Annotated in this window: 117 protein-coding genes and 1 pseudogene (1 of these 118 cut by a window edge); 59 read left to right on the plus strand and 59 right to left on the minus strand. The window is 63.5% G+C overall.

Going from position 1 to position 111727, the window contains the following annotated elements; genetic code table 11:
* Both QZZ02_RS08025 and QZZ02_RS08030 read right to left on the minus strand, forming a co-directional pair.
* Positions 1-1305, minus strand: a 1305-nt coding sequence (locus QZZ02_RS08025; RefSeq protein WP_291843548.1) for a carotenoid oxygenase family protein, incomplete at its 3' end; no start/stop codon positions are given.
* A gap of 10 nt (positions 1306-1315) precedes the next feature.
* On the minus strand, positions 1316-1729 hold the full coding sequence (locus tag QZZ02_RS08030; RefSeq protein WP_291843549.1) for a DUF2141 domain-containing protein: 414 nt from the start codon (positions 1727-1729) through the stop codon (positions 1316-1318).
* A gap of 157 nt (positions 1730-1886) precedes the next feature.
* Here QZZ02_RS08030 and QZZ02_RS08035 point away from each other — a divergent pair, with 157 nt between their 5' ends.
* On the plus strand, positions 1887-2624 hold the full coding sequence (locus QZZ02_RS08035) for a LytTR family DNA-binding domain-containing protein (RefSeq protein WP_291843550.1): 738 nt from the start codon (positions 1887-1889) through the stop codon (positions 2622-2624).
* Here QZZ02_RS08035 and QZZ02_RS08040 read toward each other — a convergent pair.
* Complete coding sequence (locus QZZ02_RS08040; protein ID WP_291843551.1) at positions 2621-3208, minus strand: GNAT family N-acetyltransferase; 588 nt, start codon at positions 3206-3208, stop codon at positions 2621-2623. The two genes, QZZ02_RS08035 and QZZ02_RS08040, sit on opposite strands and share 4 nt — an antisense overlap.
* A 149-nt stretch (positions 3209-3357) precedes the next feature.
* Between QZZ02_RS08040 and QZZ02_RS08045 the strand changes: the two genes are divergently transcribed.
* Positions 3358-3873, plus strand: coding sequence for a tryptophan-rich sensory protein (locus QZZ02_RS08045; protein WP_291843552.1), 516 nt, complete (start codon positions 3358-3360; stop codon positions 3871-3873).
* A 57-nt stretch (positions 3874-3930) separates the two neighbouring features.
* On the opposite strand, the gene mdh is transcribed toward QZZ02_RS08045, so the two are convergent.
* The 4 genes from mdh to QZZ02_RS08065 all read right to left on the minus strand — a co-directional run bounded on the left by mdh (position 3931) and on the right by QZZ02_RS08065 (position 6564).
* Complete coding sequence (mdh, locus tag QZZ02_RS08050; RefSeq protein ID WP_291843554.1) at positions 3931-4893, minus strand: malate dehydrogenase; 963 nt, start codon at positions 4891-4893, stop codon at positions 3931-3933.
* A 142-nt stretch (positions 4894-5035) separates the two neighbouring features.
* Entirely contained in the window at positions 5036-5248 is a 213-nt protein-coding gene (locus QZZ02_RS08055) for a helix-turn-helix transcriptional regulator (RefSeq protein WP_291843555.1), read from the minus strand.
* On the minus strand, positions 5245-5694 hold the full coding sequence (locus tag QZZ02_RS08060) for a hypothetical protein (RefSeq protein ID WP_291843557.1): 450 nt from the start codon (positions 5692-5694) through the stop codon (positions 5245-5247). The genes QZZ02_RS08055 and QZZ02_RS08060 overlap by 4 nt, the downstream gene beginning before the upstream one ends.
* Positions 5695-5736: 42 nt before the next feature.
* Positions 5737-6564 carry a helix-turn-helix domain-containing protein gene (locus tag QZZ02_RS08065; protein WP_291843558.1) on the minus strand — a complete coding sequence of 276 codons (828 nt, stop codon included), beginning with the start codon at positions 6562-6564 and terminating at the stop codon, positions 5737-5739.
* Positions 6565-6645: 81 nt separating this feature from the next.
* Between QZZ02_RS08065 and QZZ02_RS08070 the strand changes: the two genes are divergently transcribed.
* Complete coding sequence (locus QZZ02_RS08070; RefSeq protein ID WP_291843559.1) at positions 6646-7131, plus strand: DUF6265 family protein; 486 nt, start codon at positions 6646-6648, stop codon at positions 7129-7131.
* On the opposite strand, the gene QZZ02_RS08075 is transcribed toward QZZ02_RS08070, so the two are convergent.
* Together QZZ02_RS08075 and QZZ02_RS08080 are read right to left on the minus strand one after the other, a co-directional pair.
* On the minus strand, positions 7132-7809 hold the full coding sequence (locus QZZ02_RS08075) for an O-methyltransferase (protein ID WP_291843560.1): 678 nt from the start codon (positions 7807-7809) through the stop codon (positions 7132-7134).
* Between the two features lie 34 nt (positions 7810-7843).
* A complete protein-coding gene (locus QZZ02_RS08080) occupies positions 7844-9340 on the minus strand; it encodes a S41 family peptidase (protein WP_291843563.1) in 1497 nt (498 codons plus the stop codon).
* Between the two features lie 112 nt (positions 9341-9452).
* On the opposite strand from QZZ02_RS08080, the gene QZZ02_RS08085 reads away from it, so the two are divergent.
* On the plus strand, positions 9453-10295 hold the full coding sequence (locus QZZ02_RS08085) for a GNAT family N-acetyltransferase (protein WP_291843564.1): 843 nt from the start codon (positions 9453-9455) through the stop codon (positions 10293-10295).
* A gap of 3 nt (positions 10296-10298) precedes the next feature.
* Here the strand turns inward: QZZ02_RS08085 and zapE are convergent, their stop codons facing one another.
* From zapE to QZZ02_RS08100, 3 genes are all read right to left on the minus strand, one after another.
* Positions 10299-11435: a cell division protein ZapE gene (zapE, locus tag QZZ02_RS08090; RefSeq protein ID WP_291843565.1), complete on the minus strand. Its 1137-nt coding sequence runs from the start codon at positions 11433-11435 to the stop codon at positions 10299-10301.
* An 87-nt stretch (positions 11436-11522) separates the two neighbouring features.
* Positions 11523-11951, minus strand: a complete 429-nt coding sequence (locus QZZ02_RS08095) for a thioesterase family protein (RefSeq protein WP_291843566.1) — start codon at positions 11949-11951, stop codon at positions 11523-11525.
* Positions 11948-13090, minus strand: a complete 1143-nt coding sequence (locus tag QZZ02_RS08100) for an iron-containing alcohol dehydrogenase (RefSeq protein ID WP_291843567.1) — start codon at positions 13088-13090, stop codon at positions 11948-11950. Before QZZ02_RS08100 ends, QZZ02_RS08095 begins: the two co-directional genes overlap by 4 nt.
* A gap of 264 nt (positions 13091-13354) precedes the next feature.
* Here QZZ02_RS08100 and QZZ02_RS08105 point away from each other — a divergent pair, with 264 nt between their 5' ends.
* Positions 13355-13732: a hypothetical protein gene (locus QZZ02_RS08105; RefSeq protein WP_291843568.1), complete on the plus strand. Its 378-nt coding sequence runs from the start codon at positions 13355-13357 to the stop codon at positions 13730-13732.
* 96 nt (positions 13733-13828) lie between these two features.
* On the opposite strand, the gene QZZ02_RS08110 is transcribed toward QZZ02_RS08105, so the two are convergent.
* The gene (locus QZZ02_RS08110; protein WP_291843569.1) at positions 13829-15328 is read right to left on the minus strand and encodes a CoA-acylating methylmalonate-semialdehyde dehydrogenase; all 1500 of its coding nucleotides are present in this window, start codon (positions 15326-15328) and stop codon (positions 13829-13831) included.
* 274 nt (positions 15329-15602) lie between these two features.
* Here QZZ02_RS08110 and QZZ02_RS08115 point away from each other — a divergent pair, with 274 nt between their 5' ends.
* On the plus strand, positions 15603-18905 hold the full coding sequence (locus QZZ02_RS08115; RefSeq protein ID WP_291843571.1) for an autotransporter domain-containing protein: 3303 nt from the start codon (positions 15603-15605) through the stop codon (positions 18903-18905).
* A 129-nt stretch (positions 18906-19034) separates the two neighbouring features.
* Positions 19035-19766 carry a hypothetical protein gene (locus QZZ02_RS08120; protein WP_291843572.1) on the plus strand — a complete coding sequence of 244 codons (732 nt, stop codon included), beginning with the start codon at positions 19035-19037 and terminating at the stop codon, positions 19764-19766.
* Here QZZ02_RS08120 and QZZ02_RS08125 read toward each other — a convergent pair.
* The gene (locus tag QZZ02_RS08125; RefSeq protein WP_291843573.1) at positions 19754-20086 is read right to left on the minus strand and encodes a helix-turn-helix transcriptional regulator; all 333 of its coding nucleotides are present in this window, start codon (positions 20084-20086) and stop codon (positions 19754-19756) included. The genes QZZ02_RS08120 and QZZ02_RS08125 overlap by 13 nt on opposite strands.
* Before the next feature lie 93 nt (positions 20087-20179).
* The gene (locus QZZ02_RS08130; RefSeq protein WP_291843574.1) at positions 20180-20830 is read right to left on the minus strand and encodes a hypothetical protein; all 651 of its coding nucleotides are present in this window, start codon (positions 20828-20830) and stop codon (positions 20180-20182) included.
* A 145-nt stretch (positions 20831-20975) separates the two neighbouring features.
* Here QZZ02_RS08130 and QZZ02_RS08135 point away from each other — a divergent pair, with 145 nt between their 5' ends.
* Complete coding sequence (locus QZZ02_RS08135) at positions 20976-21821, plus strand: 1-acyl-sn-glycerol-3-phosphate acyltransferase (protein WP_291843575.1); 846 nt, start codon at positions 20976-20978, stop codon at positions 21819-21821.
* On the opposite strand, the gene QZZ02_RS08140 is transcribed toward QZZ02_RS08135, so the two are convergent.
* Together QZZ02_RS08140 and QZZ02_RS15060 are read right to left on the minus strand one after the other, a co-directional pair.
* Positions 21818-22078: a VCBS repeat-containing protein gene (locus QZZ02_RS08140; protein WP_291843576.1), complete on the minus strand. Its 261-nt coding sequence runs from the start codon at positions 22076-22078 to the stop codon at positions 21818-21820. The two genes, QZZ02_RS08135 and QZZ02_RS08140, sit on opposite strands and share 4 nt — an antisense overlap.
* 149 nt (positions 22079-22227) lie before the next feature.
* Positions 22228-22947 (minus strand): annotated as a pseudogene (locus QZZ02_RS15060) (VCBS repeat-containing protein); the annotation flags it as partial.
* A gap of 238 nt (positions 22948-23185) precedes the next feature.
* Here QZZ02_RS15060 and QZZ02_RS08150 point away from each other — a divergent pair.
* On the plus strand, positions 23186-24289 hold the full coding sequence (locus tag QZZ02_RS08150) for a serine hydrolase domain-containing protein (RefSeq protein ID WP_291843578.1): 1104 nt from the start codon (positions 23186-23188) through the stop codon (positions 24287-24289).
* Positions 24290-24346: 57 nt separating this feature from the next.
* On the opposite strand, the gene QZZ02_RS08155 is transcribed toward QZZ02_RS08150, so the two are convergent.
* Genes QZZ02_RS08155 through sdhC form a run of 4 tightly spaced genes read right to left on the minus strand, consistent with a single transcriptional unit; the run spans position 24347 to position 27703 of the window.
* Positions 24347-25126, minus strand: a complete 780-nt coding sequence (locus QZZ02_RS08155) for a succinate dehydrogenase iron-sulfur subunit (RefSeq protein WP_291843579.1) — start codon at positions 25124-25126, stop codon at positions 24347-24349.
* A gap of 10 nt (positions 25127-25136) precedes the next feature.
* Positions 25137-26924, minus strand: a complete 1788-nt coding sequence (gene sdhA / locus QZZ02_RS08160) for a succinate dehydrogenase flavoprotein subunit (protein WP_291843580.1) — start codon at positions 26922-26924, stop codon at positions 25137-25139.
* Positions 26925-26936: 12 nt separating this feature from the next.
* The gene (gene sdhD / locus QZZ02_RS08165; RefSeq protein ID WP_291843581.1) at positions 26937-27308 is read right to left on the minus strand and encodes a succinate dehydrogenase, hydrophobic membrane anchor protein; all 372 of its coding nucleotides are present in this window, start codon (positions 27306-27308) and stop codon (positions 26937-26939) included.
* 2 nt (positions 27309-27310) lie between these two features.
* The gene (sdhC, locus tag QZZ02_RS08170) at positions 27311-27703 is read right to left on the minus strand and encodes a succinate dehydrogenase, cytochrome b556 subunit (RefSeq protein ID WP_291843582.1); all 393 of its coding nucleotides are present in this window, start codon (positions 27701-27703) and stop codon (positions 27311-27313) included.
* Between the two features lie 234 nt (positions 27704-27937).
* Here sdhC and QZZ02_RS08175 point away from each other — a divergent pair, with 234 nt between their 5' ends.
* From QZZ02_RS08175 to QZZ02_RS08215, 9 genes are all read left to right on the plus strand, one after another.
* Complete coding sequence (locus tag QZZ02_RS08175; protein WP_366511521.1) at positions 27938-28795, plus strand: SDR family NAD(P)-dependent oxidoreductase; 858 nt, start codon at positions 27938-27940, stop codon at positions 28793-28795.
* Between the two features lie 75 nt (positions 28796-28870).
* Positions 28871-30574, plus strand: a complete 1704-nt coding sequence (locus tag QZZ02_RS08180; protein ID WP_291843584.1) for a hypothetical protein — start codon at positions 28871-28873, stop codon at positions 30572-30574.
* 76 nt (positions 30575-30650) lie between these two features.
* Positions 30651-32495 carry a DUF885 family protein gene (locus tag QZZ02_RS08185; protein ID WP_291843585.1) on the plus strand — a complete coding sequence of 615 codons (1845 nt, stop codon included), beginning with the start codon at positions 30651-30653 and terminating at the stop codon, positions 32493-32495.
* Positions 32492-33103 carry a hypothetical protein gene (locus tag QZZ02_RS08190; RefSeq protein WP_291843586.1) on the plus strand — a complete coding sequence of 204 codons (612 nt, stop codon included), beginning with the start codon at positions 32492-32494 and terminating at the stop codon, positions 33101-33103. Before QZZ02_RS08185 ends, QZZ02_RS08190 begins: the two co-directional genes overlap by 4 nt.
* 52 nt (positions 33104-33155) lie before the next feature.
* Positions 33156-34490 carry a tRNA (N(6)-L-threonylcarbamoyladenosine(37)-C(2))-methylthiotransferase MtaB gene (mtaB, locus tag QZZ02_RS08195; RefSeq protein WP_291843587.1) on the plus strand — a complete coding sequence of 445 codons (1335 nt, stop codon included), beginning with the start codon at positions 33156-33158 and terminating at the stop codon, positions 34488-34490.
* Positions 34487-35416, plus strand: coding sequence for a signal recognition particle-docking protein FtsY (gene ftsY, locus QZZ02_RS08200; protein ID WP_291843588.1), 930 nt, complete (start codon positions 34487-34489; stop codon positions 35414-35416). The genes mtaB and ftsY overlap by 4 nt, the downstream gene beginning before the upstream one ends.
* A gap of 3 nt (positions 35417-35419) precedes the next feature.
* Positions 35420-36268 carry a DMT family transporter gene (locus QZZ02_RS08205; protein ID WP_291843589.1) on the plus strand — a complete coding sequence of 283 codons (849 nt, stop codon included), beginning with the start codon at positions 35420-35422 and terminating at the stop codon, positions 36266-36268.
* Positions 36269-36289: 21 nt separating this feature from the next.
* Complete coding sequence (locus QZZ02_RS08210) at positions 36290-36937, plus strand: septation protein IspZ (RefSeq protein ID WP_291843590.1); 648 nt, start codon at positions 36290-36292, stop codon at positions 36935-36937.
* An 84-nt stretch (positions 36938-37021) separates the two neighbouring features.
* Positions 37022-37636: a MarR family winged helix-turn-helix transcriptional regulator gene (locus QZZ02_RS08215; protein ID WP_291843591.1), complete on the plus strand. Its 615-nt coding sequence runs from the start codon at positions 37022-37024 to the stop codon at positions 37634-37636.
* On the opposite strand, the gene QZZ02_RS08220 is transcribed toward QZZ02_RS08215, so the two are convergent.
* From QZZ02_RS08220 to ccmA, 6 genes are all read right to left on the minus strand, one after another.
* Complete coding sequence (locus QZZ02_RS08220) at positions 37633-38142, minus strand: redoxin family protein (RefSeq protein ID WP_291843593.1); 510 nt, start codon at positions 38140-38142, stop codon at positions 37633-37635. The two genes, QZZ02_RS08215 and QZZ02_RS08220, sit on opposite strands and share 4 nt — an antisense overlap.
* Positions 38139-38294 carry a heme exporter protein CcmD gene (ccmD, locus tag QZZ02_RS08225; protein ID WP_291843594.1) on the minus strand — a complete coding sequence of 52 codons (156 nt, stop codon included), beginning with the start codon at positions 38292-38294 and terminating at the stop codon, positions 38139-38141. Before ccmD ends, QZZ02_RS08220 begins: the two co-directional genes overlap by 4 nt.
* Entirely contained in the window at positions 38291-39040 is a 750-nt protein-coding gene (ccmC, locus tag QZZ02_RS08230; protein ID WP_291843595.1) for a heme ABC transporter permease CcmC, read from the minus strand. The genes ccmD and ccmC overlap by 4 nt, the downstream gene beginning before the upstream one ends.
* Positions 39041-39147: 107 nt before the next feature.
* Complete coding sequence (locus tag QZZ02_RS08235; RefSeq protein WP_291843596.1) at positions 39148-39999, minus strand: methyltransferase domain-containing protein; 852 nt, start codon at positions 39997-39999, stop codon at positions 39148-39150.
* Between the two features lie 48 nt (positions 40000-40047).
* Complete coding sequence (locus QZZ02_RS08240) at positions 40048-40716, minus strand: heme exporter protein CcmB (RefSeq protein ID WP_291843598.1); 669 nt, start codon at positions 40714-40716, stop codon at positions 40048-40050.
* A complete protein-coding gene (gene ccmA, locus QZZ02_RS08245; protein WP_291843600.1) occupies positions 40713-41366 on the minus strand; it encodes a heme ABC exporter ATP-binding protein CcmA in 654 nt (217 codons plus the stop codon). The genes QZZ02_RS08240 and ccmA overlap by 4 nt, the downstream gene beginning before the upstream one ends.
* Before the next feature lie 161 nt (positions 41367-41527).
* Here ccmA and acnA point away from each other — a divergent pair, with 161 nt between their 5' ends.
* Together acnA and QZZ02_RS08255 are read left to right on the plus strand one after the other, a co-directional pair.
* A complete protein-coding gene (gene acnA, locus QZZ02_RS08250; RefSeq protein ID WP_291843601.1) occupies positions 41528-44203 on the plus strand; it encodes an aconitate hydratase AcnA in 2676 nt (891 codons plus the stop codon).
* 82 nt (positions 44204-44285) lie between these two features.
* The gene (locus tag QZZ02_RS08255; RefSeq protein ID WP_291843604.1) at positions 44286-45032 is read left to right on the plus strand and encodes a DUF1223 domain-containing protein; all 747 of its coding nucleotides are present in this window, start codon (positions 44286-44288) and stop codon (positions 45030-45032) included.
* Here the strand turns inward: QZZ02_RS08255 and QZZ02_RS08260 are convergent.
* Together QZZ02_RS08260 and QZZ02_RS08265 are read right to left on the minus strand one after the other, a co-directional pair.
* A complete protein-coding gene (locus QZZ02_RS08260) occupies positions 45029-45580 on the minus strand; it encodes an ActR/PrrA/RegA family redox response regulator transcription factor (protein ID WP_291843606.1) in 552 nt (183 codons plus the stop codon). The genes QZZ02_RS08255 and QZZ02_RS08260 overlap by 4 nt on opposite strands.
* A 38-nt stretch (positions 45581-45618) precedes the next feature.
* The gene (locus QZZ02_RS08265; RefSeq protein ID WP_291843608.1) at positions 45619-46941 is read right to left on the minus strand and encodes an ActS/PrrB/RegB family redox-sensitive histidine kinase; all 1323 of its coding nucleotides are present in this window, start codon (positions 46939-46941) and stop codon (positions 45619-45621) included.
* 151 nt (positions 46942-47092) lie between these two features.
* Here QZZ02_RS08265 and QZZ02_RS08270 point away from each other — a divergent pair, with 151 nt between their 5' ends.
* Together QZZ02_RS08270 and phaZ are read left to right on the plus strand one after the other, a co-directional pair.
* Complete coding sequence (locus tag QZZ02_RS08270; protein WP_291843610.1) at positions 47093-47725, plus strand: SCO family protein; 633 nt, start codon at positions 47093-47095, stop codon at positions 47723-47725.
* Positions 47726-47771: 46 nt separating this feature from the next.
* On the plus strand, positions 47772-49034 hold the full coding sequence (gene phaZ / locus QZZ02_RS08275) for a polyhydroxyalkanoate depolymerase (RefSeq protein WP_291843611.1): 1263 nt from the start codon (positions 47772-47774) through the stop codon (positions 49032-49034).
* Between the two features lie 83 nt (positions 49035-49117).
* Here the strand turns inward: phaZ and QZZ02_RS08280 are convergent, their stop codons facing one another.
* On the minus strand, positions 49118-50695 hold the full coding sequence (locus QZZ02_RS08280) for a hypothetical protein (protein WP_291843612.1): 1578 nt from the start codon (positions 50693-50695) through the stop codon (positions 49118-49120).
* A gap of 105 nt (positions 50696-50800) precedes the next feature.
* Entirely contained in the window at positions 50801-52810 is a 2010-nt protein-coding gene (locus QZZ02_RS08285) for a PBP1A family penicillin-binding protein (protein WP_291843613.1), read from the minus strand.
* A gap of 132 nt (positions 52811-52942) precedes the next feature.
* On the opposite strand from QZZ02_RS08285, the gene QZZ02_RS08290 reads away from it, so the two are divergent.
* Entirely contained in the window at positions 52943-53122 is a 180-nt protein-coding gene (locus tag QZZ02_RS08290; protein ID WP_291843614.1) for a hypothetical protein, read from the plus strand.
* Here the strand turns inward: QZZ02_RS08290 and QZZ02_RS08295 are convergent.
* Positions 53110-55017 (minus strand): sodium:proton antiporter, encoded by a 1908-nt coding sequence (locus QZZ02_RS08295; protein WP_291843615.1) that lies wholly within the window; start codon positions 55015-55017, stop codon positions 53110-53112. The genes QZZ02_RS08290 and QZZ02_RS08295 overlap by 13 nt on opposite strands.
* Positions 55018-55083: 66 nt before the next feature.
* Between QZZ02_RS08295 and QZZ02_RS08300 the strand changes: the two genes are divergently transcribed.
* Positions 55084-55341 (plus strand): hypothetical protein, encoded by a 258-nt coding sequence (locus tag QZZ02_RS08300; RefSeq protein ID WP_291843616.1) that lies wholly within the window; start codon positions 55084-55086, stop codon positions 55339-55341.
* Here the strand turns inward: QZZ02_RS08300 and QZZ02_RS08305 are convergent.
* A complete protein-coding gene (locus QZZ02_RS08305) occupies positions 55338-55868 on the minus strand; it encodes a hypothetical protein (protein ID WP_291843618.1) in 531 nt (176 codons plus the stop codon). The two genes, QZZ02_RS08300 and QZZ02_RS08305, sit on opposite strands and share 4 nt — an antisense overlap.
* Positions 55869-55930: 62 nt before the next feature.
* Here QZZ02_RS08305 and QZZ02_RS08310 point away from each other — a divergent pair, with 62 nt between their 5' ends.
* A complete protein-coding gene (locus tag QZZ02_RS08310) occupies positions 55931-56926 on the plus strand; it encodes a glycerophosphodiester phosphodiesterase family protein (RefSeq protein ID WP_291843619.1) in 996 nt (331 codons plus the stop codon).
* A gap of 78 nt (positions 56927-57004) precedes the next feature.
* Here the strand turns inward: QZZ02_RS08310 and QZZ02_RS08315 are convergent, their stop codons facing one another.
* The gene (locus QZZ02_RS08315; protein WP_291843620.1) at positions 57005-57217 is read right to left on the minus strand and encodes a cold-shock protein; all 213 of its coding nucleotides are present in this window, start codon (positions 57215-57217) and stop codon (positions 57005-57007) included.
* 298 nt (positions 57218-57515) lie between these two features.
* Here QZZ02_RS08315 and QZZ02_RS08320 point away from each other — a divergent pair, with 298 nt between their 5' ends.
* The 6 genes from QZZ02_RS08320 (at position 57516) to QZZ02_RS08345 (ending at position 62336) form a co-directional block, all read left to right on the plus strand.
* Positions 57516-58103, plus strand: a complete 588-nt coding sequence (locus tag QZZ02_RS08320; RefSeq protein ID WP_291843621.1) for a hypothetical protein — start codon at positions 57516-57518, stop codon at positions 58101-58103.
* Positions 58100-58411 (plus strand): hypothetical protein, encoded by a 312-nt coding sequence (locus tag QZZ02_RS08325; protein ID WP_291843622.1) that lies wholly within the window; start codon positions 58100-58102, stop codon positions 58409-58411. Before QZZ02_RS08320 ends, QZZ02_RS08325 begins: the two co-directional genes overlap by 4 nt.
* A gap of 345 nt (positions 58412-58756) precedes the next feature.
* Positions 58757-59776: an aspartate-semialdehyde dehydrogenase gene (locus QZZ02_RS08330; protein ID WP_291843623.1), complete on the plus strand. Its 1020-nt coding sequence runs from the start codon at positions 58757-58759 to the stop codon at positions 59774-59776.
* A gap of 104 nt (positions 59777-59880) precedes the next feature.
* Positions 59881-60789, plus strand: coding sequence for an EamA family transporter RarD (gene rarD, locus QZZ02_RS08335; RefSeq protein WP_291843624.1), 909 nt, complete (start codon positions 59881-59883; stop codon positions 60787-60789).
* 106 nt (positions 60790-60895) lie between these two features.
* The gene (locus QZZ02_RS08340; RefSeq protein WP_291843625.1) at positions 60896-61855 is read left to right on the plus strand and encodes an alpha/beta hydrolase; all 960 of its coding nucleotides are present in this window, start codon (positions 60896-60898) and stop codon (positions 61853-61855) included.
* Between the two features lie 79 nt (positions 61856-61934).
* Positions 61935-62336, plus strand: a complete 402-nt coding sequence (locus QZZ02_RS08345) for a hypothetical protein (protein WP_291843627.1) — start codon at positions 61935-61937, stop codon at positions 62334-62336.
* Positions 62337-62360: 24 nt separating this feature from the next.
* On the opposite strand, the gene QZZ02_RS08350 is transcribed toward QZZ02_RS08345, so the two are convergent.
* Entirely contained in the window at positions 62361-63500 is a 1140-nt protein-coding gene (locus QZZ02_RS08350) for a serine hydrolase domain-containing protein (protein WP_291843628.1), read from the minus strand.
* Between the two features lie 32 nt (positions 63501-63532).
* Positions 63533-64408 carry a PfkB family carbohydrate kinase gene (locus QZZ02_RS08355; protein WP_291843630.1) on the minus strand — a complete coding sequence of 292 codons (876 nt, stop codon included), beginning with the start codon at positions 64406-64408 and terminating at the stop codon, positions 63533-63535.
* 45 nt (positions 64409-64453) lie between these two features.
* On the opposite strand from QZZ02_RS08355, the gene QZZ02_RS08360 reads away from it, so the two are divergent.
* Together QZZ02_RS08360 and arsC are read left to right on the plus strand one after the other, a co-directional pair.
* Positions 64454-65302 (plus strand): CoA ester lyase, encoded by an 849-nt coding sequence (locus QZZ02_RS08360; RefSeq protein WP_291843631.1) that lies wholly within the window; start codon positions 64454-64456, stop codon positions 65300-65302.
* Between the two features lie 85 nt (positions 65303-65387).
* Positions 65388-65741, plus strand: a complete 354-nt coding sequence (gene arsC, locus QZZ02_RS08365; protein ID WP_291843632.1) for an arsenate reductase (glutaredoxin) — start codon at positions 65388-65390, stop codon at positions 65739-65741.
* A gap of 10 nt (positions 65742-65751) precedes the next feature.
* On the opposite strand, the gene QZZ02_RS08370 is transcribed toward arsC, so the two are convergent.
* From QZZ02_RS08370 to QZZ02_RS08380, 3 genes are all read right to left on the minus strand, one after another.
* Positions 65752-66282 carry a DUF4166 domain-containing protein gene (locus QZZ02_RS08370; RefSeq protein ID WP_291843633.1) on the minus strand — a complete coding sequence of 177 codons (531 nt, stop codon included), beginning with the start codon at positions 66280-66282 and terminating at the stop codon, positions 65752-65754.
* A 10-nt stretch (positions 66283-66292) separates the two neighbouring features.
* A complete protein-coding gene (locus tag QZZ02_RS08375) occupies positions 66293-66817 on the minus strand; it encodes a MarR family transcriptional regulator (protein WP_291843634.1) in 525 nt (174 codons plus the stop codon).
* Between the two features lie 115 nt (positions 66818-66932).
* On the minus strand, positions 66933-67841 hold the full coding sequence (locus QZZ02_RS08380) for a hydrogen peroxide-inducible genes activator (protein ID WP_291843636.1): 909 nt from the start codon (positions 67839-67841) through the stop codon (positions 66933-66935).
* A gap of 122 nt (positions 67842-67963) precedes the next feature.
* Here QZZ02_RS08380 and QZZ02_RS08385 point away from each other — a divergent pair, with 122 nt between their 5' ends.
* The 12 genes from QZZ02_RS08385 (at position 67964) to rplS (ending at position 76668) form a co-directional block, all read left to right on the plus strand.
* The gene (locus QZZ02_RS08385) at positions 67964-68509 is read left to right on the plus strand and encodes a peroxiredoxin (RefSeq protein ID WP_291843637.1); all 546 of its coding nucleotides are present in this window, start codon (positions 67964-67966) and stop codon (positions 68507-68509) included.
* A 121-nt stretch (positions 68510-68630) separates the two neighbouring features.
* Positions 68631-69152 carry a carboxymuconolactone decarboxylase family protein gene (locus QZZ02_RS08390; protein WP_291843638.1) on the plus strand — a complete coding sequence of 174 codons (522 nt, stop codon included), beginning with the start codon at positions 68631-68633 and terminating at the stop codon, positions 69150-69152.
* A 127-nt stretch (positions 69153-69279) separates the two neighbouring features.
* Positions 69280-69582 (plus strand): hypothetical protein, encoded by a 303-nt coding sequence (locus QZZ02_RS08395; RefSeq protein ID WP_291843639.1) that lies wholly within the window; start codon positions 69280-69282, stop codon positions 69580-69582.
* A gap of 98 nt (positions 69583-69680) precedes the next feature.
* Positions 69681-70958 carry a dicarboxylate/amino acid:cation symporter gene (locus QZZ02_RS08400; RefSeq protein WP_291843640.1) on the plus strand — a complete coding sequence of 426 codons (1278 nt, stop codon included), beginning with the start codon at positions 69681-69683 and terminating at the stop codon, positions 70956-70958.
* Between the two features lie 157 nt (positions 70959-71115).
* Positions 71116-71484, plus strand: a complete 369-nt coding sequence (locus QZZ02_RS08405) for a hypothetical protein (RefSeq protein ID WP_291843641.1) — start codon at positions 71116-71118, stop codon at positions 71482-71484.
* 123 nt (positions 71485-71607) lie between these two features.
* Positions 71608-71919, plus strand: coding sequence for a hypothetical protein (locus tag QZZ02_RS08410; protein ID WP_291843642.1), 312 nt, complete (start codon positions 71608-71610; stop codon positions 71917-71919).
* Positions 71920-72315: 396 nt separating this feature from the next.
* Positions 72316-72507: a hypothetical protein gene (locus tag QZZ02_RS08415; RefSeq protein ID WP_291843643.1), complete on the plus strand. Its 192-nt coding sequence runs from the start codon at positions 72316-72318 to the stop codon at positions 72505-72507.
* Positions 72508-72722: 215 nt separating this feature from the next.
* Positions 72723-74285, plus strand: a complete 1563-nt coding sequence (ffh, locus tag QZZ02_RS08420) for a signal recognition particle protein (RefSeq protein ID WP_291843644.1) — start codon at positions 72723-72725, stop codon at positions 74283-74285.
* 36 nt (positions 74286-74321) lie between these two features.
* A complete protein-coding gene (gene rpsP, locus QZZ02_RS08425; protein ID WP_291843645.1) occupies positions 74322-74780 on the plus strand; it encodes a 30S ribosomal protein S16 in 459 nt (152 codons plus the stop codon).
* Between the two features lie 202 nt (positions 74781-74982).
* Positions 74983-75540 (plus strand): ribosome maturation factor RimM, encoded by a 558-nt coding sequence (rimM, locus tag QZZ02_RS08430; protein WP_291843646.1) that lies wholly within the window; start codon positions 74983-74985, stop codon positions 75538-75540.
* The gene (gene trmD / locus QZZ02_RS08435) at positions 75533-76273 is read left to right on the plus strand and encodes a tRNA (guanosine(37)-N1)-methyltransferase TrmD (protein ID WP_291843649.1); all 741 of its coding nucleotides are present in this window, start codon (positions 75533-75535) and stop codon (positions 76271-76273) included. The genes rimM and trmD overlap by 8 nt, the downstream gene beginning before the upstream one ends.
* Entirely contained in the window at positions 76270-76668 is a 399-nt protein-coding gene (rplS, locus tag QZZ02_RS08440; RefSeq protein WP_291843650.1) for a 50S ribosomal protein L19, read from the plus strand. The genes trmD and rplS overlap by 4 nt, the downstream gene beginning before the upstream one ends.
* A gap of 84 nt (positions 76669-76752) precedes the next feature.
* On the opposite strand, the gene QZZ02_RS08445 is transcribed toward rplS, so the two are convergent.
* The 3 genes from QZZ02_RS08445 to QZZ02_RS08455 form a co-directional block, all read right to left on the minus strand.
* On the minus strand, positions 76753-77295 hold the full coding sequence (locus QZZ02_RS08445) for a hypothetical protein (protein ID WP_291843651.1): 543 nt from the start codon (positions 77293-77295) through the stop codon (positions 76753-76755).
* Positions 77296-77389: 94 nt separating this feature from the next.
* Positions 77390-79078: a sulfotransferase gene (locus tag QZZ02_RS08450; RefSeq protein ID WP_291843652.1), complete on the minus strand. Its 1689-nt coding sequence runs from the start codon at positions 79076-79078 to the stop codon at positions 77390-77392.
* A 139-nt stretch (positions 79079-79217) separates the two neighbouring features.
* A complete protein-coding gene (locus tag QZZ02_RS08455; RefSeq protein ID WP_291843653.1) occupies positions 79218-79616 on the minus strand; it encodes a metallopeptidase family protein in 399 nt (132 codons plus the stop codon).
* A gap of 110 nt (positions 79617-79726) precedes the next feature.
* Between QZZ02_RS08455 and QZZ02_RS08460 the strand changes: the two genes are divergently transcribed.
* Together QZZ02_RS08460 and QZZ02_RS08465 are read left to right on the plus strand one after the other, a co-directional pair.
* A complete protein-coding gene (locus QZZ02_RS08460; RefSeq protein ID WP_291843654.1) occupies positions 79727-81721 on the plus strand; it encodes a DUF3857 domain-containing protein in 1995 nt (664 codons plus the stop codon).
* 42 nt (positions 81722-81763) lie between these two features.
* On the plus strand, positions 81764-82243 hold the full coding sequence (locus QZZ02_RS08465) for an MmcB family DNA repair protein (RefSeq protein WP_291843655.1): 480 nt from the start codon (positions 81764-81766) through the stop codon (positions 82241-82243).
* On the opposite strand, the gene QZZ02_RS08470 is transcribed toward QZZ02_RS08465, so the two are convergent.
* From QZZ02_RS08470 to QZZ02_RS08495, 6 genes are all read right to left on the minus strand, one after another.
* Positions 82240-82929, minus strand: coding sequence for a DJ-1/PfpI family protein (locus tag QZZ02_RS08470; protein WP_291843656.1), 690 nt, complete (start codon positions 82927-82929; stop codon positions 82240-82242). The two genes, QZZ02_RS08465 and QZZ02_RS08470, sit on opposite strands and share 4 nt — an antisense overlap.
* A gap of 77 nt (positions 82930-83006) precedes the next feature.
* On the minus strand, positions 83007-83396 hold the full coding sequence (locus tag QZZ02_RS08475; RefSeq protein ID WP_291843657.1) for a VOC family protein: 390 nt from the start codon (positions 83394-83396) through the stop codon (positions 83007-83009).
* On the minus strand, positions 83386-84450 hold the full coding sequence (locus QZZ02_RS08480; protein WP_291843658.1) for a DUF4340 domain-containing protein: 1065 nt from the start codon (positions 84448-84450) through the stop codon (positions 83386-83388). Before QZZ02_RS08480 ends, QZZ02_RS08475 begins: the two co-directional genes overlap by 11 nt.
* Positions 84447-86291 (minus strand): Gldg family protein, encoded by a 1845-nt coding sequence (locus QZZ02_RS08485; protein WP_291843659.1) that lies wholly within the window; start codon positions 86289-86291, stop codon positions 84447-84449. Before QZZ02_RS08485 ends, QZZ02_RS08480 begins: the two co-directional genes overlap by 4 nt.
* Positions 86288-87031 (minus strand): ABC transporter permease, encoded by a 744-nt coding sequence (locus tag QZZ02_RS08490; RefSeq protein WP_291843660.1) that lies wholly within the window; start codon positions 87029-87031, stop codon positions 86288-86290. The genes QZZ02_RS08485 and QZZ02_RS08490 overlap by 4 nt, the downstream gene beginning before the upstream one ends.
* Positions 87028-87771, minus strand: a complete 744-nt coding sequence (locus QZZ02_RS08495) for an ABC transporter ATP-binding protein (RefSeq protein WP_291843661.1) — start codon at positions 87769-87771, stop codon at positions 87028-87030. The genes QZZ02_RS08490 and QZZ02_RS08495 overlap by 4 nt, the downstream gene beginning before the upstream one ends.
* Before the next feature lie 305 nt (positions 87772-88076).
* Between QZZ02_RS08495 and QZZ02_RS08500 the strand changes: the two genes are divergently transcribed.
* Positions 88077-88412 carry a DUF2794 domain-containing protein gene (locus QZZ02_RS08500; protein WP_291843663.1) on the plus strand — a complete coding sequence of 112 codons (336 nt, stop codon included), beginning with the start codon at positions 88077-88079 and terminating at the stop codon, positions 88410-88412.
* 78 nt (positions 88413-88490) lie between these two features.
* On the opposite strand, the gene QZZ02_RS08505 is transcribed toward QZZ02_RS08500, so the two are convergent.
* On the minus strand, positions 88491-89255 hold the full coding sequence (locus QZZ02_RS08505; RefSeq protein WP_291843664.1) for a Bax inhibitor-1/YccA family protein: 765 nt from the start codon (positions 89253-89255) through the stop codon (positions 88491-88493).
* Between the two features lie 194 nt (positions 89256-89449).
* On the opposite strand from QZZ02_RS08505, the gene thpR reads away from it, so the two are divergent.
* On the plus strand, positions 89450-89989 hold the full coding sequence (gene thpR, locus QZZ02_RS08510) for an RNA 2',3'-cyclic phosphodiesterase (protein ID WP_291843666.1): 540 nt from the start codon (positions 89450-89452) through the stop codon (positions 89987-89989).
* On the opposite strand, the gene QZZ02_RS08515 is transcribed toward thpR, so the two are convergent.
* From QZZ02_RS08515 to QZZ02_RS08530, 4 genes are all read right to left on the minus strand, one after another.
* Positions 89974-90459, minus strand: a complete 486-nt coding sequence (locus QZZ02_RS08515) for a low molecular weight protein-tyrosine-phosphatase (RefSeq protein ID WP_291843667.1) — start codon at positions 90457-90459, stop codon at positions 89974-89976. The two genes, thpR and QZZ02_RS08515, sit on opposite strands and share 16 nt — an antisense overlap.
* A gap of 4 nt (positions 90460-90463) precedes the next feature.
* The gene (locus tag QZZ02_RS08520) at positions 90464-91102 is read right to left on the minus strand and encodes a histidine phosphatase family protein (protein WP_291843668.1); all 639 of its coding nucleotides are present in this window, start codon (positions 91100-91102) and stop codon (positions 90464-90466) included.
* A gap of 68 nt (positions 91103-91170) precedes the next feature.
* Positions 91171-92304 (minus strand): ATP-binding protein, encoded by a 1134-nt coding sequence (locus QZZ02_RS08525; RefSeq protein ID WP_291843669.1) that lies wholly within the window; start codon positions 92302-92304, stop codon positions 91171-91173.
* A gap of 180 nt (positions 92305-92484) precedes the next feature.
* The gene (locus QZZ02_RS08530) at positions 92485-93717 is read right to left on the minus strand and encodes an argininosuccinate synthase (protein ID WP_291843672.1); all 1233 of its coding nucleotides are present in this window, start codon (positions 93715-93717) and stop codon (positions 92485-92487) included.
* 134 nt (positions 93718-93851) lie between these two features.
* Between QZZ02_RS08530 and glsA the strand changes: the two genes are divergently transcribed.
* Positions 93852-95117: a glutaminase A gene (gene glsA, locus QZZ02_RS08535; protein WP_291843673.1), complete on the plus strand. Its 1266-nt coding sequence runs from the start codon at positions 93852-93854 to the stop codon at positions 95115-95117.
* Here the strand turns inward: glsA and QZZ02_RS08540 are convergent.
* Both QZZ02_RS08540 and QZZ02_RS08545 read right to left on the minus strand, forming a co-directional pair.
* Complete coding sequence (locus QZZ02_RS08540; protein WP_291843674.1) at positions 95114-95806, minus strand: SdpI family protein; 693 nt, start codon at positions 95804-95806, stop codon at positions 95114-95116. The two genes, glsA and QZZ02_RS08540, sit on opposite strands and share 4 nt — an antisense overlap.
* A gap of 2 nt (positions 95807-95808) precedes the next feature.
* Positions 95809-96090, minus strand: a complete 282-nt coding sequence (locus QZZ02_RS08545; RefSeq protein ID WP_291843675.1) for an autorepressor SdpR family transcription factor — start codon at positions 96088-96090, stop codon at positions 95809-95811.
* Positions 96091-96235: 145 nt separating this feature from the next.
* Here QZZ02_RS08545 and QZZ02_RS08550 point away from each other — a divergent pair, with 145 nt between their 5' ends.
* Together QZZ02_RS08550 and pyrF are read left to right on the plus strand one after the other, a co-directional pair.
* A complete protein-coding gene (locus tag QZZ02_RS08550; protein WP_291843676.1) occupies positions 96236-96862 on the plus strand; it encodes a LysE family translocator in 627 nt (208 codons plus the stop codon).
* A 9-nt stretch (positions 96863-96871) separates the two neighbouring features.
* Complete coding sequence (gene pyrF, locus QZZ02_RS08555; protein WP_291843677.1) at positions 96872-97564, plus strand: orotidine-5'-phosphate decarboxylase; 693 nt, start codon at positions 96872-96874, stop codon at positions 97562-97564.
* A gap of 23 nt (positions 97565-97587) precedes the next feature.
* Here pyrF and QZZ02_RS08560 read toward each other — a convergent pair whose 3' ends face one another.
* The 3 genes from QZZ02_RS08560 to QZZ02_RS08570 all read right to left on the minus strand — a co-directional run bounded on the left by QZZ02_RS08560 (position 97588) and on the right by QZZ02_RS08570 (position 98881).
* Positions 97588-98139 carry a hypothetical protein gene (locus tag QZZ02_RS08560; protein ID WP_291843678.1) on the minus strand — a complete coding sequence of 184 codons (552 nt, stop codon included), beginning with the start codon at positions 98137-98139 and terminating at the stop codon, positions 97588-97590.
* Between the two features lie 72 nt (positions 98140-98211).
* A complete protein-coding gene (locus QZZ02_RS08565; RefSeq protein ID WP_291843679.1) occupies positions 98212-98649 on the minus strand; it encodes a hypothetical protein in 438 nt (145 codons plus the stop codon).
* Positions 98639-98881, minus strand: coding sequence for a DUF1674 domain-containing protein (locus tag QZZ02_RS08570; RefSeq protein ID WP_291843681.1), 243 nt, complete (start codon positions 98879-98881; stop codon positions 98639-98641). The genes QZZ02_RS08565 and QZZ02_RS08570 overlap by 11 nt, the downstream gene beginning before the upstream one ends.
* A 53-nt stretch (positions 98882-98934) precedes the next feature.
* On the opposite strand from QZZ02_RS08570, the gene htpX reads away from it, so the two are divergent.
* From htpX to QZZ02_RS08605, 7 genes are all read left to right on the plus strand, one after another.
* Positions 98935-99831 carry a zinc metalloprotease HtpX gene (gene htpX, locus QZZ02_RS08575; RefSeq protein ID WP_291843682.1) on the plus strand — a complete coding sequence of 299 codons (897 nt, stop codon included), beginning with the start codon at positions 98935-98937 and terminating at the stop codon, positions 99829-99831.
* 53 nt (positions 99832-99884) lie between these two features.
* Positions 99885-101186 carry a transcription antitermination factor NusB gene (locus tag QZZ02_RS08580; protein WP_291843683.1) on the plus strand — a complete coding sequence of 434 codons (1302 nt, stop codon included), beginning with the start codon at positions 99885-99887 and terminating at the stop codon, positions 101184-101186.
* Positions 101187-101253: 67 nt separating this feature from the next.
* Positions 101254-101913, plus strand: a complete 660-nt coding sequence (gene rpe, locus QZZ02_RS08585; RefSeq protein ID WP_291843685.1) for a ribulose-phosphate 3-epimerase — start codon at positions 101254-101256, stop codon at positions 101911-101913.
* A 4-nt stretch (positions 101914-101917) separates the two neighbouring features.
* A complete protein-coding gene (locus tag QZZ02_RS08590) occupies positions 101918-103732 on the plus strand; it encodes a heparinase II/III family protein (protein ID WP_291843686.1) in 1815 nt (604 codons plus the stop codon).
* Entirely contained in the window at positions 103729-105630 is a 1902-nt protein-coding gene (locus QZZ02_RS08595; protein WP_291843687.1) for an SDR family NAD(P)-dependent oxidoreductase, read from the plus strand. The genes QZZ02_RS08590 and QZZ02_RS08595 overlap by 4 nt, the downstream gene beginning before the upstream one ends.
* Positions 105631-105692: 62 nt before the next feature.
* Positions 105693-107288: a bifunctional phosphoribosylaminoimidazolecarboxamide formyltransferase/IMP cyclohydrolase gene (purH, locus tag QZZ02_RS08600; RefSeq protein WP_291843688.1), complete on the plus strand. Its 1596-nt coding sequence runs from the start codon at positions 105693-105695 to the stop codon at positions 107286-107288.
* Positions 107289-107362: 74 nt separating this feature from the next.
* Entirely contained in the window at positions 107363-108235 is an 873-nt protein-coding gene (locus QZZ02_RS08605; protein ID WP_291843690.1) for a dienelactone hydrolase family protein, read from the plus strand.
* Here QZZ02_RS08605 and QZZ02_RS08610 read toward each other — a convergent pair.
* Positions 108226-111727, minus strand: the 3' portion of a protein-coding gene (locus QZZ02_RS08610) for an NAD-glutamate dehydrogenase (protein ID WP_291843691.1). It continues 1424 nt past the right edge of the window; only the last 3502 of its 4926 coding nucleotides appear in the window; the start codon falls outside the window, past its right edge — the gene reads right to left on this strand; it ends in the stop codon at positions 108226-108228. The two genes, QZZ02_RS08605 and QZZ02_RS08610, sit on opposite strands and share 10 nt — an antisense overlap.

Raw genomic sequence — 111727 nt, forward strand, 5'->3', positions numbered from 1 at the left:
GCCGAAGTCGAACCGGCGCGTTGCGCCAGCCAGGAGATCGCGTTCAACCAGCTGACTGGCTCCACGCACCTGGTCATCCGGCCAGCCAACATGCCAGGTCAAGCGGCGCGCCAGGCCGGTATATCGCGGATCCACCTGCGGGAATTCGGCGCAGCCATCGGCAAACACCGACTGTTCGAACCGGCCACCGGGATAAAGCGTGATCAGGTGCATGCGGCTCAGCCCCTCGGCCTCGGAGCTTGACACGCCGCGCATGACCTGGCGCGCACCATGGGTCGCCATGCGCGCATCGGCGGACAGGGCGGCATCAACATGCAGGGTACCGTCAGCATCTTCCCAGGCGCCTCCGATATGGAACAGAAAGCCTGGCGGCAAATCCCAGGTCCGGCGTTGCGACCAGTCGGCCTTGTCGATCGCAATCACGCGCATGGCGCGACTGTCATCCCAGCGGAAACTGTCGAGATAGGGCAGTTGCGCCCGGTCCCAGCGCAGGTTTCCGACGAGAAAAAGGAGGGATCGGTCAGTGACCGCAAAATCATGGATCATTCCGCCCGGAACATCACCGATCAGTTCCGCCCGTTGCAGGGTGCCGTCGGCACCAACCTGCCAGACGACGAGGGCTTCTTGCGCCGGTGCCTGGCCGAAATTCCAGACGGTACCGTCCGGGTCGACCTTTGGGTGGGCCGAGAAGGGCAGGCCCGCCAGATCCTCACCCCAGTTTTTGGGTCCCTGACTGGCAAGCGTTTCCGGATCGAGTTGCCAGGCGGACCCACCTTCCCACAAGGCCATCAACTGTCCGTCCAGCATCATCACCGAGGTATTGGCAGCGTTCATATCGTCCGGACCGCGCATACCCTGACCAGCGGGCGGCATGGACCCGAATGTGGGCATAAGGAAGCGCCCCGCTTCCTCCTCGGCCAGCCATTTGCGGGTTTCGACAAAGCGCGACCTGTGACTGACAGGCTCGCCCGGTGCCAAACGCCAGGCATTGACCATGCCGTCGCCATCAAACCAGTGCCGGTAACGCCACCCATCGCGGCTGAAACGAGCGGGTCCGTTGCGGTAAAGCATGCCAGCCAGCCCGTCCGGAAGGCGCCCGTGAATCCGTTCGGCCACCCCATCAAGACCGCTCGCCGGCGCGTCGGTGAATCCCAACGTCCACGGGTCCTGTAGCGTCGCCGCCTCGAACGCCTCATGGACGGGGTCGGTATCCCGGCTTGCAAAGGCGAGACCCGGCATGCCAGCAGCCCCTCCGGCCGCTGCAAGCATGGCCAGCATGTGGCGGCGATTGGGTTCCATCGACATCCCGGCCTCCCTACTGGACGTTCAGCGTGTGCGTGTTCTCACCCGGGACAAGCTGGAAAACGGCGTCCGCCCAGCTGGCCGGCCCGAAACGGCCACGCGCATTGTTTGAGAAGGCAAAAGGCTCGCTGGGAATACCCATCAGGTTGACGTCGAGTTCGCCGTCACCATCAACGTCGTGATACATCCGGATGGCATACGCGCCTGCCGGCAACGCGTCGAAAGAGACTGTCACGGCATCGCTACGCACCGCGACTCGGCTGCCTGCCACCGGGTCGCCATCATCCCAGCTCTCGGACGAGGCGAAGACTGCCATCATCACCGCCCCGCGGGCTTCCGGCAGGCCTTCAACATGCACAATCAGGCTGGCCGCTTCGGCCGGAGCGGTTCCAAGGCTGGCGGCCAGGATCAATGCTGTCATCATCATCGGTTTTCTCTCTGTTTCAGGCCGGCTTCATCGCCGGCGTCTTTTCAGGCATGACGCTGACGGGCGGGACGCAAAACATCGATTGCGCCAACAGGCTGCCTGGCTTCGCGAATTGCGCTAGGTGTTCATTCACGTTTCGCGAACGACCAGGCTGCCGATGATCGAGAGACTGAAATCCTGGGGACCGAATACCGCAGTAATCCTCGCTGCAGGCACCTTCCTGTCCATTCTGGCCCCCTATGAGACAGGCCAGCTGGGCCTGCCCTGGATCTGGCTTTACTGGACCGGGTTGATGGCGCTCGGATGGACATGCGGCAATGGCTGCACCTGGTTGTTCGAGCGCTATGCGCCGGACTGGCCGAAGCCGGCGACCGGGCTGGCAACGTCCATACTGGTGTCATTTCCGGTCACCATCGCCGTGGCCTTGCTGCAGCTTTCCCTCAACGGGCGCTTTCCGCTCTACGTCCTGCCCATGATCTACTTTCTTGTCTGGGTGATCTCGGTGGCTGTCGTGACCGTGTCGATTCTGATCGAGAACAGCCGTCCCAACACTGTGACCGACCCCGACACCGCCCGCCCGCTGCCCGCGCTCGCCGACAAGCTGCCGCCGCGCCTGCGTCGAGCCGACATCCTGGCGCTAGAGGCGGAGGACCATTATCTGCGGGTTCATACCGATCGGGGCGATTGCCTGATTCTGATGCGGCTGGGCGATGCGGCTGCGGCCGTGGCGCCCCTGGACGGAGCCCGGACACACCGGTCCTGGTGGGTCGCCCGAAAGGCCGTCGATCAAGTTTCTCGTGGCGACGGTCGGGCCACGCTGACACTGACGACAGGGACGGAGGTGCCGGTCAGCCGGACCTATGCCCCGAAACTGCGGGAAGCGGGCTGGTATTAGCGGAGCGTCTTGCGGAATGACCGCCACTCGTCCGCCGTCTGGCCCCAGACATCCACGATCATGTTGAAACCGGCCACTTCGGCGTCATGGCCCAGATCGCGCGATCCGATCTTCGCGGCCACACCCTGGCTCGGGTGATTGTCTTCGTGGATGAGGTGTATGACATCCGGCCATTCCAGGGTGTCGATCGCATAATCCATGCAAGCGGCCGCCGCTTCGGTCGCAAAACCGCGACGCCAGCTGGCCCGGTTCAATGACCAGCCGATCTCTGGCTGCGGCCAACCATGTGGATACCAGGGGCCGACCCGGCCCAACCACTGCCCGCTGCCCTTCTCGATCACCGAAAAGAAGCCATAGCCGCGCAGCGCCCAGTGACCGACAATGCCACACAGGCCGCGCCAGACATGGGCCGGCTCCTGAATCCCGCCGATAAACCGGGCGGTTTCTTCATCGCCCATCAGCTCGCATAGCGGCTCGAAGTCCGACAGGTCGGGTTGGCGCAAAATGAGACGGTCAGTTTCGAGTTGGATCTGGGTCATGTCGCCAATCGAGAAGTCGCAGCTCGTCGCGTCAAGTGATTTCACGGCCAGCCTTTTCACGCATTCTATATGATCGGGTGCAGTCTCGCACCACTGGAGAGAACCGCTATTCTCCGATCAGCCGGTCGCCGGAACAGCTGGTTCAAAACTTGCAGCGTGCAGGTTTGGGCAAGACAGAGTGAGTTGTACTTTCCATGACCGAGAAACGGCACGGTCCGGGCGTCATTACCCTGCTGGTCTACCTGGTAGGCGCGGCGTCGCTGGCTGGCGGCCTGTCGGGATGGATTCATGCCACCGGCGCGATGGACTGGGCCAAAGGGCTGGAAGCCCCGAACTGGGCACCCAGCTTCGACCTGATGAATATCCTTGGCCTGCTGGTCCCGAAATTCGTCGTCATCGCGCTCTGGATTGTCCAGCGCAGCGGCAAGGATGGCATGCGGCTGCTCAGCGCCTTGCTGATTGCCCTTCTGCTCGCCGGCATGTCGACGCAGATCTGCATCTTTTTCGGCATGCGTGACCCGGCCCTTGGCTTTCTCGCTGCCATGGCCATGTGGGTCTACGCCCTGTTTGCAACCGGCATTGTCGGGCGCGCCTCGACCGCCGCCGGTGTTCTTCTTTGGGTCCCGTTTGCCTGGCTGACCACCCTGCTGGTCTTCGGCTTCGAACTGATGCGGCTCAATGCAGTCGGGACGTTCGCCGGCGGGCTTTAGGCACGAAAAAGCCGCCGACCCAAGGGCCGGCGGCTTTGGCAAACATGACCGTATCGCCTACGCCAGCGACGGCTCGAGACCCTTGCAGGCCGCAACCAGGCCCTTCACGGACTCGACCGAGTTATCGAACATGGCCTGCTCGTCGGCATTGAGTTCGATCTCGACGATTTTCTCGACACCACCCGCACCGATCACGACCGGCACGCCGACATAAAGATTATCCTGGCCGAACTGGCCGGAGAGATAGGCGGCGCAGGGCAGGATGCGCTTCTTGTCTCGCAGGTAGGAGACCGCCATGTCGATGGCGCTCTCGGCCGGGGCATAGAAGGCCGAACCGGTACCGAGCAGGGCGACGATCTCGCCGCCGCCGCCACGCGTGCGCTGGACGATCTCGTCCATTTTGGCGTCGGTCGACCAGCCCATCTTGATCATGTCCGGCACCGGGATGCCGGCGACGGTCGAATAGCGCAGCAGCGGCACCATCGTGTCGCCATGGCCACCCATGACAAAGGCGGTGACGTCCTCGACCGAGACTTCGAACTCGTCAGCGAGAAAATGACGGAAGCGCGCACTGTCGAGCACGCCAGCCATGCCGACGACCTTGTTGTGCGGCAGGCCGGAGAATTCGCGCAGCGCCCAGACCATCGCGTCGAGCGGGTTGGTGATGCAGATCACGAATGCGTCCGGGGCGTGTTTGGCGATGCCTTCGCCAACGGCTTTCATGACTTTGAGATTGATGCCCAGCAGGTCATCGCGGCTCATGCCCGGCTTGCGCGGCACACCTGCGGTGACGATGCAGACATCGGCACCGGCAATGGCGGCGTAGTCGTCCGAACCGGCGAGCTTGGAATCCTTGCCGAAAACCGGGCTGGCTTCGGCAATGTCCAGCGCCTTGCCCTTGGCCACGCCTTCGGCAATGTCGAACAGGACGACATCGCCCAGTTCTTCACGCGCTGCGATGTGGGCCAGGGTGCCACCGATCATGCCGGATCCGATGAGCGCAATCTTGTTACGGGCCATGGAGGAGCTCCTCTTGTGGGGATGTTCAAGCGATTGGCCAGCGGTCTAGCGCTGCGCGGCGGGTTCGGCAAGGCGGTGATATCGCCGCATCCGGTCACAAGATCTCGCCGCACCGGCCCGAAACGGCCTGTCCGGACCCGTCTCACCCCGCCAGCTGGAAGATCTCCTCGACCGTGACCCCCAGCGCTGCAGCGAGCTTGAGCGCCAGGATGGTCGAGGGCACGAAGACCCGGTTTTCAACCGTGTTGATGGTTTTGCGGGTCACGCCGACCCGCTCGGCCAGCTCGGCCTGGGTGATGCCATCACGGGCGCGCAGTTCGCGGAGCCGATTGGCGAGTGCGTCGGCCGAACTCATGCCTCATCTGCTTCGTCGGCGCCGCCATCCAGGATCAGGAAGGCGAAGATGGGAACAGCGACCCCCACCATCATCAGGCCCCGCATCATCAACTCGATTGGCAACTCGACGAAATCAGTGAGTGCAAAACCCAGCGTGATCACGACCATCAGGGCGATATAGCCGATCCGCAAGGCACGAGCCTGATGATGCGCAAACAATTCATCCTGGATGACAGCCTGACTACGGCTCCGCGTGACGCGGCTCGCATAAACAAGAAACATCACCATGGCGGCCGCGAAACCAAGGCTGCCGACAAGACCGGCCAGTGTGATGATCCCGAAAGCGGTAGCCGATGGAGACAGCCAGACCTCCGCAATCTGCATGGCCTGCCAGACCAGGAATGACGTGGCAGCGAGTGCCAGAAAGTGATTGCGCATGCAAATGAGAGAAGAAATGTGGGTCATGTCGACCTCTCTGTAACCTTGACGTTATCAGTCACCTACAGGTTACATTTCGCGACTTTTCACAACGTCGCCTCTCTCTCCAGGATAGAATACATCAAACGCCGCCGGATTGCGGGCCGGGACCGGGGTGATCCCGGCGAAGCGGCGGAAATCCCGGGTCATGTGGGCCTGGTCGGCATAACCTGCATCCGCAGCAACCTCGGTCAGTGGCAAGCCGGCCTTGATCGCTTCGCGGGCCCGGTGAAAGCGGAAAATCCGGACCATGTCATTGGCGGTCAAGCCACAGGCCCGCTCAAACCGACGGCCAACCGTCCGTTCGCTGGTGCCAGCCAGCCTGGCAAGGTCCGCGAGACCCGAAGCTTCGACACGCTGCAGCGCCTCGACAAGCCGGCGAACGCCTGTCTGGACCAGCGGAGCCTGCAGCGCATGATCGAGATCCGTCGCAGCGACATCGAGAAAATCTGCCGGCGATGAAGCCGCACGTGCGACGCCCAACAATCGTTCTGTGGCCGGATCGCCCAGGATGTCGCCAAGCGGAACCGCGCGGTTGCGCCAGGCGGAGGGATTTGCGCCCAGCGCGCCTGCCGCCCAGGGGTGCAACCGGATCCCGACCACATCCATCGGCCCGCTCTGACGCAGCACAAGGGCACGGTTCAGTGGGCCATAGAAAAATGCTTCGGGCTGACGCGCCCACCCGTTTCCGCGCTGTTCGAGCGGCGGCTCCGACCGGTGCAGGATGATTTCGCAAGCGCCATCCGGCGCGATCATCTGCGGTGCATCATCGCCCGCATGAGACAGAAACCAGACACCTTCGATGCGGTCGGCCAGACCGTCACCCGCCGGCCGAAACTGATACGCTGCCTCGCTCATTGCGCCCCCTTGTCCGGATCATTCAAGACGGCGGCAGATTACGCTGTCAATAAAAGCGATAGCACATTGGAGACCACGACGATGACCATCCGAAAGCACACAGAACCACGCCGCGCGCGCCGTTTCGCCTTGGCGGCATTTGCGGTCGCAGCCTGCACCCCGGCCCCGACCGCACTCGGCCAGAGCATTTCGCTGGACTGGATGGCCGGACATTGGCGCAGCACGAACGCTGATCCTGTGATCGAAGAGGTCTGGACCGATGGTGCCGGCGGCCTGCTGCTCGGCATCAACCGGACACAGGTCGAGGGCCGGGCCGTCGGCTTTGAATTCCTGCGCATCGAACTGGCCGGAGAGACCGGTCGCTATTGCGCCCAGCCGGGTGGCCGCCCGGCGACTTGCTTCAACCTCACGGAACAAAGCACAATGTCGGTCCGCTTCGAAAACCCAGGCAACGACTTCCCGCAAGTCATTGCCTACAGTCGGGATGGGGACGTTCTCACAGCCCTGATCTCGGACCTGTCCGGCGAGCAAGCCATGAGCTTTACCTGGTCACGTGTCTCCTACTGATCAGCGCCGGACCGCCATCAGGATGCCATCGCCGATAGTGGTGAACGCCATGTCGACCCGATCATCATCGCGCACCTTGGCCGCCAGGGCGGCGAGGGCTGCGGTATCCGCATCAGTGGCGATCCTGTCCGGCCGGGCGACATCACCGCCCCACAACACGTTGTCGAACAATATGAGGCCGCCGGGCCGCACAAGTTTCAGCGCCGCCTCGTAATAGGCGTCATATCCGGTTTTGTCGGCGTCGATAAAGATCATGTCGACCTTGCCGGCATAGGCTTTGACAAGGCGACCGAGCGTCTCGCGGGCATCGCCGAGGCAAAGGTCGATCTGGTCGGAAACACCGGCTTCGGCCCAGTAGGTCCGCGCCCGGCCGGTATAATCCTCGGACACGTCACAGCCGATCAAACGGGCGTCGTCGCCATGGATAGCCCGCATGGCCAAAAGGGTGGCGAGAGCGGAATAGCCGGTGAAGACACCGATCTCGACCGCAAGCCGGGCGGAGACGAGGCGGGCGCAGAGCTGCAGGAAAGCGCCCTGCTCCGGCGAAATCTGCATCCGAGCGACATCACCCATCGCGTCCGTCTCGACTCGGCATCGCGCCAATGCCTGATGCTCGGACCTGTTGGCGCTGCGGACGTATGAAACCAGGTCCGGGGACAGGCCGATGGATCGGGACATGAATCCTCCCTGAGAAAACAGGTTGCGCAGTGACCTAGTCGCCCAGAATTTCGCGCTCGATCCATTCCTGCAAGGTCTCGGTGGAAAAGTCATCTCCGGTGTAGAGTATCTCCGGCTGGTAGGCCTCCATCGAACCTCTGCTCCGCCCCCGATAGACCTTTGTTGGCAGGCCCAAACGAGCGTGTTGCGACGGCAGGACAATTTCCCGCAACTCCATGTACAGGGAGTCAGCGCCCGTCATCCACCCGACGAGGGAGGCCGTGTCTGTCGCGAGCACATTGTCGGCAAAATCAAGACAGGCGCTTGCGCAGGACGACCCGGCCGAAAGAAAGAGCACCTGCGCCTGGACGGGGTTTTCAATCCGAACCTCCTCAGCAACCGCCTCAATCATGTCAGGCACAACGACACGCCCGTCCGCCGGAACAGGACGCACCAGGGTCCCGGACTGAAAACGGACCAGGGCTTCACCATGGGTCAGCCCCACGCGCATCTCGTCAGCCACGTCCTGAAAATGGTCCGCTACTGACGCATATCCGTCCGCCTGTATTCTCGGAACCAAGGCCTCGAGATGGTCGGCATTCGCAGACGACGCTCGCCAGTCCACCGCCGACAATTGACCATTTTGCTGGTTGAGATAGGCCCTTCCCCAAAGCAAGAGGGCAATCTCGCGCCCCCAGGCGCTACTGCCCCCGCCATTCTGGCGCAGGTCAAAAACTATGACATCTGCGGAACGCAACTCATCGGCCTGCTCGGCGATTGAATCAATAAGGGCCCTCAAAGCCAGACGCGCATCTTGATCGGGATTAAAGTTCGGCAAATTGATCCAGTAGCGGCCCTCGCCGAAGGATCGCATTCCGCTGGAAAGAGTTTCCCCGCCACCTTGACTGGCGGCCAATTCCGCCTGCCAGGCATCATGCTCGATCGCGCGCCAGGACAGCTCAATGTCCGCCTCACGACCATCCGCCAGCCGGAACAGGCAGGTCTCGATCGGCGGCGCGAACGGGTTTCCCTCGTGGAGGAACAGGAGCGCCGCGCGACGCATCCAGTCGACTTCACGCGCCTCGACACCGCGAAATGCGAACACGCGCTCGCGCATTAAGGCGTCGAGATCTCGGCCCTCACATTCGAGTATTTCGGCGCCGAAAAGGCCGCCCTGAGCTTCGCTCGTCCTAACAATTCGCGTCCGGCCATCAATCGCGCGGGCCACGACGAAACCAGGCCAGCGGTGTCTCTCCGGTTCGATGCCGACCAAAATTCCGAGATGATTGTCACTATATCCTGCCCCGTAGGAGAGGAGGGCTGCCCGATAACCCATCGCTGTCTCGGCACGATCAGCAAACGCCAGAGCGCGATCACGGATCGCGTCCATCCGTTCGCCGAAGTCGGGGGCTAGTGGATCAACAGGCCCTGGGTGACTTTCGCTGATCTCACGGTGCGCGGCCTCGATATCCGCCCGCGCCAACGCAGACCAGTCAACAGCGGCGCTCTCTTGCGTGATCGCCAGAGCTCCGACCAAAAGTACACCGTACATGCATCACCTCCTAGGCGACACCAAACTAGTCAAAGGAATGCGTGACTAGCTACTTGCCGGAGACATAAGCATTTTTAATGTTTGCGCACACGGCCATCAGGACCCCCCGGACATGATCCATATTCGCAATCTCGGCTTTAACGAATTCGATCTGCTTTTGAGGTGGGCCGCAGCGGAAGGCTGGAATCCAGGCCTGGACGATGCAATGCCCTTCCATTCTGCTGACCCGAAAGGCTTCCTTGTGGGGGAGATCAATGGCGAGCCCGCAAGTTTGATCTCGGCGGTTCGCTACTCAGACGCGTACGGCTTTCTGGGCTTCTACATCTGCGCACCTGCGTTTCGCGGACACGGGCATGGCTGGGCAATCTGGCATGCTGCCATGGCCCAACTGGACAATCATGTCGTCGGCCTCGACGGCGTGATCGATCAGCAGGACAACTACCGAAAATCCGGCTTCGCCCTGGCGCACAGAAATATTCGACACGGCGGGACGGTCGCCTGCGAGACGCCGGATGATTCCCGCCTCGTTGTGGTCAACAACAACCTCATTCCCGCCCTGCTCGAGTTTGATCGCGGCTTCGTTCCTGCTCCGCGCGATGCCTTCTGCCAGGCCTGGCTCGACCCGTCGATCACCAGCCGTCACAGCCTTGCCCTCATCGAGGACGGTGAGATCATCGGTCAAGGCACGATCCGCAAATGCCATGACGGCTGGAAGATCGGTCCGCTGTTCGCGCGCAGCGAGATCGAGGCCGATCTGTTGTTTCGCGGCCTGTGCTCCAAGGCTGGTGGCGAGACAGTGTTTCTCGATACGCCGGAACCCAATCAAGCGGCGCTGGCGTTGGCCGCGCGCTTCGGCCTTGCGCCCGTCTTTGAAACCGCCCGGATGTACCGCGGCGAGGCCCCGCCCCTGCGGCTCGACCAGATCTTCGGGAACACCACATTCGAGCTGGGCTGACGCTCAGTCGCCGTCCTGCTCGCGGCGCTTGGCGGCGAGATAGTCATGCGTCCGCATTTCCATGAGACGCGACGCGGTCCGCTCGAATTCGAAGGCACCATCGCCCTCCGGGTAGAGGTCGACGGGGTCGGCATCGGCACTCATGACGAGCTTGGTCCGGGCTTCGTACAACGCATCGATCAGGGTCACGAAGCGCTTGGCCTCATTGCGCTTGTCAGAGGACAGCTTCGGCACGAACTCCAGCAGCACCGTATGAAAGCGCTCGGCAATCGTCAGATAATCGGCCGCCCCGAGCGGTCGGGCGCAGAGCTCGGAGAAGGTGAAACGCGCCACACCGGCCGCCTCGCGATCAATGGTCAGGGCCCGCCCTTTCACGTCGAGCACACAATGCTGGGGCACGGCGCCCGATGTCAGGCGTTCCCACGCCTTGTTCATGGCCAGCTCGGCATCGGCGCTCAGCGGCGTGTAATAGACCGGTGCCGCCTCGAGCTGGCGCAAGCGGAAATCCGTGCCGCCATCCAGCTCCATCACATTCAGCCGGTCCTTCAGCATCTCGATGACCGGCAGGAAGCGCTGCCGGTTGAGGCCGTTCTTGTAGAGATCGTCGGGGTGACGGTTCGAGGTCGCGACCACGACAACGCCGCGCTCGAAAAACTGTTCAAACAGGCGGCCCAGAATCGAGGCATCGGCAATGTCGGTGACCTGGAATTCGTCGAAGGCCAGCAGCCGGGCGCCGGCCGCGATCGCCTTGGCAACCGGCGGGATCGGATCATCGCCGGCACCGCGGACATGTTCAGGGCGCTTGCGGCGCTCCTCCGGTGTCAGCTTGCGCCATTCGGTTATGCGTGCGTGCACATCCTGCATGAATTCATGAAAATGCGCCCGCCGGCGCGGCTTGACCGGCGCGCTCTCGACAAAGAGATCCATCAACATTGACTTGCCGCGTCCGACCCCGCCCCACAGATACAGTCCGCGCGGTGCAGGATCGGGCTTGCCGAACAACCTCCTGCGGTGCGGACGCCAGCCTGCCAGCCGCGCCGCCAGATCGGTCAGCGCGATGGCCGCCTGCTCCTGCTCCGGATCGGGGCTGAGAAGACCGGCTTCAACACGGTTACGCAGGACAGTCAGGGGCGTCGTCATGGGTGACAGGCTTGGGTGCTGCGGGTTGTCAGGTCAATGGGCGCGGTGCAGGGCCGGGCCCCCGACGCCGTCCACCATGGCCCAGCATCAGGCGCGGATCGCTTCCAGCGCCGCACGCATCGCGTCAGGGAGCTGGACCGGCCGACGCGCGTCGCGATCGACATAGACATGAACAAACCGCCCTTGGGCGGCCGGCTGATCCTCGCCCTGTCTGAACAGACCGATTTCATAGGTGACGGAGGAATTGCCCAGCCGGACGACCCGAACGCCGCCCTCCACGGTTTCCGGATAGGCCAAGGGCGCGAAGTAATTGCACCCGGTCTCGACCACGAGACCGATAACCGCACCGGCATGGATATCCAGCCCGGCCTCCTCGATCAGGAAACAGTTCACCGCCGTGTCGAAGAAACCGTAATAGGCCGCATTGTTGATGTGGCCATAGATGTCGTTGTCGGCCCAGCGGGTCGGCAGGACGCGAAAGCGGGGATAGGCACTGCGGGCGCGCTTCTCGATCACAACACGGCCTCGTAACAGGCTTGGGCCGCCTCGAGGGTCATGGCGCGGGGATTGTTTTTCAACAGCCGCTCGACCTTCATCGCATCCTCTGCGAGGCGCGGCAGGTCGTTGTGCGAGACACCCACCTGGGTCAGCCGCGTTTCGATGCCGACCCCATCCGCGATCCGCTCCATCTCGGTGACCAGCGCCTCCGTCGACGGCGAGGTCAGATCAAGATGAGCTGCGAGCTGCGTGTAGAGTGGTTCCGCACTGGCGGCATTGTAGCGCAGCACCGGCGGCAACATCAGCGAATTGGAAAGACCGTGCGGGACGTGAAAGACCCCGCCGAGCGGATAGGCCAGCGCATGCACGGCCCCGACCGGCGCATTGGCGAAGGCTTGCCCGGTCAGGAGCGCGCCAAGCAGCATGTCCTCGCGCGCCTCGATATCCGATCCGTCCCGACAGGCTCGCTCGATCGCGCCATGCAGCTTCTTCAACCCCGCCAGGGCCAGTGCGTCCGAGACCGGGTTTTTCTCGATGGCCGAGGTATAGGCCTCAATCCCGTGCACCATCGCATCGATTCCGGTCGCCGCCGTCACATGACGCGGCAACCCCAGGGTAAGCTCGGCATCGAGTACCGCCATGTCGCCATAAAGCGCCGGGTCATTGACTCCCATTTTGGAGGTTTCACCGACCGTGACAACAGAGATGGGGGTGACTTCGGAGCCGGTCCCGGCCGTGGTCGGCACCAATACCAATGGCAGGCGCAAGCCCTTGACCTGATTGACGCCGTACATGGCGGAAAGCGGCTGATCACAGCCCAGAAGCAGGGCAACCAGCTTGGCTGTATCCATCGATGATCCGCCGCCGAAACCGACCACCAGCTGACCGCCAAATGCGCGGGCCCGCTCGGTTGCGGCCAGAATCATGTCCTCGGGCGGATCGGCCACGACATCATCGATCACCAGAACCGATCGACCAGCCGCCTCCAGCCCTGCGAGAGCGCTGTCGATGAGGCCGAACTGACGCACGCCCTTGTCGGTCACCAGTACGACACGTTCGACACCCGCCATCAGGGGCGCCGCGATGTCGGCCAGTCTGCCGGCGGCGCCTCGTCCCGCGTGAATATGGGGTACGGTTCGGAACTGGAATGTGGCCATTTTGGGCTCTCAACACCGGATTACAGTTAACGGTATGTTTTCCATGTCCTATCCGTCCGAACTTGGCAAGGGGAGGACGGATAGCAGTTCGCCGCTCATTTCCTACGCATCTGTTTTGATTGAAGAGCGTTGGTTAATTCCACAAGAAACCTAGCTATTACAGGTGCTCTCGGCCTTTCTGCTCATTTTCGAATACTGGCGAACGGCGTTCGAAAAACTTATCTTCCGGCCCGTAACAAGAACAAGAATGTGTAGGTATTGAGTATGACGGTGAGGGTCGACCTTATCGACGGTGGAACGGTCGTCGAAATTCGAGCCCGTGGCCAGGCCACGCGTCGCGAAGCCGGCTGGGCCACGGAACGGGCGCGCGAGTTGTGCCAACGTCGCGCGGTGACGGCAATTCTGGCTGACTGCAGCGAAGCGGAACGGCAGACAACACCGCAATTGTCCGCCGAGATTATCGAGAACTTCCTGTTCGCAATCGAACGCCCCGTTGCGGCCGCCTATGTAGTTCCGCGCGTCTGGGACGACGCATACCACGCCGCTGTCCGCAGCGAGATCGGCGACCTCCCGGAACATGCGCGCTTCTTCACCAGCCGCGATACTGCGCTGGACTGGCTGGTCTCCCTGCAGCCGGCATAAGCCGGTCGGCCTCACCCCGCAGACCACCAAGAAAAAGGCCTCCCCAACACAAAATCGGGAGGCCTTTTGCGTTCAGGAACCAGCTCCCGGCGGGACCTAGTTCATCGTGGGAATGACAAAGGCCTGATCGCCGATATCACCGGTCGGCCAGCGCTGGGTCACGGTCTTGATCTTGGTGAAGAAGCGAATGCCATCCGTGCCGTACTGGTTGGTGTCGGTGAAGGCCGACCGTTTCCAGCCCCCGAAGGAGTGATAGGCGACGGGCACCGGAATCGGCACATTGATACCCACCATGCCGACCTGGACTTTTGAAGCAAACTCACGCGCCGCCAGACCACTTCGGGTAAAGATCGCAACACCATTGCCGTACTGGTGTTCGGACGGCAGGTGAGCCGCCTCGTCCAGGTTATCGGCCCGCACGACCTGCAGTACCGGACCGAAAATCTCTTCCTGGTAGGAGGACATGGAGGGCTTCACATTGTCGAACAGGCTCGGCCCGATGAAGAAGCCTTTCTCATGGCCCTGAAGCTTGAAGCCACGACCATCCAGCAACAGGTCCGCGCCCTCATCGACGCCTGTCTGTATCCATTTCTCGATCGATGCCCGGTGGGTCGAGGAGACGACCGGTCCGTAGTGCGCGTCACTGTCGGTCGAAACGCCGACGCGAAGCTTGGCCGCCTCTTCCCTGATACGACCGACGAACTCGTCGGCCGTATCCTTGCCGACCGGCACCGCAACCGGCAGCGCCATGCAACGCTCGCCGGCAGAACCGAATGCGGCGCCGAGAAAGTCGGTGACCACCTGGTCCATGTCCGCGTCGGGCATGATGATGCCATGGTTCTTGGCACCGCCCATGGCCTGGAAGCGCTTGCCTTCGCGGGCGCAGGTCTGGGCAATGTAGTGGGCAATACTGGAGGAACCGACAAAGGAGACGGCCTTGATGTCCTCATTGTGCAGCAGCGCATCAACAGCCGTCTTGTCGCCGTGTACGACCTGCAGCACACCTTCAGGCAGTCCGGCCTCGATCATCAGCTCTGCCAGACGAACCGGAACTGAAGGATCTTTTTCCGACGGCTTGAGGACCATCGCATTGCCGGTCGCGAGCGCCATACCCATGAACCACATCGGGATCATGGCCGGAAAGTTGAATGGCGAGATGCCGGCGACAACGCCGAGCGGCTGGCGCATCGAATAGACATCAATGCCGGGGCCGGCGCTCTCCGTGTACTCACCCTTCATCAGGTGCGGCACGCCGCAGGCGAATTCGACGACTTCCAGACCGCGGATCAGATCGCCCTTCGCGTCGGCGATCACCTTGCCATGTTCCGAAGAGAGAAGCTCCGCGAGACTGTCCATCTCGGCTTCGACCAGCGACTTGTACGTCATCAGGACACGGGCGCGACGTTGTGGATTCATGGCAGCCCATTTGATCTGGGCCGCCTTGGCATCCTCGACCGCCTTGGCCACCTCGTCCGTCGTCGCGAATTGGACGCGGGCCTGCACGTCACCCGTGTTCGGGTTGTAGACGTCGCCGAACTGCCCGGACACGCCGACTGCGGCCTTGCCGTTGATAAAATGATGGATTTCGCGCGTCATCGCTACGCTCCCGCAACTCGAGTGGATCCGGTCCTCTCCGGGACCGATTGCTGGCGCTGACTTAGTATGCCTGCCCCGGCCTGTCGAGCGGTGGCTCAGTTTTGGGCGGCCGCGCGACCCCGGGACACGCATGGATTGAGGATGGACCGATTGCGACCGGTTTATCCTTGCAAAGCCATGGGACCCGCACAACAATATGGACCTGATACGCAATCGGTTTGGGTGTTGGCGAGACCGCCGACGACAACCGCTATCATCCTCAGGGGAAAATACCGTGGCTACTGTTCGCAAACTCACAAATTTCAGGTCATTGCTTGTCGCGACAACCTCGATCATCGGATTGTCAGCGGCACCCGCCCTTGCGCAGCAGGAAGTCGGTCAGATCGTACCGGTCGATGGCGTTACATCCGACGACACCTTCGACTCGGCGACCGATGTAACCGGCATCGGCATGTTCTTTCGCGATGACGGCTTTGTCTGCTCCGGCACCCTGGTCAATCCGCGGATGGTCCTCTTCGCCGCGCATTGCGTGAATGATCGCCCGGCCAGCGACTACGGCGCCGGCATCAACGCCGCCTGGTCTTTCGGCGCTGACGCCCTGCCAGGCTTCATCGACTGGATCAACAACGGCTATTCGAGCAATCCGGATATGGCCGTCTTCAATGTCGCGCAGATTCTCTACAATATGGAATCGGTCGCGCGCCCCGAAGGGCTGGGATTCCTGGAAGGCGATATTGCACTATCAGTGCTCGACACACCCGCCGGCAATGTCCCGACTTGGGCGCTCCTGTTCTCGGCGCTGCCGGCGCCGACCGCCTACACGCAGGAAACCGGCTCTGGATATCACGTCAACCTGGTCGGCTACGGCCGAAGCGGCGACGGGAGCTCGGGCGCCTCCATCGCGATCGACTGGCGTCGCCGTGCGGCCGAGAACTTCATCGGCGCCCTTGCCTCACTCGATGATCGCAATTTCTTCCTGTTCGGATCTACGTTTGGCGACGCGAATCCGCAAAACCTCTACCAGCTCGACTTCGACGATCCGACGCGGACCAACCCGTTCGATTTTGACCTCTTCCGCGGCGATGCGGCCCCCAATGAGGGAACAACTGCGGGCGGCGACTCCGGCGGCCCCCTGATTCTCGATGCGGCCGGTAACGCAGGCATCGGGGAAGACCTGGTGATCGGCGTCCTGTCCGGGGGCTCTCGCTTCTTTGGACCGCAAGCGTTTTCATCCTACGGCACCAGCAGTTTCTATCAGCCGCTCTACCTGTTCTGGGACTGGGTCGTCGAGAACAACCCCTATCGCTACGTCTCGACCGATGGCAGCGACGGCAATTGGGAGGACCCCAATCACTGGGTCACACAGCTCGATCCGGCCTTCCGGGTGATCGACGAGAATGGCAATATCGTCAACGGCCTGCCCACCGACCCGGGCGAAGGAATCGGCGACACATCCGATCCTTGGGGTGAAATCTGTTTTGCACCCATCGAGTGCGAAACACTCGAGACCGGCGTTGTGGCGCCTTACAATGAAGGCGGCGCCCAGCCGGTTGCCGGACTGAACGACAACAGTATCGGCTCAGCCGGCGACAATTCCGGCGGCCTCGCACCGGCGCGCCTGCCGGTGTCGGAAGCAAATCCTGCTTATGCCGTGCAGAGTGACAGCGCGGCAGGCCCGGGCACGCTTGGTGCCCTGCCGGCCGCCACGATCACCAACGGCCTGCCGGGCGCGACCGGCTTTACAGTCAACAATGTCAACGCCACCGCGACATCGATCGGGCGCTATTTCGACGTCATCCTGTCGGATGGATTGACCACGCTCTCCAGCACGGTCGAGGTCGACCGGCTGACGCTCGCCGGCGCATCGGCCGGGCTTGACGTGGCCAGCAATGGCGACCTGACCAGCCTGATCGAGATCATGCATCAGTCGGGGTCGATGAATGTCGACGGCACGTTGAGCAGCTGGGGCGATTATCTTCTGATGTCCGGCGTGCTGACCGGTTCCGGCACGATCAACACGCCCTACCTCACCAACATCATGGGGCTGATCGGACCGGGTGGCATGGGGCAGATCGGGAATCTGACCGTGAACGGCAATGTCATCCTGGCTTCGGCCAGCGGCCTGGTGATCGACATCGCGCCCGGCGGCTCCGATCGTCTCACCGTCAATGGCACTATCTCACTCGGCGGTACGCTCATTCTCAATCCGGTGAACGGCTATCTGCCGCGCTATGGCGACGGCAACAGCTTCATCCTGGCAACATCCACAGCTGAAAGCTTCACCGACATCATGGATCTGCCTGGGGCCCTGCGGCCGACAGTCAGCTTCGCCAACGGAACCGTTTCCTATTCGATCGAAGCCGACAGCCTGACCAGCCAGGCCAGCTTCAGCAATTTCTTCCAATACAATCTGGCCACCGCGCTCGATGATGGGCGCGCGGCAAATTACGACGATCTCGCAACGATCTACGGCCTGCTCGACCTGCTGGAAGACAGCGATCTCACGGCCGCCCTCGACAGTCATGCGCCCTACGAGACGGTCATGTTCGACCGGGCAGCGCGTGCACAAGGCAATGCTCTGAGCGCAGCCCTGCGCAGTGAAATCGGCGGGCGGGCCTCACAGGCCGACGCAGTGGTCGATGTGCTTGCGAGCGCCGAGCTTCATGCCAACGGCATGGCCCGCGCGGCCCATCTGAGCGGTGCCAAGTCGCTCTTCCGTCAGCCCGCCACCGGCATGGGTCCGACGGGTGAAACCGGCTGGCGCGCCTTTGGCCAGATCGGCCTGATCCAGGGCGATGCCGGCCTGATCGGCGGAGCCGGTCAGTTCGACTTCGATGGCGGCTTCACACTGTTGGGACTCGAAGGCCGGGCAGGCAATGGCTGGTCCTTCGGTGGTGCGATCGGCCTTGCCCAGACCGATGGCGATGCGCCAGCCAGCATCGGCTATGTCACGAGCGATGTTTCGACGCTGCAGTTCAGCGCCTTCGCGGGATACCGGAAAGATAACTGGAACCTGTCCGGCTATCTCAGCCACTCGACGCTTGAGAGTGACGGGGTGCGGAGCCTGGCAACCGGTGGCGCTTCACGACTTCGGCAGGACGGCGATGCGCTCGGTGCAGGCGCCGAAATCACCTATCAAGGCTGGTCCGGTGAGGGCTTCTCGATCGCACCGACGGCGAGTTTGGAATACAGCGATTTCAGTTTCGACGCGGCGACGAGCTCTGCCGGTCCGGCGAGCCTGGCTGTCGCAGGGCGCTCGGCAACCAGCTTGCTGGCGCGCGCCGGTGCAACCGTGGAATGGCAGGCTTTCGGTGTTGAGCCGAGCGTCTATCTCGGTGCGGCCCGGGATTTGGGCGACAGCGACGAGCTCTACTCGGCCGCATTCGCCAGCGCGCCGCTGGTCAGCTTCTCGGCCCCGGGGAGTTTGACGCTCGACGCCACATGGTTCGAAGCCGCGGTCAGTTTCGAGAAGACGCTGTCAAATGGTACAGTCTTCTCCTTCAGCCACCAGCGCGATATCAATCGCAACTATATCAATCAGGCGGTTACCAGCATCGCGATTTCGATGCCGTTCTGATCTGCTTTTTGTCGCATTACCCAGGAGCACCCGGTCTATATCGGCCGGGTGCTTTTGATTCACGGATTCCGCGACGGATTTGCAGCGAGATACCGTTGAATGCGACATCCATCCAGGGAAGGATATTCCATGCGCAGGACGATGACCGGGCTCAGCGCCCTGATTTTTCTGGCCGGGTGCGCCGGCAGCGCAAGGGACCTGGATCGTCGCCCGCCAACGGGTTTCGAGACGGCGGCGCGGCTTGCCGATCAGGGACGGCATGCAGACGCCCTGCCGATCCTGCGGTGCATCGCCGGGCAGGGTGACGGCTTCGAGATCGCGCAATTCCTTGCCGGCCGCAGCGCGCTCGCCCTGTCACAAGCCGACACGACCCCGGCTCTCATGCGCGACGCGCTGCGGGTTGAAGGGCTGGACCGGCTGGTCTCGGCCGGCAATGCCGGCTGGCCGGCCGCCCAGGCCGCGCTGGCAGAAGCCTTTGCCAGCGTGCCGACCGAGGAAGCGCTGATGGAGGCCGCCTTTTGGGCCCGGCTCTACCGCCGCAATGCCCGCGAGCGCAGCTATGGTCTCGACCGTCTCGACAACGCCGTCGAGGCCGACATCGAGGCCCGCCTTGATCCGGCCGCCATGATGCAGGCCCGCGATCGTACGGCCGCCTTCCAGGCGACGCCGCTGACCCGCGAGACGATGACTCCGGATTGCGCGCGGCATGTCAGAAGCGGGCGCGGTGGCGGTTCCGGTGTCAGCGAAGGCCCGGGGCCGCGCGGCGGCGGGAACGGACCTCCCCGCGGGAGAAGCGAACGAACTGGCGGACCAATTGGACCAGTTGGGCAGGAAGATCGAGGATTGCGTCAGGACGCCTGAGCGAGCGCGTCTGCATCCTTGCCGACCAGGTCGGGACGATTATGGCAGCAGTCATCCACCAGGAAATTCACTAGGTCACGCGTTCCGTTCGGATTGAGCGAATAGAGCATGAAACGAGACCGGCGTTCCGCCTTGATCAAGCCAGCCCGCTCAAGCGCCTGCAGATGGCCGGTCATGGTCGAGGGGGGAATGTCAAAACCCTGGGCCAACGCCCCGGCCGAAGCACGCTCTGGTGCCTGGTCGCACAGCTTGCGAAACAGGGCGAGGCGCACGGGGTGCGCAAGGGCCGCGAAACCGGCAAGTGCATTGCGAGCAGTCATGCAGTCCGGGTTACGGGCGAAGCATGACCGCTCAATACAATTTCAATGAAAGTTTTGCGACAGTTCCAAAGGCCTGCATGGCTCGCGCGCGCCTCATGCCGCGTTGTTGCGGGCCGGAAAAACTCGATCCAACAGTCGGCTGACCAGCCCGTGCCGGATGCCGCGCGGACGGCGGGCGGGATCGCCGACCCGCGCCAGCCCGGCCAGCGCCGTTGCATCGCTGACCAGACCCACTTTGCGAAACATTGCTGCCTCGCCGCCGATCTTGCCCTGCAGGACCCAGCTGGGATCATGCTCAAGCGCATCGGCCAGGCGAGCACAAGCGCCATGGTCGGCCCCCAGCAGCACCAGGATGCCGCCATCACGCAGCCGCCCTGAGACGTGACGCCAATTGGCCGCCATGGCCGGGAATCCGGTCTCGGCACCGAAAATCGCGAGATCAAACGGCGCGTCAGACCCGCCCGCGCGTACCGCCGGCCCGCCGCTCAAGGCGTCCGTCGGAATGGCGCGCCGGTCGCAGGCCGCCTGCAGGGCTTCGATCGCGCCCATCGTCGCCACCACCTGGTGATGCGCGCCGCGCTTGAGGCACACCGCGCCAAGATCGCCGCCACCGATCTGGATCGTCCGCTGGCCGGGCTGGACCATGGTGGTTAGGTAATCAGCCACGAGATCATCCTGGATGCGCGCGCGCTTGTTCGGAAGGCGGCGGATTTCCCCGGCGGGCAGCGTTTCGGTCATCGTCATGGCGTGTTCCATTCGTGAACAAGGCGTTAACGTCTGACCGGGCTGTCGCAAGCTGCGGGCCAGGTTGTAAATCTTACGGTAACCCTATTGGCCGTCAGGATGGAAACCCATTGCCTCGGCACCACTCCGGGAGTTTCCTGCGTTCATGACCCAAATTGATTTTCTGCCTGTCACGGCGGAGCCCCATATCGTTGATGTGCTGATCGAAGACCGCGCGCCCCGCCTCATCAACACACCCCTTTGGCCGCTGGTGAAGATGATCGGCTACCCGCTGCTCGGCTATCGCCGGGCTGTCGCCATGGCAGATGCCATCGCTGACCTGTCCGGCACGGATTGTTTTGAATGGGCGTCAGATTATCTTCGCCTGCAGACCAACTGCGCGGGGCTCGACCATGTGCCAGCGGAGGGCGCCTGCGTGATTGTCGCCAATCACCCCGGAGGAATTGCCGACGGTATCGCGCTCTGGGATACGCTGAAGGCCAAGCGCCCCGACCTGCTCTATTTTGCCAATCGCGATGCGTTGAAAGTGTGCCCAGGACTGGAGGAGCGGGTCATTCCGGTCGAGTGGCGCGATCACGCCCGCAACCGCAATCAGAGCCGGGAAGTCCTGAGGCGGGCCATCGATGCCTTCAAGGCCGGCCAGTGCATCGTGCTGTTCCCGTCCGGGCGGATGTCAGAATGGAGCTGGAAGCATTGGGGCCTGCGCGAGCGACCGTGGCAGCCGACGGCAATCAGCCTCGCCCGCAAGTTTGACGCGCCGATCATCCCGCTTGCCGTGCGCCAGCGCATGCCCTTCCTCTACTACGCCCTTGCGCAGATCAATGAGGAGCTCAAGGACATGACGATCTTCCACGGCTTCATGGGCAAGGCCGGCACCCGCTACAAGCTGGCCTATGGCCGCCCGATGATGGTGAGCAAGGAAGATGGTACGGACAGCCAGGTCACCGAAATGTTCCGGGATATTTGCGAGCGGATGGCGTGGGGGCGCTAATCGGGTTCGGGATTCATCCGGTTGATCAGCGTGTAGTTCGATCCCTCGGACACCGCGAAAACCAGATCGGGGCGTCCATCGGCGTTCAGGTCCCCGACGCTGAGATTATACGTATCTGACGGCGCATCGCCGACCTCAAGCGGTACGAAGCCGTCCGCAGAGCCGAGATAGATCCGGTTGCGGACCCCGGAATTGGCAACACCAATGTCCGTTCGCCCATCCTGGTTGAAGTCGGCGAGGGCGAGGCCAAACTCCACGTCAGTCGCGTCGCCGAAGCGCTCGATCTGGGTGAACCCCCGGTGCCATCATTGACCAGAATGACGCTTTGCATCTCCATGCCGCCGGCGAGGATGTCGGGGTGGCCGTCCCCCGTGACATCGCCCAGCGCGACCGCCCTTATCTCCATGGAGAGCTCCCCCGCCAGCAGGACCGGTTCGGAGAATCCGCCCGCGACCAGACCCCGATACAAGACCACCCCTTCACCGCCGCGATTGGAGAAAACCAGATCGATCAGGCCATCGGCATCCACATCGCCCGCCGCAAGCTGGATCGTCTGCCAGGCGCCCGGCAGTTCGATATCATCGCCAAAATGGCCTGTACCGTCGTTAAGAAAGTAGCGGTTTGCCTCGCCCCGCTGGACGAGGACGAGATCCTGATCGCCGTCGCCATCAAGGTCGGCGGCGGCAATGCTGCGGGCCTGGGCGACCGGGCCAAGCTCGCGCGCCTCGTCAAAATGGGCGGCGCCATCATTGAAGAGGAGGAGAACCGGCAAAAGGTCTCGCGCGACGGCCGCGTCGAGATCGCCATCCCCATCAAAATCAGCCAGCGCCGCCTCATAGCCGGTGGCCCGGTCCGGGCCTGCATTCCGCGCCGAGCGGAAGAACCCCATCCCGTTATTCAGGAAAACCTCATCCTGCTGGATCCAGTGACGACCATTGACGGCGAACCCGTCGAGATCCCCATCGCCATCAAGATCACCGAGATTAACCGAGGCTGTGAGGCCGGTCTCTTCGCCGAAGAAATTATAGGGATGGAGCCAGAACGGGTCCTGCGCTGCGGCAAGACCCGGCATACCGAGAGCCACCGCTAGCCCTGTCAGCAGGCGTTTCATGATCGTTCTCCCCATCGATTTGAAAGAACGCTAACCGGTCGAGTTTCCGGCCGCCAGTTAAGCTTTGTTCGTGAAGCCCCGCCCACCAGGAAGCGCAACACCCATTTTGGCCGAGACGACTCACGATTCGGCCAACCGGGCCCTGGCGAGTACCTCAGCGGGAAAACCACTCGCTGCATCCGATCACCCTGCAGGAAGCATCCCAAAGCAGAGAGCGCCAGAATTGACCGGCGGCGGATAGGTAGGAATCAGGATGTTACGTGTTTTCTCAGCTGGACTTGCCCTTTTGGCAGCGACTGCGGGCGTCCAGGCCCAGGATCTCCAGACGCAGGTGGAAAGCTGGCGCACGCGGACCGATGTGCTGGGTATCTCCGTTGCTGTTTGGGACGGACGAAGTCTCGACACGGCAGTCGCCGGGCATCGCAGCGAAAACGGAGAGGCGATCACCCCTAGCGACCGCTTTGCCATTGCCAGCGTGTCCAAGACATTCACGGCCGCGGCCATTCTCGCTCTGAACGCAGACCATCTTGTCTCGCTTGATGACGCGGCTGCGACGGCATCCGGACTGAATTTTGGGGCCAATCTGACTGTCAGATCCCTGCTTTACCACACAGCTGGCATCCCGGAATACATCGGCGGGGCTCTCAGCTTTCAGACATTTCTGGCCGAGCATTCGAACGGACGGTCGTCCTGGTTGAGCGAAACGGTCGTCGGGTTCGCGACTGCCGCCCCCGGGACAGCTAATTCGGATTTTGCCTACTCGAATTCCCACTACGCGGTCCTGGGACGGGTTATCGAGCACCAGACCGGCCTCGACTTGGCCGATGCGCTGGACAACCTCGTCTTCCAGCCTGCCGGCCTCTCCAGTGCCAGCCTTGTAACCGACAGTTCTGACGCCCCCGACGCGCTCGGTTACTCAGCCATGCTCGGCGGTGTGTTGGGAGCACCCCAATTTGACGACCGCCTCGCACGCGAACTGGCCAGCCTTGGCTATGCTGCGGGCGGGGTGATGATCAATGCTGGAGACTTGGCGCGATGGGGGGCGATCTGGCTGGCCGATGACACTGGCGCTACTGGCCAGGCATACCAGTTACCGGCGGGCGGCGAGGCTTTCGGTCTGGATGCCGGGCGGGTGTCGGTGGGAGCCGGCGCGTTTGAGGTCCTCTACGGCGACCATCGCTACCGCCTCCACGGCGGTGATGGTCTTGGCGCGACAGCGCTGGTATTCTATGACCCTGAAACCGGGATCTCGGTCGCCATCCTGCAGAATGATGATACCGTGCGGTCTCTAGGCTTCGGCGCCCCCGGCTTCCTCGATGAGCTCGCGCTGGAAATACTTGCCAGTCGCGCCCGATAGAAAAAAGCCCCGCCGAATCCGGCGGGGCTTGACCGATTTCAGTACTGGCGTGGAGGCCTAGCTTTCGCGCTCGACCATCATCTGCTTGATCTCGCCGATGGCCTCGGCCGGGTTCAGACCCTTCGGGCAGACCTGGGCGCAATTCATGATGGTGTGGCAGCGATAGAGCTTGAACGGGTCATTGAGCTCGTCGAGGCGCTCGCCGGTGGCCTCGTCGCGGCTATCGGCGAGCCAGCGATAGGCCTGCAGCAGGGCGGCCGGGCCCATGTATTTGTCGCCATTCCACCAGTAGGACGGACAGGCCGTGGAGCAGGAGGCGCACATGATGCACTCATAAAGACCATCCAGCTTCTCGCGCTGTTCCGGGCTCTGTTTCCACTCTTTTTCAGGCGCCGGCGTATCGGTCTTGAGGTAGGGCTTCACTGCGGCGTGCTGGGCGTAGAACTGGGTCAGGTCCGGGATCAGGTCGCGAACCACGGGCTGGTGCGGCAGCGGCGAGATGGTGATGTCACCCTTGTACTCGTCAATGCCGGACGTGCAGGCGATCGTGTTGCGGCCACCGATATTCATCGAGCAGGAGCCGCAAACGCCTTCGCGGCAGGACCGCCGGAAGGCCAGCGAGGCGTCAACATTGTTCTTGATCCACAAAAGGGCATCGAGAACCATCGGCCCGCAATCGTCCATGTCCACCTTGTAGGTGTCCCAGCTCGGAGTCTGGTCGGTCTCCGGATTGTAGCGATAGACCTTGAAGGTCCGCGTATTCTTCGCCCCGCCCGGCGTCGGATGGGTCTTGCCCTTTTTCGGGGCGGAACCTTTGGGAAGTGTCAGCTGAACCATGTCGTTTCCCCTAGTAGACCCGTGCTTTCGGCTCGATATACGCGATGTCGTTCGACATCGTGTAGGTGTGAACCGGGCGGTAGTCGATTTTCACATTGCCCGCTTCGTCGCACCAGGCGAGCGTGTGCTTCATCCAGTTTTCATCGTCACGATCGGAGAAGTCCTCACGGGCATGGGCACCGCGGCTTTCCTCGCGATTGGCTGCGCCATTCACGGTAACGGCAGCCTGGCAGAGCAGGTTGTCCATCTCCAGCGTTTCCATGAGATCCGTGTTCCAGACCATGGTGCGGTCGGTGACACCGATATCGGCCATGCCGGCATAGACTTGGCGGATGGCCCCGACGCCTTCGTCGAGCACATCACCGGTCCGGAAGACGGCGCAGTTGTTCTGCATCGAGCGCTGCATTTCGAGGCGCAGCTTGGCCGTCGGTGTTCCGCCGGACGCATTGCGATACTTGTCGAGGCGGTCGAGTGAATTCTGCCCGTCGGTCGCCTTGATTTCGGGCTGGCTAGCACCGGCCTTGACCGTCTCCCCCAGACGCAGACCTGCCGCACGGCCGAAGACAACAAGATCAATCAGCGAGTTGGAGCCGAGGCGATTGGCACCGTGCACCGAGACGCAGGCCGCTTCACCGACCGCCATCAGACCCGGCACGACCGTATCGGCATTGTCACCGACCTTGGTCAGGACTTCGCCATGATAATTGGTCGGGATGCCGCCCATATTGTAGTGGACTGTCGGCAGGACAGGGATCGGCTCCTTGGTCACGTCGACACCAGCAAAGACGCGGGCACTCTCGGAGATACCCGGAAGGCGCTCATGCAAAACAGCCGGATCCAGGTGGTCAAGGTGGAGATGGATATGGTCACCATTCGGACCGACACCGCGACCCTCGCGGATCTCCATCGTCATCGAGCGTGAGACCACATCGCGCGAGGCGAGATCCTTGGCCGACGGGGCATAGCGCTCCATGAAGCGCTCGCCGTTGGAATTGGTGAGATAACCACCTTCACCGCGGGCACCCTCGGTGATCAGGCAGCCGGCGCCATAAATGCCGGTCGGATGGAATTGAACGAATTCCATGTCCTGCAGCGGCAGACCGGCGCGCAGCACCATCGCATTGCCGTCACCAGTGCAGGTGTGGGCCGAGGTGGCGGAGAAATAGGCGCGGCCATAGCCGCCGGTCGCCAGGACAACCGTCTGGGCCCGGAAACGATGCAGCGTGCCGTCATCGAGCTTCCAGGCGGTGATACCGCGGCAGACGCCGTCATCATCCATGATCAGGTCGAGCGCGAAATACTCGATGAAGAATTCGGTCTCGTTGCGGACCGACTGGCCATACAGCGTGTGCAGGATGGCGTGACCGGTACGGTCGGCGGCGGCGCAGGTGCGCTGGACCGGACCCTCGCCATAATTCTTGGTCATGCCGCCGAAGGCACGCTGATAAATCTTGCCGTCCTCGGTGCGCGAGAAGGGCACACCCCAGTGCTCCAGCTCGTAAACAGCGTCCGGCGCGTTGCGGCAGAGATACTCAATGGCATCCTGGTCACCCAGCCAGTCCGACCCCTTGACGGTGTCATACATGTGCCAGCGCCAGTCATCCTCACCCATGTTTCCCAGCGAGGCGGAAATCCCGCCCTGCGCTGCCACGGTGTGCGAGCGGGTCGGGAAGACCTTGGTGATGCAGGCGGTCTTCAGACCCGCCTGGGAAGCTCCGAGCGCCGCGCGGAGGCCCGAGCCCCCGGCACCGACGACGACCACGTCATAGGTGTGATCGATCCAGTTGTATTCGGCCATGTGGTGCGTCCGTTAAAGCGCGAGTTTCAGCAGGGCAAAGGCTGTGACCAGCCACAACCCAAGCGTCAGGAAAGTGTTTGCCAGCATCAGGATCATCTTGGTGCCAGACTTGTGGACATAGTCCTCGATGATCACCTGCATACCCAGCCGCATGTGCGACAAACCCGCCGTCAGCGTAAGCAGGGTGATGATGGCACCAGCCGGGCTGGCAAAGAACTCGCCGGCATTGGCCGGAGCGCCCGACTTGGCGAGCATCCAGACAAAGACCGGTGCGAGGAAGAACAGCGCGATCGAGGTGACCCGATGGGTAATCCAGTGACCGGCGGCATGGCCGGAGGCACCAAGTCCGCGAACCTTGGCGGCAGGCGTGCGATAATCGCTCATAATCAGATCCCCAGCTCGAGCCAGACCAGCGCGGTCGGGACGATCGCACCGGCGATGATCAGGATGGATCGCAGGTTGGAGCCTTTCGGGTCATAGCCCTTGCCGGCATCCCAGAACAGGTGGCGAAGCCCGTTCAGCCAGTGATAGCTGACCGAATAGGTCAGGGCGATCAGGCCGAACCGCGTCACCCAGGCCATCCAGCCTTCGAACAGGAAGCCGACCGAGCTTTCCGCGCCAAAAGCGAGAAGGATGATCCAGACGCTGATCGCGACAGCGCCGAAATAGTTCGCCACCCCGGTGGCGCGATGAAGAATGGAGGACGCCATCGTCGCGTGCCAGCGCCAGACCTGCAGGTGTGGCGACATCGGACGCGGATCAGACCAGTCGGAAGCCATGAGGCAGCCTTTCGCTCTTTTGTCCGGAACCCGCGCAACAGCCCCGCTGGCGCGGTAAATCAGTGTCGATGCAGCACAATAGGCCTGAACTTGTCAGGGTCAACGCGGCACGAAGCGCACCGCTGACAACATCCAGACACTTTTTCCGGCAATCGGTACGCGATCCCGTTTGAGAATGGCGCCACACGACCTAGATTAAGTCGGTCCATCAAGGAGACCGACATGAGCCAGACCCTGCCCTCCGCCGTCGTCACCGGTGCCTCCACCGGCATTGGTGCCGCCTGTGCCAAACGCCTCGTCGATGAGGGCTGGCGGGTCTTCGCCGGTGTCCGAAAAGCGGAAGACGGTGAGCGCCTCAAGGCCGAACTTGGTGCCAACCTTGTTCCGGTCATCATCGATGTCACCGATATGGCGAGCGTTGTAGCGGCCGCAGCCATTGTTCGTGATGCCTTGGGCGGCCACACGCTCAAGGGTCTGGTCAACAATGCCGGAATCGCCGTCGCCGGGCCGATGCTTGAATTGCCGATCGAGGAATTCCAGACACAGATGGACGTCAATGTGACCGGCATTGTCCGCGTCACCCAGGCGTTCGGCCCCTTGCTCGGTGTCGATGAGAGCCTGGACGGAGAGCCGGGCCGCATCGTGATGATGTCCTCGGTCGCCGGTGAAATGGGCGCGCCCTTCCTCGGGCCTTACGCCGCCTCCAAGCATGCCGTTGAAGGGATCAGCAAATCCCTGCGCCGCGAACTCATGCTTTACGGGATCGAGGTCGTTGTGATCGGCCCGGGTGCCGTCGCCACGCCGATCTGGGCCAAGGCCGAAGAGATCGACACCACGCCCTACCGCAACAGCCCCTTTTTCGAAGCCATGACCCGTATCCAGGGCTGGATGGCCAAGAATGGACCCGCCGGCTTCCCGCCCTCAAAGGTCGCCGATCGCGTCTTCCGCAGCCTGACGGACGCCAGGCCGCGCTTCCGCTATGCCATCGTGCCGGACCGCCTGACCAATTGGTCACTGCCGAAAATCCTGCCCGAGCGCCTGGTCAACAACATGGTGGCGAAACGGGTCGGGCTTCAGCGCAAACGGCGCTAGCGGCGGATTTCTGCATGTTAATTTGATCCGCCCTCCCGTTTGTCGCTGAATACAGGCCATTCGGGGGAGATCGACATGCTGCACTCACTTCTGGTCGCTACGAGCACACTGGCACTGCAGGCGACGGCTGACGGCACACGCTTGGACTACGCGCTGGACGTTTCCAGTGAGGGTGGATTGACCTTTGTCAGCATCGAACTGACGCTGATCGGCGAGACGGACGGCGAAACCGGGATTATCCTCCCGAACAATTGGGGCGGCCAGAACGCGCTGTGGGGCGCGATCGATGATCTTGCCGTGGTCAGCGATGATGGCGCCGCCGCCATCCGGTCCGGTGACGACCCGTCCCGATTGACCCTGACCCATGCGCCTGGCGCGGAACTCACACTCCGCTACACCGTCACACCGGAACGCACCGGCGAGCCCCTGGCCTCTCTTGGCGATTACTACCGGCCGTATGTGGAGCCCGACTGGGTCCACCTCATCGGCCAGACCATTTTCGCCTTTCCCGATTCCGACGCGGACTTCACGGTCGAGATCGCGCTCCACGCGCCACAGGGCTGGACACTGGCCTCGGACCTAGAGCAGGACGAGCTGGACATCAGCGCGCTGCTCACCAGCATCACGGTCGCCGGCGATTTCCGAGTTTTCGAAGAGACGGTCGACGGGGCCTCACAGCGGGTTGCGATCCGCGGAGACCATGCCTTCACAGACGACCACATGGCCCGATCCGTCAGCGAGGTCCTGGCCGCCAATGCGGCCTATTGGGGCGCTGCGAGGGAGCCCTATCTGGTCACGGTCCTGCCGCTCGAAGCGGGATCCGACGTAATGAGCCTGGGCGGGACAAATCTCGGCGACGCCTTCGCCTTTTTCACGACCAATAATGCAGACCCGTCCATCCTGTTGCGGATTCTGACGCATGAACACGTCCACACCTGGATCCCCGGCCGGGTCGGCGGCGCGATTGAGGGCGAGGACGAGGCGGCGGGCTACTGGTTCTCAGAAGGTTTCACCGACTTCCTCACCCAGCGCACAGCAGTCAAGGCCGGGCTCTGGACGGCGGAGACAGCGCTTGAGAACTGGAATGAGGCGCTGATGGAGAATTTCAACTCACCGGTTCGTGATGCGCCGAACGACGCCATCACGTCCGGCTTCTGGACCAGCAGCGAGCTGCAGCGCCTGCCCTATCACCGCGGCATGATCTTCGCCGCGCTGGTCGATCAGACGATCCGCGACGCAACACACGGATTGCAGGACCTCGACGACGTGCTCGCCGCCATGCACGCCAATCCCCCGGAAAATGCCGCTCCGCTCGCATTCGCCGAAATCACGCAAGCCGTCACCGGGGTTGATGTCAGCGATCTGGTCGCGCGCCACATCGAGGCGGGTGAACCCGTCACCCTGCCCGCCGACACCTTCGGCGCGTGCGGTGTGACCGAATTCGTCGAAGCGCCGGTCTTTGATTATGGCATGGTCGGCGAGCGCAATGCGGAGGACCGGTTCGTCATAACCGAGGTTGATCCGGGCGGGCCGGCAGCTCCGGCCGGCTTCGAGCCCGGCATGATGGTTGTCGAACGACTGGAAGGCGCCTACGGCGATGCTTCGGTGGACAGCGTCCTGCGGATGGAGGCGCCTGACGGGCAGATCATCGATCTGCGGTATCGACCGACCAATGGCGAAACACGCCGCCTGCCGCGCATTGCCGTTGCCGATGCTGACCTCGCCTTGAATGGATGCAGCGCTCGCCTCGCAGGATTGCCAGACAGCCCGGCGCGCTGAACACGCCGATCGGTGACCGCCCCGCTTGCGGGGCGCCACCGGGCGGGCCATCCTCTGGCCAACAGGGGAGAGACACATGCCAATCCAACAACCCGTTCGCCTGCTCGCCGGTGTTTCGATGCTGGCCCTGAGTCTGGCTGCCGCACCGGCCTTCGCCGAATCGAGCGCCGCCGCCGCAACCAAGCGCGTCAGCATGGCCGCCCAGGCGTCGGCCAGCGAGTTGTTTGCTGCCCTGATTGAGGATTTCGAGGCCTTCGAACACGAAAACAGCCCCGGCGCCCGGGCACGTGACGGCGACCTGGAAGCCGCCGGCGAATGGTTTGATGTCAGCCCGGCAAACCTCGACGCCCAGGCCGCCGCCGAAGTCGCCTTCCTGGCACGCCTGGAAGCCATCGACAGTGATGCGCTGGATGGCAATGACCGGATTTCCTACGAAGTGCTTGATTATGTTCTGCGCTTTCGTGTCGAGCTGGCGCCTTTCGATGAAATGCGCAGCCCTTTCCAGAATGATAGCGGGTTTTTCTCCGCCCCGTCCTACGCGGCTGCATCAACCCGTCCGCGCACGATTGCCCGCGCCGAAGCCTGGGTGACCCGGATCAACGCCATCCCGGCCTATTTTGACGCCAATATCGCCTGGATGCGTCGCGGCCTGGCCGACGGCTTCACCCAGCCACGCCTGATTGCAGAACTGGCAGCCTCGCAGGTCGAGGCGCTGAGCGATCCGGACACGCTGCGCGGCCTTCTGATTGCGCCGATCGATCAGCTGCCGGAAGGCCTGCCACAGGCCGAACGCGACCAGGTTCGCGCTGACGCGGAGGCGGCGATCAGAAACGCGGCTATCCCGGCCTACCAGAACCTCCTGACCTTCTTCCGGGATGAATACATCCCGCAAACCCGCACCAGCCTCGGCGTTTCCGAAATTCCGGACGGGCACGAATACTACCAGACGCTTGTGCGCTACCACACCACGCTGGATACCTCGCCGGAAGAAGTCCACCAGCGCGGTCTCAATGAGGTGGCACGCATTCGCGAGGAAATGGACGAGGTGATCTCGCGGACAGGGTTTGAGGGCTCGTTCGCCGACTTTCTCAACTTCCTGCGCACCGATCCGCAATTCTATGCCGAGACGCCGGAAGAACTGCTGATGCACGCGGCCTGGATTTCCAAGCGGGCCGATGACGCGATGCCGCGCTTTTTCGGCCATCTGCCGCGCCTGCCCTATGGCGTGCGGCCGGTGCCCGACACGATGGCGCCAACCTATACGACCGGACGCTACTGGCCGGGCGATCTCGAGAATGGCGTAGCGGGCGGCTATATGGTCAACACCTACGACCTGAGCCAGCGGCCGCTCTACACCCTGCCGGCGCTGACCGTTCACGAGGCCGTTCCGGGTCACCACCACCAGATCTCGATTGCCGCGGAACTGCAGGATGTTCCCGATTTTCGCCGCGACACCTACATCACCGCTTTCGGCGAGGGCTGGGGCCTCTATACCGAGACGCTGGCCACCGACATGGGCCTCTACACCACACCATATGAGGAATTCGGCCGCCTGACCTACGAGATGTGGCGGGCCTGTCGCCTGGTGGTCGATACCGGCATCCACTACATGGGCTGGACACAAGCGCAGGCCGAAGCCTGCCTGCTCGAGAACTCCGCCCTGGCGCCGCACAATGTGCGCACCGAGGTGCAGCGCTATATCTCCTGGCCAGGCCAGGCTCTGGCCTACAAGTCGGGCGAATTGCTGATGCGAGACCTGCGGGCACAAGCAGAGGAACGGCTCGGTGCCGATTTCGACATCCGCGCCTTCCATGATTACCTGCTTGCGGATGGCGCGATGCCGCTTTCTGCCCTAGAATCCAAGATGCTGGCGTGGATTGACGACCAGGCGGCAGCGCTGGCCGCGGAGAGTGGCGAATGATCGCCTTTGCCCTGACCGACGCGCTGGTCACGATCGGCGCCATCCTCGGCATCTATCTGTTGTGGCCGCATCGCCGCGACGGCAAGGTCCGCATGATCCGTCTCGGCCTCGGACTGATGGGGCTTGCCGCCCTGATCGGGGCTGTCCGCTTCGCCTCGGGCCTGGTCGATGAATTGGAACTTGCTCACAGCCTGGCCAGCACATTCGCAGCCGCCGCCGGGCTCCTGCTGATTTCCGTCGGCCTGACCCTGAAGGTCAATGCGGTCAAGATGGATACCGGTATCACGCGCTATGTCCGCTACGGCCTGCCGGCGATCGTCGCTTTCCTGATGTTTTTCCCGGGTACCGGTCCGATCATCGGGTCAATCCCGGTATTTGGCCTGATCCTGGGAATCGTCGCCAGCGGCATGCTGGTCCTGAAGGGCAAACAGTCGACCGGGCTGGTCTGGCTGGCCTCTTTTGCACTGATCGGGCTGGCGTCAGTTCTGATCGGCGGCAGCCGGATGGAAAGCACGTTCGGCATTACCAACTGGCACCTGTATCATGCTCTGCTGGGCATATGGGCTGTGCTGGTGGGAGAGGCGACAAAACGGCTGATGGCGCGCTGATTGCCCGCGCCGCTTGACGATTTGCCGCCACTCCACCACTTATCCGCTCTCCATGAGCGCGCATGATGACAATCCGGCCGCTTCCGGTGCCGACACGCCGCCGACGCGGCCGGTCGAGACCGAAGCCGGGCTCGACATTCTCACCTTTGGCTGCCGGCTGAACGCCTGGGAGAGCGAGGTCATGCGCAAGCATGCCCGCGAGCAGGGGCTGACAAACACCATCCTCGTGAACACCTGCGCGGTGACCAATGAGGCCGTGCGTCAGGCCCGGCAGCACATCCGACGCGCCCGTCGCGACAATCCCGGCGCGCAGATCATCGTCACCGGCTGCGCCGCCCAGGTCGACCCGGACATGTTCGGCAAGATGCCGGAAGTCGACCGGGTCATCGGCAATGACGAAAAGCTCAAGGCCGAGACCTATCGCCCTGCCGACCTGCTCGGCGGCACGGAAAAGGTTCGTGTCAACGACATCATGAGCGTGACCGAGACGGCCGGGCATCTGGTCGAGGGCATGGAGGGTCGCGCCCGCGCCTATGTCCAGGTCCAGAACGGATGCGACCATCGTTGCACCTTCTGCATCATCCCCTATGGCCGTGGCAATTCGCGCTCTGTCGGGGCCGGCGAAGTGGTCGACCAGATCAAGACCCTCGTCGACAGTGGTCACAGCGAAGTCGTGCTAACCGGAGTCGATCTCACCTCCTGGGGTGATGACCTGCCCGGAACGCCCGCGCTGGGGCGCCTGGTCCAGTCCATCCTCAAGCATGTGCCTGATCTGCCACGCCTGCGCCTGTCCTCGATCGATGCGATCGAGATCGACGAGGCCCTGTTCGAGGCGGTCACCGGCGAAACCCGGATCGCGCCCTATCTGCACCTCTCCCTGCAGGCTGGCGACGACATGATCCTCAAGCGCATGAAGCGCCGCCATTCGCGCGACGACGCCATTGCCCTGTGCGACCGGCTCAAGTCGGCCCGCCCGGAGATCGCCTTTGGCGCCGACATGATCGCCGGTTTCCCGACCGAGACCGAAGCGATGTTCGAGAACTCGATCCGGCTCGTCGACGAGTGCCGTCTGGCCTATCTGCATGTCTTCCCCTATTCGCCGCGCCCGGGCACGCCGGCCGCGCGCATGCCGCAACTTGACCGCAGCGTCATCAAGGACCGCGCCAACCGGCTTCGGGCCAAGGCCGATGAAGCTCTTGCACGCCATCTCGACGGCATGATCGGCGTCGAAAAAGCGGCTCTTGTGGAAAAGCCCGGCTTTGCGCGCGCCGGTAATTTTGCCGGCATCCGCATCCCGGAGGCTGACTTCCCGCGTCCCGGTGCGCTTGTCGATATCGCGATATCCGGGCATGACGGGCGGGAATTGCAGGGGGTCATCACCGGATGAGCGAGAAGAAGCCCGGTTTCTTCTCCCGGCTGGCGCAGGGGCTGAAACGCTCCTCGTCGCGGCTGGGCGAGAGCGTCAGTGCGATTTTCACCAAGCGCAAGCTCGACCGCGAAGCGCTGGACGAGCTGGAAGATGTGCTCATCGCCGCCGATCTCGGCGCCGTGGCGGCAGCGCGGGTGACCGAACGTCTCGCCAGGGACCGTTTCGACAAGGAAGTCTCCGACGAGGAGGTCCGCGAAGCGTTGGCCGAGGTGGTCGCCGAAACACTGGCGCCGCTCGAGCAACCGCTCGTCCTGACCGGGACAGGTCCGCAAGTCGTGCTCTTTGTCGGGGTCAACGGGTCCGGCAAGACCACCACGCTGGGCAAGATCGCGGTAAAGCTGAAGCGGGAGGGTCGCAATCCCGTCCTGGCTGCCGGTGATACCTTCCGGGCGGCGGCGATCGAACAGGTCACGATCTGGGGCGAACGTGCGGGCGCACCGGTCATCAAGCGTGAAATCGGTGCCGACGCCGCCGGTCTCGCCTTCGATGCGATCGACCAGGCCGAACGCGGCGGCCATGACGTTGTGCTGATCGACACCGCCGGCCGACTGCAGAACAAGGCCGAGCTGATGGACGAGCTCAGGAAGGTCGTCCGCGTCATCAAGAAGCGCATGCCGGACGCACCTCACCACGTCGTCCTGGTGCTGGACGGCACGGTCGGCTCGAACGCCGTCTCCCAGGCCCAGGCCTTTCTCGAGGCCTCCGAAGTGACCGGTGTGGTAATGACCAAGCTGGACGGCACCGCCAAGGGCGGGGCGCTCGTCCAGGTGGCCGAGAAATTCCAGCTGCCGATCCACTATATCGGCATTGGCGAAGGCGAGGCCGACCTGCAGCCCTTCTCGGCCCGCGACTTCTCGCGCGCCCTGGCCGGGCTGGACAGCTAGCGCGTGGACAGCCCGATCGCCTTCGCCACCCTGGCCATGCTTGGCTCCGCTCTGGCACACGCGATCATGACCTTGCTGACCAAGAAGGCCAACGACCGGCTGGTCTTTCGCGGCCTGACCCAGGGCTTTCTCGCCGTTCTCATCCTTCCCTGGCTCCTGTTCCAGCCGATCCCGCCCTGGGAAGTCTGGCGTTTCCTGCTCGCCGGCGCGGTGGTGATCTGGGCCTTCAACATGCTGCTGATTGCTGCCTTCAACGAGGGCGAGATGAATCTCGCCTATCCGGTGATGCGCGGCGCCGCGCCGGCGCTCGCCGCGATTGCTGCCTTCGTCTTCCTGGGTGAGACCGTCTCGCTCGGGCAGGTGGCGGGGCTGGGCGTTGCGACGGCGGCACTTATCGGTTTTGCCTGGCCGGAGAAGAATGCCCGTCCGAAGCTGAAACTTCTCCTGCTGGCGCTCGCCGCCGCCAGCATGACCGCGAGCTATACGGTGATCGATGCCGCCGGCGTGCGCACATCGGGCCGGCTTTTCATCTATCTCGGCTGGTTCTTCGTCCTGTCCGGCCTGACCATCCTTCCGACGGCAATCGCCAGGCGCGGCGGACGCTTCCTCGCCATTGCCCGCCAGGAAACGAGACCGGCCCTGATGTGCATGGGGTTCAACCTCGCGACCTATGGCCTGGCGCTCTATGCCTACGCCCATGCGCCGGTGGCGCCCATGGCGGCACTGCGGGAACTTTCCATCGTGCTTGGGGCCATCCTGGCCGCGCTCGTGCTGAAGGAACCTTTCGGTGCACGGCGCACCGCACTTGCAATCTGCCTTGCTGCCGGGCTCGTATTGCTTCAGGTGATGTAGACCGCAAACGGAGTGCCGACCTTGGCCCAGACCCAGAACACGACCGAGCAGAGCTCGCGCCTTCTCATAGACGCCGGCCCGATCGGGGTGTGGATCATCGTCTACAACGTCGCGCGCATGTTTGCAGCCGACCAAGCGATCTATATCGGAACCGGAGCCTACATGCTCGCCGCGACCATCGCCCTGGTGATGTCGATCCGGATAGAAAAACGCGTTCCGCCCATGCTGGTCTTCACGACTGTGATCGTGCTTTTCTTCGGCGCGCTCGGCATTTTCCTGCAGGATCCGATTTTCATCTACGCCAAACCGACAATCATCAACCTCTTCCTGTCCTATCTGGTGCTGGTGAGTCTCGCGCTGGGTCACAACATCTGGAAGGTCTTCTTCGGCCATATCTTCGAACTGACAGACCGGGCCTGGATGCTGCTCGCCATCCGCTGGGCGCTATGGTTCCAGTTCCTGGCCGGGCTCAACGAGGTGATGTGGCGCCACATCACGGACAGCGTCGTACCGGAAAGCGCGCGCTGGTTTGCCGGCCTGGAACTGAGTGAGGCCTTCTGGTCAAACGCCAAGCTGGGCGTAATGGTCCTGTCGATCGCCTTTGCCGCGTCGCAAATGCCGCTCGTCCTCAAGAACCAGCCGAAAAAGGCTGATCTGCCCGAGGCCTGAGCGCGACACTCCGTGTTCGGACATTTGTCATTTTCGCGTTATAAATCCGCCCTAGGATGAATTCCCGAACAGCCGGGGGCAGGCATGGCGCACGACAAGCACGACATCAAAAGCTTCGACCTGTCCGACTCACCGGGCCACCTGCTTCATCGGTCCCAGCAATTCGCCGCCGAACGCTTCACCAAGGCGATGGCCGGAGCCAAGCTGACTCAGCGACAATTCGCCGTTCTGCACGCGACCGCGCAGGAAGAAGGCCTGACCCAGACCCAGCTCGTCAAATCGACCGGGATAGACCGGTCCACGCTCGCCGAACTGGTTGCCCGCATGGTCAAGAACGGCCTGCTGGAACGCGAGAAACTGGCTGACGACGCGCGCGCCAATGCGGTCAAGCTGACCGATAGCGGGCGCGCCTTGCTGGATGTTGCGACGCTGGGAGCGATGGAGGCCGACAAGACCATCCTGTCTGCCCTACCCAAGAACAAGCGCGCCAGCTTCATCGAAACCCTGCGCCGGATCGCGGAGACGCTGGAGAAGGGCGAGGAAGCGGCAAAACAGGCCAAGCTGAAAGCCAAGGAAAAGAAGAGAAAGGCGAAAAAGAAGGCCAAGGACAAGGCCAAGGACAAGGCCAAGAAGGCCGAGAAAAAGGGCAAGAAGACCAAGCCGCACCCCGCCGGAGCCCCCGACACGGTCAACGCCTAGTCGCTCAAGGCGCGATCGATGGCCGGATAAATGGTCTGGCGCAGCGCATCGGCGGTCAACGGGCCCGGCCAGCGGGCCAGAACTCGCCCGTCCATCACGACCAGCGTCTCCGGTGCACCGCTGATCCCCAGCGCCATGACGGAAAGATTGTCGCGATCCTGCATCACCGCCACGAACGGGTTGCCCAGATCGTCAAGGAAGCGATTGGCATCCTCCGGACTGTCGCGCCAGTTCAGACCATAGATCGCAATACCTTCGCTGCGCAGCGCCATCAGGACCGGGTGTTCGGCATGACAGGGTGCGCACCAGCTGCCCCAGACATTGAGCAGCCAGGGGCCTTCAATGCTTTCAGGCGCGAAGGCCGGGCGACCGTCCAGTTCTGACATTTCGAGACGCGGCAAGGGTGCTGGCGGCGGGACCTGGTCAGCGATCAGAAACCGCCATCCAATCAAGCCAACCAATCCGATAACGGCGAGCCAGGCGGCAATCCGGACAGCCCGGATCACGCCTCGTCCTCCTCGATCCGGCGTAGGGCTTCGCGCGCGGCACGGCGCTCGAGCAGGGCGTGGATCACCAGTCCGCCGATCGCCAGTACCGAGATACCCCAGGTCGGCCAGACAAAGCCCGCATAGCCGCCCATTGCGAGGAAATCACTCATGACACAGCCTCCTCGCGCTGCCGCGCCAACTGGTCCCGCTGACGCTGCAGCGCGCGGGCACGGCGGCGCAGGGCCTGGCTGCGAAGACGGTAGAGCACCAGCCATCCGGCAAGGAAGGTATAGGCGAGCGCCATGATCGCCAGTGGCCAGAGCTGGCTGGAATGAATGGTCGGCCCATCCAGCCGGATGACCGATGCGGGCTGGTGCAGGCTCGACCACCAGTCGACCGAGAATTTGACGATGACCAGATTGATGATGCCCGCCATGGCCAGGATGGCACCGGTCCGGGCGGCTTGCTGGGAATCCTCAAGCGCGGCTCGCAGGGCCATATAGCCCAGATAGACCAGCAACAGGACGAGCACGGAGGTCATCCGCGCATCCCATTCCCACCACGTCCCCCACATCGGCTTGCCCCAGAGCGAGCCGGTGAACAGGGCGAGCATGGTGAAAACCGCTCCGATCGGCGCGATCACCTCCGCCGCCGTATCGGCCAGGGCGTGACGCCAGACGAAATAGACAAAGCTCGCCACCGCCAGCGCCACATAAAGCGCCATCGCCATATAGGCGGCCGGCACATGCACATACATGATCCGGATCGTCTCGCCCTGCTGGTAGTCCGGCGGCGAGTTGAACAGGGCCAGCCACACACCGACGCCCAGCAGCACAAGCGCCAGCCCGCCAAAGATCGGGATCAGGACGCGGGCGAGCTGGTCAAAGCGCTGAGGGTTGGAGAAATAGGACAGCATGCTTGGCTGATTACTTCGCGACTGACAAACCGGCAAGTGCGGCAAAAAATACAGCTCTGGCCGAACACGCGCAGGTTCGAGGCCAGAGCGGCGGGAAGCGCCGCCTGTCAGTGGGTCGCGCGCCTTTCAAGAGTGATCGCATCCTGGAAATTGCCCACTGCTTCAGTGCGAGACCAAAAGCCGCGTACCGGCGGCGCTGCCCAGACCAGACCCGCCGCTTCGATCCATTCGTCAAACAATGCCTTCTCGAAGCCGATCGCACGCTCCGGGTGACGAATATCGGCCGCCCAGACCCCGGCTGAAAACGCCTCCATCGGTAACTTGCGGTCGGGCCGGGTCAAATCAGGCAACTGATCATTCTCGATGAGGAAACCTGTCAGAAACAGGCGGCCGCCCGGACGCAGGACCCGACCGGTCTCAGCGAGATAGTGCGTAGCATCAAGCGGCAGCAAATGGCTGAAGAGTGAAATCGCCAGCGCCGCGTCGATTGAGCCATCCTCGGCCGGGAAACGGTACTGGTGGGCATTCATGCCACTGGCACCATATTCTGCGCTTTTGACGTCCGACCGAAAAAAATCGACACAGCCTCGGCTTTTCACATGCTTGCGGGCAAAACCCAACGCGCTGTCTGAAAGGTCGAAACCCGTGTAGCGGCCCGATTCATCCAAGGCCTCTGCAATGGGGAAACTCAGCCGTCCTGCTCCGCAGCCCAGATCAAGGACATGGTCCGACGGCCTGAAATTCACCGCCTGTGAGAAAAGCGAGAAAAAATGTCGACCGGTGGCGTGGAAATCGCCGCCGCCGACATTGTGCAAGACGCGCCACGGCTGCGGCTTGGCCGATTTGCGGCGCCCCTCGATGAGATCCTTCACATCGCTCGACAGATTCCAGACGAAATTCACCAGCCTGCGAGGCATCCAGGCGTGAACCAGCTTTTTGAGAGCTATCACAACACCCATCGCCTTAATCCCCTTCGACCGAGGCGCGCAGTATCATGAACAATTTTGCTAGCCAAGCCGACTTCGGATCGCTCCGGCAATCCCGAAGGGCGTCAGCGCCGTCGTGCCCAGCGAAACAGCCAGGGTCAGCAGGAGGTTCGCCACGGCCCTCTCGTCGCCCTCGAAGGCAGAACGCCCGGCGCCAGCTGCGAAAATCAGCACCGGCACCATCATCGGCGTGGCGATCAAGGCGATCAGCAAACCGCTCCGGCGGATCCCGGCAGCCAGCGCTCCGGCAAATCCGGCAATCAAAGACAGCGCCGGGATGGCGGCGAGCAGGGCAAGAGCGCCCACCAATGCTGTCTCGACCGGGACGCCATACATCAAGGCGCCCAGCAGGCCGATGACCGGCAAGGGCCACAGTGTCGCGACCGCTTGTCCCATGACCTTTGCCAGGACCAGCCAGGCCGGTGTGGCACCGCTGAGCAGGTAGAGCTCAGCCGTCCCGTCAGCATGATCATCGCCGAACAGCCGGTCTGCTGATTGCAGGACCGAGAGCAGCGCCGCAAACCCCATGATCCCGGGACCGATCGCCATGAGCAGGTCGGGCGCCGGACCGATGGCAAGCGGGGCGAGCGTAATCGCGGCGAGGAAAAAGGCGGCCGGTCCGGCCGCGCCGCCACCGCCCGCCCAGGCCAGTCGCGCTTCCCGCGCAAAGACCGCGCCCAGCGCATTCATCGGTGCGTCCCCAGATCGATCCGGCGGGCATCCGGCCAGTCGAGAATCTGGTGGGTCGCCGCAATGACACTGCCGCCGCGCGACCGATGCCAGGCGACCAGGTCAGCAAGGCGGGCTCGCCCGCCACCATCGAGCGGACCGGCCGGTTCGTCGAGCAGCCAGATCGGGCGATTGGCGAGGGCCACACGCACCAGGGCAGTCCGGCGTTGCTGGCCGCGCGACAATCGCCCGGCGGGCCGGTCGATCACGCTCTCGATTGCCAGTGCCCGCATCAGGGGCAGGATCGCCTTTCGCGGTTGCCCCGCCATGGCCGCCCAGAAGCGAAGCGCCTGGCGAGGGCTTTCCCCGGGCTTGAGCCCGTCGGCATGACCCAGCCAGGCCAGGCGTTCGGCCGCTGCGATGGTGGGTGGATGCTCGCCAATACGGATAGTTCCGGCCTCTGGCCGGATGAAGCCGGCGATGGCCCGCAGCAGGCTGGTCTTGCCGGTGCCGTTCGGCCCGCTCATCAACACAGCCTCGCCCGGCGCGAGATCAAGGTTGAAATCGCGCACCAGGGTGAGCTCGCCGCGCGCCAGTGACAGGCCGGAAACACAAAGCGTTTCCGGGCAAAGCGCGGGCATGTCGGGGAAAATCTGGGTCTGGCTCGACATGGTTCTGCATGTCGCCTGAGAGCACCCCATCCGTCAACGCACGGAACGCCGCATTGCAGCAGACCGAATGTCCGGCTAAAACCCGCCAAAACATGTGGCCGTAAACTGCGGCCCGCCTCCCCACCGGGTATTTTACCCCTGACCCCATGAGGACGACGCATATGGCCTCTCTCGACAGTTTTTCCTGTAAACGCACCCTCACCGCCGCTGGTGAGACCTATGCCTATTATGACCTGAAGGTCGCCGAGGCGAACGGGCTGGCCGGGGTTTCCCGCCTGCCGGGCTCGCTGAAAGTGCTTCTGGAAAACCTGCTGCGCTTTGAAGACGGCAAGACCGTCACCAAGGCCGATATCGAGGCGATGGCCGAATGGCTGACGACCCGCAAGTCGACCCATGAGATCGCCTACCGCCCGGCCCGCGTGGTCATGCAGGACTTCACCGGTGTGCCGGCCGTGGTCGATCTCGCCGCCATGCGCGATGCCGCGACCAAGCTTGGCGCCGACCCGGACCGTATCAACCCGCAAGTCCCGGTCGACCTCGTGATCGACCACTCGGTCATGGTCGACAATTTTGGCCAGGCCGACAGCTTCGCCAAGAATGTCGAGCGCGAGTACGAGCGCAATGGCGAGCGTTACAAATTCCTGAAATGGGGCGCCAAGGCGTTTGACAATTTCCGCGTTGTCCCGCCGGGCACGGGCATTATCCACCAGGTCAATCTGGAAAACCTCGCCCAGGCCGTCTGGACCAAGGAAGAAAACGGCGAGACTATCGCCTATCCTGACACCTGCGTCGGCACCGACAGCCACACCACCATGATCAACGGCCTCGCCGTTCTCGGCTGGGGTGTCGGCGGCATCGAGGCAGAGGCGGCCATGCTCGGCCAGCCGGTCTCCATGCTGATCCCGGAAGTCATCGGCTTTGAACTGACCGGCAAGCTGCCGGAAGGCGCCACCGCAACTGACCTGGTTTTGAAGGTCGTCGAGATGCTCCGCAAGAAGGGCGTGGTCGGCAAGTTCGTGGAATTCTACGGCACCGGCCTTGACCATCTGTCGCTGGAAGACGAGGCCACCATCGCCAACATGGCCCCGGAATACGGTGCGACCTGCGGCTTCTTCCCGGTCGACAACGAGACGCTGGCCTACCTCACGGCGACCGGCCGTGACGACAAGCGCGTCGCCCTGGTCGAGGCCTATTCAAAGGCCCAGGGCATGTTCCGTCCGGAATACGATGCCGACCCGGTCTTCACCGACACGCTGCACCTTGATATGTCGACGGTCGTCCCGGCGGTCTCCGGCCCCAAGCGACCGCAGGACTGGATCGAGCTTTCCAACGCCGCCGCCGGCTTTGCCCGCATCATGGAAAGCGAGTACGGCAAGGGTGACGAGCTGGACAAATCCGCTCCGGTGGAGGGCGAAGATTACGCCTTCACCAATGGTAATGTTGCGATCGCCGCCATCACCTCGTGCACCAACACGTCAAACCCGTCCGTCATGCTCGGCGCCGGCCTGCTGGCCCGCAATGCCGTGGCCAAGGGCCTGAAGACCAAGCCCTGGGTGAAGACCTCGCTGGCTCCGGGTTCGCAGGTCGTGACCGACTATCTGCTGCGCGCCGGCCTCAATGACGATCTCGACGCACTCGGCTTCGACCTCGTCGGCTATGGCTGCACGACCTGTATCGGCAATTCCGGCCCGCTGCCGCCGGCGATCTCCAAGACGATCAACGAGAATGATCTCGTCGCGACCTCCGTCCTGTCGGGCAACCGCAATTTCGAAGGCCGGATCTCGCCGGATGTGCGCGCCAACTACCTGGCCTCGCCGCCGCTGGTCGTCGCCTATGCGCTGGCCGGTTCGATGAAGGTCAATCTGGTCACCGACCCGCTGGGTCAGGACCAGGACGGCAATGACGTCTACCTCAAGGACATCTGGCCGAGCTCCGCCGAAATCGCCGAAGTGGTTCGCACCTCGGTGACCCCGGACATGTTCGCCAAGCGCTATGCCGACGTCTTCAAGGGCGATGATGCCTGGGGCGGTATCGAGGTTTCCGGTGGCCTGACCTATGCCTGGGATCACACCTCGACCTATGTGCAGAACCCGCCCTATTTCGAAGGCATGACGATGGATCCGGAAAGTCCGGGCGATGTCATCAACGCAAAGATCATGGGCCTGTTCGGCGACTCGATCACGACCGACCACATCTCGCCGGCCGGTTCCATCAAGGCCGACAGCCCGGCCGGTCGCTATCTGCAGGAACGTCAGGTGCCGGTTCTCGAGTTCAATTCCTACGGCTCGCGCCGCGGCAATCACGAAGTGATGATGCGCGGCACGTTCGCCAATATCCGCATCAAGAACAAGATGCTGGATGGCGTCGAGGGCGGCTATACCCTGAAGGACGGCAAGCAGGTCGACATTTTTGACGCCTGCATGGCCCACCAGGCCGAAGGCACGCCGCTGGTCGTGTTCGGCGGCAAGGAATACGGCACAGGCTCGTCGCGCGACTGGGCTGCCAAGGGTACCCGTCTGCTGGGCGTCAAGGCCGTGATCGCAGAGAGCTTCGAGCGTATCCACCGCTCCAACCTGATCGGCATGGGCGTGCTGCCCCTGCAGTTCGAGGATGGCGGCAGCTGGGAAGCCCTGGGCATGACCGGCAACGAGACGGTAACGATCGAGGGCATTGAAAGCCTTGAGCCGCGCGCCGCGATGACGGTCGAGATCACCTTCCCAGACGGCACGGTGAAGACCGCTCCGGCCCGCGCCCGGATCGATACCGAGAACGAGCTGGAATACTTCCGCCACGGCGGCATCCTGCACTACGTGCTGCGCAATCTCGCAGCCTCCTAGTCAGGCCGGCCAAAGACGAGCTCCCGCCCGCGTCACGCCCATTTGATTGGATGATGCGGGCGGGCATGCTTATCTAGACGCCATGAAATGGCTTCCCGTCCTTCTCGCGGCCGCGTTCGGCTTGCCTGCCCTGGCCGATCAGGGCTGGGCCCAGGACGACGCTCCGCCTGAGGAACGCCCCGTGCTGGTCGAACTTTTCACCAGCCAGGGCTGCGGCCTGTGCCCGGAAGCCAACCGCTATCTGGGCGAACTCGATCAGCGTGAGCATGTCTTCGTCCTCGCCTACGCGGTGTCCTACTGGGACATGTATGGCTGGACAGACACCTATGCCCGCCCTGAATACGTCCAGCGCCAGCGCACCTACCTGCCCCGGCTCGACGTGCCACGCCTCTACACACCGCATTTTGTCGTCGATGGCGTTACGGACGCGCCCGGCTGGGAACAGGATGCCGTGGGCGATGCGGTGAGCGACCGCTTGACGGCGATGCCGGACAGCCCGGTCATCCGGATTTCAGACGGACCTTTCGGGTCCTTCCGCATCTCGCTCGACGGTGAGGCACCGGAAGAGGATCTCGATGTCTGGCTGGTCGCCTATTCGCCGGGCTGGGCCTCGGTCACGGTGGGTGCCGGCGAAAACGAAGGCCTCGACATGCTCCACTATAACATGGTCAAGAGTCTCACATATCTCGGCAATTGGGCGGGCGGACCGGCCAGCTTCACCGGCGAGAGCTTTCGCCGGTATGGCACGGTCGCCATCGTCCAAGGCGCCAATGGCGGGCCGATCTACGGCTATGCCCGGGTTGCTCCCAGCGAGGTTGCGGGTCGCTAGCGCGGTGCGCGCTTGGCCAGGATGCGCTGCAATGTCCTGCGATGCATGTTCAGTCGCCGGGCGGTTTCAGAAACATTGTGATCACACAGTTCAAACACGCGCTGGATATGCTCCCAACGCACGCGATCGGCCGACATCGGGTTTTCCGGCGGTTCCGGCTTGTCTTCGGGATGAGCGAGCAGCGCCTTGATGATATCGTCGGCATCGGCTGGCTTGGACAGATAATCCACCGCCCCCGCCTTCACAGCCGCGACAGCCGTCGCGATATTGCCATAACCGGTGAGCATCACGACGCGGCAATCGGCGCGTGAGGCGTGCAACGCCTTGACCACGTCCAGCCCGTCCCCGTCCTGCAGTCGCAGGTCCAGCACGGCAAAGGCCGGCGGATTGGATTTTGCGACTTCCCTGGCCTCGTCCACGGTGCCGACGGCAGACACGACGAAACCGCGGCCGGTCATGGCGCGTCCCAGCCGGGTCCGGAACGGGGCATCATCATCGAGGATAAGCAGCGACTTGTCCTCGGGAAGTTCGTATTCGATCTCGCTCAACTGTCTGTCCTCACGAATTCTTGGTCTTGTTCCAATTTCTAGCCCAGTGCGGGCGGCGCCTCTACCCGTTTGCGCGGCCAGCGGATTGCGACAACAGCCCCGCCCGGCGAAGGAGCATTGTCGAAACGCACCACGCCGCCACTTTTCTCGATCATGGTCTTGGCAATGAAGACACCCAGACCGAGTCCGCCCTGGCCCGGCGTCCCGGACCGGGTCGTCACGTAGGGCTCACCGATCTTGGACAGAATGTCGGAAGTGAAGCCGGGGCCGTCATCGACCACGCGTACATAGATATTGCTGCGATCCCATCGGCCTTCCACGACAACACGGGAGACCGCAAAATCAACCGAATTCTCAATGAAGTTTCCGATCCCGTAGAGCAGTTCCGGAATGCGGCGCAGCACAGGCGGATCGCCATCACCGGCATCGGAGAGCTCCACGGTGACAACCGGGCCAAGACCGCGCAGCGGAACGCTGGCCTCCTCCAGCGCGGCAGCGAATTCGATCCGGTCATGGCGCTCATCGGACGCTTCCTGGACCTCGCCCAACCGCTTCAGTATGTCGCGGCAGCGGCGGGCCTGGGTGACCAGCAGCTCGGCATCCTCGCTGAGCGGGGTGCCGGCCTCGATTTCGCGCAACATCTCTTTCGCCGTCAGCTGGATGGTCGCCAGCGGCGTGCCCAGTTCGTGGGCCGCAGCCGCGGAAAGCGCGCCCAGCGCCGACAGGCGCTGCTCGCGCGACAGGACGCTCTGGGTAGCCGCCAGCGCCGTCGCCATGCGTTTGCCCTCATGGCTGACCCGCCAGGAATAGACAGCCGTGAAAGCGACAGCGATGAAGATCGCCGCCCAGAGGCCGAAAACATACATGCCGGGAAGGTCCAGCACCGCGCCGCCATACCAGGGCAGAGGCAGGCTCCACAGCCACATTGCGCCGGTACCGGCCAAGGCAATGCCGGCAACTCCCGCCGACCACCGCGGTGGCAAGGCGGCGACGGCGATGATGATCGGCGCTGCCAGCATCACGATGAACGGGTTTTGCAGGCCGCCGGTCAGCATCAACAGCGCACACATCTGCAGGACGTCGAAGCCAAGCTGGGCGAAAGCCTCCCAGTCACGGGCAAATTTCTGCGGCGGGACTGCCAGGGTGAGCCAGGTATTGACCAGGGCGCTGAGGGCAATGAGGCCGAGACACAATCCGATCGGCAGTTCAAATCCGGCCAGGAAATGCACGATCAGAATGGTGACGGACTGTCCGCCGACCGCCAGCCAGCGCAACATGACCAGGGTGCGAAGCCGCAGGCGGCCAAATACCGGGGTCAGATGTGCATCACCGCCATAGGGGTCCCAGTCACTTTCGCTCATAAATCAGGCCTCCCGATTGTGTGACCGCGTCCGGCGATGGACAGGGCGCAGGCTAGCCCCTACCTTCGCACTCGCAGCAAATCCGACGCTTACTGACTAACATGCTTCGTCGGCGCCCGAACAGCACGGGTGACCCCGCCAAGGAGTGAGAATGCCGCGCCCAATGCTATGGCTGCTGATCGCAGCGCCAACAGTTGTCCTGGTTTTGGTTTTCAGCGTCCTGCTATCCCGAGGTGGCGAGCGGCAGGAGCGCCGCGCCGAGGTCCGCACGAGCGGCGAGGCGCTGGTCGGCGGTCCGTTCGAACTGATCGACCAGACCGGTGCAACGGTGACGCAGGAGACTTATGCCGGCAAGGCGATGCTGATCTATTTCGGTTACACCTACTGCCCTGACGTTTGCCCGTTCTCGCTTCAGGTGATGGCGGCTGCCATGGATCAGCTTGAAGCCGACGAGCGCGCGCGCATCCAGCCGATCCTGATCACCGTCGATGCCGAGCGCGATACATATCAGCAGATGGCGAGCTATGTCAGCTCGCCGGCCTTCCCGGACGGCCTTGTCGGCTTGACCGGGACAGAGGAACAAATCGCTGCAGTCGCCCGTGCCTATCGTGTTGTCTATCAACGCGCCGAGGATGATGGCAGCGGTGATTATCTGATGGACCACAGCTCGATTATCTATCTGATGGACGGCGACGGGGCTTTTGTTGATGTCTTCACCTCAGGCGTAGACCCGCGCGACCTCGCGCTCCGCCTGCAAGACTTCCTTGAGGAAAATCCCGGATAGTCATCCGGAACAGTGCCGGCCTTCGGCGCCGGCGCGAGGAGAGCTCATGCTTTACAGCGTCTATGAATTCAATCGTTTGGCGATAACGCCCTGGCGCGCCGCGGCGAATGCAACGCGCCAGATGATGCGCTCGCCCATGAATCCTATGGGCGAGACAATGGCCGGGCGGACGATGGCTGCCGCTGCGGAACTCTTTGAGTCCGTGACCCGGCGCTATGCCAAGCCGGAATGGATGCTCGACCATACCGAGATCGCGGGCCGGCACGTCGGCGTGTCCGAAACGGTCGTATGGACCAGGCCCTGGTGCTCGCTTGTGCATTTCGAGCGCGACCAGGATGCGCTTGTCGCGGCGCGCGGCGACACGCCGGATCGCAAAGTCCTCTTCGTCGCGCCCATGTCCGGTCACTACGCAACCCTGCTGCGCGGCACGGTGGAAGCCTTCCTGCCCGACAGCGAGGTCTATATCACCGACTGGCAGGACGCCCGGATGGTGCCGGTGACCGATGGCCGCTTCGATCTTGACGAATTCACCACCTATATACGCGAGATGATCACCCTGCTCGGGCCCGACCTGCATGTGGTGGCTGTCTGTCAGCCCGGACCTCCGACGCTGGCCGCGATCGCCATGATGGCGGAGGACAATGATCCGGCCCGCCCGGCATCGATGACCTTCATGGGCTCACCGATCGACACCCGGCTGTCGCCAACGGTGCCCAACAAGCTGGCCGAGGAGAAACCCTTCGACTGGTTTGCCGGCAATCTCATCCACACTGTTCCGGCGCCGAATCCAGGCGCATTCCGCAGGGTCTATCCGGGCTTCCTGCAGCTGGCCGGCTTCATGAACATGAATCTGGAACGCCATGTCGATGCCCACTGGGATTTCTTCACCCAGCTTGTTGAGGGCGATGGTGACAGCACCGACAAGCACCGCACCTTCTATGACGAGTATCTCGCCGTCATGGACCTGTCGGAAGAATTCTACCTGCAGACAATCACGGACGTTTTCCAGGAGCACAAGCTGGCCCGCGGCGAACAGATGCATGGCGCCCGCAAGGTGGACCCGTCTGCGATCCGCGATATCGCCCTGCTCACGGTGGAAGGCGAGAATGACGATATTTCCGGTATCGGACAGACCCAGGCCGCCCACACATTGTGCGAAGCGCTGCCTGAACACCTGCAATCGGACTGGGTCCAGCCGGATGTCGGCCATTACGGCGTGTTCAACGGCCGCCGCTTCCGCGAGCAGATTGCGCCACGCATGAAGGCTTTCATGGATGAAACCGGACAGGCGGCGCTCGACGCGCGCTGATCTCGGTCCGGCAGATACCGACATGAAAAGAGGCGCCACCCGGACCGGGTGGCGCCTTCTTCATTCCGGTTCACATGATCGGATCAGGGCGCTTCCGACGTGAAGCTGAGACCAAGCGAGGCGTAGTCGAACGAGCCGGTCTTCATGTCGTCGAGCATGGCGCCGATGCTGAGCGGCGTCGGTGGCGACATCTCGATGTGAAGGCTGCCGCCCTGATTGACGAAATTGGTCAGCGCGGTGGACAGTTCAGCCAGGACCGGGCGGGGAATTTCCGGCGGAGCCGCCATCAGGCCCATGCCCATCATGGCGCCCGCCTGCACGCGCAACTCTTCCTTGGTGAGCCCCTGCGCCGCAGCACCGGCTTCGAGTGCGCGATCCAGGATGGAGAGATCAACAATCCGCATCGTGATATTGTTGATCAGGAGCGGCGCCATCATTTCCGCCATCGCGTTGAATTGGGCTTCATCGCCGGCATCTTCCGCATCGGTCAGGGCTGTCATCGCGCCGGGCATGTTGGCCAGATAGGCATCATATCCCGAGATGTCCTGCCCCATTTCAAGGCGCAGGCCGTCAGTCAGCTCGATGTAGTTGTCGCCGGTCGTGTAGGCGCGGCCGGTATCTTCGTCATAGATCGAGTTGGCCGCCATGCTCAGTTCGAGCTGGTCATAACCCAGCATGCCGAGGCCCATGGCGAGCTGCGCGCCGCCCGGCTTGGTCGGGTCCGGGATCAGCATTGCCGACCCGAGCGCTGCCGTGCTCAACACGCGGGACCCTTGACGCTCCATCTCTGCGGTCAGGTAATCCATCGAGAAATGGACACCGGAGGCTTCCACGAGGATGTCGCGAACGGCGACGCTGTCATACAGGTCAATCGGCGCCAGAAACGCGCTCTGATAGTACGCATCCATTACAGCGGACTCTTCGGCACCGGATGCCGCCGCATCCATCATGTCCGCATAGGCCGCAGTCTGGAAGCCAAGCATGGAGACTTCGCCGAGACTGACCGTGATATCGTCCCCGGTCTCATCCGCTCCGGAAAAGGCAAAGCCGATCAGGGCGAGGCGCCCCAACTCGATACGGGAATAATTCTCGACGACGAATTGATCGAGGCTGAATTCAAAGAGACCGCCGTCTTCCGCGCCCGCGCCTTCAAGGCCTTCCAGGCGGAAAGCATCGAATTCATAGGTGTTCCAGGCCGGATCGTAATCGTCATCATTCTCACCGGCAACGGCACGACCAAAATCAGCCGTCATCGCCGCATTCGGCCCGTCGATGGAGATCCGATCGAGCCGGATCGCGGTTCCGTCCGTGGTGTCGGTGACACGGAGACCTTCCAGCGCCAAGCCGTCAAAGAGAACATCGCCATTCGGGGCGAGGCGCAGGGCCTCGAAGACCATCCGGTCAATGTGCACCGAATCGGGCCCGTCTGCCTCGCGCATGCCACCTGCATCCGGATCGGTGAATGTTACATCATTGAGGATGTAGCGCCCGCTTCGAAAATCGACGCTTTCATAGCTCACGGTTTCATTGGAGCCGTCCAGACCCATCCGTGCCATGGCGGCTTCGGCGGCGGCGCGGCTCTGGGCCTCGACGCTGCCGGCTGGCAACATGCAGGCGATGACACTGGCCGCAGCAGCGGCAGAAAGCAGGCTGTATCTCATGGTGACCCCTCATCGATGGGTGTTTCAACGTCCCTCTGTCGCCAGTTTAACACCACGAATGCGACACGTCGCTGAAACACAGTGCTTTTTGGGGGGGATTATCGGCTAGTCCCGTCCCCCCAGACCTGCGAGGAAGGCGCCGATCGGGTCCTCATCGGGCTCCTCTGCCGGCTCGGGTCGGACACTGGCCTCGGGCGGGAGCAGGGATTCGATGGTCGGCACAGGCGTCGGTGCCACCGCTTCGGTCTGACGCGCGGCCAGGCCGGTTCTCGGCGCCCCGCCCAGATAAGCTTGAAAGATCCGCGCCGGCGGTCCGCCGCCTGTCGCACGAGCGGTCGGCGAGTTATCGTCATTGCCGGTCCAGACGACCGTCACCAGTTCGCTGTTGAAGCCGGCGAACCAGGCGTCGCGAAAATCGTTCGTGGTACCGGTCTTGCCGCCAACAATCATCCCGGCCACGTCAGCGCGTCGGCCGGTCCCCTGACGCACATTGGTCAGGAAGAGGTCGCGCATCCGGGCCTGGGTGCGCGCATCGAGAACCAGTTCACCGCCTGAGGCCGCGGCGGCAAAGACAGGCTCGCCCGCTGCCGTTTCAATTCGGTCGATCCCGTAGGCGGCGGACCGGAGGCCACCATTGGCGAAAGGCGCATAGGCGCTTGCCAGTTCGAGCGGCGTCACTTCGAACACGCCAAGCGCCAGAGATCGATCAACCCGCATCGGGCTCTCGACGCCCAGCCGTCGCGCCAGGCGTGCGACATGCCCCCGGCCGGTCTCCTCGGCGATCTGGACGGCGATCGAATTGGACGAACGGATGAAACCCTCTCGCAGCGTCATCTCGCCGCGATACTCGTCGTTATAGTTCTGGGGTGCCCAGTCACCGATCCGGACCGGCGCATCATTGCGCCTGTCTTCCGGCGTCAGGCCCGCTTCGAAGGCCGAGGCGTAGACGAACGGCTTGAACGCCGAACCCGGTTGCCGCTGTGCGAGCACGGCCCGATTGAACTGGGACCGGGCATAGGACCGGCCGCCGACCATGGCCCTTACAGCGCCGTCGTGGGCGAGCGATACCAGGGCGCCTTCGCTGGCGCCGGCGGCCAGGGCCTCGTCATCAAGAATCATGTTGATGGCACGCTCGGCAGAGCGCTGGGCGTCAACATCCAGCGTTGTGTAAACGATCAAGTCATCATGACCGAGACCGGCAATGCCCCGAACCTGCTCCGCCGTCCAGTCGATGAAATACTGGGCCCCCTGGCTGGATGCGCCACGCGACACCCGGATCGGGGTCTGGGCGGCCTCGACCCGTTCCTGCTCGGTAATCCGCCCGGTCTGCATCATCAGATCTAGCACGACCGTCGCACGCGCCGCAGCGCGTTGGGCGTCATTGACCGGGCTGTAGCGCGACGGCGCCTTGAGGAGCCCGGCCAGCAGCGCGGCTTCGCCGAGGCCGAGTTCACTGGCCGGACGCGAGAAGTAGCGCAGGGATGCCGCTTCCACGCCGTAGGCGCCGCCTCCGAAATAGACCCGGTTGAGATAGAGTTCGAGGATTTCGTCCTTGCTGAACCGGCTTTCCAGCCAGAAGGCGAGCATCATCTCCTGCACCTTGCGGCGCAGGGTCCGTTCCGGCGACAGGAAAAGGTTCTTGGCCAGCTGCTGGGTCAGGGTCGAACCGCCCTGGACGACACGGCCTGCGCGCAGATTTGCGACCATGGCCCGGGCGAGGCCGATGAGATCGACGCCCGGATGGCTGTAGAAGCGACGGTCTTCCACCGCAAGGACCGCATCGACGAGATAGGCCGGCAACTCCTCGACGGTCACTTCATGTCCATGCGCCGAGCCGCGTCGGGCAATCAGCGCGCCATTGTGATCAAGAAAGGTGATCGTCGCGGTCCGCTCCACCGCCTGCAGCCCGCTGGTATCTGGCAGGTCGCGGGCGATGGACACCAGCCAGCCACCAACAACAAGACCACCGATCACCATCAGGCACGCGGCCGCGCGGAACCAAGGAAAGCCCTTTTTCGATGAGGTCTTGCGGCGCGTTTGCCGACGCCGCAGCCGCGAGGGGGCGGCAGAGCGGGCGCGTTCCGCTGCTTGGGACTTTCCGGGCCGGCGGGCCATGCTCGATCCTCGTCGCAAAACCGGTGGTTTCATCTGCCAGCAACGGGGTTAATTCCCCATGAAGGAACACGCTTTCAGGGCTTGCACTTGCCCAAGGCTGACTGCACGATATGGCCGAAGAGGGGCCTCACCATGTCAGTCAAGCGTTCACTTCTTGTCCTTGCCGTGCTTTTCGGCGCTGCCAGCCTGTCCGGCTGCATCGCGATCTATGAAGGAACGGATTCGGTCTGCCCGCATGGCGACCCCAATGCCGATAACTGGCCTTATTGCGGCGGCGCAACGCCGGGCGGCTCCCAGCCCTACGACGACTGATCCGACAGTACAGCGTCCTCGGGCTGATCGGCCCCGGTGTCGCTGGCGTCTGCCTGCCCGGAACCGGGCGGTGCAAAGCGTATCAGGATGGTTCCCGGCTGGGACGGCGCCTCGCGACCGGACCCCAGCAGGTGGAAAGTGCCGTTTGGCAATCGCGCGATCACCAGGTCCGGCATCTCCCCGACATCGTCGAGATAAGCCGATAGCGGATAGGTTTCAGACAGTTTGGTGTTCCGGAAACGCCAGCCCTGCCACCAGTCCCGTGCCAGGCTGTCATAGCCGCGACCGCGCCGGATCAGGGTTCGTCCTCGCGCGGTGAAGGCAATGGCGCGTGGATCGTCTTCGACCTTTTCCGCATCAATCGGCCCGTCAAACCCGGACAGCTGGAAAACCCGGCTTCGCCCCATTTCCGGGCCGTAATCGATACACACAAGCGCATTGTAGGCATCATTGGGTGATGCCGCGAGCAATGCCGAGAACCGCGCCGGCTCGAGGCGCCAGTCCGCGGCTTCCGACAGGACTTCACCATAGTGGATGTCATGACCGGCCAGTCGCGCCGCGCGCAGGCGGCGCCAGCTGGTATCGGCAATGGTAACAGGCACATCGGCCTTTTTTAGCGCATCCGCCAGACCAAGGCTCCACGGATTGGCGCCGACCAGGAGCAAGCGTTCGGGGCCGCTCTGAGACAAGCCGAGCAGTCGGGCCAGCGGTGAGACCGCGAATCCGCAACCGAAGACGCTGATGAAGATGGTGATGAAGACCAGCGGGGCCAGGATGGCCGCATCCTCCCGCCCGACCTCGATCAGACTGGCGGCCAAATGGCCGGCCGCCGCGGCGGCCACGACGCCGCGCGGGCCTATGATCCCGATGAAGGCCGTCTCCTTGAGATCGAGGCCCGAGCCCAGGGTTGCCAGTGCCACCGTAAGCGGCCGGACCAGCAGGATGAAGACCGCCACGAAGGCGAGGTGCCATCGGTTCAGTGCCAGCAGATCAGCCGGCGCGAGCTCTGCGGCGAGAACGACGAAGACGCTGGCGACCAGAATCGAGGCAATACCTTCCTTGAAGCGGCGCATTTCCTCGATCGAGGCCAGTCGCGAATTGGCAACGACAAGGCCGAAAAGGGTCACCGCGACAAGACCGGTCTCGTTGGCCAGGGCATCCGCAGCCGCGAAACAAACCAGGACAGACGCAAGAACGATTGGCGCCTTCATCGGTTCCGGAACCCATCCACGGCGGAAGGCACGCGAGAGGCCGGCACCGAATCCAAAGCCCAGCGCGGCGCCGATCACGGCACCGAAAGCCAGGGCGAGACCCGCCTGGACCCAGTCCTGCCCCATGGCGGTCTGGCGGATCGCCTCGAAGACAAACACAGCGGACAACGCTCCGATGGGGTCGTTGACAATGCCCTCCCACTTCAGGACCGAGGCGATGCGGGTCGGCAACTTGGCCTGTCGCAACAAGGGCAGGACGACCGTCGGGCCGGTGGTCGTCAGCAAGGCCCCGATCATCGCTGACAGGTCCCAGGCAAGGCCGGCGACATAGTGCAGTGCCAGAACCGCCCCGGCCCAGCCCAGCGGATAGCCGAGGAAGACCATGCGGCGCACCGGGCCGGACGCATCGCGCAGCTCGCGGAAATTCAGCGTGATCCCGCCCTCAAACAGGATCACAGCGACGGCAAGCGCGATCATCGGGCGCAGATAGTCCCCGAACACCGCAGAGGGATGCACCAGTGGTGCGCCGGCGGCAAAAGCCCAGATCGGCCCCAGGATTAGACCCGCCCCCATCATCAGCACGATGGATGGCCAGCGCAGGCGCCATGCCAGCCATTGGGCAGCGATACCTGAACCGGCGATGAGCGCGATGGTCAGGATGAGGTCAGGAGCGGTCTCTATCATGACCCTCGTGTTAGCGCGTTTCGTTCCATTCGTCGCCCCGGCGGCGACAGACCTGGGGAGGCAAAAATGGACACCCTGCCACACGAGGCCCAACTGGCCCTTATCTCATTCCTCATTGCGCTGGGCATAGGCGGTCCGATCGCCCTCATTGGCGCCGGAAATGCTTTCGCACTGGCACGCTGGGCAGGCGCATTCGCCTTCCGGCGCCGCATGGCGACGGGCTTCCTTGTCAGCCTGCTCGGCGGTGCGGGCCTTCTCGGCTCCGGCCTTCTCGGCTCCGGCACAGAGCTTGTCGCCGGTCTTGTCAGCGGCCTGTTCGCCTAGGACGATCCGTCGTCGGAATGGATCAGGTCGAAGCCGATGGCCCGACCGCCATAATCGCCATTCTCGTAGAGATCAGCCTGGTCTCCGAACCAGCGCATCAGATGATCATGCAGGCGCACGAAGACGGTATCAAGCGCAGCCTCATCGAGCGGCAGGTCGAGATCAAAGACCGGCCCGTCCGCTATTGCGATCTCGACATGGTGGCCCTTCTTCGTGCAGCCCAGGACAAGCCGGGTCCAGTCGCCGGTCCGTGATACCCGTACCGCCAGACCGAAACTGATCGGTCCCAATGGCAGGAAACCGCTTCCCGAGACCGAAAAGGCGCCTGACCGGTAAGGCTGGGGCGACCAGGCGCCCTGCGGCGGGACAAGGTGGACGCAAATCTTGCCTTCCGAGCCGAGGAAGCGGCAGAAGCCGGTCGAGATATTCTCCGCGACCGAGCGGATCACCGCATAATTTTCCAGCGAGTACTCGCCATAGCGCTCGGCCACATCGGCGAGCTCGTCAAACCGGGTCTTGTCGCGCATTTGTCACTCCCCTGGGCTTCCGGCGCAGGCTAATGTGCCGGTACCGTAAAGGGGAGGGGTCGATGCGACAAATTTTGATGGGTGTCGGGATACTGGCTGGCCTGACGGCCTGCTCTCCGGCGGTCGAGACCGCGCCGCCACATGTCTGGAACACCCTGAATGGCGAAGCCCCATTGGTGATTGCCCATCGCGGCGCCAGCGGCGAACGCCCCGAGCATACGCTCGAAGCCTATACCCTGGCGATCGAGCAAGGCGCCGATGTCATCGAACCTGACCTGGTCATGACGTCAGATGGCGTTCTGGTGGTCCGCCATGACCATTATCTCTCGACCACGACCGACGTCGCGAACCATCCGGCGTTCGCTGATCGCCGCCGCGCCCAGGGCGGGCAGACCGACTGGTGGGTGGAAGACTTCACGCTCGCAGAGCTGCGCACCTTGCGGGCCCGCCAACCCTGGCCCCAGCGCGATCCCGGTTTCAATGACCAGTTTCTGATCCCGACCTTCGAGGAAGTGCTCGACCTCGCGGCCACGCATGGCGTTCGCACCGAGCCGGAAGTGAAGGTACCTGGCCATTTCGTCTCGCTCGGCCTGGACCCGCTACCCGAGCTCGTGCGCATCCTGCGGGAGCGCGGACTGGATGGTGCCGATGCGACCACGGCGATCCAGTGCTTCGAACCGGATTTTCTCGCTCGCCTCAATGGCGAGGTCGACACACCGCTCCTGATGCTGGTCTTCCCGATGCAAGAGCTCGACCCGGAAGCCGATCCGCTGCAGCCGACTGTATCGCTCGCCGACCTGTCCGCCTTCGCGGACGGGGTCGGCCCGTCCAAGGCGCTCGTGATCACCGCCGACGGCGAGGATACCGGCTTCATTGCCCGCGCCCATGAATTGGGGCTGGCCGTGCATCCATGGACCTTCCGCGACGATGTTCCGGTTGCCGAAGGCGTCACGATCGAGGACGAGTTGCAGCGCATCTTTGCGCTGGGGGTGGACGGCGTGTTCACGGATTTTCCGGCAACGGCGGTGCGAGTCCGCGACGCCGTGGACGGTGGCTAGGCGAGCCCACACAAAAAAAAGTGGCGCAGAGCTGATGCTCTGCGCCACTTCCTTAGATCTTGCGATCCCTGAACTGCCTTAGTCGGCCAGCTGCAGGTCAACCGCCTTCGGGCCCTTGCCGCGACGATCCGGCTCGGTTTCGAAGGAGACTTTCTGGCCATCGCTCAGGCCCGGCAGACCAGAAGCCTGGACGGCAGAGATGTGCACGAAGACGTCATCGCCGCCCTCGTCCGGAGTGATGAAGCCAAAGCCTTTGCTCTGGTTGAAGAATTTAACAACACCTGTAGCCATTAGAGGGAACCTTCCCAGTATGCATGCCCCGCGTCCGGGCAAAAATTGAAGTCAGTGTCAGCGTCCTGACACCGGTATTACGGACGTAGAAAGTCGGGGAAGGCTGAAGTCTCTGGGCCCGATGTGTTCCCGCACACGCCAAGCGTGAACAGGCATCAGGCAGGCAATCAGTATTCCGTCCGGCCAGTTCGGCCGCCCGTCACGGCTTTTATGCGCATGAAATCGCCTTCAAGGCAAATGAAACTCCTGTGGCACTTCCCAGTGGGGGCTGCATAATCAAGGCAGGTAGGAGGCATGCATGACCGTCCATGACCGGAACCAATACTTGCTGTCTGTCGGCGCCATTGCCATGTCGGCAATCGCCCTGCTCTTCGCTTTCCTGGAATTGCGATCCTCGGATCGCCAGCTTGACGCTGCGGTCTGGCCCTATGTCGACGCTACCTTCGCGGTCAATGCGGATTCCGGCAGCCTGACCCTGTCCAACAAGGGGCTGGGTCCCGCCCTCATCCACGAATTCCGGATTCTCTACGAGGGCGAGGAAATCCGGCACCCACTGGAGCTGCCCCAGTTTTCGGACCTGGCGGGCACGTATTCGGTGACCACCGCATCCGCGGCGAGTTCCGTCCTGTCGGTCGGCGAAGACCTGGTCGCGTTCGAGGTCATCGGCGGTGATGTCGGAAGCCGCATGCAGGCGGCCCTGCGTGGCCTGGAGCTTGAGATCTGCTACTGTTCCATCAACGGCGCCTGCTGGAGCAATGCCAACCAGGCCAGCTTTCGCCAGCCGGTCGAGGCCTGCGCCGCCCAGGATATCAATCTCGATGATGCGCTGGACATTTTCCGCGATATCAACACGCCGGCCAGCAATGCCAATGAGGGGGAGGAATGACCCGTCGCCGCTTTCTGGAGCGCACACGCCGCAACCGGCAGGAACAGGCGCGATCAGGTCGCTCCTTTGATCCTGCGACGATGATCCGCCTTGCCTTCTTCGGTGTCGCCCTTGTCGTCGCGGTCGCCGTCTATGTCGGCTTCTGGCGCCAGGGCGAGACAATCTATGACGGCCCCTGGGGACTGATGCAGCGCCTCATCACGCCGCTCTTTTTCGGGATCAATGCCCTTGAGCTGATCGTCATCCTGTTTGTCGCACTGGTCTCCTGGCGCATCTGGCACCGCATGAACCGGCCGAGACGCGATTGATCCGACACGTTTTGTTGGAATTGTTGACGATATCCATGGCAGCGCCCGCCCCGGGCCGGTGACCGGCGTCGGCCCGGGCCTGATTGCCCTGCGCGAAAATCGACATGATCACGGCCAAAGGGATCATCAAGGCGATCCGCCCGCCAAAAAATCAATCCGATGGGGCGCAGCGGATCCATGGCATCCTCCCACCTGAAACTGCTCAAAGCTTGGAAATTTTTGCCGCCACCGCCCAGAAACGCGCGACCATACCGCAAAATCAACCTAGCCAGTCCCGGCCAGCGGGTTTATGTGCACCGCGTCGGCATGGATAAACCCCCTCGGCGTTTGAAAGGTCATCTCGTAATGGGCGTTAAAGTAGCAGTATTCGGAGCAACCGGAGCCGTGGGCAAGGAAATGCTCACCATCCTGGCGGAACGTCTTTACCCCGCTGATGAAATCCATGCCCTTGCCAGCCGCAAATCAATGGGTGTCGAGCTCTCCTATGGCGACCGCACCCTGCGCTGCAAGAATGCCGACACATTCGACTTTTCCACCGTCGATCTCGTCCTGATGTCGGCCGGTGGCGATGTGTCGAAGGAATGGACACCGAAGATCACCAAGGCCGGCGCCATTGTCGTCGACAATTCCTCGGCCTGGCGCATGGACCCGGACGTGCCGCTGGTCGTGCCGGAAGTGAATATGGACGCGCTCGACGGCGTCAAGAAAAAGGGCATCATTGCCAATCCGAACTGCTCCACCATCCAGCTGGTCGTTGCCCTCAAGCCGATCCACGACCGGGTCGGGATCAAGCGCGTCAATTGCGCGACCTACCAGTCCGTGTCCGGCGCCGGCCAGGCCGGCATGGATGAGCTGTGGACCCAGACGAAAGGCATTTTCGTCAATGACGGTGTCGACCCGCAGGCCTTCACCAAGCAGATCGCCTTCAATGTCATCCCCCATATCGACGTTTTCATGGAAGACGGTTCCACCAAGGAAGAGTGGAAGATGATGGCGGAGACCAAGAAGATTCTCGACACCCGGATCAAGCTGTTCGCGACCTGCGCGCGCGTCCCGGTCTTTGTCGGTCACTCGATCGCGGCCCATCTCGAACTGGACGGCCCGATGTCGGCCGGCGAGGCCCGCGACCTGCTGCGCGAAAGCCCGGGCCTGATGGTGATCGACAAGCGCGAGGACGAGGGTTATGTGACGCCGGTCGAATGTGTCGGCGAGTTCGCCACCTTTGTCTCCCGGGTCCGTGAGGACCCGACCGTCGAGAATGGTCTGGCGCTATGGATCGTCTCCGACAATCTGCGCAAGGGTGCCGCATTGAACGCCGTACAAATCGCGGAAGGCCTTCTGAACAAGGGCCTGGTCGGCCGCTGACCCGGCTGCACAAGCCGACGCAGATCGGCCATGCGCAATAAGCGGGTCGCCATCGACAGGCGGGCTCCCTATGTGCGATGCACGACATCGACCACGGAGCCCGCATGTCCACCGACACCTCAAACGATATGCGCCGCGCCTTGGCCGCCGGCCTTTCCGGCTACCTGATCTGGGGCATCTCGCCCCTGTTTTTCCAGACCCTGGACTTTGCCAGCGCCGTCGAGATCATCCTGCACCGGGTGATCTGGGCGGTGCCGCTGCTGGCTGGCTCGCTCGCCCTGTCCGGGCGGCTGCGGGCCGCCCTCGGTGTGCTGGCGGATCGCCGCACCCTGCTGACCCTGCTCGCCACCTCGGCGCTGATCTCGGTCAATTGGTGGGGCTTCATCTATGCCGTCAATTCCGGCCACGTCCTGCAGGCGTCCCTGGGCTATTACATCAACCCGCTGATGAGCGTCGCGGTCGGCGTTATCATCCTGCGTGAGCCGCTCGGCCCCTGGCGCATCGCGGCGATTTCGCTGGCCGCCCTGGGTGTCGCCAACCAGATCCTTACAGTCGGCGAAGTGCCGTGGATTTCGCTGATGCTGGCAACCACCTTCACCGCCTATGGCTATCTGCGAAAGGTCGCAGCCGTCGACGGTCGGGTCGGCCTGTTGTGGGAAACCCTCTTCATCCTGCCCTTCGCGATCATCGGCTTTGCCTGGCTGCAGGCGAGCGGGACAGGGCATTTCTTCGAGACCCCATTGCAGTCGGGCCTGCTGATCGCGGCCGGCGCAGTCACGGTGATCCCGCTCCTGCTCTATACGATCGGAGTGCGCGGGCTGCGCCTGTCGACCATGGGGCTGCTCCAGTTCATCGCGCCGACGCTGCAATTCTCGATCGGGGTCATGGGCGGCGAGACCTTCGAGACCGGTCACCTGATCACCTTCGCGCTGATCTGGACCGGGGTCGGATGTTTCACCTGGAGCCAGATCCGCCGCGAGCGCAAGCTGGATGCCCTTGCCGAGGACGCCTGACGCGCTGCTGCCGGCCTTGACCGGGCAGGTTGGCTGCCCTCTCCTGCCCGCAATTCTGCACTGATTTGATCGGAACCAGATTTCCCGATTGCGACAAGGCCCTGCCATGACTGATTTTCCGGCGCCCCGGCGCATTGCCAGCAATGGCATCGAGCTCTCCGTTCACCTCGCCGGGCCGGAAGACGGGCAACCGCTCCTCCTGGTCCATGGCTGGCCGGAGCTCGCCTATTCCTGGAAAAACCAAATTCATGTACTGGCCAATGTCGGCTACCGCGTCATCGCGCCGGATCTGCGTGGTTTCGGTGCCTCGGACTGCCCCGAGGGGGCGGAGAACTACGACATCGATACACTGATCGCCGACCTGACGGGCCTGCTCGACGCGCTGGGTCACGACAAGGCGGTCTGGGTCGGTCATGACTGGGGCGGGATCATCACCTGGCATGCCGCCATGCTGGCGGCCGACCGGTTTGACGGGGTGATCGGGGTCAATACGCCTCACCTGCCGCGCGGCGCCCAGGCGCCGACCGAGGCCTTTCGCGAGATCGGCGGGGATGACCACTATATCCTGCGCTTCCAGGAGCCAGGCTATGCGGAGAGCGTCTTCGAAGGCAAGGAAGACGCCTTCTTCGCCTTCATCTTCGGATCTCCGCCCAAGATCGGAAAGCTCGAGGATTATTTCCCCGACATCACCCATATCCCGGCCCAGTTCGAAAAGTTCGAAGGCCGGCCGGAAAAGCGGATTGTCGTCGCGCCGGAAGACCGCGCCGTCTATGCCGAGGCCTATCGCCGGACCGGCTTTGGCCCCGGCATCAATCTTTACCGGAACTTTGACGCCAACTGGCAGCGCATGGGCGGCGTCGACCACCGCATCGCCTTGCCCTGCCTGATGGTGTCGGCCGAGCTCGACTTCATGTTGCCGCCCAAGCTGACCGGATGGATGCCGGCCCTGTGCAAGGATGTCGAATTCGCCATCATCGAGGGCTGCGGCCACTGGACGATGTGGGAAGCGCCCGACGAGCTGAACGCCTATCTGCTGGACTGGCTCGAACGCCGTTTCCCGGCGTGACGCAGTTCCGGAGAAAATCGTTTAGACGTCAGGCGCTGAACAGGTCTATCCTCGGCACAAGTGAGCACCGGGGAGCCTGATGGGCAAGGCACGCTGGACGTTGTACAGCAATCTGAAGGTCGCCGAACTGGTGTTCGGCGCCGAAACCACCATGCTGAATCTGCGCCACGCCATCGCCGAATTGCCGGGAATTCCAGGCTGGCGCTCCAATTTCGACATGCTGCTGATCATCGACGACCTGGCAACGCTGGAAACCTTCACACCGCAGGCCATGAAGGATCACCAGGCTTTCATGCGCGGCTGGAATGAGCGCTATCGCGAGGGTCACGCACCCAAGACTGCGCTGGTGTGCGCTGATGACCTCAAGCGGATCATCCCGGAGCTCTGGTCTGCGATGACACGTGAAGGCTGGAAGACCAAGATCGAGGTCTTCACCAATCGCACCGAAGCGCTGGCCTGGCTGGCCGAAGACCAGGCCTGATCCGCCCGCTTGACCGCAACCCGACTAGAGGCAGCCGTAAACCGCTTCGATGATCCGGACCGGGCGCGGGTCGCCGGCAAGGTAGTGATGCTGGCGGTTCATGACATAGGCGCCGGTCAGATTGTGAACCGGATCGGCAAAAGCACAGGATCCGCCCCAGCCGGAATGGCCAATCGTCTCTGGCGTCGGGCCATAAAAGCCCGGCTTGGTGTTGCGCATCACCCCGGCCCCCCATGACAGGTCGAAGGGCAGGACTTTGTCCGGGCCGCTGACACGTTCCTTGACCAGATCCGCCAGCGTCGCCTCGGAGATGAAACGCTTGCCGTCCAGTCGGCCGTGGTCGGCATAGACCGTCATCAGACGCGCCAGGGCTGCAGCGGTTGCATGGGCGTTGGCCGCCGGAAACTCGGCCTTGCGCCATTCCGTTGCCCCGCGTCGGCCCGGTGAGGACCAGGGTTTCAGGAAGGCGAGCTCGCGCGGAAGGTTACGGTCACCCAGGTCCGGCACCTGACGCGGCATGGCGTGTTCGGCCGTGCGGACATGTTCGCTTTCGGCCAGGCCGACATGGAAGTCGATGCCACGCCGACCACAGATTTCCTCACGCAGGATCGCCCCGATCGAGCGTCCGTCGGTCCGGCGCGCCAGGGCATCTGCGATGAAGCCGAAGGTGACCGGGTGATAACCCGATCCCGTGCCGAGCTCCCAGAGCGGCGCCTGCCTGGCCAGCCGGTCCTCGATCAGGGCCGCGTCGAACCAGTCACCGGCATCCATCTCCTCGGCGATTCCGGACAGGCCGGCCTGGTGGGAGAGCGCCTGCGCGACGGTGACACTGGACTTTCCGCCCGCGGCGAATTCCGGCCAGTAGTCGGCCACAGGCGCATCATAGGACAGAAGGGCACGGTCGACGAGGCGGGCGATGACGAGCGCCGCGATCGCCTTGCCGGTCGAATAGACCGGAACCAGCGTATCGCTCTGCCAGGCGACACTCTTCTTGCGGTCAGCCCAGCCGGCATGGATATCCACGACCGACTCACCGTCGATGCTGAGCGCGAAGCCGGCGCCGATCTCGTCCTGATCGGTCCAGTTGGCGAGAAAGGCGTCCGCGACCGGCTCGAAGCCGGCGGCGACATGGCCATGAAGGGCAGGCAGGGTGTCGATGCTCATGGCCCTCTGGCTAGCGCGCGCCGCGACAGCGATCAAGCGGGCTGGGCTGGCTCGGCTTCAAGCGTCACCAGCGGCGTGGTCAGGACGTCGGCGGCGGCGACCAGTGGCAGCTCCGGTGCGGACCATTCATGGGCCCGCATGACCAGGCTCACCGTAGCGGCGACGGATTTCTCGAGGGCGGTCTTCGCATCCTCGCCGGCGATGATCTGATTGATAAAAGCCGCAGTCAGCGCGTCCCCAGTCCCGTTCGGCGCCTTGGGGAAGCGGTCATGGGTTACCAGCCAGGCCTGGGTCTCGTCCACATAAAGCACGCCGATCCGGCCATGGCGCGGCAGCGAGGAGACCAGAACCGGGCGACCCATCGCGCGCGCCGCGCGGACCATTGAAGCGAGATCGGTCAGCGGCCGGCCGGTGATGTGCCCAAGCTCGAACAGGTTGGGCGTGACCAGATCCGCGCGGCTGATCAGCTGGTCCTTGATTGCCGCCGCGATCGGTGCCGGGACATAGAGGCCTGCGGGTGCATCCCCCATGATGGGATCAACCACCACAATCGGGTCTCGCGAGAAGGCTTTCACGCCCTTGTTGACGCGTCGCCCCTTGCGCACGACATCGATGACCGCAGCCGTGTCGAAAACCTGGCCAACATCCGCGAAGTAACCCGTCAGCACGACATCCGTGACGTCAAGAAGCCCCTGGTCGGAGATGCCGGACAGGATGCTTTCGAACATGTCCTGTTCGACCGGGCCGCCGCCCGGCGCGCCCCAGCCGGGATGCCGGCCATACAGCACGGTCGGCACCAGCATGGTGTCGATTTTTGCGGCGTTCAGGACGCGCTGCGACGCTCCGCCTCCGACCATGGAAGCGGCGACATGACTGGAAAGGATCAGCGCCATCGGCATGGAAAACATGCTATATCCAAAACCTCACCGAGCAGAAGCCCCGGAAACGACTTGATGCGCCGACTGATCCGTTCAGCCCTCTTCGTCCCCGCCTCCAATCCGCGCGCGATCGCGAAGGCTGCTCATGTCGGCGCCGACCTGCTGATCCTTGACCTTGAGGACGCCGTGGGCCCGGAGGAGAAACAGGACGCGCGCGAGCTTGTCGACGACACGCTGCGCCAGTGGGATGTCTCCGGCGCGATCCGTGCCGTCCGCATCAATTCTCTTGAGACCGAGTGGGGCGCAGCCGACATCCGCGCCGCCGCCAGAGCCGACGCGGTCGTACTGCCCAAGGTCGAACAGGTGGGCGATCTTCACGCCGCCCGCTCGGCCCTCAGCTCGCACGGCTCATCGGTGCCGATCTGGGCGATGATCGAAACGCCGCGCGCCCTGATGGCGCTCAACGCCATATCCGGGGCTGTCGGTACCGGGCTTGCCGGGCTTGTCGCCGGTACCAATGATCTTTGCAAGGCGTTGCGGTGCTCGTCAGAGCAGAACCGACTGGCCCTCGTGCCACATCTCGCCAGTCTGGTTTGTGCGGCCCGGGCCCGCGGACTTTACGTGCTGGACGGGGTCTACAACCATTTTCGCGACCCGAAAGGCTTCCGGGCCGAGGCCGAACAGGGACGCCTGCTCGGGTTCGACGGCAAGACGCTGATCCACCCCGGCCAGGTTGACCTGGCGCATCTTTATTACGGCCCGACCTCGCGCGATCTGGAGCAGGCAGCAAAGATCGTCGCGGCCTTTGCTGATCCGCAAAATGCCGGCAAGGGCGTGATTTCGCTGGATGGGGACATGGTGGAGCGCCTGCACCTGGAAGCCGCGCGAGCACTGCTCTCCACCGCCAGCGAAAACGATTCCTGAACCGCAAAATGCAGATGAAACGCAGGCCCAGACTTGATGTTGCAGTACAAGACCGGCTTTCATGGCTGTTCTTGAGGGACACCCAATGATCGATTCGACCACTATCTGGCACAATCCGCGCTGTTCGAAATCCCGGCAGACGCTGGCCTTGCTTGAGGCCCGCGGCGGTGAATTGGTCGTGCGCGACTATATGGAAGACACCCCCAGCGTGGCGGAACTGAAAGCCGTCATGAAAATGCTGGGCTTTGTGTCGGCGCATGAATGGCTGCGCAAGGCCGAGCCGGACTATCGCGAACTCGGGCTGAAGGCAGTCGAGGACGAGGAAGCCCTGTTCAAGGCAATGACCGACTATCCCAAGCTGATCGAACGGCCCGTCGTCATCCATGGCGGCAAGGCGATGATCGGGCGGCCGCCGGAACAGGTCCTGGAACTTTTCTGAGCCGCGAAGCTCAGTCCGCCGCCAGCCTGACCTCACCTTGATACCGGATGATCTGCCCAAGCAGCGGCAATCGCAGCGCCACGTCGAAGCGGTGGCTGACCGCGTCTCCGCGCTCACTTGCCCTGATCGCCGGCGCCAGCCAGCCCGGCAACTCGATGCCCCAACACGCCACGCTGTGTTGTCGGAATTGTAGCGTGTCCGCCTCCATCTGCAGCTCGAAGCGCAACAGGAAGGGGCCGAAGCGCTCGACCAGCAGGCCAGCCTCCCGGCCCTGCCAAGTCGCAAAATGGCGGCCGTCATACCAGCGTTCCAGCAGTTCGCCATCCGGTTCGCGGCTCACCCGGACAAGTGCAGGTTGGTCGATGCCGGAGCGCGGCAAGCCGATCCCAAACGCCAGCAGGCCGGCCAGGGGGTTGGCGCCGCGCTCGATATCGACCCGCCCCTCCAGCAGAACGGCCGGATCGGGTGAATGAAGCTGCCGCGTTGCCTCGGGCAGACATTCCCAGGCAGATCCCAGCAATGCTTGATAAAGATGGCTCATGGGCCTCGCCTCATCCGCCGACGAAGCGGGCGATGCGGCTGCCCATCTGCATCAGCTTGAGAAGTGTGCCCTGCGGTAGCTTGCGAATCTGGGCGTACCAGCCGGTCAGATTGCCGACGAAGCCTTCCATCCGACGCAGGCGCTCGACCGCGAGTCGGGGCGTATCCGGATCCTGCTCAGCCGCTTCAGCGCATTCACGCAGGATCTCGATCATCGGGTCGATTTCGCGCTGTTTTCGGGCTTCGGCGATCGCCATCAGCATGTCCCAGGGCTCATGCGTGGCGCTGAAATGATCGCGCCTGTCGCCCAGCACATGTTCCCGCCGGACCAGGCCCAAAGCCTGCAACTCCTTGAGTGAGTTGGACACATTGGAGCGCGCGATCTGCAGGAGCTCGGTTATTTCTTCAGCATGCAGCGGCGCTTCGGCGAGATAAAGCAGCGCATGGATTTGGGCGATGGAACGATTGACGCCCCAGCGGGCGCCCATTTCGCCCCAGTGCAGGACAAAGCGTTGCATGGGCGCTGAGAGCTTCATCGGGACGACTTTCTTCAATTTCTGTTTGAACAGAAACTAACAGGCGCGGTGGATCCTGTCGCGCGCCGTCATGCCGCAGGCGCCGGGCGTCAGCGGGTCATCCGGGCCGGACCCGTCAGTCAGCCGCCGGTGCGTCCAGGATGTCGCGGATCGCATCGCCGAGCTGGATGGCCTCTTCGGCCCGAGCCGAACCCTTTCGCCAGGCCACGCCAATCTCGCGTCCGGCCACCGGAGGGTCAAAAGCCCTCACTTCAAGCCCCATGCGATCAACCAGCCCGGCATCCACCGCCATGCGGGGCAGCAGGGTCGCGCCCAATCCCGATTTCACCATGTGGACCAGGGTGTGCAGGCTGGTCGCGGCAAAGTCGGAGCGGGCCGACCCGGTCGAACAGGCCGTGAGGGCGTGATCACGCAGGCAGTGTCCGTCCTCCAGCAAAAGCAGCGGTTCATCGGCGAGATCGGACGGAGAGAGTGTGGCGCGCCGCGTCAGCGGGTGGTCGGGCGGTGCTGCGAAGAGGAACTCGTCCGACCAGACCGCATGGGTCTCGATCATTGGTGCATCATAGGGCAAGGCGACCAGTGCGGCATCAAGGCGGCGCTCCCGCAGCGCATCGAAGAGGCGGTCAGTCAGGTCCTCGCGCAGGAAAAGTTCGATATCGGGAAACCGGGCCCGCAGGGCGGGCAAAATCTGCGGCAGAAGGAAAGGCGCGATCGTCGGGATCACGCCGAGTTTGAACGGACCGGCCAGCGGCTCACCGGCGGCCTGGGCGGCGATGACGAGATCCTCGGCCTCTGTCATGACCCGGCGCGCCCGCTCCAGCACGGCATCGCCCGCCGGTGTCAGAACTGCGCCACGCGCACCGCGCTCGACCAGAACCGTGCCGAGTATCGTCTCCAGCTCCTTGATCGCCGCACTCAATGTGGGCTGGGTCACAAAGACCGCTTCGGCCGCACGGGAGAAACTGCCGTGTTCTGCGAGCGCGATGATGAATTGCAGTTGCCGGAGGGTGGGAAGCTGGCTCATACGTATTGATAATACCTATGGGTTCGCCAGAAACAATCCATTGGATTTATCTTTTGCAGCGCAGCATACCGCCCTCATTCCAAGGTCGGCAATCAAGCCGCCACGTCCCTAGGAGAGACACCATGCTGGGTATCGGCGAAAAACTTCCGGAATTCGAAATCACTGGCGTGAAGCCGGGCTTCAACGCGCATGAGGAAAACGGCGTATCAGCTTTCGAGCCGATCGATCAGGACAGTTTTGAGGGCAAGTGGAAGGTCATCTTCTTCTACCCGAAGGATTTCACCTTCGTCTGCCCGACCGAGATCGTTGCCTTCGCCAATCTGGCTGAAGAATTTGCCGATCGCGATGCGATCGTCATGGGCGGGTCCTCGGACAATGAGTTCTGCAAGCTGGCCTGGCGCCGCGAACACCCGGATCTCGACAAGCTCGGAATGTGGCAGTTTGCCGACACAACCGGTTCGCTGATCGACAGCCTTGGCATCCGCTCAGACGCCGGCGTTGCCTACCGCGCCACCTTCATTGTCGACCCGCACAATGTGATCCAGCACGTCTATGTGACCAACCTGAATGTCGGTCGCAATCCGGAAGACACGCTGCGTGTTCTCGACGCCCTGCAGACCGACGAGCTTTGCCCGTGCAACCGTCCGGTTGGCGGCGACACGCTCTAATCAGACAAAGAGCTGGCGGGCCATCCCTCCGGGGCCCGCCAGCGATCCCGGAGCCCGCCCGCCAGACCGCGAAGCGTATCCGGGATCGCCCCTCCCTGCCCAGAACACACAGGAATGCGCCATGTCGCTTGATACCCTGAAATCCGACCTGCCCGAATACGCCAAGGACCTGAAGCTGAACCTGTCCTCCCTGGCGCGGGAGACCGATCTCGACGATCAGAAAAAATGGGGAAGCTTTCTCGCCTCGGCCCACGCGATCGGTGAACCAAAAACCCTCGCGGCGATCAAGGCCGAAGCCGAAGCCCATCTGAGTGCCGAAGCCATCAATGGCGCCAAGGCAGCCTCGGCGATCATGGGCATGAACAATGTGTACTACCGCTTCATCCACCTGTCGAAGAACAAGGAATACGGCACGCTGCCGGCCAGGTTGCGAATGAACATTCTCGCCAATCCGGGCGTCGACAAGGCCGATTTCGAGCTCTGGTCGCTTGCCGTGTCCGCGATCAATGGTTGCGGCCTGTGCATCGACAGCCACGAGGCCGAGCTGCGCAAGCATGGCCTGACCACCACACAGATCCAGGCCGCGGTGCGTATTGCGGCGACGGTAAACGCCGTGGCGGCAGTGATTGCTGCTGAATCCTGATTAGGCGACTTTGCTGCAACGCGGAAGCGGGTCTCAAGGCCCGCTTCCAATGCGTTGTAAAACGGGAGTCAAGGCAGGTTTTCAACAGGCCCGTTGATTTTCATAAAAACGTCCGTACAATGATCGTATGTCGCTTATAGATCATACGCTCGATCCGCTACCACGCCGGACTAGCCGCACGGACCATGACATCCGCGGCGGACGGGTCTGGTTTTCGAACGACACGATCAACCGGGCCCGCTGTTACAATGACATTTCCTGGCTGCGCACGTCGCGCACCGCCATCCTGGGCGCCGGACTGATTACGCTCGGCCTGTTTCTCGGCAGCGGCGGCGCATCATCCCTGCTGATCCTCGCCGGCATTGCCGCGATCGCGATCAATCTGCCAGCCCTCATCCTCAAGGCGGCCTATGCCGCCAGGGCCGGCTGAGCCCAACCACTCCGAAAGATTGACCCTGACCACGCACCCACTAGTGTGCGAACGCATCAGCGCGCCCGTGAGGCACGCAGGGATCGGGGAGAGACTTCATGGGCTGGTGGTTCAAGATCAAGCTGTGGCAGCGCGTTATCGGCGCCATGGCGCTCGGCGTCGCGTTCGGACTGGCCTTGGCCTCGGTCATCGGACAAGACGCAGCGGCGGCGTGGATTGACGACAATCTTCGCTGGGTCGGAACCCTGTTCATCCGGCTGATCCGCATGATGATTGTACCGCTGATCTTCTCGACCCTGGTGGCCGGAATCATCGCAATGGGCAAGCCGTCAAAACTCGGCACGCTGGGGCTGATGACCTTCGGGATGTATCTGGCGACAACCTTCTTCGCCAATATCATCGGCCTGGTCATGGGCACGGTCATGCGTCCCGGTGCCGGCGTTGATCTCAGTGCTGCCAGCGCCGAACCGGTCAGCTTCGGCGAAGCGCCATCGCTGATCGACCGGCTTCTCTCCATTGTCCCGGAAAACCCTGTTGCCGCCCTTGCCGATGGCGACGTCCTGGCGATCATATTCTTCGCGCTGTTGGTCGGCATTGGCATCATCGCGACCGGGGCCGCCGGCAAGCCGCTGGGCGATTTCTTCAATTCCGCGTCGGACGTGATCCTGAAAGTCACCCATTACGTGATGGAAATTGCCCCGTTCGGCGTCTTTTCACTCGTCGCCTACACCACGGTCAGCCAAGGGGTGGAAGCCCTGCAAGCCATCCTGACGCTCATCCTCGCCGTCTATCTTGGCCTCTTCATCCACGCTGTGGTGACATATGGTTTCATCATCAGGATCGTCCTCAATCTGCCGTTGGTCCGCTTTTTCCGCGGCATGACAGATGCGATTGCGGTCGCCTACTCCACCGCCTCGTCCTCAGCGACGCTGCCGGTCACGATCGCGGCTGCCTCGGACAATCTCGGCGTCAAGAAGTCGGTCGCCGGATCAGTCCTGCCATTGGGATCGACCATCAACATGGACGGGACCGCCCTCTATCTTGGCATTCTCGCGCTCTTCACCGCACAGGCCTTCGGCTATGACCTGACGTTCGGGAATTATCTCATGATCGCCTTTACGGCGGCGATCGTGTCGATCGGGGCAGCCGGCATCCCATCCGCCTCACTCTTCCTGCTCGCGACGGTGCTGAGCACATTCGGCGTCAGCGCCGAACACACAGCCATCATCGTCGGGTTCATTCTGCCGGTTGACCGGATCATGGACATGGCGCGCACGGCAGTGAACGTGACCGGCGATGCCGCAGTCGCCACCGCAGTGGCGAAGTGGGAAGGCGAGCTGGACGAGGAACGCTTCCGCGAACCGGCCGTCATCTAGCGTTGCGGCAAAAGCCGTTGAACCAGAACGAGTCGGCCCTCCACCTGTCCTGACAGCGGCAGACCGGAGGGCCGTCCTGTTATGAAGATCGCCATCCACGCCTTCGGCACCCGCGGCGCAAACAGTGCCGCCCGGGCCGCCGACCTGATTGAAGACGATGCCGTACGACGGACTCGCCTCGCAAACGCTGGAACCGCGCAAAAACATGGATGGGAATTCACGTCACGCGGATCAGGGAGGCGCCACCATGAAGGCCTCGGTGATGCCCGTTGTCCAGGTCGGCCATGGCAATAACGGCGCCGACGGGACGGCCTGGATCATGACCATCAATGCCCACGATACCGGTCTGGTACCGGCCGAAATCCGCTGTTTCGGCATGAGCCGGCAGGGTCGACGGATCGCCGATACGTCGGATTTCCTCGCGGCATGCTGTGCCCCGGACTCGGTGCCCCCAGACCAGCGCATCGCCTTCACGCAGATCGCGTTTCGCAACGGCGCGATGTCGATGGTGTTCGACGGTTGCTGACTGTCCCGTTTCCCGAATACAGCCGCGAACCGGTCCGGCACGGCCCCGGCCTGCCCGACAGGGACTGACACGCCGCCACGCGACGGGCTGATCCGGATGGCTGCCACGAGCGTAAGCGCATGCATGACCCTCCTGATACGCATCCTCGCCCTGGTTGGCAGCCTCGCCTTGTCCGTCCTGATCGTCTGGGCCGTCCGGAACGGTGACTTCGGCGCGGCCGGTGCCTGGCTTACCGCGCAGCCCTGGGGAATTGTGACGCTCGCCGATCTTTATTTCGGCTTTCTCATCAGCGCCGTACTGATTGCCGGCTTCGAGGATGACTGGCGCTGGGCACTGGTGTGGATCCTTCCACTCCCGGTGCTCGGAAATGTCTGGGCCGGGGTCTGGCTTTGCGTCAGGGCGCGGCGTATCTGGCGGCGCCTGCGTCCGGCCTGAGAATTTTTTCCGTCGAGTCATCCAGGATGGCCTGGCCGGCGTATCTTCTCATGTCCCTGAGCGGGTGAGGCCTCACCCTCCAAGAACGCAGCGCCCGCTCGTCCCCGCGCCGACCTGCTCCGCCTTACTGCCCTTGGCGAGCGGGTCGGCGTACTCTTGAAAACCAATGTAAACCGGTCCGCCTGAACACGTCTGTTCGGCCGGGTCTTGAACGGCAGGTCGCCCTTCCCATATTGGCGCCACAATCATCGGGTACGTCGACACGACAAGTTGAGGCGAATTTTATCCGTTTTTAACGCTAAAGACGCTTCGATCCCCGGCCGTAGGGCTCCGTTAACGGAGTCAGCGCTGGAATGCTCACACGTACACAGGTCGGGCAATTGCCCCGAGGACATCATGGCCAAGGCACATTTCGCAATCAGCACGCTCGCAAAGACAGCCCTTTTGTGGCTGACGGCGGCCCTGATCTTTGCGTCGCTCTTCGGCGCCATGCTATCGGCCCGTCCGGATCGCCCTGACCTGAGCTTCAGCCAGAGTCACGACATCATCGTCGCCAGCGAGGCGGAAACGGTCGTCGAAACACGCTGACGGCCTGAACGGCCCACCGCTTGCGGCCACGGGCCGGCTTGACTCTTTTCCACACGCCACGTACTAGCCCCGCTTCATCATGCAAGCATCACGCTTGTCTTACCGGCACATCCGCACCAACTGGTCGGGGGAGGCCGGCGAGAACCCTGCTCGGCGAAGGTTTCGCTCAGCGGGGCTGCTTTGCTTTGTGATGATGGCGACGGATTGAGGTTTTGATGTTCGACACACTCACAGAACGACTTGGCGGCGTCTTCGACAAGCTCACCGGCCGTGGTGTGCTGTCGGAGAAGGATGTCGATGCGGCGCTGCGCGAAATCCGCGTCGCCCTGCTCGAAGCCGATGTCGCCCTGGACGTTGTGAAGGCCGCGACAAAGCAGATCCGCGAACGCGCGATCGGCGAGAACGTCATCCGCGCCGTGTCGCCGGGCCAGCAGGTCATCAAGATCGTGCACGACGCCCTGGTCGACCTCCTGGGCGGCGAGGGAGAGCCGGTCGGCCTGTCGCTGGACGGCGAACCGCCGATCGCCATCCTGATGGCCGGCCTGCAAGGCTCGGGCAAGACCACGACCTCGGCCAAGCTGGCCAAGCGCATCCAGGACACGCGCAAGAAAAAGGTCCTGCTGGCCTCCCTCGATACCCGTCGCCCGGCGGCGATGGAACAGCTGCAGCAACTGGCCGGCCAGATCGACGTCGCCTTCCTGCCGATTGTCCCGAACCAGCGCGCCGTCGACATCGCCAAGCGCGCCATGAGCGCCGGGCGTCTGCAGGGCTTTGACGTCGTCATCCTCGACACTGCCGGTCGCACCTCGATCGACGAGGACATGATGGCCGAGGCGCACGAGATTGCGCGCGTCACCAATCCGCACGAGACCCTGCTGGTCGCCGACGCCCTGACCGGTCAGGACGCCGTCGAGACCGCCCGCCGCTTCCATGAGCGCCTGCCGCTGACCGGCCTGGTGCTGACCCGTATGGATGGCGATGGCCGCGGCGGTGCGGCGCTGTCGATGCGCCATGTCACCGGCCTGCCGATCAAATTCCTTGGTGTCTCGGAAAAGCCCGACGGGCTGGACGCTTTCGACGCCAAGCGCGTCGCAGGCCGCATCCTCGGTCGCGGCGACATTATTTCGCTGGTCGAAAAAGCCGCCCAGAATGTCGACGAGGAAAAAGCCGCCCGCATGGCCAGGAAAATGGCCAAGGGCAAGTTCGACCTCGACGATCTGCGCGAGCAGTTCAGCCAGCTCAAGACCATGGGCGGTCTGGGCGGGATCATGGGCATGCTGCCCGGCATGAACAAGAAGATGCAGGCCCAGGCGGCGGCCGCCGGCATGGACGACAAGATGCTGACCCGCCAGGAAGCCATCATCCAGTCGATGACCCGCCAGGAGCGGGCCAAGCCGGAAATCCTCAAGGCCAGTCGCAAGAAGCGCATTGCCGCCGGTTCCGGCGTAACTGTCGCCGACGTCAACAAGCTGATCAAGATGCACCGCCAGATGGCGGACATGATGAAGAAGGTCGCCAAGGGCGGCCGCGGCGGCCTGGCCGGCATGATGGGCGGCATGGGCGGCGGCATGCCGCCGGGCATGGGCGGCCAGATGGGCGGCATGAATCCGGCCGATATGGGCCGTGCCACCCAGGGCCTGCTTGGCGGCAAGACCCCGTCGGGCGCGCAACTGCCCGGCCTTGGCAATTCGAACACCAGCAAGCCCGCGGGCCTGCCGGGTCTGGGCGGCGCGCCGCTCGGTCCGGACGGACTGCCCCTGGGCCTGCCGAAGAAGTAATCGCGTTATTCAAAGATCAAACTGAAGGAATACCTCATGTCTCTGAAAATCCGTCTCGCCCGTGGTGGCGCCAAGAAGCGTCCCTACTACCGTATCGTCGTTGCCGACAGCCGTTCGCCGCGCGATGGCCGCTTCATCGAAAAGATCGGGTCCTACAATCCGATGCTCCCGAAGGACGGCGAGCGCGTCCAGCTGGACATGGAAAAAGTGAAGGCCTGGCTGGCCAAGGGCGCCAAGCCGACCGATCGCGTGGGCCGTTTCATCCACCAGATCGAGGCTGACGCCTGGAAGTGGGAAGCCGGCAACAACCCGCAAAAGGCCGAGCCGGGCCAGAAAGCCAAGGAACTCGCTGCCGAGAAGGCCGAGAAGGAAGCCGAGCGCAAGGCGGCCGCTGAAGAAGCCAAGGCCGCTGCCGAAGCCCCGGCAGCTGAGGAAGCTCCGGCTGAAGAGGCTCCGGCCGCTGAAGCTGCTGCTGAAGAAGAAAAGTCCGAGTAGGACGGTTTTTTCTGCGACCAGGCGCGGATGATCCTTCCCCTTGATGGGGAAGGTGTCCGCGCGGCAGACGGTAGGGGTGAAACGCGACAGCGTTGTGGCGCGAACCGTTTCACCCACGCCGCCCCCTCCTTCGCCCGTGCTGCGGAGAGCCCACCTCGCCTGGTCAGGGCGAGGACCTGAAGACCAACCGGACAAACGCCCCATGACCACGCCCGCCGACGATCTCGTCTTCATTGCCGCCCTCGCCGGCGCACACGGCGTGAAGGGCGAATGCAAGGCCAAGAGCTTTGCCGGCAATCCGGCTGACGCCTTCACCTATGGCCAATTCCTCGATGCCGAGGGCCAGCCTTTCCTGACCCCGAAATCAGCGCGTCCGGTCAAGGACGGCTTCATTGTCCGCTTCGCCGAACCGCTCGACCGCGACCAGGCCCAGGCCCTCAAGGGCACACGGCTCTATATCCCGCGCGCAGCCCTGCCGGTGCTCGAGGATGACGAATTCTACCATGCCGACCTCCTCGGCCTGAAAGTCCAGAGCCTTGATGGCAGCCCGATGGGTACGCTGAAGGCCGTCCATGATTTCGGCTCCGGCGATCTGCTGGAAATCACCGGCACGCCCGACCGGAACGGCAGCTGGATGCTCCCCTTCACCCGCGAATTCGTGCCGCATGTCTCGCTGGCCGAGGGTCTGATCACGATCGACCCGCCGGAGGATGTGGGTTCGAAGGTCGAGGAAGAGGCGGGCGGAGCACCGGATGACTGACGCCCAAACCCCTTCCCTGCCATGGACCGCGACCGCGCTCACCCTCTTCCCGGAAGCCTTTCCGGGGCCCCTGGGTGTTTCGCTTATTGCAACAGCTGCGAATCATGGGTTGTGGGCGCTTGAAACTGTGGACATCCGGGATTTTTCCCGTCATAAGCACCGCTCCGTGGACGACACCCCTGCTGGCGGAGGCGCCGGTATGGTGCTCAGGCCGGATGTCGCGACGGAGGCGATTGATGCGGTGCAGTCTCGCTGGCAAGGCGGGAAACGACCGTTGATCTATTTGACGCCGCGCGGAAAACCGCTGGCCCAGTCCCGGGTTCGGGAATGGGCGACGGGTCCGGGCGTTGTCGTGTTTTGCGGACGCTTCGAAGGCCTCGACCAGAGGGTCATAGAAAGCCGCGAGATGGAAGAGGTCAGTGTTGGCGATGCCGTGCTGGCCGGGGGCGAAGCGCCCGCGCAGGTTCTCATCGAGGCCTGTGTGAGACTTCTCCCCGGCGTGCTGGGCGACCCGATGTCGGCCGAGGATGAGAGTTTCGAGGGTGATCTCCTCGAATATCCTCACTACACGCGACCGCGCGTGTTTGAGGGTCAGGAGATCCCGGAGGTCCTGTTGTCGGGGCATCATGGTCGCATCGCGGCGTGGCGCCAGGAGCAGGCTGAGAAAATTACGAAGGCGCGTCGCCCCGACCTCTGGACGAGGTACAAGGCCCGCAAGGAGAATGCACGATGAACATGATCGAGCAGCTTGAACAAGAAGAAGCCGCCCGCGTCCTGGGTGACAAGGAAATTCCGGATTTCAGCGCCGGCGATACGCTGCGCGTCCATGTTCGCATCAAGGAAGGCGAACGTGAGCGGATCCAGGTCTTCGAAGGCGTCTGCATCGCCCGCAATGGCGGTGGCCTGAACGAGAGCTACACCGTTCGCAAGATCTCCTTCGGTGAAGGCGTCGAGCGCGTCTTCCCGCTCTACTCGCCGAATGTCGAGCAGATCGAGATCAAGCGCAAAGGCAAGGTCCGCCGCGCCAAGCTGTATTACCTGCGCGACCGTCGCGGCAAGTCGGCCCGTATCGCCGAGCGCGTCAGCGGCCGTGGCATCGAAAAGCGCGAGCCGAAGAAGAAGGGCTAGTCCCACGCTCTTCGCGACAGCGAGACGAAAAACCCCGTCAGCCTGGCTGGCGGGGTTTTTTCTGTGCGGGATCTGATGTGTAGGTCAGTCCTTGGCGGGACACTGTCGTGACAACCGGTCGGCGACCACCGCGCGCGCCTCGCTCACGACCGCACGTGCCTCGTCGAAGCTCGTCTCGGGATCATTATTGTAATCCATCATGCGGTGCGCGTAGTCGCGGCCCTCACTGCGCACTTCGATGATGAAACGCACCTCCTGCAAAGCCGTGCGGCGATGCTCATATGTCCCGGTCACGTCGACCGAAGCACGTTGCAGGGCACAGAAAATCGACCAACGGGTATCCTGCTGGCCGCACCGGCGGTCGTCCGCCCGATCCCAGACTGCTTCGCTGGACAAATAGCCAAGGGCCGCGTCGAGAATGTCGACATCGGCCTGCGAAACCGGCCGGTCGCGCGAATCCAGAAGCGTCATCACCGACGCAAGCAACCGGCGCTGCTCGTCCGTCCGCTCCGCCTCGGGCACCGATGTGTAGATCTGCATGCCGTAATTGATCGTTGCGATTTCGGCCTCGATATCAAGCCGGATCGCCTGATCACACGCGCCCGCGTTCGGCGTCGCAGAAGCCATCAGCAATATCAAAGCAAGCAACATGGCAGAACTCACGACAGCCCGGCTTACAGTCTAGCCGGACCACGACATGTCAACAATCCGGCAGGGCCGGTCAGACATTGCCCGACACGATCGGGTGACCGTCCGCCGACAGGCCATAGCCCAGTGAACTGCCCACGTCACCGCACAGCGCCCAGACTTCTGCGATATGCGGATCACCCGCCGCGAAAGAACGTGTGCGCGTCGAATCAATCGTCGGGGCGGTGAAGCGGTCGGCCGCCAGCCCGGCAAAGCCGGCGAGCCGGGCGATGACTGCTTTCGGTCGCGAGCAGAGATCCTCGTATCGCAATTCCAGATACTGGTCCGGCGGCAGGTGGTTGCGGCCGAAGTCACGAACCTGCCGGACCTGGAACAGCCAGGAGATGGCGTTGCGCAGATAATCGGGATCGCCCCCGATCAGCGCGGTGTCGCGGCCAATCGCAGTGTATGCCTCGCGCAGGACGGCTGCGCCGACCGGATTGTTCGCGCGCGATGTCACATGGGTGCGGCGCAGGCTGGCGGTCACCGGGTGGCGCAGGATGTGAACGATACGCGCATCCGGAAAGGCCGCGGCAATCGCCGGCATGGCCAACATGCTCTCCGGCAGTTTCCACCCCCATGCCTCACTTTTGTCCGGCTCACCGCCGGCGGTGGCCCGGTCCAGAATGGCAAGCCCGGTCCGGCGTAGCGTCCTGGCGTCGGGCGTTCCACCGTCCAGTGTCGTGATGGCGGCGCCGTAGAGCGCATCCACCCATTCGACACTGTCGCCGGTCTCGTTGATTTCATTGCCGAGGAAAATACCGGCTGACCGGGCGAGCTCACTGAACAGGCGCGTTCCTCCGCCACCGCGACCGGTCAGGACGAGCGGGGCTTTCCCCGTTCCGGCTTCGCCGCCAGCTTCGACGACGTCACCGAACGCATACCCGAAATGCGCAGCGAGCGGGCCAGCTTCCCGGGCAATTTCGGCAAGGGATTGATCAGAAAGATCGGCCTGCCATTGCACCAGCGAGCTGGCATCGACCTTGCGATCACGCGGCGTGACCCCATCCGGACTGTGACCGACGTAAACAGCTTCATGCTCGGTCATTGCGATATCGTCTGACAGGCCGCAATGCCGGGCCATGGCCGCACAATGCCCGGACAGGTCTGCGACCAGGTCTTCGTAGCGGAAGACGAAGGGGTTCAGACCGGCCGCCCTGAACGTATCCATCAGGGACGACTTGACCTGCCAGATCAGCGCGCGTCGGCCGACGTCAGACAGGCTCCGGTCGGTCTCAAGCCGCCCCGCCAGAGGTTCCAGGCGATCAGCCAGGCTTGTCGCCGCTCGCATCCACCGAATTTGGTTGCCTATCATGTCGACATGGGTCAGCCGCCCCATCGACGCCACAACAGCCCGCGGATCGCGCACCGGATAGACGATATGGGCCTTGCGGCCGAGCCGGGCGATCCGCTCGGCCGCATAGGTCAGATTGGGGGCCTTGAGGATGAGATGGGTAACGTCCGGTGCCGGTCGCATCTCCGTTCCCTCACCCAGCCGGACCCGCGCATCCGGGCGAATGTATTTGGTCCGGGCGCGGTGAACCAGCTTGTCAGTCGCCGCGGCAGCGGCGTCGCCACCGCTCTCGAGGGCATCAAACCAGGCGTAAAGGCCATCCTGCTCATCGACGAGAAGCGTCGATGGATGGGCACCGAGAATCTGTCCGGTCAGCGTGGTGCCCGATCTCTGGCAGCCCACAACAAAGACCAGTTCCAGCTCGCTCATCCAAATCTCTCCGGGCGGCAATCGGAACACCGCGTCTTCGCGCGGCACACTAGGCCATCGCCACCCAGCCTTGAAGCCGCCTTTCAGCCGTGGCCCGCGACCGGATCAAGCCGCCAGGACCCGACAAGGTGGCAAGTTGTCAGCGCTCATCCTCAATCCGGTGCATATCATCATCCGAGAGACCGAAATGATGACCGATTTCATGCACCAGGACATGCGTGACGAGCTCGCCGAGCGTGATTGCGCCATGATCAGCCCATTCGTCGAGGATGGGACGCCGGAACAGCACAACGCGATCAGGTTCGGGCGACGGATCCGCCAGTGATTTTTGCGACAAGTCGACGCCGATATAAACGCCGGTCAGCTCGAATGGATCGGCAAGTCCGACTGCCGCCAGCGTCTCGGCATCGGCGAAATCGGCCACAAAGACCTCCACGCCCTTGCACAGGGCCAGCATTTCCGCCGGCAGGGCCTTCAAGGCTTGGTCGGCAAGACGCTCGAAGTCATCGAGGGACGGGGCGACGCGATCAGCATTCATTCTGGCGGGCCAATTTGTTTCATGATGTCAGTTTGAATGCAGGTTGCCGTCTTGCACAGGCGGGACTGCAGCCTAGTCTGGCATAACGCGTGGGGAAGTGGGGAAGTAGCATGTTGCGTCGTCTCGTTATCGGCGGCCTGGTCGGCCTGGCCATGATTTCCGATGCTTGCGCCCAGGCCGGTTTGCCAACCGTCGCGGCACCGGTTCCGGACGATGCCGTGTTCGGCCCGCCGCCCGAATTCGTGAACGAAATCGAACCCCAAGACCCCGATGCGGCTGTTTTCGATAGTTTTGGCGGCGTCCGCTATCTGTTGATCGATGACCAGCACGACGCCCGGGACGCCGAGCCTTCGCTCTACATCCGACGCGTACGCGAGGCGATCAATTCGTCCGGGATCGATGCGCTCGCCAGTTTCCAGGTCTCCTTCGACCCGTCCTACGAAGAGGTCGTCTTCCACCATGTCCGTCTGACCCGGGATGGCGAGACGCTCGACCGGCGCGACCGGACCCAGATCGAGTTCGCACGCCACGAATCCAATCGCGACCGTCAGATGCTGAACGGCGAGGTCACAGCCCTCGCACGCATTGATGATGTTCGTGTCGGCGATACTGTCGACTATGCCCTCACGATCCGCGGCATCAATCCGACCTTCAACGGGCGTGATTTCCGGCGCTTCGGACTGAATTGGGGCGTCCCTGTCGAGCGCCGATCGATCCGTTCACTGTGGCCCCGCGGCGAAGCGCGTTTTCACGACATTTCACTTGCCGGGATCGAGGCTGATATCGAACATCGCAGGCGCCGCGATTACGAGGAATTCCGCCTCGCTCCAACACCCCGGGATGTCATCAATGCCGAGCGCGGCACACCGATCGGGATTGAGCAACATCCCGTTCTTCGTATCTCGAGCTATGCCGACTGGGCCGATGTGGCTCGCTGGGGCACGCCACTGTTCACGCTAGAGACTTCGGATGCAGTGCAATCGCTGGCCGCTGACCTGTCTGCCGCGCATGACACGCCAGAGGCACGGCTCATGGCTGCCCTGCGTTTTGTCCAGGACGAAGTCCGCTATCTCGCCCTGACCTATGGCGAAGGTTCTTACGCCCCCGCCGCGCCGGCGGACACGCTGGAAACCCGGTACGGAGACTGCAAGGCCAAATCGGCGCTGCTGGTGGAGCTGGCCCGGGCGCTGGGTTTCGAGGCGGACGCAGCGCTCGTCAATCTGGATGCCGGGCGCGGAATCGACCGGCGCGAACCCTCGCCGGGGGCGTTCAATCATGTGATCGTGCGCTTGCGGCACGATGGGCGCACCCTATGGCTCGACCCGACGCGGTCCAGCCAGGGCGGCACCCTGGAGCATGTGACTCAGGCTGATTACGGCTTTGCGCTGCCGCTCGACGGGAGCGGCGAGGGCCTGGTCAGCATGGACGAAGCCGCCCCGGTTGCCGGACCGACTTTGATCATCAACGAAACGCTCGACCTTTCATGCGGCCGCAACGAGCCGGCCCGTCTGACGGTCGAGACCATATTGAGCGGCGAGGACGCCGACATCAATCGCGCCCGCCTGGCCCGCCAGGGTCTTGGCGGCCTGCAGCGCGCCTATCTCGATTTCTACAACCAGAATTTCGGCGCCGCCGATTATCTGGAACCGATCGAGATCGAGGATGATCTCGACGCCAACAGGCTGGTCATCCGCGAACGTCTGGAACTGCTCGCCCCCTATGAGGATGGCGCACAGGAGGGCGCCTATGCGGTCCGCTACCGTGCTCACGGGATCAGCGAGGTCGTCGACAGCAATTCCGAGCGGCGACGCGTCACACCGCTCGACGTTGCCCACCCGACCCATATCCGGCATGTCGTTGACTTGGTCCTGACCAATAACGGGGCGGGTTGGACGCTTGATACCCAAGCGACCGTTCTAGAAAATCCAGCCTTCCGCTACAGCTACACCTCAACCCATCTCGGCGCTGTTTACCGGATGGAATTCGAGACAGAAACACTGGCCCATGACGTGCCGCCCGATGCGACCCTCGAGGTGCTGCGCGAACATCGCGAGATGATCAACAGCCTCTATTTCGGCTTCGATATCACCGAGCCTGTCGATTGAGCGCCGCTTGAAGCGTGAACAAAAATGGAACAGACTGGCGGCATGAGTCTTGATGATGTCGCCTCCGCCGCCAATCCCCAGATTGACGACGCACAAGCCCTGATGCGCGGTGCCGCGCGCCTGCTCTGGCATATGGGATTCAGCGCCATCCCCGAATTCATCCTGCCGGACGGGCGCCGCGCTGATCTGGCGGCGCTCGGACGCAAGGGCGAGATCACCATCATCGAGATCAAATCCGGCATCGCCGACTTCCGTGCCGACAGCAAATGGACGAACTATTCCGGCTATTGCGACAGGCTCTATTTCGCCGTCTCGCAACGCTTTCCCCACGACGTCATCCCCGAAGAGGCCGGCCTGATCATCGCTGACGGATTTGGCGGTGCCATAGTCCGTGAAAGTCCGGTCCTCACCCTGGCGCCCGCGCGCCGCAAGGCGCTGACCCTGCGGTTCGCGCGCGCCGCTGCCGACCGGTTGATGCGGACAGGCGAACCCGGCAGCGAGTCAAACCCCGTGGCCGGCTAGGCATCTACCGTGCCGGTGACCCGGTCGACGACCTGCAGGAAGGCCTGCCAGCGCGGCGCAAACCGGCTTTCGACGGCATCGCGGACCGGTTCGGAGGCTTTTTCAGGTGAACCGCTGTCGACAGGTGGGTGCGGATCATATTCCAGGCCGAGCTGGATGGCCTCGGCCAGACCATCGCCGCAGACTTCCTTGACGATAGTCAGGGCGAAATCGATACCGGCCGTTACCCCGCCACCGGTAAACAACTTGCCGTCGCGCACCACGCGCTCGCGGACCGGCTCAGCGCCAAAGCGTGCCAGGGCCGGATGATATCGCCAGTGGGTCGTCGCCTTGTGGCCTTCCAGCAAACCCGCCGCGCCGAGCACGAAGGCACCGGTGCAGACCGAGGTGATGAATTGCGCGTCCTTCGCCTGGTGGCGCAGAAAGGCGAGTATTGCAGCATCCTCCATGGCGGCATCGACACCCCAGCCGCCCGGAACACAGATCAGGTCAAGCTGCGGGCAATCCTCATAGGCGGTATCGGCAAGGATGAAGGGGCCACAATCGGTCCGGACCGGACCCGCAGCCTGTGCGACCAGATGGACGGTTGCGCCCGGTATCCGGTTGAGCACTTGCAAGGGGCCGGTGAAATCAAGTTGGGTGAGATCGTCAAAGAGCAGAAATCCGATATGGCGCAATCTGGTCATCCAGGCCTCCATTGCCAGCCGGCCGACGCTAGGCTTGGCTTGGATGAACGACCATGACAAAACCCGATCAAATCCGGTCAGACCGCATCGGCGTCCTTTGGTGTGACCCGCCACGGCGGATCAATGCGGTTCTCGCCTGCATGGTAGAGCTTGATCCTGTGCCCGTCCGGATCGATCAGGACCGCCTCACGCCATAGCCAGCTTTCGTCGCGCGGGCCGGACTCGAAAGCGAGACCCTCCGCCCGCAATCGCCCGACAACGGCATCGACATCATCGGATTCCAGATAGATGACGGCACCCGGATGGACCGGCGTTTCGAGGTGCAGGGAGAAGGTCGTGTCGCCTTCCGGCGCCAGGAAACGGCAATAATGCGGGCTGTCGACAAGAAGCCGGAAGCCAAGGCGCTCATAGAAGGCTTTGGAACGCGCGATTTCAGCGACCGGAAGCGTGATCTGGTTAAGGCGCATCCTCCGGCTCCTCGCTCGCTTCGGGCGCCACACGGGCATCGGCAATGCGATCAAGCGGCCGGATGAGCCGGTCGACGGTCAGGTCCGACATCAGATAGGCCCAGTCCTCGGTCCGGGCATTGATCGCCGCGGTCTCGGCCTCGGCATCGTCGGTGATCGCCGACGCCGTGATCAAAGCCCAGCGCGTATCGCCAAGGGCTTTGACATCGATCCGGACACGCAGGCCGGAGAATGTCTCGGCAGTATGGCTGGCGACGAATTCACCCCCAAGCCGATCAGCCCGGCGGACGTCGCGAAACCGGACCCTTCCCAGCGTCGCCGCCGGGCCATTTCCTGCCGCAGCGGTGATCATCTGCCAGCCGCCCGGGCGCCGAAGCGAGAAATTGCGTACCGACGTCGCCGCGCGTTCAAGCCGATAGTCCGGACCGCTCTCCGGCTGCACGTCCACGCGCGCGATCTCGTTGATGCCGAGTTCGAGAAAGTCGAGATCAAGCCAGGCATCGGCCGGCACCAGGTCGGGCCGAACCACTGCGCCATCCCCCAACCGTGCGGCAAAAGCCCGATTGCGGCCGGGCTGACGCACATAGACCCGCTCACCGCGGGTTTCGCCCAGCAGGATGTCGGCCAGCGCCGCGCCATCGGCGCCGCTGACTGTTATCCGCGTGCCACCACCTGCCTCGCCAGGCTCGGCAAGGCCGATGCGGGCCAGTCTTTCGGGATTTGCAGTTCGCGCACCCTCATAGGTCAGGGCTGCCAGATAGGCATCCAGTTCCGCGAGACGCTCGGGACGGACCGGATAGCCATCCCGGCTCGGCATGCGCCAGACGCCTTCGACCTGTTCGAGGCTGAACCGCTCTTCGCCGGCAATCTCGATCGCGCGCGCCGACTCGACGGCGCTGTTCCAGCCGGGCAGGACGGGGCCGCTTACGACAGGGCGCCAGGTTTCGCGGGCATCGAGGATGATGGCGGTGATTGCGAGCCCGGCCAGAATGAAGGCGGCGCCCGCGGCAATCGCTAGCTGGGTGCGACGACGCTGGTCGGGACGGGATATCATGCGCGCCTCCGCCGACGCCGAACCACCGAGCCGAGAATGCCGAACAGTATCACGAGAGCGGGAGGCACACCGATCGTCCAGAACTGCAGGTCCGCGTTCAGGGCATCAATATCGCGCCGGAAATCGCGTTCGATGGCGCGCAAGTCCTCGCGGGTCTGCTGGATTTCCTGACGAAGCCGCATGGCCTCCTCGCGATCACTCACCCGCGAATCCGCCAGCAATGCGGACGCCTGACCGCTTTCCAGCAGCGCGTCGAGCCGGGCCTCGGCGTCCTCGATCTGGGCCTCCAGCGCGTCCTGGGCAGCGACATAGCGCGCCTCGGCTTCCGCTCGCAGGTTCTCAACACGCGTCATCGGGCGCAGGGAGGGTGTTCGCGAGCGCAGGCTGACGAGCGCCGGATCACCGGCGGCCATGTCGACCAGATTGAGCGCGAGGGTGAGATTGTCCGCCACATAACTGGTGCCGGTCCCGGGGTCATTGCGGACGTAAAAACTGTCATCGAGCCAGTCCACATCCGCCACGACCGCGATGTCGACCGGCCCGTCGGACAGCGCCCGATGATCGGCCGGGTTGAACGGGATGTCTGCGGCCGGCGGGCCGTCCGGGAAAGCGGTCTCGATCATGCCGGTCAGGCGAACCGCAAGCACGGGCGGTTCGTCATGCGGAACATAGGCCTCCAGCAAGGCGTCCGGTCCCGGAGCCCCAGCCGCGATATCGGCGTCAAGAAGCGCCCCTTCCAGGGATGTTTCCAGCAGCGGAGTGAGACGCAGATCCGGCAGAGGATAAAGTGCCAACGCGCCGGGCGAGCCGAAATTCAGGCCCAGATCCAGCGTCGCGGTCGCGATATCAGTCGCGCTGATCTGCGCCCGCCCGAGCGCAAACCAGAGTGGATAGGCACGGCGACGCGCCCGGCCGTCCGCCTCCACGATCTCGACAGGCAAGCCGAGCTGGCGATCCATCGCCACGGTCTCGGGATCGAAGCCAATGCCCCAGCGCGCCAGCAGCGGCCCGAGGTCGGAGGATCGCCGGGCATTGAGCGGCGGCAGCCCGTCCGGGCCCGGCCGCAGCGCCATGTGGGCGAGCGGGTCAATGAAGGCCACGACCCGGCCGCGCGACAGGGCGAACTGGTCGAGGAGATAGGTCTGAGCTTCGCTCAGCGGGCCGGGATGCAGAATGAGCAGGGCGCTGGCGTCCGGGATGGTCTCGAAATCGCGCGCCAGCCAGACCAGATCATAGGCAGCGTTGAGCTCGCCAATGAAAGTGTTGGGCGCGCCGTCATCCGGGCTCAGCGGCAGGCCTGTGAGCACGGCCAGACGCGGTCGCGACGGCCGCTCGATATCGACAATCAGTCGGGTCAGCTCATATTCAAGCCGAGCTTCGGCCTCTTCACGGAACAGCGGGATCACCGCCTGGTCGTCGACGGAGTTGCGCGCCACCAGACCGAAGAAGAGGCGGTCCCCGCCCTCGGTCGGCATTGGCGTCAGCCCCGCCGCGAGGGCGGCATCCTCATCGGCCGAGAAGGGTTCGGGATCGGTCTCCGAGAGTTGTATCCGGCCACCGGACCGATCCGCATAGGCGATCAGGAATTCCCGGATCCGGGTCGCATAGGCGCGGATCGCCGGATATTGCGCGGCCTCGGCCCGCGAATAGTAGAAATGCCATTCAACCGGCTCGTCCAGCCGGTCCATGACCGCAATGGAGCCGTCCGACAGGCGATAGAGCCCGTCCTGGGTGAGGTCCAGCCGTGCGCCGCCAAGCCAGCGGCCTGCCAGATCATTGCCGGCGAGGAAGACCAGGACGAGGCTGATCAGCATGAGCGGCAGAAAGGCGGTACGTTTCATCGCCCACCTCCGCGCCGTTCCGCTATCAGCACACCGGCTAGGGTCAGCGATGTCACGATCAATCCGATGAAGTAAGTCAGGTCCGACAGGCCGATCACGCCGTGGCGAAAGGCGCTGTAATGCTCGAGCGCACTCAGGCCGGCAACGAATTCAGACAGGGCGGCCGGCGCATTCTCGCCGAGCGCCGACAGCACGAAGGGTAGGCCGGCCATGGTCAGCAAGAAGGCAGCGCCAGCCCCCAGAACAAAAGCAACAACCTGGTTCGACGTCGTCGCGGACAGCGCCTGACCCACGGCAAGATAGGCCCCTGCCATAAGCCAGGCACCCAGATAGCCGGTTGCGATCGCGGCATTGTCCGGTGCGCCGAGATAATTGACGGCGATCCACATCGGAAAGGTCAGGCCGAGCGCAATTGCCGCGATCGACCAGGCGGCGAGGAATTTGCCGCCCGTTGATGCCCAGAGCGGGATCGGCAGCGCCATCAGGAATTCAAGGGTCCCGCGGTCGCGTTCCTCGGCCCAGGCGCGCATGGCCAGGGCCGGCATCAGGACGACAAAGAGCCAGGGCAGATAGTCGAACATCGGGGCCAGATCGGCCCGGTTGGTGTCGAAGAAGCGCCCGATATGAAAGGCAAAGGCCGGCGCGCAAAAGGCAAAGACGGCCAGGAAGACATAGGCCAGCGGCGTCTGGAAATAGGCGGTGAGCTCGCGCCGGTAGACGGCGTGCAGGGCATGGATCACGCTGCCACCCCTTCGTCGCTGCCCGATCGGATCTGGGTCAGCGCCCGGAACGCCGACTCGATGCTGTTGTCCGGTCCTGTCGCTGCCAGGGCATGCGGCGTGCCATCAAACCGGACGCGGCCGCGGTCGATGACAATGGCGCGCGAACACACGGCCGGAACCTCTTCCAGGATATGGGTCGAGATAATGATGGCCTTTTCGGGCGCCATGTCGCGGATGAGCTGACGCACCCCGTCCTTCTGGTTCGGATCGAGCCCGTCCGTCGGCTCATCGAGGATCAGCACAGCCGGATCATGGGCAATTGCGGCAGCCAGGGCGGCGCGACGCTTGTAGCCTTTCGACAGCGTCCCAATCGGTTGTCCGGCCATTTCGCCCAGATTGGCCCGCTCGAGCGCGAGGTCGGTGGCACGGTTGAGGGCTCCGCCGGAAAATCCGCGGGCCCGCAGACCGAACATCACAAATCCACGCGGCGTCATGGCCGGGTAGGCCGGCGCGCCTTCCGGCAGATATCCCAGACGGGATTGCGCCTCGAGACGGACTGTCGAACAGTCATAGCCGGCGATCGAGGCGCTGCCACCGTCAGGCTCGAGCCCGCCGGCCAGCATGCGCATGGTCGTCGTCTTGCCGGCCCCATTGGGACCGAGAAAACCGAGCACTTCACCGCGTTCGAGGGTGAAGCTCACACCATCGACCGCACGGAAGGACCCGAAATCCTTGATGAGATGATCGGCAACCAGCATGGTTCGCAGGGCTCATGATCTGACGGGACTAGCGTTAGCGCGCCGCGGCCCGCTTGGCCAGAGGCAAGGCAAGTTGTCTATTTCATGAGGGGAATTGGGGGTGTCGACCGGACCGCAGCCTCTTGACCCGGGGGGCTGGGGGGGCTGTCTAAAACCAGGCTGGGAGGCATTGTTGCGACCGGCCGACCTGTGAGACGGTGGTCGGGCGGTATGGCCGCAACGCGCCCAGAATGTGGCGACTTTGCGGCACCGCGTGAAATGTTTGTAAGCTGGATGAACCGATTCAACCAGTGGGAGAAAAGCCCGTGCAATCCCTGACCCCATCCGCGAAACGCAAGCCGGAACCGGTCATGTGGACCCGTCGCGAGCTCGACGCGATCCTGCGGGTTTACGGCCGGTTCGTCGCCCAGGGCGAATGGAAGGACTACGCGATTGACGGGTTGAAATCGGAAGCCGTGTTCTCGATCTTCCGGCGGCATAGCGAGATGCCGATGTATTCGGTGATCAAAACCCCTGCCGACGCCCATCGCCAGGGTCAGTTCAAGGTGGTCGCCATGGGCGGCCAGATCCTCAAGCGCGGCCACGATCTCGCCCAGGTGATGACCGTGTTCGACAAGAAGAAATTCCGGGTCATCGACTGATCATCAACGGTACGGGAGACAAGAAAAACCCCGGAGCAGGTGCTCCGGGGTTTCTTGATTCAGACGTGCAGCGCGTTGCTATTCGCGGCTGCCGAAGAGCGACAGGATGATCTGAAACATGTTCACGAAGGCAATATAGAGGTTAAGCGCCCCCATATTGGTCATGACAGCCATTGAGCGCTGGTCGCCTGCAATCTGGTAGTAGGTGACCTTCAGGGACTGGGTTTGCCAGGCGACAACGCCCGCCATCAGAAGCAGGACTGCGAACTGGAGAAGCAGCTCCAGCATGCCGGACTGGAAGAAGATGAAGTTCAGCACGCCGAGCGCGACAGCGCCGAACACCGCCATGAACAGAAAGCTCTGCATCGGCATCAGATTGCGCTTCGTGGTGTATCCGAAAACCGACAAGGCCATGAAAGCACCCGCCGTAATCACAAAGGCTTGCGCAATTGTCCCGAAATCAACTGACAGGCTGCGTCCGCCGACCGACTGAACGACCTGGCCGGACGATGCGATGATCACCCAGAAGCTCAGGCTGGCACCGATCAGTGTGACGATCGCCCAATACAACACCGCGCTCCCGATCGGAGACGGGTTGCGCATGAAGAAGCTCGAGCCGATGAGCAGGGCCAGGGGCCCCCATTGAACTGCGAAAAGCAACGGCGTTCCGAACACGAGATTGGTCAGCGGGGGGTAGGTCCCCACCGCGTAGGCAATCGCAGCGGACAAAAGCAGGCCAAGGCCCATCTTGTTGTAGACGCCGAGCATGAAGCTGCGCAGGCCGGCATCCACCGACATGTCCAGCGAGCCGGCGCCGGAATAAGTGCGGGAAAAATCGTTCATTGTGGACGTCTCTCTTGTCTACACGCGCCAAACCAAGGCGCTTTGTCGCTAATATATCATGTTCCCCGGGACGGAAGGCAAGTTTCCGCCGTCACAAGAAGGGGGGACTGGATGGCCGCGAATCCCCCATTCGGCCGGGCATTGCCCCGGCGCGTGAAATCGCCCTAGTTGGAAGGCCAATTGCCTGGTGACCCATGACCCTGCGCCTGTTCGCCGCCATCCCTGTCCCCGACATCCTGCACGCCGAGATCCGGCGCCTGCAGAAAGGCGTTCCGGGGGCGCGCTGGCGACCGCATGAAAACTTCCACATCACGCTGCGCTATTTCGGCGAGCTGGATGAGCGACGGGCCGAGGATCTCGATGCCGAGCTGGCCAATATAGCGATGCCCCCATTCGAGCTTTCGCTGCTGGGCTCGGGCTGGTTTGGCAAGCTGGACCCGCGCGCCTTGTGGCTCGGCGTCCGTCCCAGCGCGGCGCTGAGCGAGCTCAATGCGCGGTGCGAGCGCGCCGCCCGCAAGGCCGGGCTGGCGCCGGAACACCGCAAATTCCACCCACACATGACGCTGGCCTACCTACAGGGAACGCCCATCGACAAGCTGACCCGCTTTGCCGAGCGCACGGGCGGGTTTGCAACCGAGCCGTGGCGGGTCACCCATTTCACGATGTACTCCAGCTGGACCTCACGCGGCGACGCCAACATCTACGAGCCGGAAGCCGACTATCCTTTGCTCTGATCCGGACCTGCACCCGGGTTGGGGCCGAGGTCCGAGATCAGGCCGACGACAGCCCGCTCGATCATGTCGAGCACGTCGTCAAAGCCATCATCACCGCCGTAATAGGGGTCCGGGACCTCGACACCCGGTTCACCGGCCCAGTCCATCATCAGGCTGAGGCGAGCACCGCCTTTGGCGCCCGGCATTCGCCGCAGGAAGCGCAGATGGCTGCCATCCATCGCGATGATGTGGTCAAACCGTCGAAAGTCCGCCGGATCGACCTCGCGTGCCTGCACCACCGAGAGATCATACCCGCGGCCGGCCCCGGCAGCGGTGGCGCGAGGGTCGGGCGCCTCGCCGGCGTGCCAGCCGCCCGTCCCGGCGCTGTCGACATGCCAGTCGAGCCCGGCATCGGCGGCCCGCCGGCGCGCGACCGCATCAGCGGTCGGCGAGCGACAGATATTGCCGGTGCACACGAAAAGAAGCCGCATCGCCTCAGCCACTGACCGAAAAGGCACCCGGCAGGACAGTCAGGGACCAGTCATCGCCGATCGCATGCAGCCAGAAAATATCGCCATAGGCATCTTCAGGGAGACGCCCGTCACCATCACAGCCCGCAGCTTGCGCGGCCTCGGTGCCGGCATGGGCTGCCATCCACAGGCAGGAGGTGTTGGAATGCTCTCCGACCAGGGTCCAGCCTGTCGCAGCAGCATTGACCTCCGCAAAGGCCTCACTGCGCCGACGCGATACTGTGGAACCCTCGGTACAATCGACCGCATACCCGTCCACCGCCTGGTGAGCGACCACCGGTATCCCGCCGGCAGCGGCCGTCAGGCGCGTGCGGCAGGCGGCACTGGCATAGGCGCGGTCGACCGGTGTGTCGCCAAGCAGCTCTGCCAGTCGCGTCACCATTGCCTCGCCCTCCGGACTGAGCGGGCACGCCATGTCATTGCAGTCGGGCGAAATCTTGATGGCATGGCGCACCACCAGCACATGGCGTTCGGCCGCCATCAGGTTTACGCGTTCGGCCTCTGGCGCCAGCGCCAGAAGCTCTGGACGCACGAAGCTTGCGACGGGCTCGCTGCAGGCGGCCAGGCAAAGCGCGGCGGCGGCCGCAGTCAGAATCAATTTCATCAAGATATCCTCCCGCGCGCACCCTAGCGCGCCGCTCCCGCGACGCGAAGTGATCAACCGGCAAGGTGTTATTCGCCGTCGGCGGGCTCGTCCTGGACCCGGATGCGTACCGCGACACACGTGCCGGCACCGGGGCGGCTTTGGATCGAAATGTCGCCGTCCATCAGGCGCGCCAGGCGACGGCAGATTGACAGGCCCAGACCAAAATCGCCGCCGGCCTCCGAGGCTGCACGCCCTGTCAGGCGGGCCAGCAGTGCATCATCCATCCCGACACCGGTATCGATGATCGCATACTCAACCCAGCATTTGCCAGCGCCGGCCGGACGGTAGCTGACCTTGAGCGTGACCGACCCGCTTGGCGTGAACTTGAGCGCGTTGGAGACGAGATTATTGAGAATCTGGCGCACCCGAACGGGATCACCCAGCACGGATCGACCGCTTTCTTCGTCAATTTCCAGGACAAGTTCGAGTCCCTTCTCGCCGGCGAGCGGCTCGAAAAGGCCCATCACCGTCCGCGCCATTTCATCCGGCCGGAAGGGGACGCTTCGCAGCTCAACGCGATCATTCTCGAGCCGGGCAAGATCGAGCACATCGGTAATGCGCGAAAGCATGGCCTGCGCGGATCGCTCGATGGTCGTCAGTAATTTCCGCTGCGAGGCATCAAGATCGGTATTCGCCAGAAGGCCCGACAGCCCGAGAATACCGTTGATCGGCGTCCGCAATTCATGGCTCAGCCCGAGCATGAATTCCGACCGCGAGCGGCTCCGGGCGCGCTCGGAATTGGCCCGCGCCTTGAGCTCGGCCTCAACCTCGGTGCGATTGTCGAGTTCGTGTTCGAGCGCTTGCCGAGAATTCTGCAAGCCTCCGAGGATGTCGGTCATCCGGCGGAACAACCAGATAAAGCCTATGGCGAGAAATGCGGTCGCCAGGAAATCTGTGAACCAGCGCAGCTGGTTCTGGATGAATGCGGTGAGCGGCGGCAGGCCGGAATCTTCAATGAAGAAAGGACCGAACAGCAGCACCACAGCATCGAGCAAGTGATAGAAGGCCCAGACCATCAGCCCGATTGTCAAAACCCCCACCGGTCGCATGGCACCGGCGTCCGCGAGGATCTGACGATGGCGATACATGTAGACGATCGCCACAACGGGTGCTGCGGCGAACAGGATATCCAGCAGCACTGTCAGCAGGATAGAGCGCATCTGCCCTCACCCTCCGCTCGGACCCATTGTCGATATCATGCTAGGGCCAGGCCTTGTAAGCACAATTACCCCATTTTGATGGGGCCAGATAAGGTCCGCGCTCTACCGGGCCCTGTAAAGTAGTTCTCTGCCAAAAGAATTTTTCATTCATTGCGGTTCGCCGCCCCCAAGCGATGCCCGTCAGTCGTTCTGACCGAGGCGGCGCTTGCGACGCGCCAGCAATTGCAGGCGCAACGCATTGAGCCGGATGAAGCCCTCGGCGTCCTTCTGGTCGTAGACGACGTCTTCCTCGAAGGTGACGTGCTCGAGCGAGTAAAGCGAATGCTTCGAGGCGCGCCCGACCACATTCACCGAACCCTTGTACAGCTTCAGCCGGACATCACCGGTGACATGGGTCTGCGACTGGTCGATGGCCGCCTGCAGCATTTCGCGCTCCGGCGAGAACCAGAAGCCTTCGTAGAGAAGCTTGGCATAGCGCGGCATCAGCTCGTCCTTGAGGTGGGCAGCACCGCGATCCAGCGTGATCTGTTCGATCCCGCGATGGGCCGCCATCAGGATGGTGCCACCCGGCGTCTCGTAAATGCCGCGCGATTTCATGCCGACGAAACGGTTCTCGACGAGGTCAAGGCGGCCGATACCATGCACGCGTCCAAGCTCGTTGAGCCGGGTCAGAAGTGTAGCCGGGCTTAGAGCCTCGCCATCAATGGCAACGGCATCGCCTGCCTTGAAGGAGATGGTGACATATTCCGGCTTGTCCGGCGCCGATTCCGGCGATTCCGTACGCTGGTAGACAATGTCATCGGCTTCTTCCGCCGGGTCTTCCAGCAGCTTGCCCTCCGACGAGGTGTGCCAGAGATTGGCGTCGACCGAAAAGGGGGCTTCGCCGCGCTTGTCCGTGGCCACCTGGATGCCATGCTCCTCGGCATAGCTGATCAGCTTGGTCCGCGAATTGAGATCCCACTCGCGCCAAGGTGCGATCACCCGCAGGTCCGGATCGAGGGCATAAACGCCCAGCTCGAAGCGGACCTGGTCATTGCCCTTGCCAGTCGCGCCGTGAGCGACCGCGTCAGCGCCGGTGGCGTGGGCGATCTCGACAAGCCGCTTGGAGATCAGCGGTCGGGCAATCGAGGTGCCCAGCAGATAGAGGCCTTCATAGACCGCATTGGCGCGAACCATGGGAAACACGAAATCGCGGACGAATTCCTCGCGCAGATCCTCGATGAAAATCTCCGACACGCCCGCCGCTTCCGCCTTCTTGCGAGCCGGCTCGAGTTCCTCGCCCTGGCCCAGATCAGCGGTGAAGGTCACGACTTCAGCGTCATAGGCGTCCTGCAACCATTTCAGGATGACCGAAGTGTCCAGGCCGCCGGAATAGGCAAGAACGACCTTTTTGACAGGCTTTTTCGCGGGCATGAGCAAATTCCTTCTCGATTTGCCCTTGCGCGTAGCGCCGCTCTTGCTGGCAGGCAAGTGTTTCGCGGCAGTTTCGGCACGATCGTGACGCAGCGGATGCTGGACAGCGCAGCGTTCCTGCCCATTCTGGCGCCATGACCGCGCCCGGAAGTGATCCCTTTGCCCGCTTTGTTGCCCGCCCGGCCCGTTTCGAGCAGGCCGCCGGCACGCCGGATTCCCGGCATGCGCTCGCCCGCGATGTCAGCGAACGCGCTGCCGCGCTGGGCCTGGCAGATATGGCGAGCCTGCGCGACTGGCTTCAAGGCACCGGCCTTGCGCCGGACCGGCTGCCCCGTCTCGCGGCGATGGGCGCACTTGGAGCCGGCCCGATCGACGAAAACAGGCTCGCATCGAGTCTCGAAACCGATGCACTAACCCTGCTGCGACACGCCTTGGACGGCAATCTGGCCATTCCGCATTTCGGACATTTTGCCAACCGGTTGAGCAATATCTTCGCTTATGCCCGCGATGCCGTCGGCGGGGCCCTTGCCGACTACATTCCCGAGCTCGCGAAACAGGATCCCGACGCATTTGGCCTGGCAGCCTGTACGATCGACGGGCAACAGATGGCGCTGGGCGATGCCGATACCGGCTTCTGCCAGCAATCGGTGATCAAGCCGCTGATCTATGCCCTCGCCATGGGCTTGAACGGCGAGAGCCAGGTTCATCGGCATGTCGGCCGGGAGCCGTCTGGTCGCCGCTTCAACGAACTGGCCCTCGACCCCGACAACCGGCCGCACAATCCGATGATCAATTCCGGCGCCATCATGTGCAGCGCCATGATCCGGCCGAACCTGCCAGTCGATGCCCGCGCCCGCCTGCTGGAGCGCTTCGTCCGCTCTGCTGCCGGCGGAGGCGAGGTGACAATGGACCAGGCGGTCTATGAGAGCGAGCGCGCCACGGCCCGGCGCAACCTGTCACTAGTCAAGCTGATGGACGAGCATGACGCCTTCCCCGAAGGCTCCGATCCCGATGATGCGCTCGAGCTGTACTTTCGCGCCTGCGCGGTCCGGCTCGATTGCCGCCAGCTCGCAACTGTTGCCGCAACGCTCGCCAATGGCGGCGTCTGCCCGACAACCGGGCACCGGGTTATCGACAGCCGCATTGTCCGCAACACGCTGTCGCTGATGCTCACCTGCGGCATGTATGACTATTCCGGCGAATACGCTTTCACGGTCGGCCTGCCAGCCAAGTCCGGGGTCTCCGGCGGGCTGATGATCGTTGTGCCCGGCGTTGGCGGTTTCGGCCTGTGGAGCCCGCCGCTCGACCGCCAGGGCAATCCGGTGCGCGGCATCGAGGTGTCCAGGCGCCTGGTCGAAGCCTTTCCGTTTCACATCTTTGCCGGTGTGACAGAAGCCTAGTCGACCTCGTCCGGAGTTGCGGTCTGGCGATCGGGATCGCTGCGCCAGACAAGATAGGAATAGACCATTCCCACCACCGCCGGCGTCAGGGCCAGGACCAGGACCAGAAACACCTGCCGCTCCGGCGGCACGAACCAGATCGAGACCAGGATTGCGAGGCCCGCGAGCACCATCAGCCGTCCGGTCAGCCGGTGTGTCTTGTCCCAGGCCAGATCAGAGGACAGGGTCCAGGGCGTCCGCACCCCGACGAACCAGTTCGGCCGCGCCTTGCCGAGCACATTGCCGAGCAGGACGAAGAGCGCGCCGACTGCGGCCAGGGTGAGCATCGGCACGAAGCCAACGCCCTCATTTGCGATCCAGCCCAGCCCCAGGGCCACGAACGCTGCCTGCAAGGCCAGCAGCAGCACAAGCGCGCCAAGCCATGCGGTGTTCAGCACCACCCGCGAACGTTCAAGATTGCGACCACGCGGATCGATTGCAGGCAAGACCGCGAACACGGCGCTCAAGCCGATCATGACCGCCGGCAGTAGCAGAAAGGCCTCGGCCCGGCCGCCATAGCGATCCGGTTGGCCATCCACACCCCAGTGGACCGGAATTCGGGTCTCGCCGTCGGTACCGAACCATCCCAATGCGGCCAGCAACAGGGCCGGCGCAATCAGGGCGGCCGACCGGATCAGGGCGTTTCGCATGCTTAGTCCTCCTCATCGGCTCGCTGGCCGCTTCCAACAAGCTCCAGCAGCCAGCCAAGGGCCTCGTCGGCCACCGTCACATTGAGCCGGTAGACGATGGTCGTCCCGTGTCGCTCGGCGGTGACCAGTCCTGCCTCTTTCAGAATCGTGAAATGGCCGGACATGGTTGGTTTCGAAACCGGAAAGCGCGCCGCCAGGTCTCCGGCCGATTGCGGCCCGTCCCGCAAGACGCGCAACACGTCGCGGCGAACCGGGTGGGCAAGGGCCTTGAATACATCACTCATGGGCTGCGCATTCCTCTCGCCCCGGTCTTAATTCGGTATACTCCTAATTACAAGCGACGCGGCGAACCCTGCCGAATCCGGCTGGACAGGCTGCGCAGCACTGGCAAGCTGCTCGCGCGCCCGCCCTGACCGCAAGGATCGACCCATGCTGGACCCCGCACTCGTCCCCATTTTCCTCGCCGGCGCCGTCGCGCTCGCCCTGACGCCCGGTCCGGACATGGCCTTCACGCTCGCAACGGCCGCCTCTCGCGGCCCGAAGGCCGGCCTCGCTGCCACGGCCGGTATCATCACGGGCGGCGCGATCTGGACTCTTCTGGCGGCGGCGGGCCTCGCCGCTCTCCTGGCGACCGTGGACCACGCGCTTTTGGTCGTCCGCTATGCCGGCGCGGCCTACCTTCTCTACCTCGCCTGGAAGACATTTCGTCACCTTGATGCCCCGATGGAGGCGCGCAGCGCCGCCAGCGTGGCCCGCGCCTTCCGGCGCGGATTGATGACCAATCTCCTGAACCCCAAGGTCGGGCTCTTCTTTCTCGCCTTCCTGCCGCAGTTCACCAATGCAGAATTGTCACCGGTCTGGCTGCAGATGCTGGTGCTCGGCGGCATTTTCTTCGCAATCGGGAGCCTGGTCCTCACCGTGGTTGCGCTCACCGCAGGGCGGGCCCGGATCATGCTGGGCCGGTCGGCCACGGCGCGGCGCCTGTTGAACGGATTGTCGGCCACCGCCTTCGGCGGGCTCGGTCTGCGCTTGATTCTGGTCGACGACGCGGCTTAAAAGCGCCGCATGTCACATGCCGATCCCCGCCTTATCGTCGCGCTCGACCTGCCGACCACCGACGCCGCCTGGTCTCTCGTCGAGTCCATCGGCAATACCGTCAGCTTTTACAAGATCGGGCTCCAGCTGTTTCCGATGGGAGGCATGGATCTGTGCCGCAAGATCAAGGCGACCGGCAAACAGGTCTTTCTGGACTTCAAGCTGCACGACATCCCGGCAACCGTTGAGAAGGCTACACGGTCCATCACCACGGGCGGCGCCGACCTGCTGACCATCCATGCCGAGCCCGCTGTCATGCAGGCTGCGGTGGCTGGACGCGAGGGTTCAGACCTCAAACTGCTCGGCGTGACGGTCATGACCTGTTATGACGACGCCATGCTGGCCGAGATGGGCTATGCCTTCGGCGCGCGGGACCTCGTCCTGCGACGGGTCGAGCAATCGCTGGAAGCCGGTGTCGATGGCGTTGTGGCCAGCGCCCACGAAGCACGGGAAATCCGCGCGCGTTTCGGCAAGGACCTCCTGATCGTGACGCCCGGAATTCGCCCGACCGGTGCCGATATCGGTGACCAGAAGCGTGTCGCCACCCCGGCCAGCGCATTGTCCGACGGGGCCAGTCATCTGGTGGTCGGCCGTCCGGTCAATGCGGCGCCGAATCCGAAAGCGGCCGCCCAGGCCATTGTCGACGAGATTGCCGCAGTCTGATCCAGGCGCCCGTTGCAGAAAAATTACTGGCCGACGAGCTGCGTCCGCAAGGTTCCGCGGGCCTGCATGCGCAGTACCGGTACGTTGGACACCTGGCCGGGCGGCAACAGGCTGGCGCGGCCCGCTCCATCAATCACGATAATGCCGCGATAGCCGTACTGGATGGTCGGCACCTGGCCGACCCCGCCAACCAGGCCGCCGCTGAAGAAGCTGTCATCAAGCTGAACCGTCCCGCCGGATGTCGGAGCGGTGGCCGCCGCCGGCAGCGGGCGCCCCCGGGCGGCCTGGGGCCCTTGCCGTCGAGCAAGAGGCGCCGGGGCCGACACCACGTCGGGTCGTTGCATCACGGGCGCCGCGCCGGCCAGCTGAGGCGAGGGCGCGCGGACCGACGCAGCATCGACCGTGTCCGGCATTTGCGTGAAACGGCAGGGCGGCCCGGCATAATCGCCCGCCAGGGCCTGCCGGATATCATCTGCCGAACACTCCCGCTCAAGCCGAGCCTGGGCCGATGCCGGGCCTGAAACCACCAGCAGGGTGACGGCAAGAACCGGAAAAAGGGCGACGTGATGTTTCATTCCGGCACACTAGCAGCCGTTCAATCCGCCACGAAGTGTCTGCACCGCTGAGGCGAAGCGCTGTCCGCCGGATCACGCGGCAGGCGGTGCCCGGCGAACCGAATCCAGCCACTCGAGCGCCGCCGGACGGGTCCGGAAAACCTGGACGCAGAGCCGGTCGCTGTCGCGCGGCAAGGCCGCCCAGACAGAGGCCAGCACTTCCGCAAAGGGCGACAGGACGAGATTGGCGGCATAAATGCGCTCACCCGGAGCATGCTGCGCCTGCCAGTCATCAACTGCCTGGCGGATCTCGCGCACCGCATCAAAATCGACATCGCCGACCGACATATCGACCTCAAAGACCGATAAGCGGTTGAAATACGGACGCCATTCGAGGTGGGCCGCAGCCCGGTCATAGGCATCCATAAGCGTATCGCGGTTGATTTCACCGCGCCAGACAAACTCGGCAAATCCCGCCTCGGCGTGAATCCGGACCTCATTGCGACCGTTCCCGGCCCGGTCAGAAGTCACAAATAATGCCCTTCTTCTCCCAATCGCCAAACCGCGTCGGCTCCGGCCCCTTGCGGCCGCCAAGCTCGGTCGGCCCGCTGTCGGCCTCCGCCGCCTGGCGTTCGGCCGTGGCTCGACGCTCCGCCGCTTCAGCGAGGGCGCGCCGGGCCGCCGGGCTCAGCGCCTTGCCGGTGCTCTGGGAGGAGGGAATTGGGCCGCTGCCGGTCCCGTCTTGCTGATCATCCTGGGTCATCCCATCTAGATAATCCGCGACGACTTCCGCGCCAAGACAAACAGGCCCCTGCAATGACAGCCAACACACTTCGCACCTTCCTTCTCCTTGCCGGCATGACTGCGCTCTTCATGGGGATTGGCTATCTGCTTGGCGGATCGGCCGGCGCCTTGCTGGCGCTGGTTGTTGCGGCCGGGTTGAACCTGTTCGCCTGGTGGAACTCCGCCGACATGGTGCTGCGTCTGCACGGCGCCCGCGAGATCGGACCCGCCGAGCGCCACCCGGCGCTGCGCCAATATGCCGGCGATGTGGAGCATCTCGCACGCCGCGCCGGCCTGCCCATACCGCGCGTCTTCGTGATCGAGAGCGATCAGCCCAACGCCTTTGCCACCGGCCGCGACCCGCAACATGCTGCTGTGGCTGCCACGACCGGCCTGCTGGAGCGGCTGGGACGGACCGAGATCCAGGGTGTGATGGCGCATGAACTCGCGCATGTAAAAAATCGCGACACGCTGACCATGACAGTGACGGCGACGCTCGCCGGCGCCATCGGCATGCTCGCCAATTTCGCCTTCTTCTTCGGCGGCAACAACCGGGCGGGCCTCATCGGCTCGCTCGCCATGATGATCTTTGCCCCGATGGCGGCCATGCTGGTACAGAGCGCGATCAGCCGCGCCCGCGAATACGAGGCTGACCGCGTCGGGGCCGAGATCAGCGGTGACCCGATGGCCCTGGCCAGTGCGTTGGAGAAGATTGAACGCTCGGCCCGGCGCACGATGAATGCCGGCGCGGAACGCAATCCGGCGACCGCGCACATGTTCATCATCAACCCGCTCAACGGCCAGCGCATGGACAATCTGTTCTCGACCCATCCCGACACCGCCAACCGGATCGACAAGCTGCGCCAAATGGCGGGCGCGCGGGCCAGTACGGTGCCAGGGCCCTGGTCACAGCGCGGGCCCTGGGGCTGACAGCGCGGCTACCCGGCATCGACGGGCAGGCGCCTGCGTGCTAGCTCCGCGCCATGAGTGACGGACTTGCCCCGCGCCGCGCTGCGGCCCTTGCCTATCTTGCCGTGGTCAAAGAACGACGCACCCTCGAAGCGGCGCTCGACCACACGCCCGATTTCAACGCGATGAGTGATCGCGACCGCGCCTTCGCACGCGCGATTGCCGCGACCACCTTCCGCCGGCTCGGGCAGACGCGCACCGTTCTCAACGCCCTGCTGTCACGACCCCTGCACGAGACGTCTGAAGGCGCCCAGGCGCTGCTGATCACCGGGGCAACGCAATTGCTGTGGATGGAAGGGGCGCCTCATGCCGTCGTCTCCTCAACCGTCGAGCTGGCCCAGGAAAGGGCTGACGCGCGCAAGCTGAAGGGTCTGGTCAATGCCGTCCTGCGCAAGGTCGACCGCGAGGGGCGGGACCATCTCAAACAGACACTGCCGCGTGACAATCTTCCAGAATGGCTGCGCGAAAGCTGGCGGGCCGCCTATGGCCCCGGTACGCTGAGCCGTATTGCCAATGCCATCACAGTGCCGCCACCCCTGGACCTGACGGTCCGCAATCCGGACGAACGTGACATGTGGGCGGCGCGCCTCGAGGCACGGATACTGCCCAATGGCAGCCTGCGCCTGCCGGTTGTCGGCGATGTCCGCGCCCTGCCAGGCTATCGCGAAGGGGCTTGGTGGGCGCAGGATGCGGCAGCGGCCATTCCAGCCACCCTGCTGGATCTCAAGCCCGGTTCCAACGTGATCGACCTGTGTGCCGCGCCGGGCGGCAAGACCATGCAGCTGGCCGCTAGCGGGGCTGACGTGATTGCCCTGGACCTTTCCGACAAACGCCTCGACCGGGTCCGGGAAAATCTCGGCCGGACCGGCCTCAAGGCGACCCTGATCGCGGACGATGCGCGCAGCTTCAAGCCGCGCCAGCTTGCGGACGCCATACTGCTGGATGCGCCCTGCACTGCTACCGGCACCCTGCGTCGCCACCCGGAAGCCGGCTGGATCAAGCGCGAGGACGACACGCTGCGCATGGCCCGCCTGCAGGACGAGATGGTCAAGGCCGCGGTCGCCATGCTCAAGCCGGGCGGTCAGCTGGTCCTTTGCACCTGCTCGCTGCAGCCGGAAGAGGGTGAATTGCTGGCTGGCCGGATTTCCGGGCGCCACAGACAGCTCAAGGAGTCGCCCGTCAGAGCGGCCGAGCTGCCTGGCCTTGAAAGCGCGATCACGCCCGCCGGCTGGGTCCGGCTGACCCCGGCGCTATGGGCCGAGCAGGGCGGAATGGACGGATTTTTCATCGCCCGGTTCGTGAAACGCACCGGATAGGCTCAAAACCGGCCGCAAGGACCGCGTTCGACTTGCGCGGTTTCGGCCCCACTGTTATCGGATCGATATGGGCACTCCCGTTATCATTTCCCCGTCAATTCTCTCGGCCGATTTTGCCAAGCTGGGAGAAGAAGTTCGTGCCATCGACGAAGCCGGTGCCGACTGGATCCATATCGATGTGATGGACGGGCATTTCGTGCCCAACCTGACGATCGGTCCGGCCGTTATCAAGGCGCTCCGACCGCACACGAGGAAGCCTTTCGACGTGCACCTGATGATTACGCCGGTGGACCCCTTCATCCGCGATTTTGCCGAGGCCGGTGCCGATATCATCACCGCGCACCCTGAATCGGGACCTCATTTCCACCGCACAGTCCAGTCGATCAAGGCGGCCGGCGCCAAGGCCGGAGCCGCGCTCAATCCGTCGACACCTGTCGAGGTGATCGACTATGTGCTCGACGAGCTCGACCTGGTGCTGGTGATGAGCGTCAATCCGGGTTTCGGTGGGCAGAGTTTCATCTCCAGCCAGCTGAGAAAAATCGAAGCCATCCGGGCCCTGATCGACCAGCGTGGCCTGGCGACACGCATCGAGGTCGATGGCGGCGTGAACCCGCAGACTGCCCGCGATTGTGTGGCGGCCGGGGCCACGGCGCTTGTCGCCGGATCGGCGGTGTTCAAGGGCGGCCCGTCGGCCTATCGCGACAATATCTCAGCGCTGCGTAGCTGATCCCATGGCTCGCGCGGTGCGTCTGTCCGACTATGCCGGCGCGATGGTCGCGGCGGCGCGGCGCGAAGCCTCTTCAACACTTCATTCGATGGGGCTGTTCTCCGGCCTGCACGATCTGGGCCCCCTGGCCAGTGAAGTCGGTCCGCTGCCAGAGGATTTCTACGCCAGTCAGCCGGCGCGCGGTACCGACATCCTGTCGGGACGCTTTCAACTCGCCGGCGATCTCCTGTCGATCGACCCGGCACACGACAATATCTGGCTGAAGCCGGCCCCGACCCGCGCCTTTGCCCGTCGCCTGCACGGCTTCGGCTGGCTGCGCGATGTCATCGCCGCACCCGCGTCGCACAATGACGATGATGATGCAGACGAGGCGCCCGCCAGTCCGCCGTACAGCGCCGTCGCGGCGCGGCAGCTGGTCGACGCCTGGATCAAGGCGTTCGGGCGCTGGAACAGTTTTGCCTGGAGCCACGGAGTGCTGTCGGCCCGCATCATCAACTGGCTGCGCGCCGGCGAGGTCCTGTTCGAGACCGGGGAGGCCGACCGAAAGGTGCGGAATGTCCGCCTGCGCAGCCTCTTGCGTCAGGCGCGCTACCTGCAACGCACCATCCCGCTCGCTCATGACGGAGCCGTCCGGCTGCGCTGCGCCATCGCCCTGAGTTTTGCCGGCCTGTGCATTCCGCGCCAGGCGGCACTCCAGAAAGCCGGCCTCGCTGCGCTGGAAAAGGAAGTGAAGCGCCAGATCCTGCCGGATGGTGGACATGTCTCGCGCTCACCGCGGGCCGGCACGGAGGCCCTGATCGACTTGCTGGCCCTGCGTGACGTGGCCGAGAAGGCCGGCGTCGAGTTTTCGCGCGAGATCGTCCGGGCGATTGACCGTCTGGCCCCGATGTCGCGCTTCTTCCGCATGAGCGATGGCGGTCTGGCAAGTTTTCATGGCGGTGGCGAATGTGATCACGGCGCCCTGAAACTGGCGCTGTCGCGGGACGAAACCAGCGCCAAGCCATTCGGGTTTGCGCCTCATTCCGGCTATCACCGGGCCGAAGCCGGCGGTGCAACGATCATCCTCGATGTTGGCAAGGCGCCGCCCGGTGTTCTCAGCGCCGGCGCCCATGCCAGCGCGCTGGCCTTCGAGCTTTGCACGACCGGTGGACGCCTCGTGGTCAATTGCGGCTGGCATGATGACCAGCCGTCCAGCTGGCGCGAAGCGGTGCGCGCCACGGCGGCCCATTCGACGCTGACGCTCGAGGAAACCTCATCCTCGCGCCTGTTCGCTCCGGGCTGGAGACGCGACCTGCTCGGCCCGCGCCTGGCATCGGCCCCCGGTCCGGTCACGGCGCGGCGCAATGAAGAGGAAATGGGGGTCTGGCTCGAAGGCATCCACGAAGGCTATCGCGAGGAATACGGCCTGTCGCACCGGCGACGCGTGTTCCTGGCCGCTGACGGTGGCGATCTGCGCGGCGAGGACGCCCTGTTCCGCCCGGTCTCTGATGGCCCGCCCGACAATGTCGATGTGCGCTTCCGTTTCGCCATCCGCTTCCACCTCCATCCCGACGTCCGCGCCTCGCTGTCACGCGACAGCATGAGCGCGCTTCTGGTCCAGCCGGACGGCGATGGCTGGCGTTTCCGGACCGATGGCGGACCCATCCGGCTGGAACGGTCGGTCTATCTTGCTGCCGGCGCACCTCCACAACGGGCCACGCAAATTGTAGTACAGGGCGAAGCTGAGCCGTTCGGCGCCGGAGACCGTCCGCCGAACCGGGTTCGCTGGGCCTTCCAGCGACTGGGCCGGGTCGGCGGGACGCAGGGGGAGGCCGGATGAGCAAGACGCCATCCAGGGCGCGCGGGACCACGTCGTTCCGCAGCCAGATTTCCATGGTGGGGGTTGCCCTGTTCGACCTCGCGGCCGGTGCCTTTTCAATGTGGGCCGCCGTACTGCTGCGTTATCGGTTCGAGCCCACGTCCGTACCTGACGACGTTGCCCTGCAGGCGGTGGCCGTGTTTGCGCTGGCCTGCGCCATCATCTTTCCGATCGAAGGCCTGCATCGCGGCCTGTGGCGCTATACCGCGCTGAACGACGCTGCGCGCATTGTGCGCGCCATCGTGCTTGCCAATCTGGTCTTCCTGCCGATCCTTTTCCTGATCAACCGGCTCGACGGCTTCCCCCGCACGTCGATCCTGCTGGAAATGCCGATCCTGCTTTTCATCCTGCTGGCCGCGCGATTGTCAGTCGCCGCCTTGCGGACGCAGGGCCTGCGGGGCGCCCTTCAGATCGAGGATCGCTCCAAGCCGACGGCCATCCTGGTCGGCACCGATCTGGAACTCGACGACGCCCTGCGCGATCTTGGCCGGCGCAACGGTTCAGCGCCGTTCCGGACCAAGGGGCTGATCGAACCGGGCGCCAGTCTGACCGGACACGCCATTCGCGGCATTCCCGTGCTGGGCGGCCTGGAAGCCCTGCCGGCAGCGCTCAAGCGACTGTCTGAAGTGGAAAAGGATGCACCACGCCTGGTACTCGCCGGCGCTCATCCCGATGCCGACCTGGTCAACCAGCTGATCCGGATTGCCTCGCGCACCGGGGCGAAACTATCCCGGGCCCGCCCGTCGGACGGGCGTGAGGCCTTCTCACCGGTCGAAGCGGCCGACCTGCTGAACCGTCCGCCACGACCGCCCAACCTGTCACCGGCCCGGCCGCTGATCGAAGGGCGCACGGTTCTGATCACGGGTGCGGGCGGCACAATCGGCTCGCAACTGGCGCGCCTTGCCGCGACCCTGGGCCCGAAAAAGCTCATCCTGTTTGATGCCTCCGAGGCCAATCTCTACGAAATCGACCTGGAGTTTGCGAAACGCTTTTCCGGCATCGCCTGGCGTGCCGTACTGGGCGATGTGCGCGACCGCGACCGCCTGGATCAGGTATTCTGCGAGGAGAAGCCGGACGTTGTCCTGCACGCGGCCGCGCTCAAGCATGTCCCGATGAGCGAGCGCAATCCCGGGGAAGCCGCGCGCACAAACATCATCGGCACAGTCAACACGATTGAGATATCCCAGCAATACGGAGCGCGGGTCGTGGCGCTGATCTCGACTGACAAGGCCGTCAATCCGGGCAATGTCATGGGCGCTACCAAACGCGCCGCCGAGCTCTATGCCCGCGCCGCAGCCGGGCGCGCCAAGGAAACCCGTGTCTGTGTCGTACGTTTCGGCAATGTGCTTGGCTCGACCGGTTCGGTTGTTCCCCTGTTCGAGCGTCAAATCGAAGCGGGAGAACCCGTCACGGTCACGGATCCGGAAGCGACCCGCTATTTCATGACCGTCGAGGAGGCGTCCGGTCTGGTGCTCGATGCTGCAGCCCAGACAGCGGCCGACCCCGCCCTCAATGGCGCGCTCTATGTACTCGACATGGGCCGGCCGGTCTCGATCATGCGGCTGGCGCGCCAGCTATTGCGCCTGCGCGGCCGCGATCCGGATGCGCCGGGCGCAATCCGCGTCGTCGGCCTGCGACCGGGTGAGAAGCGCCATGAAAGCCTAGTCTACGACTTTGAAAGCACGATCGCGACCTCGATTGACGGTGTCTGGGCCGTGACCGGACCTGACCTGGATGCGACCGCGGTCAGCGCCGGACTGGATGCCATCGTCACAGCCGCCAGCAGCGGTGACGGGGCGGGCGCGTCGGCTGCACTGGAAGCCATGTGCAAGCTGCGCCCCTCGATGCTGGAAGATTGACTTGCCGGCCCGCCGTGATACCTCGCCGCGGATCACCGGAATAGAGCAACGGAGACCGTTCCATGTCAGACCATGACCTCGCGCCCGTCCGGCGCGCCCTGATTTCCGTCTCCGACAAGGCCGGCCTGGTCGAGCGCGGCCGCCAGCTTGCCGATGCCGGCGTTGAATTGCTGTCGACCGGTGGGACGCTGCGCGCCCTCAAGGATGCCGGCATCCCCGCAAGGGATGTTTCCGAGGTCACCGAGTTTCCCGAAATGATGGATGGCCGTCTGAAAACGCTGCATCCGCGGGTGCATGGCGGCCTACTGGCACGCCGCGACAATAGCGAGGATCGCGCCGCCATGGGCGAGCACGGCATCCCGCATATCGACCTCTTGTACGTCAACCTCTACCCGTTCGAGGAGACCGTCGCCCGGGGCGGCGCCTATGCCGATTGCGTCGAGAATATCGACATCGGCGGGCCGGCCATGATCCGGGCCGCGGCCAAAAACCACGCCTGGGTCAATGTCTGTGTCGACGGCGATGATGTCGACCGGGTGCTGGCCGACATGGCAAAACATGAAGGCCATACCGGTCTGTCCCTGCGCAAATCACTGGCCGCGAAGGCCTATGCCCGCACGGCAGCCTATGATGCCGCCATCTCCGGCTGGTTTGCCGACACACTGGAAGACCCGGCTCCCGACTATCGCGCCTTTGGCGGCGCCCTGACCCAGGCCCTGCGCTATGGCGAGAATCCGCACCAGAATGCCGCTTTCTACACCACCGCAGAAAACCGGCCCGGCATTGCGACCGGACGTCAGGTCCAGGGCAAGGCCCTGAGCTACAACAACCTGGCCGACGCCGACGCCGCGTTTGAGCTGGCCGGCGAATTCGACGCGGGCGACAAGGCCGCCGTGATTATCGTCAAGCACGCCAATCCCTGCGGGGTGGCCCTGCATGACGATCTGGCCGTGGCCTATGAGAAGGCCTTCGCGGCCGATCCGATCTCGGCCTTTGGCGGCATTGTCGCCACGAACCGCAAGCTGGACGCTGAAACGGCGGGCGAGTTGGTCAAAATCTTCACCGAAGTGGTGATCGCGCCGGATGCCGATGAAGACGCGTTGTCGGTCCTTTCTGCCAAATCCAACCTGCGTGTCCTGCTAACCGGTGGCATGCCGGACCCGAAGCAGGGCGGCTGGCTCACCAAGACGGTTGCCGGTGGACTTCTGGTCCAGGAACGCGATATCGGGATGATCGCCGCGTCCGACCTCAGACTTGTCACCAAACGCGCGCCGACCGACTCCGAGATGGCCGATCTCCTGTTCGGCTGGAAAGTCGTCAAGCACGTGAAATCAAACGCAATTGTCTATGCACGCAATGGTTCAACCGCCGGCATAGGCATGGGTCAGACCAGCCGGCTTGAGGCTGCCCGCCTTGCCGTCCGCAAGGCCGAGGCAACAGCCGAGGAGAATGGCTGGGACGAACCGCGTACCAAGGGCTCGGTCTGCGCTTCGGATGCCTTCTTCCCCTTTGCCGACGGATTGCACGCAGCCGTCGAGGCCGGTGCGACGGCCGTTATCCAGCCTGGCGGCTCGATTCGCGACGAAGAGGTCATTGCAGCCGCCGACGAAGCCGGTATCGCGATGGTATTCACGGGGATGCGCCACTTCCGCCACTAGGCGGCACGACGGGCGCCTGAACGTGAATCAAGTAAACATTGCCTGATGCGGTCGGCCTGCCGCATCGTGCCTGAATGACGACGAAACCCATCCTCCACGGCGCCGGCGTACTGGCTGCCCTGATCATCAGCGGTCTGGGACTTTCCGCCACCGGCAATGCCAGTGGCTGGAGCGTTCCCGTCCGCTCTCTCGAGGCCCAGGCCGCGCTGCTGCGCGATGATATCGAGATCCGCCTGCCCGAAGCAGCGACCGGGCCGGTTCCGGCCGTGATCATGCTGCACGGCTGCGGCGGATTGCGTCAGGTCCAGGCGGCCTATACCGACGATGTGGTCGCGGCCGGCTATGCCGTTGTGATCGTCGACTCACTGTCACCCCGCAGGATCGGGCGTCTTGGCGCCATGAGCCAGGTCTGTACGGCCTTGCGTCTGTGGGGACAGGAACGGGCTGCCGACATCCCCGCCGCGATCGCCGTCGCCGCCGGCAATCCCGGCATCGACGCCAACAGGCTGGCACTTGTCGGTTGGAGTCATGGTGGCTGGACGGTCCTGGAAGCCCTGGATTTTGCTGCAGAGGGCCGCGCCTCACCGGTTATTGATCCGGCCCCGGCCACGCCCCTGGCCGGGGTTCGGGTGGCGGTCGCGATGTATCCCTATTGCGGCTTTCCGATCCGGGCTGACGGACGCGGGTTTTCGGCCGGTATCCCGTTGCGCGCCATTCTCGCAGAGCGCGACATGATTGCGCCGCACCGTGATTGCGAACGCCTGTTCAACCGGTCCAATGCAGCCGGTGTCGCTGTCGATTTCGAGATCTGGGACGGGCTGACCCATGCCTTTGACGAGCCCGATCCGCCACCGGATCCGCGCATCGAGTACAATGCGGGCGCGGCTCAAAGAGCGCGCGCCCGTCTTGTTGTCTGGCTGAATGAAGCCTTCGCCGATCAGGGCTGAACGACGGACGCCATCTCGCCAAGCTGGGTCGAGGCAATTGCCAGTTTTGACAGGGTCCAGGATCCCGACTCATCGAGTTGACGCTGCACCGAATCGACCCGGCCCGCCTCTTCCTCATTGATCGTGTTCCAGGCTTCCACCAGCGCATCGGCCCATTCGCGGGACGGGTCTTCAACGCCCGACGCCAGGGAACCGCCGGCCTGTACGGCAAAACGCATGGCCGAGCCGGTGAAGGCCTGCTGGCTGGCGTAGAAGTCCTCCATCAGACGGCGCACCGCGAGCCGGTCCCAGTGCAGTTCGGAGGAGACTTCCTGGCCGAGCCCGCGCAGGCGGTCGAACTTAAACCGGGCACCAACGGCGTGATAAATATAGGCCGTCGAGGCGAGTGGCCAATCCGATCCCATCGCCATATCGATTACATCCGTCGAGGATGTCAGCGGCCGCAATTCGGCCACCGCCAGGGCGATATCCTCCGGCGCGCCGCCTTCGATGAAACGCTTCTGGCGCGCTTTGACACCCCGGCGCTCATGGGTCGAGATGATCTCGTGCACCATGGAGCGCAATTGCTGGACGCCAGGCTGATAGCCCTGGATGACATCCGTGATGGCGTCCGGCTTGGCTGATTTCTTGTTGCGGCCCCGGCGCACCAGCCAGTAGGTCTGGCGGCGCAGCAGGCGGATGATTTCCTCGTGCAGCTGGACCTGCACACTGGCCGGCGCCTTGTTGTCGAGCGCGTTGATCGCATCAGTGATTTCGGCAAACCCGAAGATCTGGCGGCCAGCCTCAAAAGCCCGGGCAATCGCCGGAACTGCAGCGGTCGTTGAATCGATAGCCCGGTGAATGAAGGTGGGACCGCCGAGATTGATCATCTCGTTGGCCAGCACAGTCGAAATGATCTCCCGCTTCAGGCGGTGACCGTCCATGGCCTCTTCAAAGTCGTGAAGCCCTTTCGGGAAGTAGCTGACCAGCATGGATTTGAAGTGCGGATCGTCCGGCACGTCGGACGCCACAAGCTGGTCAAACAGCGTGATCTTGGCATAGGAATTGAGGACAGCGAGCTCCGGGCGTGTCAGCCCCTGATCCCGAGCTTTCAGACCACGTACCTGCTCGACCGACGGAAGGCCCTCGACATCGCGATCGAGCTGACCCAGTTCCTCGAGCCGGGCCATGAAACGCTCATGGGCATCGAGGTCAGCCGCCGCCGTGTGTTCTGCCAGGGAAAGCGCGAGCGACTGGTCGTAATTGTGACGGAGCACATGCTTTGCCACGTCATCCGTCATGGATTCCAGCAGCTTGTCGCGATCCGCACGATTCATGTCGCCATTGCGGACCATGGGCCGAAGCAGGATCTTGATATTGACTTCGTGGTCCGAGCTGTCGACGCCGGCCGAATTGTCGATGAAGTCGGCATTGGCTCGGCCACCATTCTGGCCGTACTCGATGCGGGCAGCCTGGGTGAAGCCGAGATTGGCACCTTCACCGATCACCCTGGCACGAACCTCGGTGGCGTTGACGCGAAGACCGTCATTCGTCTTGTCGCCGACTTCCCAATGCTGTTCCGACGTCGCCTTGACATACGTGCCGATCCCGCCAAACCAGAGCAACTCGACATCGGCTTTCAGCAGGGCATTGATCAGCTCGACCGGGCTGGCGCTGTCCTTGGTCAGACCGGTCAGGGCCTTGATCTCGGCGGACAACGGAATTGATTTCGCGGACCGGGCGAAGATGCCGCCGCCCTTGGAAATCAGTGTCTTGTCGTAATCCTGCCAAGAAGTACGCGGCAGGTCGAACAGGCGTTTGCGTTCATTCCACATCGTGTCCGGATCGCCCGGATCCGGGTCGATGAAGATGTCACGGTGATCGAAGGCAGCGACCAGGCGGATCTGCTTCGAGAGCAGCATGCCATTGCCGAACACATCGCCCGACATGTCACCCACGCCAATCACGCTGAAGGGTTCGGCCTGGATATCCTTGCCCATCTCACGGAAGTGACGCTTGACGGATTCCCAGGCACCGCGCGCGGTAATGCCCATCTTCTTGTGATCATAGCCGGCCGAGCCACCCGAAGCGAAAGCATCGCCGAGCCAGAAATCGAACTCGTCCGTGGCGAGGCCATTTGCAGTGTCCGAGAAGGTCGCCGTGCCCTTGTCGGCGGCAACAACGAGATAGGGATCATCTTCATCCCAGCACTCGGTGGCGCTGGGATGGATGACCACGTCATCGACGATATTGTCGGTCAGGTCGAGCAGGCCTCGAATGAAGGTCTTGTAGGCCTCGCGTCCGGCCTCGAAGATTTCCTCGCGCGAGCCGTTGCGGGGCAGGGCCTTGGGGTAGAATCCGCCCTTCGAGCCCACCGGCACGATGACGGCATTCTTGACCTGCTGGGCCTTCACCAGGCCGAGGACTTCCGTGCGGAAGTCATCGCGCCGGTCCGACCAGCGCAACCCGCCACGGGCGACGGGTCCAAAGCGCAGGTGAACGCCTTCCACATCTGGCGACCAGACGAAGATTTCACGATAGGGCTTGGGCAGCGGCAGCTCTTCCAGCAGTTCACTGGCAATCTTGATCGCGATACGGGGCTTGGGCTGGCCGCTCGCGTCAGTCTGGTAAAAATTCGTCCGCAGCGTCGCTTCCACGAGATGGAAGATGCGGCGCAGGGCGCGGTCATGATCGAGACTGGCGACGGCGTCGAGGCGCTTGCGCAAGCCTTCCGACACGTCCCAGACTGCATCGGACCGGGTTTTCTGATCGGTGGTAAAGGCCGGGTCAAACTTGACCCGGGCCAGCTCCAGCAGGCCGCGGGCGATGTCCGGATAGGCGGCGAGCGCCTCTTCCTGGATCGCCTGGGACGGATCGAGCCCGGTCTGTTGGCGATACCGGGCGCACGTGCGCAGGAAGGCCGCCTCGCGCCAGTTCACACCGATTTCGACGATGAGGCGGTTGAAGCCATCATCCTCAGCCCGGCGATCCGCAATTGCCAGCAGGGCGTCTTCAATGTTCGGCGCCAGCTCCTTGAGATTTTGACCCTTGAGTGCATCCGACTTCATTTCGAAGTCATGGATATGGGCGCGGTCGAAGGGCTCGCCATTGGCGCCGCGGCGATCGACCGGAAAGCCGGTTTCCTGCACCACGTAAAGACCGAGATTCTCCAGCACCGGCATGACCCGGGACAGGGAAACCGGCTTGCCGACGCGGTAGATCTTCAGCCGCAGGTCGGTGTCGCCGTCATCGGCTTCGCGGTAGACACGAACCGCAACCTTGTCGGAACCGGACAAGGATTCAAGCTTCAGGACGTCAGCGAGCGCCTCTTCGGGATCATAGAGCTCACGATAGCCGGCCTTGAAGGCGTCCTGGTAGGCGCCCATGCGCAGGCGGATATCTTCCGGCGCGTTGCGACGGACATGGGTTTCCAGATCATCTTCCCAGGTTCGCGCGAGGCGCGCGACCTTGCGCTCAAGCTCACCGGTCTCGGGTTCCGGGTGATCGAAAGGA

Origin of the sequence: Maricaulis sp., assembly GCF_015665295.1 — a bacterium.
Taxonomy (GTDB): Bacteria; Pseudomonadota; Alphaproteobacteria; order Caulobacterales; family Maricaulaceae; genus Maricaulis.

Bases quoted from the DNA above. Each gene is read 5' to 3' on its own strand.
- rplS (WP_291843650.1), top strand. From the start codon at position 76,270: ATGAACATGATCGAGCAGCTTGAACAAGAAGAAGCCGCCCGCGTCCTG.
- zapE (WP_291843565.1), bottom strand. From the start codon at position 11,435: ATGACGACGCCCCTGACTGTCCTGCGTAACCGTGTTGAAGCCGGTCTT.
- QZZ02_RS08605 (WP_291843690.1), top strand. From the start codon at position 107,363: ATGACGACGAAACCCATCCTCCACGGCGCCGGCGTACTGGCTGCCCTG.
- QZZ02_RS08305 (WP_291843618.1), bottom strand. From the start codon at position 55,868: ATGCGCGACAAGACCCGGTTTGACGAGCTCGCCGATGTGGCCGAGCGC.
- QZZ02_RS08375 (WP_291843634.1), bottom strand. From the start codon at position 66,817: ATGAAGCTCTCAGCGCCCATGCAACGCTTTGTCCTGCACTGGGGCGAA.
- QZZ02_RS08235 (WP_291843596.1), bottom strand. From the start codon at position 39,999: ATGGGTGTTGTGATAGCTCTCAAAAAGCTGGTTCACGCCTGGATGCCT.
- mdh (WP_291843554.1), bottom strand. From the start codon at position 4,893: ATGGCCCGTAACAAGATTGCGCTCATCGGATCCGGCATGATCGGTGGC.
- QZZ02_RS08030 (WP_291843549.1), bottom strand. From the start codon at position 1,729: ATGATGATGACAGCATTGATCCTGGCCGCCAGCCTTGGAACCGCTCCG.
- QZZ02_RS08315 (WP_291843620.1), bottom strand. From the start codon at position 57,217: ATGGCTACAGGTGTTGTTAAATTCTTCAACCAGAGCAAAGGCTTTGGC.
- QZZ02_RS08330 (WP_291843623.1), top strand. From the start codon at position 58,757: ATGGGCGTTAAAGTAGCAGTATTCGGAGCAACCGGAGCCGTGGGCAAG.
- QZZ02_RS08240 (WP_291843598.1), bottom strand. From the start codon at position 40,716: ATGAATGCGCTGGGCGCGGTCTTTGCGCGGGAAGCGCGACTGGCCTGG.
- QZZ02_RS08035 (WP_291843550.1), top strand. From the start codon at position 1,887: ATGATCGAGAGACTGAAATCCTGGGGACCGAATACCGCAGTAATCCTC.
- QZZ02_RS08520 (WP_291843668.1), bottom strand. From the start codon at position 91,102: ATGAAATTGATTCTGACTGCGGCCGCCGCCGCGCTTTGCCTGGCCGCC.
- QZZ02_RS08295 (WP_291843615.1), bottom strand. From the start codon at position 55,017: ATGATAGAGACCGCTCCTGACCTCATCCTGACCATCGCGCTCATCGCC.
- QZZ02_RS08325 (WP_291843622.1), top strand. From the start codon at position 58,100: ATGACCCGTCGCCGCTTTCTGGAGCGCACACGCCGCAACCGGCAGGAA.
- QZZ02_RS08380 (WP_291843636.1), bottom strand. From the start codon at position 67,841: ATGAGCCAGCTTCCCACCCTCCGGCAACTGCAATTCATCATCGCGCTC.
- QZZ02_RS08190 (WP_291843586.1), top strand. From the start codon at position 32,492: ATGATCGCCTTTGCCCTGACCGACGCGCTGGTCACGATCGGCGCCATC.
- htpX (WP_291843682.1), top strand. From the start codon at position 98,935: ATGACAGCCAACACACTTCGCACCTTCCTTCTCCTTGCCGGCATGACT.
- ccmC (WP_291843595.1), bottom strand. From the start codon at position 39,040: ATGCTGTCCTATTTCTCCAACCCTCAGCGCTTTGACCAGCTCGCCCGC.
- ftsY (WP_291843588.1), top strand. From the start codon at position 34,487: ATGAGCGAGAAGAAGCCCGGTTTCTTCTCCCGGCTGGCGCAGGGGCTG.
- QZZ02_RS08045 (WP_291843552.1), top strand. From the start codon at position 3,358: ATGACCGAGAAACGGCACGGTCCGGGCGTCATTACCCTGCTGGTCTAC.
- QZZ02_RS08360 (WP_291843631.1), top strand. From the start codon at position 64,454: ATGCGCCGACTGATCCGTTCAGCCCTCTTCGTCCCCGCCTCCAATCCG.
- QZZ02_RS08185 (WP_291843585.1), top strand. From the start codon at position 30,651: ATGCCAATCCAACAACCCGTTCGCCTGCTCGCCGGTGTTTCGATGCTG.
- QZZ02_RS08065 (WP_291843558.1), bottom strand. From the start codon at position 6,564: ATGAGCGAGGCAGCGTATCAGTTTCGGCCGGCGGGTGACGGTCTGGCC.
- QZZ02_RS08390 (WP_291843638.1), top strand. From the start codon at position 68,631: ATGTCGCTTGATACCCTGAAATCCGACCTGCCCGAATACGCCAAGGAC.
- purH (WP_291843688.1), top strand. From the start codon at position 105,693: ATGTCAGACCATGACCTCGCGCCCGTCCGGCGCGCCCTGATTTCCGTC.
- phaZ (WP_291843611.1), top strand. From the start codon at position 47,772: ATGCTTTACAGCGTCTATGAATTCAATCGTTTGGCGATAACGCCCTGG.
- QZZ02_RS08400 (WP_291843640.1), top strand. From the start codon at position 69,681: ATGGGCTGGTGGTTCAAGATCAAGCTGTGGCAGCGCGTTATCGGCGCC.
- QZZ02_RS08355 (WP_291843630.1), bottom strand. From the start codon at position 64,408: ATGTTTTCCATGCCGATGGCGCTGATCCTTTCCAGTCATGTCGCCGCT.
- QZZ02_RS08320 (WP_291843621.1), top strand. From the start codon at position 57,516: ATGACCGTCCATGACCGGAACCAATACTTGCTGTCTGTCGGCGCCATT.
- thpR (WP_291843666.1), top strand. From the start codon at position 89,450: ATGACCCTGCGCCTGTTCGCCGCCATCCCTGTCCCCGACATCCTGCAC.
- QZZ02_RS08415 (WP_291843643.1), top strand. From the start codon at position 72,316: ATGGCCAAGGCACATTTCGCAATCAGCACGCTCGCAAAGACAGCCCTT.
- sdhC (WP_291843582.1), bottom strand. From the start codon at position 27,703: ATGGCTTCCGACTGGTCTGATCCGCGTCCGATGTCGCCACACCTGCAG.
- QZZ02_RS08515 (WP_291843667.1), bottom strand. From the start codon at position 90,459: ATGCGGCTTCTTTTCGTGTGCACCGGCAATATCTGTCGCTCGCCGACC.
- QZZ02_RS08525 (WP_291843669.1), bottom strand. From the start codon at position 92,304: ATGCGCTCTATCCTGCTGACAGTGCTGCTGGATATCCTGTTCGCCGCA.
- QZZ02_RS08450 (WP_291843652.1), bottom strand. From the start codon at position 79,078: ATGAGCGAGCTGGAACTGGTCTTTGTTGTGGGCTGCCAGAGATCGGGC.
- QZZ02_RS08475 (WP_291843657.1), bottom strand. From the start codon at position 83,396: ATGCGCCTTAACCAGATCACGCTTCCGGTCGCTGAAATCGCGCGTTCC.
- QZZ02_RS08470 (WP_291843656.1), bottom strand. From the start codon at position 82,929: ATGACCAGATTGCGCCATATCGGATTTCTGCTCTTTGACGATCTCACC.
- QZZ02_RS08085 (WP_291843564.1), top strand. From the start codon at position 9,453: ATGATCCATATTCGCAATCTCGGCTTTAACGAATTCGATCTGCTTTTG.
- QZZ02_RS08055 (WP_291843555.1), bottom strand. From the start codon at position 5,248: ATGAGTTCGGCCGACGCACTCGCCAATCGGCTCCGCGAACTGCGCGCC.
- QZZ02_RS08060 (WP_291843557.1), bottom strand. From the start codon at position 5,694: ATGACCCACATTTCTTCTCTCATTTGCATGCGCAATCACTTTCTGGCA.
- ffh (WP_291843644.1), top strand. From the start codon at position 72,723: ATGTTCGACACACTCACAGAACGACTTGGCGGCGTCTTCGACAAGCTC.
- QZZ02_RS08505 (WP_291843664.1), bottom strand. From the start codon at position 89,255: ATGAACGATTTTTCCCGCACTTATTCCGGCGCCGGCTCGCTGGACATG.
- ccmA (WP_291843600.1), bottom strand. From the start codon at position 41,366: ATGTCGAGCCAGACCCAGATTTTCCCCGACATGCCCGCGCTTTGCCCG.
- QZZ02_RS08395 (WP_291843639.1), top strand. From the start codon at position 69,280: ATGTCGCTTATAGATCATACGCTCGATCCGCTACCACGCCGGACTAGC.
- QZZ02_RS08110 (WP_291843569.1), bottom strand. From the start codon at position 15,328: ATGACGCGCGAAATCCATCATTTTATCAACGGCAAGGCCGCAGTCGGC.
- QZZ02_RS08120 (WP_291843572.1), top strand. From the start codon at position 19,035: ATGCGCAGGACGATGACCGGGCTCAGCGCCCTGATTTTTCTGGCCGGG.
- QZZ02_RS08080 (WP_291843563.1), bottom strand. From the start codon at position 9,340: ATGTACGGTGTACTTTTGGTCGGAGCTCTGGCGATCACGCAAGAGAGC.
- QZZ02_RS08300 (WP_291843616.1), top strand. From the start codon at position 55,084: ATGGACACCCTGCCACACGAGGCCCAACTGGCCCTTATCTCATTCCTC.
- QZZ02_RS08155 (WP_291843579.1), bottom strand. From the start codon at position 25,126: ATGGTTCAGCTGACACTTCCCAAAGGTTCCGCCCCGAAAAAGGGCAAG.
- QZZ02_RS08540 (WP_291843674.1), bottom strand. From the start codon at position 95,806: ATGCGAAACGCCCTGATCCGGTCGGCCGCCCTGATTGCGCCGGCCCTG.
- QZZ02_RS08125 (WP_291843573.1), bottom strand. From the start codon at position 20,086: ATGACTGCTCGCAATGCACTTGCCGGTTTCGCGGCCCTTGCGCACCCC.
- sdhA (WP_291843580.1), bottom strand. From the start codon at position 26,924: ATGGCCGAATACAACTGGATCGATCACACCTATGACGTGGTCGTCGTC.
- QZZ02_RS08290 (WP_291843614.1), top strand. From the start codon at position 52,943: ATGTCAGTCAAGCGTTCACTTCTTGTCCTTGCCGTGCTTTTCGGCGCT.
- QZZ02_RS08280 (WP_291843612.1), bottom strand. From the start codon at position 50,695: ATGAGATACAGCCTGCTTTCTGCCGCTGCTGCGGCCAGTGTCATCGCC.
- QZZ02_RS08105 (WP_291843568.1), top strand. From the start codon at position 13,355: ATGACGGTGAGGGTCGACCTTATCGACGGTGGAACGGTCGTCGAAATT.
- QZZ02_RS08455 (WP_291843653.1), bottom strand. From the start codon at position 79,616: ATGAATGCTGATCGCGTCGCCCCGTCCCTCGATGACTTCGAGCGTCTT.
- acnA (WP_291843601.1), top strand. From the start codon at position 41,528: ATGGCCTCTCTCGACAGTTTTTCCTGTAAACGCACCCTCACCGCCGCT.
- QZZ02_RS08070 (WP_291843559.1), top strand. From the start codon at position 6,646: ATGACCATCCGAAAGCACACAGAACCACGCCGCGCGCGCCGTTTCGCC.
- QZZ02_RS08595 (WP_291843687.1), top strand. From the start codon at position 103,729: ATGAGCAAGACGCCATCCAGGGCGCGCGGGACCACGTCGTTCCGCAGC.
- QZZ02_RS08580 (WP_291843683.1), top strand. From the start codon at position 99,885: ATGAGTGACGGACTTGCCCCGCGCCGCGCTGCGGCCCTTGCCTATCTT.
- QZZ02_RS08150 (WP_291843578.1), top strand. From the start codon at position 23,186: ATGTTACGTGTTTTCTCAGCTGGACTTGCCCTTTTGGCAGCGACTGCG.
- QZZ02_RS08310 (WP_291843619.1), top strand. From the start codon at position 55,931: ATGCGACAAATTTTGATGGGTGTCGGGATACTGGCTGGCCTGACGGCC.
- QZZ02_RS08285 (WP_291843613.1), bottom strand. From the start codon at position 52,810: ATGGCCCGCCGGCCCGGAAAGTCCCAAGCAGCGGAACGCGCCCGCTCT.
- QZZ02_RS08255 (WP_291843604.1), top strand. From the start codon at position 44,286: ATGAAATGGCTTCCCGTCCTTCTCGCGGCCGCGTTCGGCTTGCCTGCC.
- QZZ02_RS08480 (WP_291843658.1), bottom strand. From the start codon at position 84,450: ATGATATCCCGTCCCGACCAGCGTCGTCGCACCCAGCTAGCGATTGCC.
- QZZ02_RS08345 (WP_291843627.1), top strand. From the start codon at position 61,935: ATGGGCAAGGCACGCTGGACGTTGTACAGCAATCTGAAGGTCGCCGAA.
- QZZ02_RS08460 (WP_291843654.1), top strand. From the start codon at position 79,727: ATGTTGCGTCGTCTCGTTATCGGCGGCCTGGTCGGCCTGGCCATGATT.
- QZZ02_RS08590 (WP_291843686.1), top strand. From the start codon at position 101,918: ATGGCTCGCGCGGTGCGTCTGTCCGACTATGCCGGCGCGATGGTCGCG.
- rimM (WP_291843646.1), top strand. From the start codon at position 74,983: ATGACCACGCCCGCCGACGATCTCGTCTTCATTGCCGCCCTCGCCGGC.
- QZZ02_RS08265 (WP_291843608.1), bottom strand. From the start codon at position 46,941: ATGAGCGAAAGTGACTGGGACCCCTATGGCGGTGATGCACATCTGACC.
- rpsP (WP_291843645.1), top strand. From the start codon at position 74,322: ATGTCTCTGAAAATCCGTCTCGCCCGTGGTGGCGCCAAGAAGCGTCCC.
- QZZ02_RS08485 (WP_291843659.1), bottom strand. From the start codon at position 86,291: ATGAAACGTACCGCCTTTCTGCCGCTCATGCTGATCAGCCTCGTCCTG.
- QZZ02_RS08135 (WP_291843575.1), top strand. From the start codon at position 20,976: ATGACCCAAATTGATTTTCTGCCTGTCACGGCGGAGCCCCATATCGTT.
- QZZ02_RS08075 (WP_291843560.1), bottom strand. From the start codon at position 7,809: ATGTCCCGATCCATCGGCCTGTCCCCGGACCTGGTTTCATACGTCCGC.
- sdhD (WP_291843581.1), bottom strand. From the start codon at position 27,308: ATGAGCGATTATCGCACGCCTGCCGCCAAGGTTCGCGGACTTGGTGCC.
- QZZ02_RS08405 (WP_291843641.1), top strand. From the start codon at position 71,116: ATGCCGTACGACGGACTCGCCTCGCAAACGCTGGAACCGCGCAAAAAC.
- QZZ02_RS08495 (WP_291843661.1), bottom strand. From the start codon at position 87,771: ATGCTGGTTGCCGATCATCTCATCAAGGATTTCGGGTCCTTCCGTGCG.
- QZZ02_RS08445 (WP_291843651.1), bottom strand. From the start codon at position 77,295: ATGGCTTCTGCGACGCCGAACGCGGGCGCGTGTGATCAGGCGATCCGG.
- QZZ02_RS08130 (WP_291843574.1), bottom strand. From the start codon at position 20,830: ATGACGATGACCGAAACGCTGCCCGCCGGGGAAATCCGCCGCCTTCCG.
- QZZ02_RS08180 (WP_291843584.1), top strand. From the start codon at position 28,871: ATGCTGCACTCACTTCTGGTCGCTACGAGCACACTGGCACTGCAGGCG.
- ccmD (WP_291843594.1), bottom strand. From the start codon at position 38,294: ATGAGTGATTTCCTCGCAATGGGCGGCTATGCGGGCTTTGTCTGGCCG.
- trmD (WP_291843649.1), top strand. From the start codon at position 75,533: ATGACTGACGCCCAAACCCCTTCCCTGCCATGGACCGCGACCGCGCTC.
- glsA (WP_291843673.1), top strand. From the start codon at position 93,852: ATGACCGCGCCCGGAAGTGATCCCTTTGCCCGCTTTGTTGCCCGCCCG.
- QZZ02_RS08370 (WP_291843633.1), bottom strand. From the start codon at position 66,282: ATGAGCCATCTTTATCAAGCATTGCTGGGATCTGCCTGGGAATGTCTG.
- QZZ02_RS08465 (WP_291843655.1), top strand. From the start codon at position 81,764: ATGAGTCTTGATGATGTCGCCTCCGCCGCCAATCCCCAGATTGACGAC.
- QZZ02_RS08410 (WP_291843642.1), top strand. From the start codon at position 71,608: ATGACCCTCCTGATACGCATCCTCGCCCTGGTTGGCAGCCTCGCCTTG.
- rarD (WP_291843624.1), top strand. From the start codon at position 59,881: ATGTCCACCGACACCTCAAACGATATGCGCCGCGCCTTGGCCGCCGGC.
- QZZ02_RS08550 (WP_291843676.1), top strand. From the start codon at position 96,236: ATGCTGGACCCCGCACTCGTCCCCATTTTCCTCGCCGGCGCCGTCGCG.
- arsC (WP_291843632.1), top strand. From the start codon at position 65,388: ATGATCGATTCGACCACTATCTGGCACAATCCGCGCTGTTCGAAATCC.
- QZZ02_RS08350 (WP_291843628.1), bottom strand. From the start codon at position 63,500: ATGAGCATCGACACCCTGCCTGCCCTTCATGGCCATGTCGCCGCCGGC.
- QZZ02_RS08570 (WP_291843681.1), bottom strand. From the start codon at position 98,881: ATGACCCAGGATGATCAGCAAGACGGGACCGGCAGCGGCCCAATTCCC.
- QZZ02_RS08270 (WP_291843610.1), top strand. From the start codon at position 47,093: ATGCCGCGCCCAATGCTATGGCTGCTGATCGCAGCGCCAACAGTTGTC.
- QZZ02_RS08530 (WP_291843672.1), bottom strand. From the start codon at position 93,717: ATGCCCGCGAAAAAGCCTGTCAAAAAGGTCGTTCTTGCCTATTCCGGC.
- rpe (WP_291843685.1), top strand. From the start codon at position 101,254: ATGGGCACTCCCGTTATCATTTCCCCGTCAATTCTCTCGGCCGATTTT.
- QZZ02_RS08545 (WP_291843675.1), bottom strand. From the start codon at position 96,090: ATGAGTGATGTATTCAAGGCCCTTGCCCACCCGGTTCGCCGCGACGTG.
- QZZ02_RS08100 (WP_291843567.1), bottom strand. From the start codon at position 13,090: ATGGCCACATTCCAGTTCCGAACCGTACCCCATATTCACGCGGGACGA.
- QZZ02_RS08385 (WP_291843637.1), top strand. From the start codon at position 67,964: ATGCTGGGTATCGGCGAAAAACTTCCGGAATTCGAAATCACTGGCGTG.
- pyrF (WP_291843677.1), top strand. From the start codon at position 96,872: ATGTCACATGCCGATCCCCGCCTTATCGTCGCGCTCGACCTGCCGACC.
- QZZ02_RS08215 (WP_291843591.1), top strand. From the start codon at position 37,022: ATGGCGCACGACAAGCACGACATCAAAAGCTTCGACCTGTCCGACTCA.
- QZZ02_RS08560 (WP_291843678.1), bottom strand. From the start codon at position 98,139: ATGAAACATCACGTCGCCCTTTTTCCGGTTCTTGCCGTCACCCTGCTG.
- QZZ02_RS08340 (WP_291843625.1), top strand. From the start codon at position 60,896: ATGACTGATTTTCCGGCGCCCCGGCGCATTGCCAGCAATGGCATCGAG.
- mtaB (WP_291843587.1), top strand. From the start codon at position 33,156: ATGAGCGCGCATGATGACAATCCGGCCGCTTCCGGTGCCGACACGCCG.